Source organism: Collinsella provencensis (assembly GCF_900199705.1).
GTDB lineage: Bacteria > Actinomycetota > Coriobacteriia > Coriobacteriales > Coriobacteriaceae > Collinsella > Collinsella provencensis.
This window is the reverse complement of the sequence record NZ_LT904908.1, coordinates 843216-958558: the sequence shown is the minus strand read 5'-3', so window position 1 is coordinate 958558 and position 115343 is coordinate 843216. Positions and strand designations below refer to the sequence as shown.

The 115343-nt window shown below is 58.1% G+C and carries 101 protein-coding genes, 1 tRNA gene and 1 riboswitch (2 of these 103 cut by a window edge); of the genes, 84 read left to right on the top strand and 18 right to left on the bottom strand.

Annotation, left to right across the window (positions count from 1 at the left end; all coding sequences use genetic code 11):
• Nucleotides 1-1226: the 5' portion of an APC family permease gene (locus C1711_RS04390; protein WP_102337964.1), read on the bottom strand. The gene continues 139 nt to the left of window position 1, outside the view; only the first 1226 of its 1365 coding nucleotides appear in the window; its start codon is at nt 1224-1226; its stop codon lies off the left edge, out of view.
• 324 nt (nt 1227-1550) lie between these two features.
• Entirely contained in the window at nt 1551-2333 is a 783-nt protein-coding gene (locus C1711_RS04385; protein ID WP_102337963.1) for a MurR/RpiR family transcriptional regulator, read from the bottom strand.
• A 249-nt stretch (nt 2334-2582) separates the two neighbouring features.
• Between C1711_RS04385 and argF the strand changes: the two genes are divergently transcribed.
• From argF to C1711_RS04280, 21 genes are all read left to right on the top strand, one after another.
• Nucleotides 2583-3638, top strand: a complete 1056-nt coding sequence (gene argF / locus C1711_RS04380) for an ornithine carbamoyltransferase (protein WP_102337962.1) — start codon at nt 2583-2585, stop codon at nt 3636-3638.
• Nucleotides 3639-4344: 706 nt separating this feature from the next.
• Nucleotides 4345-6369 (top strand): molecular chaperone HtpG, encoded by a 2025-nt coding sequence (htpG, locus tag C1711_RS04375; RefSeq protein WP_102337961.1) that lies wholly within the window; start codon nt 4345-4347, stop codon nt 6367-6369.
• A gap of 769 nt (nt 6370-7138) precedes the next feature.
• Nucleotides 7139-8422: an aminotransferase class I/II-fold pyridoxal phosphate-dependent enzyme gene (locus C1711_RS04370; RefSeq protein ID WP_102337960.1), complete on the top strand. Its 1284-nt coding sequence runs from the start codon at nt 7139-7141 to the stop codon at nt 8420-8422.
• 46 nt (nt 8423-8468) lie between these two features.
• On the top strand, nt 8469-8783 hold the full coding sequence (locus C1711_RS04365; RefSeq protein ID WP_102337959.1) for an STAS domain-containing protein: 315 nt from the start codon (nt 8469-8471) through the stop codon (nt 8781-8783).
• Nucleotides 8784-8915: 132 nt separating this feature from the next.
• The gene (locus C1711_RS04360; protein ID WP_102337958.1) at nt 8916-9590 is read left to right on the top strand and encodes a Sec-independent protein translocase subunit TatA/TatB; all 675 of its coding nucleotides are present in this window, start codon (nt 8916-8918) and stop codon (nt 9588-9590) included.
• Nucleotides 9590-10384, top strand: coding sequence for a twin-arginine translocase subunit TatC (gene tatC, locus C1711_RS04355; protein WP_199824838.1), 795 nt, complete (start codon nt 9590-9592; stop codon nt 10382-10384). The genes C1711_RS04360 and tatC overlap by 1 nt, the downstream gene beginning before the upstream one ends.
• 502 nt (nt 10385-10886) lie before the next feature.
• Nucleotides 10887-13418: a DNA topoisomerase I gene (locus C1711_RS04350; protein ID WP_102337957.1), complete on the top strand. Its 2532-nt coding sequence runs from the start codon at nt 10887-10889 to the stop codon at nt 13416-13418.
• 75 nt (nt 13419-13493) lie between these two features.
• Nucleotides 13494-14111 (top strand): dTMP kinase, encoded by a 618-nt coding sequence (gene tmk, locus C1711_RS04345; protein ID WP_234346230.1) that lies wholly within the window; start codon nt 13494-13496, stop codon nt 14109-14111.
• A 135-nt stretch (nt 14112-14246) separates the two neighbouring features.
• Nucleotides 14247-15416, top strand: coding sequence for a DNA polymerase III subunit delta' (holB, locus tag C1711_RS04340; RefSeq protein WP_102337956.1), 1170 nt, complete (start codon nt 14247-14249; stop codon nt 15414-15416).
• Nucleotides 15416-17020 carry a PSP1 domain-containing protein gene (locus C1711_RS04335; protein WP_102337955.1) on the top strand — a complete coding sequence of 535 codons (1605 nt, stop codon included), beginning with the start codon at nt 15416-15418 and terminating at the stop codon, nt 17018-17020. Before holB ends, C1711_RS04335 begins: the two co-directional genes overlap by 1 nt.
• Before the next feature lie 336 nt (nt 17021-17356).
• A complete protein-coding gene (locus tag C1711_RS04330) occupies nt 17357-18004 on the top strand; it encodes a ComF family protein (RefSeq protein ID WP_234346229.1) in 648 nt (215 codons plus the stop codon).
• A 429-nt stretch (nt 18005-18433) separates the two neighbouring features.
• The gene (locus C1711_RS04325; RefSeq protein WP_159060049.1) at nt 18434-19465 is read left to right on the top strand and encodes a substrate-binding periplasmic protein; all 1032 of its coding nucleotides are present in this window, start codon (nt 18434-18436) and stop codon (nt 19463-19465) included.
• 304 nt (nt 19466-19769) lie between these two features.
• The gene (hpf, locus tag C1711_RS04320) at nt 19770-20354 is read left to right on the top strand and encodes a ribosome hibernation-promoting factor, HPF/YfiA family (protein WP_102337953.1); all 585 of its coding nucleotides are present in this window, start codon (nt 19770-19772) and stop codon (nt 20352-20354) included.
• Between the two features lie 74 nt (nt 20355-20428).
• Nucleotides 20429-21355: a DegV family protein gene (locus tag C1711_RS04315; RefSeq protein ID WP_102337952.1), complete on the top strand. Its 927-nt coding sequence runs from the start codon at nt 20429-20431 to the stop codon at nt 21353-21355.
• Nucleotides 21356-21421: 66 nt separating this feature from the next.
• Nucleotides 21422-22594 carry an NAD(P)-dependent oxidoreductase gene (locus tag C1711_RS04310; RefSeq protein WP_102337951.1) on the top strand — a complete coding sequence of 391 codons (1173 nt, stop codon included), beginning with the start codon at nt 21422-21424 and terminating at the stop codon, nt 22592-22594.
• Nucleotides 22595-22599: 5 nt separating this feature from the next.
• Nucleotides 22600-23046 (top strand): hypothetical protein, encoded by a 447-nt coding sequence (locus C1711_RS04305; RefSeq protein ID WP_102337950.1) that lies wholly within the window; start codon nt 22600-22602, stop codon nt 23044-23046.
• A 6-nt stretch (nt 23047-23052) separates the two neighbouring features.
• The gene (locus C1711_RS04300; RefSeq protein WP_102337949.1) at nt 23053-23748 is read left to right on the top strand and encodes a hypothetical protein; all 696 of its coding nucleotides are present in this window, start codon (nt 23053-23055) and stop codon (nt 23746-23748) included.
• Nucleotides 23749-23750: 2 nt separating this feature from the next.
• Nucleotides 23751-24836 carry an isocitrate/isopropylmalate dehydrogenase family protein gene (locus C1711_RS04295; protein WP_102337948.1) on the top strand — a complete coding sequence of 362 codons (1086 nt, stop codon included), beginning with the start codon at nt 23751-23753 and terminating at the stop codon, nt 24834-24836.
• A 114-nt stretch (nt 24837-24950) separates the two neighbouring features.
• A complete protein-coding gene (locus tag C1711_RS04290; protein WP_102337947.1) occupies nt 24951-26138 on the top strand; it encodes a hypothetical protein in 1188 nt (395 codons plus the stop codon).
• Between the two features lie 183 nt (nt 26139-26321).
• Nucleotides 26322-27128, top strand: coding sequence for a purine-nucleoside phosphorylase (locus C1711_RS04285; RefSeq protein WP_102337946.1), 807 nt, complete (start codon nt 26322-26324; stop codon nt 27126-27128).
• A gap of 154 nt (nt 27129-27282) precedes the next feature.
• A tRNA-Thr gene (locus C1711_RS04280) sits at nt 27283-27358 on the top strand.
• A gap of 66 nt (nt 27359-27424) precedes the next feature.
• Here C1711_RS04280 and C1711_RS04275 read toward each other — a convergent pair.
• The gene (locus tag C1711_RS04275; protein WP_102337945.1) at nt 27425-28048 is read right to left on the bottom strand and encodes a flavodoxin domain-containing protein; all 624 of its coding nucleotides are present in this window, start codon (nt 28046-28048) and stop codon (nt 27425-27427) included.
• Nucleotides 28049-28623: 575 nt separating this feature from the next.
• Between C1711_RS04275 and C1711_RS04270 the strand changes: the two genes are divergently transcribed.
• From C1711_RS04270 to C1711_RS04225, 10 genes are all read left to right on the top strand, one after another.
• Nucleotides 28624-29076, top strand: a complete 453-nt coding sequence (locus C1711_RS04270) for a PTS sugar transporter subunit IIA (protein WP_102337944.1) — start codon at nt 28624-28626, stop codon at nt 29074-29076.
• Nucleotides 29076-29369, top strand: a complete 294-nt coding sequence (yajC, locus tag C1711_RS04265; protein WP_102337943.1) for a preprotein translocase subunit YajC — start codon at nt 29076-29078, stop codon at nt 29367-29369. Before C1711_RS04270 ends, yajC begins: the two co-directional genes overlap by 1 nt.
• Nucleotides 29370-29444: 75 nt before the next feature.
• A complete protein-coding gene (agaV, locus tag C1711_RS04260) occupies nt 29445-29927 on the top strand; it encodes a PTS N-acetylgalactosamine transporter subunit IIB (protein WP_102337942.1) in 483 nt (160 codons plus the stop codon).
• Between the two features lie 96 nt (nt 29928-30023).
• A complete protein-coding gene (locus tag C1711_RS04255) occupies nt 30024-30821 on the top strand; it encodes a PTS mannose/fructose/sorbose/N-acetylgalactosamine transporter subunit IIC (RefSeq protein WP_102337941.1) in 798 nt (265 codons plus the stop codon).
• Complete coding sequence (locus tag C1711_RS04250) at nt 30811-31890, top strand: PTS system mannose/fructose/sorbose family transporter subunit IID (protein ID WP_102337940.1); 1080 nt, start codon at nt 30811-30813, stop codon at nt 31888-31890. Before C1711_RS04255 ends, C1711_RS04250 begins: the two co-directional genes overlap by 11 nt.
• A 156-nt stretch (nt 31891-32046) precedes the next feature.
• Nucleotides 32047-32778 carry a GntR family transcriptional regulator gene (locus C1711_RS04245; RefSeq protein WP_102337939.1) on the top strand — a complete coding sequence of 244 codons (732 nt, stop codon included), beginning with the start codon at nt 32047-32049 and terminating at the stop codon, nt 32776-32778.
• Nucleotides 32779-32912: 134 nt separating this feature from the next.
• Entirely contained in the window at nt 32913-34079 is a 1167-nt protein-coding gene (agaS, locus tag C1711_RS04240) for an SIS domain-containing protein (protein ID WP_102337938.1), read from the top strand.
• Between the two features lie 259 nt (nt 34080-34338).
• Complete coding sequence (nagA, locus tag C1711_RS04235; protein WP_102337937.1) at nt 34339-35499, top strand: N-acetylglucosamine-6-phosphate deacetylase; 1161 nt, start codon at nt 34339-34341, stop codon at nt 35497-35499.
• An 82-nt stretch (nt 35500-35581) separates the two neighbouring features.
• Entirely contained in the window at nt 35582-36184 is a 603-nt protein-coding gene (locus C1711_RS04230; protein ID WP_234346228.1) for a hypothetical protein, read from the top strand.
• A gap of 21 nt (nt 36185-36205) precedes the next feature.
• Nucleotides 36206-37141, top strand: coding sequence for a hexose kinase (locus tag C1711_RS04225; protein ID WP_102337935.1), 936 nt, complete (start codon nt 36206-36208; stop codon nt 37139-37141).
• A gap of 63 nt (nt 37142-37204) precedes the next feature.
• Here the strand turns inward: C1711_RS04225 and C1711_RS04220 are convergent, their stop codons facing one another.
• On the bottom strand, nt 37205-38008 hold the full coding sequence (locus C1711_RS04220; protein WP_102337934.1) for a DeoR/GlpR family DNA-binding transcription regulator: 804 nt from the start codon (nt 38006-38008) through the stop codon (nt 37205-37207).
• A 374-nt stretch (nt 38009-38382) separates the two neighbouring features.
• Between C1711_RS04220 and C1711_RS04215 the strand changes: the two genes are divergently transcribed.
• Nucleotides 38383-39234 (top strand): class II fructose-bisphosphate aldolase, encoded by an 852-nt coding sequence (locus C1711_RS04215; protein WP_102337933.1) that lies wholly within the window; start codon nt 38383-38385, stop codon nt 39232-39234.
• 205 nt (nt 39235-39439) lie between these two features.
• Nucleotides 39440-40216: a DeoR/GlpR family DNA-binding transcription regulator gene (locus C1711_RS04210; RefSeq protein WP_102337932.1), complete on the top strand. Its 777-nt coding sequence runs from the start codon at nt 39440-39442 to the stop codon at nt 40214-40216.
• A 93-nt stretch (nt 40217-40309) separates the two neighbouring features.
• Here the strand turns inward: C1711_RS04210 and C1711_RS04205 are convergent, their stop codons facing one another.
• Complete coding sequence (locus C1711_RS04205; protein ID WP_102337931.1) at nt 40310-40900, bottom strand: dihydroxyacetone kinase subunit L; 591 nt, start codon at nt 40898-40900, stop codon at nt 40310-40312.
• A gap of 57 nt (nt 40901-40957) precedes the next feature.
• On the bottom strand, nt 40958-41965 hold the full coding sequence (locus C1711_RS04200) for a dihydroxyacetone kinase subunit DhaK (protein ID WP_102337930.1): 1008 nt from the start codon (nt 41963-41965) through the stop codon (nt 40958-40960).
• A 349-nt stretch (nt 41966-42314) separates the two neighbouring features.
• On the opposite strand from C1711_RS04200, the gene C1711_RS04195 reads away from it, so the two are divergent.
• The 9 genes from C1711_RS04195 to C1711_RS04155 all read left to right on the top strand — a co-directional run bounded on the left by C1711_RS04195 (nt 42315) and on the right by C1711_RS04155 (nt 49900).
• The gene (locus C1711_RS04195; RefSeq protein WP_102337929.1) at nt 42315-42596 is read left to right on the top strand and encodes a PTS sugar transporter subunit IIB; all 282 of its coding nucleotides are present in this window, start codon (nt 42315-42317) and stop codon (nt 42594-42596) included.
• Between the two features lie 81 nt (nt 42597-42677).
• Nucleotides 42678-43022, top strand: a complete 345-nt coding sequence (locus C1711_RS04190; RefSeq protein ID WP_102337928.1) for a hypothetical protein — start codon at nt 42678-42680, stop codon at nt 43020-43022.
• 78 nt (nt 43023-43100) lie between these two features.
• Nucleotides 43101-43913: a rhamnulose-1-phosphate aldolase gene (gene rhaD, locus C1711_RS04185; protein WP_159060048.1), complete on the top strand. Its 813-nt coding sequence runs from the start codon at nt 43101-43103 to the stop codon at nt 43911-43913.
• Nucleotides 43914-44029: 116 nt separating this feature from the next.
• A complete protein-coding gene (locus tag C1711_RS04180; RefSeq protein ID WP_102337926.1) occupies nt 44030-45424 on the top strand; it encodes a PTS galactitol transporter subunit IIC in 1395 nt (464 codons plus the stop codon).
• Between the two features lie 95 nt (nt 45425-45519).
• The gene (locus C1711_RS04175; RefSeq protein WP_102337925.1) at nt 45520-46182 is read left to right on the top strand and encodes a class II aldolase/adducin family protein; all 663 of its coding nucleotides are present in this window, start codon (nt 45520-45522) and stop codon (nt 46180-46182) included.
• Between the two features lie 107 nt (nt 46183-46289).
• Nucleotides 46290-47108: an HAD family hydrolase gene (locus C1711_RS04170; RefSeq protein WP_102337924.1), complete on the top strand. Its 819-nt coding sequence runs from the start codon at nt 46290-46292 to the stop codon at nt 47106-47108.
• Between the two features lie 90 nt (nt 47109-47198).
• Nucleotides 47199-48080, top strand: coding sequence for an aldo/keto reductase (locus C1711_RS04165; protein ID WP_102337923.1), 882 nt, complete (start codon nt 47199-47201; stop codon nt 48078-48080).
• A 137-nt stretch (nt 48081-48217) separates the two neighbouring features.
• A complete protein-coding gene (locus C1711_RS04160; RefSeq protein WP_234346226.1) occupies nt 48218-49189 on the top strand; it encodes a DMT family transporter in 972 nt (323 codons plus the stop codon).
• A gap of 93 nt (nt 49190-49282) precedes the next feature.
• A complete protein-coding gene (locus tag C1711_RS04155) occupies nt 49283-49900 on the top strand; it encodes a GNAT family N-acetyltransferase (RefSeq protein WP_102337921.1) in 618 nt (205 codons plus the stop codon).
• Between the two features lie 244 nt (nt 49901-50144).
• On the opposite strand, the gene C1711_RS04150 is transcribed toward C1711_RS04155, so the two are convergent.
• Complete coding sequence (locus C1711_RS04150) at nt 50145-51227, bottom strand: threonine aldolase family protein (RefSeq protein ID WP_102337920.1); 1083 nt, start codon at nt 51225-51227, stop codon at nt 50145-50147.
• A gap of 441 nt (nt 51228-51668) precedes the next feature.
• Between C1711_RS04150 and hisS the strand changes: the two genes are divergently transcribed.
• The 14 genes from hisS to C1711_RS04080 all read left to right on the top strand — a co-directional run bounded on the left by hisS (nt 51669) and on the right by C1711_RS04080 (nt 70611).
• On the top strand, nt 51669-52979 hold the full coding sequence (hisS, locus tag C1711_RS04145) for a histidine--tRNA ligase (protein WP_102337919.1): 1311 nt from the start codon (nt 51669-51671) through the stop codon (nt 52977-52979).
• 165 nt (nt 52980-53144) lie between these two features.
• Complete coding sequence (locus C1711_RS04140) at nt 53145-55907, top strand: phosphoenolpyruvate carboxylase (protein ID WP_102337918.1); 2763 nt, start codon at nt 53145-53147, stop codon at nt 55905-55907.
• A 424-nt stretch (nt 55908-56331) separates the two neighbouring features.
• The gene (gene aspS, locus C1711_RS04135; RefSeq protein WP_102337917.1) at nt 56332-58128 is read left to right on the top strand and encodes an aspartate--tRNA ligase; all 1797 of its coding nucleotides are present in this window, start codon (nt 56332-56334) and stop codon (nt 58126-58128) included.
• A 338-nt stretch (nt 58129-58466) separates the two neighbouring features.
• Nucleotides 58467-59528 carry a Fic family protein gene (locus C1711_RS04130; RefSeq protein WP_102337916.1) on the top strand — a complete coding sequence of 354 codons (1062 nt, stop codon included), beginning with the start codon at nt 58467-58469 and terminating at the stop codon, nt 59526-59528.
• Between the two features lie 396 nt (nt 59529-59924).
• Nucleotides 59925-60034: riboswitch (TPP riboswitch) on the top strand.
• An 89-nt stretch (nt 60035-60123) separates the two neighbouring features.
• Nucleotides 60124-60432, top strand: a complete 309-nt coding sequence (locus tag C1711_RS04125; protein ID WP_102337915.1) for a thiamine-binding protein — start codon at nt 60124-60126, stop codon at nt 60430-60432.
• A 166-nt stretch (nt 60433-60598) separates the two neighbouring features.
• Nucleotides 60599-61348 (top strand): ABC transporter permease, encoded by a 750-nt coding sequence (locus tag C1711_RS04120; protein WP_102338561.1) that lies wholly within the window; start codon nt 60599-60601, stop codon nt 61346-61348.
• 184 nt (nt 61349-61532) lie between these two features.
• A complete protein-coding gene (locus C1711_RS04115; protein WP_234346224.1) occupies nt 61533-62612 on the top strand; it encodes an ABC transporter substrate-binding protein in 1080 nt (359 codons plus the stop codon).
• A gap of 193 nt (nt 62613-62805) precedes the next feature.
• The gene (locus C1711_RS04110; protein ID WP_102338559.1) at nt 62806-63558 is read left to right on the top strand and encodes an ABC transporter ATP-binding protein; all 753 of its coding nucleotides are present in this window, start codon (nt 62806-62808) and stop codon (nt 63556-63558) included.
• A gap of 713 nt (nt 63559-64271) precedes the next feature.
• A complete protein-coding gene (locus C1711_RS04105; RefSeq protein WP_324761441.1) occupies nt 64272-66188 on the top strand; it encodes a fructose-1,6-bisphosphatase in 1917 nt (638 codons plus the stop codon).
• Between the two features lie 291 nt (nt 66189-66479).
• Nucleotides 66480-67472 (top strand): glutamate ABC transporter substrate-binding protein, encoded by a 993-nt coding sequence (locus C1711_RS04100; protein WP_102337914.1) that lies wholly within the window; start codon nt 66480-66482, stop codon nt 67470-67472.
• A 1-nt stretch (nt 67473) separates the two neighbouring features.
• Nucleotides 67474-68133, top strand: a complete 660-nt coding sequence (locus C1711_RS04095; RefSeq protein ID WP_102337913.1) for an amino acid ABC transporter permease — start codon at nt 67474-67476, stop codon at nt 68131-68133.
• Nucleotides 68130-68978 carry an amino acid ABC transporter permease gene (locus tag C1711_RS04090; protein WP_102337912.1) on the top strand — a complete coding sequence of 283 codons (849 nt, stop codon included), beginning with the start codon at nt 68130-68132 and terminating at the stop codon, nt 68976-68978. Before C1711_RS04095 ends, C1711_RS04090 begins: the two co-directional genes overlap by 4 nt.
• Before the next feature lie 119 nt (nt 68979-69097).
• A complete protein-coding gene (locus C1711_RS04085) occupies nt 69098-69838 on the top strand; it encodes an amino acid ABC transporter ATP-binding protein (RefSeq protein WP_102337911.1) in 741 nt (246 codons plus the stop codon).
• 2 nt (nt 69839-69840) lie between these two features.
• On the top strand, nt 69841-70611 hold the full coding sequence (locus C1711_RS04080; protein ID WP_102337910.1) for a gamma-glutamyl-gamma-aminobutyrate hydrolase family protein: 771 nt from the start codon (nt 69841-69843) through the stop codon (nt 70609-70611).
• 128 nt (nt 70612-70739) lie between these two features.
• Here C1711_RS04080 and C1711_RS04075 read toward each other — a convergent pair whose 3' ends face one another.
• A complete protein-coding gene (locus tag C1711_RS04075; protein ID WP_102337909.1) occupies nt 70740-71468 on the bottom strand; it encodes a B3/B4 domain-containing protein in 729 nt (242 codons plus the stop codon).
• Between the two features lie 166 nt (nt 71469-71634).
• Between C1711_RS04075 and C1711_RS04070 the strand changes: the two genes are divergently transcribed.
• Nucleotides 71635-72381: a carboxymuconolactone decarboxylase family protein gene (locus C1711_RS04070; protein ID WP_102337908.1), complete on the top strand. Its 747-nt coding sequence runs from the start codon at nt 71635-71637 to the stop codon at nt 72379-72381.
• A 72-nt stretch (nt 72382-72453) separates the two neighbouring features.
• On the opposite strand, the gene C1711_RS04065 is transcribed toward C1711_RS04070, so the two are convergent.
• Complete coding sequence (locus C1711_RS04065; protein WP_102337907.1) at nt 72454-72822, bottom strand: MerR family transcriptional regulator; 369 nt, start codon at nt 72820-72822, stop codon at nt 72454-72456.
• A gap of 137 nt (nt 72823-72959) precedes the next feature.
• On the opposite strand from C1711_RS04065, the gene C1711_RS04060 reads away from it, so the two are divergent.
• The 3 genes from C1711_RS04060 to C1711_RS04050 all read left to right on the top strand — a co-directional run bounded on the left by C1711_RS04060 (nt 72960) and on the right by C1711_RS04050 (nt 76682).
• The gene (locus C1711_RS04060; RefSeq protein ID WP_234346223.1) at nt 72960-73475 is read left to right on the top strand and encodes a flavodoxin; all 516 of its coding nucleotides are present in this window, start codon (nt 72960-72962) and stop codon (nt 73473-73475) included.
• Between the two features lie 103 nt (nt 73476-73578).
• On the top strand, nt 73579-74607 hold the full coding sequence (locus C1711_RS04055) for an aldo/keto reductase (protein WP_102337906.1): 1029 nt from the start codon (nt 73579-73581) through the stop codon (nt 74605-74607).
• Between the two features lie 359 nt (nt 74608-74966).
• Complete coding sequence (locus C1711_RS04050; protein WP_234346222.1) at nt 74967-76682, top strand: M18 family aminopeptidase; 1716 nt, start codon at nt 74967-74969, stop codon at nt 76680-76682.
• A 236-nt stretch (nt 76683-76918) separates the two neighbouring features.
• Here C1711_RS04050 and C1711_RS04045 read toward each other — a convergent pair whose 3' ends face one another.
• A complete protein-coding gene (locus C1711_RS04045; protein ID WP_102337905.1) occupies nt 76919-77554 on the bottom strand; it encodes a flavodoxin family protein in 636 nt (211 codons plus the stop codon).
• Between the two features lie 155 nt (nt 77555-77709).
• Here C1711_RS04045 and C1711_RS04040 point away from each other — a divergent pair, with 155 nt between their 5' ends.
• The 3 genes from C1711_RS04040 (at nt 77710) to C1711_RS04030 (ending at nt 80129) form a co-directional block, all read left to right on the top strand.
• A complete protein-coding gene (locus C1711_RS04040) occupies nt 77710-78456 on the top strand; it encodes a GyrI-like domain-containing protein (RefSeq protein ID WP_102337904.1) in 747 nt (248 codons plus the stop codon).
• Nucleotides 78457-78543: 87 nt separating this feature from the next.
• Nucleotides 78544-79602 (top strand): Gfo/Idh/MocA family protein, encoded by a 1059-nt coding sequence (locus C1711_RS04035; protein ID WP_102337903.1) that lies wholly within the window; start codon nt 78544-78546, stop codon nt 79600-79602.
• Between the two features lie 107 nt (nt 79603-79709).
• Nucleotides 79710-80129 (top strand): peptide deformylase, encoded by a 420-nt coding sequence (locus C1711_RS04030; protein WP_102337902.1) that lies wholly within the window; start codon nt 79710-79712, stop codon nt 80127-80129.
• 115 nt (nt 80130-80244) lie between these two features.
• Here the strand turns inward: C1711_RS04030 and C1711_RS04025 are convergent, their stop codons facing one another.
• The gene (locus C1711_RS04025) at nt 80245-80568 is read right to left on the bottom strand and encodes a YbjQ family protein (protein ID WP_102337901.1); all 324 of its coding nucleotides are present in this window, start codon (nt 80566-80568) and stop codon (nt 80245-80247) included.
• 238 nt (nt 80569-80806) lie between these two features.
• On the opposite strand from C1711_RS04025, the gene C1711_RS04020 reads away from it, so the two are divergent.
• The 9 genes from C1711_RS04020 (at nt 80807) to C1711_RS03985 (ending at nt 93857) form a co-directional block, all read left to right on the top strand.
• Nucleotides 80807-81616, top strand: coding sequence for a ZIP family metal transporter (locus tag C1711_RS04020; RefSeq protein WP_234346221.1), 810 nt, complete (start codon nt 80807-80809; stop codon nt 81614-81616).
• Nucleotides 81617-81894: 278 nt separating this feature from the next.
• Nucleotides 81895-82110 (top strand): hypothetical protein, encoded by a 216-nt coding sequence (locus tag C1711_RS07720; RefSeq protein WP_159060047.1) that lies wholly within the window; start codon nt 81895-81897, stop codon nt 82108-82110.
• On the top strand, nt 82107-82928 hold the full coding sequence (locus C1711_RS04015) for a PRD domain-containing protein (protein WP_102337900.1): 822 nt from the start codon (nt 82107-82109) through the stop codon (nt 82926-82928). Before C1711_RS07720 ends, C1711_RS04015 begins: the two co-directional genes overlap by 4 nt.
• A 223-nt stretch (nt 82929-83151) precedes the next feature.
• On the top strand, nt 83152-84606 hold the full coding sequence (locus C1711_RS04010) for a PTS transporter subunit EIIC (RefSeq protein WP_102337899.1): 1455 nt from the start codon (nt 83152-83154) through the stop codon (nt 84604-84606).
• On the top strand, nt 84603-86084 hold the full coding sequence (locus C1711_RS04005; RefSeq protein ID WP_102337898.1) for a glycoside hydrolase family 1 protein: 1482 nt from the start codon (nt 84603-84605) through the stop codon (nt 86082-86084). Before C1711_RS04010 ends, C1711_RS04005 begins: the two co-directional genes overlap by 4 nt.
• Nucleotides 86077-87327, top strand: coding sequence for an MFS transporter (locus C1711_RS04000; RefSeq protein ID WP_159060046.1), 1251 nt, complete (start codon nt 86077-86079; stop codon nt 87325-87327). The genes C1711_RS04005 and C1711_RS04000 overlap by 8 nt, the downstream gene beginning before the upstream one ends.
• Before the next feature lie 135 nt (nt 87328-87462).
• Nucleotides 87463-88320, top strand: coding sequence for an HAD-IIB family hydrolase (locus C1711_RS03995; protein WP_102337896.1), 858 nt, complete (start codon nt 87463-87465; stop codon nt 88318-88320).
• Nucleotides 88321-88458: 138 nt separating this feature from the next.
• Nucleotides 88459-89301 (top strand): TetR/AcrR family transcriptional regulator, encoded by an 843-nt coding sequence (locus C1711_RS03990; protein WP_102337895.1) that lies wholly within the window; start codon nt 88459-88461, stop codon nt 89299-89301.
• A 2-nt stretch (nt 89302-89303) separates the two neighbouring features.
• On the top strand, nt 89304-93857 hold the full coding sequence (locus C1711_RS03985) for a 2-hydroxyacyl-CoA dehydratase (RefSeq protein ID WP_102337894.1): 4554 nt from the start codon (nt 89304-89306) through the stop codon (nt 93855-93857).
• Between the two features lie 9 nt (nt 93858-93866).
• Here C1711_RS03985 and C1711_RS03980 read toward each other — a convergent pair whose 3' ends face one another.
• The 3 genes from C1711_RS03980 to C1711_RS03970 all read right to left on the bottom strand — a co-directional run bounded on the left by C1711_RS03980 (nt 93867) and on the right by C1711_RS03970 (nt 96608).
• Nucleotides 93867-95123, bottom strand: a complete 1257-nt coding sequence (locus tag C1711_RS03980) for a HipA domain-containing protein (RefSeq protein WP_102337893.1) — start codon at nt 95121-95123, stop codon at nt 93867-93869.
• Between the two features lie 6 nt (nt 95124-95129).
• Nucleotides 95130-95342, bottom strand: a complete 213-nt coding sequence (locus tag C1711_RS03975; protein ID WP_102337892.1) for a helix-turn-helix domain-containing protein — start codon at nt 95340-95342, stop codon at nt 95130-95132.
• A 126-nt stretch (nt 95343-95468) separates the two neighbouring features.
• Entirely contained in the window at nt 95469-96608 is a 1140-nt protein-coding gene (locus tag C1711_RS03970) for a DUF389 domain-containing protein (protein ID WP_234346220.1), read from the bottom strand.
• A gap of 240 nt (nt 96609-96848) precedes the next feature.
• On the opposite strand from C1711_RS03970, the gene C1711_RS03965 reads away from it, so the two are divergent.
• From C1711_RS03965 to ligA, 3 genes are all read left to right on the top strand, one after another.
• Complete coding sequence (locus C1711_RS03965; protein WP_102337890.1) at nt 96849-98387, top strand: S1C family serine protease; 1539 nt, start codon at nt 96849-96851, stop codon at nt 98385-98387.
• A gap of 253 nt (nt 98388-98640) precedes the next feature.
• The gene (locus C1711_RS07715) at nt 98641-98802 is read left to right on the top strand and encodes a hypothetical protein (protein WP_159060045.1); all 162 of its coding nucleotides are present in this window, start codon (nt 98641-98643) and stop codon (nt 98800-98802) included.
• A gap of 201 nt (nt 98803-99003) precedes the next feature.
• A complete protein-coding gene (gene ligA, locus C1711_RS03960; RefSeq protein WP_102337889.1) occupies nt 99004-101235 on the top strand; it encodes an NAD-dependent DNA ligase LigA in 2232 nt (743 codons plus the stop codon).
• A 231-nt stretch (nt 101236-101466) separates the two neighbouring features.
• Here the strand turns inward: ligA and yihA are convergent, their stop codons facing one another.
• The gene (yihA, locus tag C1711_RS03955) at nt 101467-102096 is read right to left on the bottom strand and encodes a ribosome biogenesis GTP-binding protein YihA/YsxC (protein ID WP_102337888.1); all 630 of its coding nucleotides are present in this window, start codon (nt 102094-102096) and stop codon (nt 101467-101469) included.
• A 96-nt stretch (nt 102097-102192) separates the two neighbouring features.
• Nucleotides 102193-103011 (bottom strand): 5'-methylthioadenosine/S-adenosylhomocysteine nucleosidase, encoded by an 819-nt coding sequence (locus tag C1711_RS03950; RefSeq protein WP_102338554.1) that lies wholly within the window; start codon nt 103009-103011, stop codon nt 102193-102195.
• Nucleotides 103012-103318: 307 nt separating this feature from the next.
• Here C1711_RS03950 and C1711_RS03945 point away from each other — a divergent pair, with 307 nt between their 5' ends.
• The 7 genes from C1711_RS03945 to gatB all read left to right on the top strand — a co-directional run bounded on the left by C1711_RS03945 (nt 103319) and on the right by gatB (nt 110176).
• The gene (locus C1711_RS03945; RefSeq protein WP_102337887.1) at nt 103319-104602 is read left to right on the top strand and encodes an MFS transporter; all 1284 of its coding nucleotides are present in this window, start codon (nt 103319-103321) and stop codon (nt 104600-104602) included.
• A 49-nt stretch (nt 104603-104651) separates the two neighbouring features.
• The gene (locus C1711_RS03940; protein ID WP_159060044.1) at nt 104652-105581 is read left to right on the top strand and encodes an AEC family transporter; all 930 of its coding nucleotides are present in this window, start codon (nt 104652-104654) and stop codon (nt 105579-105581) included.
• Between the two features lie 89 nt (nt 105582-105670).
• Nucleotides 105671-106207, top strand: coding sequence for a PTS sugar transporter subunit IIA (locus C1711_RS03935; RefSeq protein WP_102337885.1), 537 nt, complete (start codon nt 105671-105673; stop codon nt 106205-106207).
• Between the two features lie 122 nt (nt 106208-106329).
• Nucleotides 106330-106581 carry an HPr family phosphocarrier protein gene (locus tag C1711_RS03930; protein ID WP_102337884.1) on the top strand — a complete coding sequence of 84 codons (252 nt, stop codon included), beginning with the start codon at nt 106330-106332 and terminating at the stop codon, nt 106579-106581.
• Nucleotides 106582-106680: 99 nt separating this feature from the next.
• Nucleotides 106681-106989, top strand: a complete 309-nt coding sequence (gatC, locus tag C1711_RS03925) for an Asp-tRNA(Asn)/Glu-tRNA(Gln) amidotransferase subunit GatC (protein ID WP_102337883.1) — start codon at nt 106681-106683, stop codon at nt 106987-106989.
• Nucleotides 106989-108500 carry an Asp-tRNA(Asn)/Glu-tRNA(Gln) amidotransferase subunit GatA gene (gene gatA, locus C1711_RS03920; RefSeq protein WP_102337882.1) on the top strand — a complete coding sequence of 504 codons (1512 nt, stop codon included), beginning with the start codon at nt 106989-106991 and terminating at the stop codon, nt 108498-108500. The genes gatC and gatA overlap by 1 nt, the downstream gene beginning before the upstream one ends.
• The gene (gene gatB, locus C1711_RS03915) at nt 108497-110176 is read left to right on the top strand and encodes an Asp-tRNA(Asn)/Glu-tRNA(Gln) amidotransferase subunit GatB (protein ID WP_102337881.1); all 1680 of its coding nucleotides are present in this window, start codon (nt 108497-108499) and stop codon (nt 110174-110176) included. The genes gatA and gatB overlap by 4 nt, the downstream gene beginning before the upstream one ends.
• Nucleotides 110177-110904: 728 nt before the next feature.
• Here the strand turns inward: gatB and C1711_RS03910 are convergent.
• A complete protein-coding gene (locus tag C1711_RS03910; RefSeq protein WP_159060043.1) occupies nt 110905-111786 on the bottom strand; it encodes an AraC family transcriptional regulator in 882 nt (293 codons plus the stop codon).
• Between the two features lie 280 nt (nt 111787-112066).
• Here C1711_RS03910 and C1711_RS03905 point away from each other — a divergent pair, with 280 nt between their 5' ends.
• Together C1711_RS03905 and C1711_RS03900 are read left to right on the top strand one after the other, a co-directional pair.
• Nucleotides 112067-113545, top strand: coding sequence for a glycoside hydrolase family 1 protein (locus C1711_RS03905; protein ID WP_102337879.1), 1479 nt, complete (start codon nt 112067-112069; stop codon nt 113543-113545).
• 10 nt (nt 113546-113555) lie between these two features.
• A complete protein-coding gene (locus C1711_RS03900; RefSeq protein ID WP_102337878.1) occupies nt 113556-114932 on the top strand; it encodes a PTS transporter subunit EIIC in 1377 nt (458 codons plus the stop codon).
• Nucleotides 114933-115178: 246 nt separating this feature from the next.
• On the opposite strand, the gene glmS is transcribed toward C1711_RS03900, so the two are convergent.
• A protein-coding gene (glmS, locus tag C1711_RS03895) for a glutamine--fructose-6-phosphate transaminase (isomerizing) (protein WP_102337877.1) crosses the window boundary here: on the bottom strand, nt 115179-115343 show its 3' end. The gene runs 1686 nt beyond the window's last position; the window shows 165 of its 1851 coding nt (coding positions 1687-1851); its start codon lies off the right edge, out of view — the gene reads right to left on this strand; its stop codon occupies nt 115179-115181.

The window sequence follows — 115343 nt, the reverse complement described above, 5'->3', positions numbered from 1 at the left end:
ATGACGGCGAACGTAAGCAGCACGGCGTGAATCACGGCGACCACGGTCGGCAGGACCTTGCCGGGGATGGCGAACGGACGCTCGACCTCGGGATCGTCTTTGCGCAGCTTGATGAGGACGAAGGACAGGACGATGTAGGGGAAGAAGAAGATGATGGACGTGAAAGCGAGCAGGGTCCAGAACAGGTCGCTGCCGGAGCCGGCGGTAAAGCCGTACACGAGCATGAGCACGGTGGAGGCGATGCCCATGAGGACTGCGGGGCCAACCGGGGCGTGAGCCTTGTTGGTCTTGGCGAAGATCTTGGGGAACTCGCCCGCCTCGCCGGCTTCGAGCGCCACGGAGTTGCCGCCGATGGCCCAGGAGAAGATGTAGCTGATGTAGACCATCAGCAGCGCGATGGTGATGAGGCCCACGGCAATCTTGCTGCCGCCGTAGATGACCAGCAGGGCGTCGATCATGCCCGAGGCCTCGTCGATGCCACCCTGGGGAAGAACGAACAGCACGGCGACGGCGGAGAGCAGGTACACGAGGATGGATACGAAGCCGGAGACTGCCATGGCGCGCGGAACGTCGCGGCGTGGGTTCTCCATCTCACCGGCGTTGCAGGAAATGAGGTCCATGCCGGTGAGGCCGTAGATGTACACGGGAACGAGCATGAGCAGGTTCAGGTCAAAGGTGGGGATCATGGTCTCGGCGGTGAACTCATTGGCACTACCGTTGGTGGTGAGCCACCAGATGCCGCCGCCGATGAGCGCGAGGCAGGCGACGAGCTTCATGATGGAGCCGAGGTTGGAGATGATCTTGCTCTCCTGCAGGGACATGCAGCACAGGCCAACGGAGAGCCAGGTGCCGATGATGGCCAGGACCGTTACGGTCAGGGTGGAGAGTTCGATGCCGAGCACCTGCTGGAACACGATGATGAGGGTCACGAGCGTGCAGGGGACGAACGAGATGACGTTTGCCCAATACCACCACGTGCTGCGTGCAGCCCACTTGGGTCCGAACGCCTTGTCGGTCCATACATACAAACCGCCCTGGTCGGGATAGGTGGAGCCGAGCTCCGCGCAGATGAGTCCGTGCAGGAGCAGATAGATTCCGCCGAAGACGATGATGCAGAACACCATCGACGGGCCGAGCGATGCCTGGGAGGAGACGAGCTCAATTGAGAAGAACGATGCGAATGCCAGGCAAATCACATCAAAGAGCCGTAGCTTTTTTGTTTCCATATTCTGTTTCCCTTTCCTATATGGACCTACCTCATGGAAGGGACTACCCGTGAGGGCGGCTTGCACCCCTTCCATGTGACGCCCCTGATTATGAAAGGGAGGTGTATGGATAATCGGCGGCTGTAACAACTCGTTACGCCCTGGAACGAGTTGGAAATCTGTTACATTTTGTAGAACATCGTTACATGCACGGGTACGTCAGTTGGCGCGATGCTGTGGCTTGACATATATCGTCGAATGCGAGTTCCGCACGAGCCGAAGAGCCCAGTGGGCTCTTCGTGCGAGCAGGACTGTCCGAGCGGGCGACGACATATGTCAGACCAACTACTCCTGCTGTTCCCTTTTCTGCCGGCGTTTTATCAGGCCATATGAGATGTAATCGACGAGCGAAAGCATCGGTGCGCGCGAGGACAGGTCTTCGCCGTCGATTGAGATGCGGTTGTAAAAGACGTAGAAGTCGAAGTCGCTCATGCCCATCAGCGTGTTCTTGCCCGATTGCGTGATGGTGGCGACGCAGGGGCTGTGTAGGGACAAGACGCGCTCGACGAACTCGATGACCTCGGTGTTCTCACCCGAAAGCGAAAACACGAGGAGCACGTCGTCGTCTTGCATACGCTCGATGGCTTGCCGCTTTTCCAGGCGTTCCATCGGCAACATGGCGGGAATCCCTAGACGCAGCAACACCTGATACATGTAACGCGCGATCTCATGGTCGAGATTGAGGCCGTAACAGTACACGCGGTGAGCCTGCTCGATGCGCGCGCATAGCTTTTCAATGGAAGAGCTGGAAATCACGCGCACGCTTTCGATGATGTCCTTGAGATATTCCTCTGAAAACGTTTTTTGGTACAGCACCGAGGGGATGCTACTTTGCGCCGCCGTGTGCTGGGCGAGCTTGAGGGAGTCGGAAAACTCGCGATAACCGCTAAACCCCAGCTTTCGGGTAAAGCGCAGGATAGTGGTGGAGGACACAAAACAACTTGCGGCAAGTTCGCGGATGCTCATATCTTGGACTTGGTTGGCATGGTGGATCACGTATTCAAACACCTTGCGTTCATTGGTGTTGAGATCGCGTACATGCTCGTTGATTTGGTCAAAAAAGCCCATAACCGCTCCATTGCGACGACGCAGCTCGTTGATGTAACAACGTTCACAAAAGTATAACACGCTCCAATTTTGTTTCAGCGTTTTACAGCTTGTCACTTCCAGCAGAAAAGCGATGCGGGGATGCGTAGCGTAATGGACGGGCAGCGAAACCCTGGCGTCCGGGCCCAACGTTCGTGCGAGTGGTCGCGCAACCGGGCCCGGGGAGCGCCCCGTCAAGATGACGCTCAGTCAACAAGAAAGGATTTGACCATGACTGCAATGACGCGCACCCACGGTGAGGTTAAGCACTTCCTCGACACCATCGACCTCTCCAAGCAGGAGATGCTTGACCTGTTTGAGACCATCCGCATGCTCAAGGAAATGGACATGCAGGGTGCTGTTCCCAAGATCCTCAAGGGCGCTTCCCTTGCCATGATCTTCGAGGAGCCCTCCACCCGCACCCGTGTTTCCTTCGAGACCGCTATGACCGACCTCGGTGGTCACGCGCTGTACCTCAAGCCCGGCGAGATTCACTTCGGTTCCCACGAGGCCATCCGCGACACCGCCCGCGTTATCTCCAGCATGACCCACGGCATTATGCTGCGCGCCAAGGAGCACGAGGAGCTGCTCGCCCTCGCCGAGTACGCCACCGTGCCGGTGTTCAACGCCATGACCTACTACAACCACCCCACCCAGGGCGTTTGCGACTTCTTCACCATGAGCGAGCATCTGCCCGAGGGCAAGAAGCTCGAGGACATCAACGTTGTGTTCGTGGGCGACTCCCGCGAGGACACGGGCATCATGAGCAAGGAGACCGGCCACATGTGCGCCACCCTCGGCCTGCATTACACCGTGTGCTCCCCCAAGAAGTACTCCATGTCCGAGCAGGAGCAGGCCAAGATCCGTGCCAAGATGGCCGAGACCGGCGGCACCCTCGTGGTGACCGACGACGTCGATGCAGCTGTCAAGGATGCCGACTTCATCGTGCCCGATGTTTGGACTTACTACGGTTACGAGGACGAGGAAGAGGACCGCATGGCCTCCTTCATGCCCAAGTACCAGCTCAACATGGAGATGCTCGAGAAGGCTCCGGCCCACTGCAAGGCCCTGCACTGCCTGCCCGCCAACCGTGAGGTCGAGATCACGAGCGAGGTCCTCGATCACCCGACGCGCTCCCTGGTGTTCCAGGAGGCCGAGAACCGCTTGCACACCCAGCGCGGTCTGCTCGCTTGGTTCCTGTATCCGCGTCTGCGCGAGGCCGACGAGACGCTCATCGCCTACAACGAGGGCAAGCTCCGCAGCTTCCTGGACACGACCCTCAAGTAGGGTGATGTAGAAAGTCGCTCCCTCCGCTTTGCGCAGCTCCTATCTTTCGATTGGTAAAAGTCCGGTTGCTCTGTGCAGCCGGGCTTTTGCGTTTGATGTGGAGCACCACATCGTAGGGGAGCGCACTTTCCGATATCAGGACAATGTTTTGGGTGAACGCACCCTGTTAGATGTGCGCCCGTGAAACACGGCGGCCTTCGCGGCGGATTCGCCGTTTTTTCTCGATTCTGTTGTTATCTGGCAGTTTTTGCCAGATTTGCATGCCTGAGGGCCCGTTCATATTGGCTCGCATGCTCTCTTTTGTTGATAACAACAATGTCCGATTAATAAAACCGCAGATAACGGGAATTGTACGATGTAAGCGATGCTTTGGTTGCACCATCACTCCCATCGTTGCCTCGCTGTGCGGCACGCAAATATGGCAAAAATTGCCACAATTGGCGTGATTTCAGAAAAAAGTTGTCGTGGCGTAGTGTCGATCGGGCGTTTTGGGTGCTGCCCCCTCGTGCTCAAGTCGTCATGTGCGCAAAGAGCTCCTTCGCATATGAGCAATGTCAAAAAAATCTAAGTCTTAGGCGCTTAGGTTTTATGAGCGCAAATGTGGGTACTATAGCTCTCGTTACCTGATGCGCGCCGTATGGCACGTGGCGACATCGCCACAGCCCGTAGGCGCTCAGTTTGAGCAATGGAAAGGAAGAAGCGACGCATGCGCAAGTTCAAGACAGAGAGCAAAAAGCTGCTCGATCTCATGATCAACTCGATTTACACCAACAAGGAGATCTTCCTGCGTGAGCTGATCTCCAACGCATCCGATGCGGTGGACAAGCTCAACTTCAAGAGCCTGTCCGATACCAGCATTCAACTCAATCAGGATGACTTGGCAATTCATGTGAGCTTTGATAAGGACACCCGCACGCTCACGGTTTCCGATAACGGCATCGGTATGACCGCCGATGAGCTTGAGAAGAACCTAGGCACCATCGCCCACTCGGGCAGCCAGGAGTTCAAGCAGGAAAACGCCGAGAGCCAGGGCGGCGATGTGGACATCATCGGCCAGTTTGGCGTGGGCTTTTACTCGGCGTTCATGGTTGCGTCCAAGGTGCGCGTGGTCAGCCGTGCATTCGGCGAGGATGTCGCACATGTGTGGGAGTCCGACGGCCTTGAGGGCTACACCATCGAGGACGGCGAGCGCTCGGAGCACGGTACCGATGTGATCTTGACCATCCGTGAGAACGAGCCGGGCGAGAACGGTGAGCCGGGTGAAAACTACGACACCTATCTTTCCGAGTGGGGCCTCAAGAACCTGATTCGTCGCTATAGCAACTACGTGCGCTATCCCGTTCGTATGATGGTTACCAAGAGCCGCGAGAAGGAGCGCCCTGCCGACGCGCCGGAGGACTACACGCCCGAATACGAGGACTATCAGGAGCTCGAAACCATCAACTCCATGACGCCCATCTGGAAAAAGCGTTCTTCCGATGTGTCGGATGAGGACTATGCCGAGTTCTACAAGTCCACGTTCCACGACTTTGAGGATCCTGCCCGCACGGTGAGCTTCCATGCCGAGGGCGCGCTCGAGTACGATGCGCTGCTGTTCATCCCGCAACGCGCTCCGTTCGACCTGTACAGCAAGGACTACGAAAAGGGTCTCGCACTGTACAGTTCCAACGTGCTCATCATGGAAAAATGTGCCGATTTGCTGCCCGATTACTACAACTTCGTGCGCGGCGTGGTCGACTCCCAGGACGTGTCGCTCAACATCTCTCGCGAGACGTTGCAACACAATCGCCAGCTCAAGGCCATTGCCAAGCGTGTGGAAAAGCGTGTGACAAGCGAGCTTGAGAACATGCGCGACAACGACCGCGAGGCATACGAGAAGTTCTTTGAGAACTTCGGCCGCGGTCTTAAGTTCGGAATCTATTCGAGCTACGGCATGAAGGCCGACGAGCTCGCCGACCTGCTGCTGTTCTGGAGCGCCCGTGAGAACAAGATGATCACGCTCGCCGAGTACGCCAAGGCCATGAAGGATGGCCAGCAGACGATCTACTATGCTGCCGGCGACGACCGCGACCGCCTTGCCAAGATGCCGGTGGTGCGCGGCGTGCTCGACCGCGGCTACGACGTGCTGCTGCTCACGGCCGACGTGGACGAGTTCACCTTCCAGGCCATGCGCGGTTACACTGCCAAGAACATGCCCAAGATCTATGAGGACGATGCCGCCCGCGAGGCCGCGGCCAAGGCCGTGGAGGACGGCGCCGAGCCCGAGGTCGAAGATCGTTCTTTGGAGCTCAAGAACGTGGCCACCGGCGACCTCGACCTCGCCACCGAAGATGAGAAGAAGGATGCCGAGGAGGCTACTAAGGAGCATGGCGACTTGTTCGATGCCATGAAGGAGGCCCTGGGCGATAAGGTGGAGAAGGTCGCGGTTTCCGCCCTCCTCACCGATGCGCCGGCGTGCATCACAACCGAAGGCCCGCTGTCGCTTGAGATGGAGAAGGTGCTTGCGCGTGGTCCCGAGGCTGAGATGGGCGATATGCCCAAGTCCCAGCGTGTGCTCGAGCTTAACGCAAAGCACGCGGTGTTTGCCAAGCTCGTTGCCGCTCAGGAGGCGGGCGACACCGACAAGCTGGCGCGTTATGCCGGTTTGCTCTACGATCAGGCGCTGCTGGTCGAGGGCATTTTGCCCGATGACCCCGTGGCGTTCGCCAGCGCGATCTGCGATCTGATGTAGGTGGGTTTACGCTGCCTTAGTGCCGTTGGAATCTAAATGCAATCTGAAACAACAAGAGGGCCCCTGTTGGGGCCCTCTTGCCGAGTCGCTCAAAGCTTGGCGTTGATTTGCGCTCGTCGTGGTTCGTCACTGCTGCGGTTACGTTCCGGTTTACTGCGGTGTTGCCATGTTGAGTGCATTGAGCAGGTTGCCAAACGATCGCTTAAGGTTCGTTTTCTGATCGCTTGAACGGGTGGCGGTGGTGGAATCGAGGAGACCGAATCTCTGTGTAGGGGGGAAGGAGAAAGAGTTCGTACATGACGCATACGGACGGGAATTTCCGTTGCGTGAGGCACCTTTTAAGGGATGCATCCTCGGCCTCCTCGTCATCCACCGATACAATGCGCATTGAAGTTCGCTGCAAGTACTCCGTTGCGCTGATTCAATTATTGCCAGCAAACCGCTTCATTACCCCATAAGAAAGACTTATGAGCCTTTGCCCTCTTCGTGAAAGAGCAGGTAGAGGTGGAAAAATGGTTCCAATTCAACCGTAAGCGCCGATCTCGACTTTTCGTATGCCTTAAGAAACGGACCGTTTACCATGGCGCTTCTGTGGCGGGTCTGTCGTGGAGTTATGGAGGGTGGAAGTCATGTGGTTTTCGACTGGTTGCGGCGCACCCCTTCTGCCTGCGTAATGGATAAAAACCGCATATACTGTTCCATGCACATGCGCGCGCATCTACTTGAATGAACGTGCGGCGCGCTTCCCCGCAGTACGAAAGGGTCCGCCATGCAGACTATGTATCAGCAGATGAGCGACACCGAGCTCGCCAACGCGCTCGCCGATTTGAAAGACCAGGTTGCCGAGGTCAAGGCGCGCGGTCTCAAGCTCGATATGGCCCGCGGCAAGCCGTCTCCCGAGCAGGTGGGCATCTCCCGCCCCATGCTCGATCTTCTCTCCTCCGACTCCGACCTTACCGATGGGGGCGTCGACTGCTCAAATTACGGTTGCTTCGAGGGCATCCCCTCCGCACGCAAGCTTGCAGGCGAGTTCTTGGGCGTGCCGCCTGAGCAGACCATCGTGTTGGGCTCTTCGAGCCTGAACATCATGCAGGACGTCATCGTGCACTACTGGGAGAAGGGCGTTCCTGGCAATACGCCGTGGCACAAGCTCGAAAGTGTCAAGTGGCTCTGTCCATCGCCCGGTTACGATCGCCATTTTGGCCTTACCCAGGATCTGGGCATCGAGAACATTCCCGTGTGCATGACCGAGACCGGCCCCGACATGGATGAAGTCGAGCGCCTCGTGGCCGCTGATCCTTCCATCAAGGGTATGTTCTGTGTCCCCAAGTATTCCAACCCCACCGGTTGCACGTATTCCGATGACACGGTGCGTCGTCTTGCCACCATGGAAGCTGCTCCGGACTTCCGTATTGTGTGGGACAACGCCTATGCGGTACACGATTTTGGCGATGAGCCCGACAAGCTGGCGAACATCTTCGACTACGCGCGCGAGGCGGGCAACGAGGACCGCATCCTCGCCGTTGCATCCACGTCCAAGATCACGTTCCCGGGCGCGGGTATCGCGTTCTTCGGTTCTTCTCCCGCAAATGTTGCCGAGGTTGCTAACACTCTCAAGGTCGGTCTCATTTCGGCCAACAAGCTCAACCAGCTCATGCACACCCGCTTTTTGCCCACGCTTGACGCCGTGCGTGAGCACATGGCAAAGCATGCGGAGTTCCTGCGCCCGCGTTTTGCCTGCGTTGAGGAGAAGCTGACCGAGGGTCTTGCCGGTACGGGCTGCGCCACTTGGACGCATCCGCATGGCGGGTACTTCGTGAGCTTCGATGGCCCGGCGGGTTCTGCCAAGCGCGTTGGAGCGCTTTGCAAGGAGCTCGGCGTGGTACTTACGCCCGCGGGTGCAACGTGGCCGGGCGGGAATGATCCGCAGGATACGAACATTCGCATCGCCCCGAGCTATCCCAGCGTTGAGGATCTTGCCGCCGCGCTCGATGTGCTCGTTCTGGCCGTAAAGCTCGTAAGCGCCGAGCTCGCCCAGGAAGAGCGCGCTTAACGCGACGCGCCACGACATACGTGACATGTGAGAGGAAAGATGTCGCATGGAATTGACGATCACCACCAACCCCAATCCCGAGTGCTATGTGATTAGCGTGACAGGTGAGATTGACATTTCGAACGCCGACAAGCTTCGCAATGCCATCGATCTGGCGCTTGAGCAGCCCACCGAGCGCGTTGAGCTCGATTTTGCGAACGTCGCCTATATCGACTCGACGGGCATCGGCGTATTGGTCGGTGCCGCACACCACGCCGATGAGCACGGTAAGGGTCTTGCCATCACGGGCGCTCAGCCCAATGTGGTTCGCGTGGCGCAACTGCTCGGTGTCGATAAGGACATCGATATCACGGCAGCATAGATTAGATGCAAGTCCGTCGCTTTTGTTTGATAAAGCACGACGGCGCGGTATACTTCTACAATTGCCGTCTTTTGCGGACGACTTGTTCGCATAGCGCGCAGTATCCCGTGTGATGTGTCTTGGAGGAGTTTCGTGTTTGGAATTGGCTCAACTGAGCTTGCCATCATTTTGGTCTTCGGCTTTTTGCTGTTTGGGCCCGACAAGCTGCCCCAGATGGGGCGCACCATCGGTCGCGCGCTGCGTCAGTTCCGCGAGACGCAGGAAAAGCTGACCGCTGTCGTGCAGACCGAGGTCGTCGATCCCATGGCTGCGGCTGCGCAGTCAGGTGCCAAGAAGGCGGGCGTTGCCGTCGATGACGACTCCGATGCCGATGTGCCTGCAGGTGAGGGCACGGCTACTGAGCCGGCTCGTAAAGAGACGTTTGCCGAGCGTCGTGCTCGTTTGGCGGCTGAGAAAGCCGAGGCAGAGGCCGCCAAGACGACTGATGTTACGGATGCTGCCGGTGGGCCTGCAGAAGAGGTTGCTGTCGAGGGCGAAACTACTGCTCCCGAGGTTGAGGATGCCCCTGAACCCGCTGTTGCGGAACAGCCCGTGATTCGCACCACCGAAGACCTGTACGCCCGGAGCGGACGCCGCCGCAGGGCCGTCGATCCTGCTGCTCAGGCAAAGGCGAAGACGGAAGAGGTTGCTGAGGATACGGCTGCCCCTGTTGCGGACGACGCCTCTGCTACCGCCACTGCTGAAGATATGAGTGTGAAGGCAGAAGATGCCTCCACCGACCCCGCCGCAGAGGGGGGTGAGCAGTAATGCCCATCGGACCTGCGCGAATGCCGCTTATGGACCACCTCGGTGAGCTGCGCCGCCGCCTCACCATCGTGATCGTCTCCATCATTATCGCCACCGTGTTCATGTATTTCGCTACGCCGGTGCTCGTTGATATTCTCAAAGACCCCATCATGCCGTTCCTGCCCAAGGGCACGGATTTGTACATCATGTCGTCGCTGGGCGGCTTTGCCATCAAGTTTGGCTTGGCGGTCAAGGTCGCGGCTGTCATGTGCACGCCCATGATCGTCTGGCAGATTCTCGGGTTCTTCCTTCCTGCGCTTAAGCCGAACGAGCGTAAATGGGTGGTGCCCACGGTTTTGATCGCAACGGCGCTCTTCTTTGCCGGTGCGATTTTCTGCTACTTCTTCATTGTTCCTGCTGCGTTTGAGTGGATGATTAACGAGACGAGCACCATTGCCGCCGCACTTCCCGATCTTGAGAACTACCTCAACATCGAGATGCTGCTCATGATTGGTTTCGGCGTGGCGTTCGAGTTGCCGCTTATCGTGTTCTACCTGGCTGTATTCCACATTGTGCCCTATGCTTCGTTCCGCGCTGCCTGGCGCTACATTTACGTGATCATGCTCGTGGTCTCGGCGTCCATCACGCCCGACGCCTCTCCGGTCACGTTGATGTTCATGTATGCGGTCATGCTCTCGCTCTACGAAGTCGCTCTGTTCATCACCCGTTTTGTGGTGCTGGCGCGCGACGGCAAAGAGGGTCTTACCACGTCCCGCCTGGGCCTGTTCTTCGATGACGAGGACGATGAGGAGTAGCGCTCGTTATTGAGCCACCGTTGAGTGCAAAGTTGAATGAAAGGCCGCTTGCATTTGAATGCAAGCGGCCTTTCATTTCAAAAATGACGGAAATGCGCAAATCTTTTCGGATCTAGCGAGTAGAGGCGAATTCTATACTCCTCTCACCTGCGGTTTTGCAGTTCAAAATTGCCGTCTACTCGGGAATACGAAGATGAATTATGCATTTCCGTCATTTTTTAAGAACCTGTATCTCCGCGGCGCGTAGCGCGATGCGAATGGCCTGGTTTCAATGTTGGGCACATGGCAATCGCCGGTTTCAAATGCGCGCTGCAACAGGGATTTATTTTTTCGTTTGACACGTCGAACAAGCGCGTTCCAGTGTGTCGGATTTATCTCGGATTCGTGTTGGGCGGCCCGGCGTGCTCGATGGTCATTTCGCGCAGCGATGGTAACTCGTGTATAGTGAGCCGACAGCACACTATATATACAGTGCCGGATTCCCGGCTTAGAAGGAGCATCCGTGAAGCTCGTCGTCGCAGAGAAAAACATCGCCGCGCAAAAAATCGCGCAGCTTTTGGCTGATACCGGCAAACCCAAGGCAGATAAGGTTTACAACACCCAGGTCTACCGCTTTACCGTTGACGGTGAGGAGTGGGTCTCGATGGGTCTTGCCGGTCACATCCTTGCCCCCGACTTCCCCGATGAGATTCTGTTTGACAAGAAAAACGGCTGGTACAGCGTAACGGAGGAAGGGGAGGTCCTAGCTGCTGACGTGCCGGATGGCCTTGCCCGTCCGCCGTATGACACCAAGCGCAAGCCGTATCTGGCAAACGGCATCTCCATTAAGGGCTGGAAGGTCGAGAGTCTGCCGTATCTTACCTGGGCCCCCATCGTAAAGCTCCCCGCCGAGAAGGAGATTATTCGCGTTCTCAAAAACCTTGCCAAGAAGGCAGACTCGGTGGTTATCGCTACGGACTTCGACCGTGAGGGCGAGCTTATCGGTGCCGACGCGCTCAACATGGTGCGCGAGGTTGCTCCCGATTTGCCCGCGAGTCGCGCTCGTTATTCCGCGCTTATCAAAGGCGAAGTAACGGAGGCTTTTGCCAACCTTGTGGAGCTCGACCAGAACCTTGCCGATGCGGGAGAGTCGCGCCAATATATCGACCTCATTTGGGGTGCAGTTCTCACGCGCTATCTCACGCTTGCAAAGTTTGGCGGTTTTGGCAACGTCCGCTCTGCCGGTCGCGTGCAAACGCCAACGCTCGCTTTGGTGGTTGAGCGCGAGCGCGAGCGTTTGGCGTTTGTCCCCGAGGACTACTGGCTCATTCGCGGCATGGCTGCTCACGGCGATGACGAGTTCAAGATTTCCCATGCGGCGGGGCGCTTCTCTGACAAGGCTGCTGCGGAATTGGCGTTTAAGCACGTAGATGGTGCAAAAACGGGCACGGTTACCACGGTGACAAAGCGCTCTCGTAAGCAGGCGCCACCCGTGCCGTTCAACACCACATCCCTGCAGGCTGCAGCTGCGGCTGAGGGTATTTCACCTGCGCGCACCATGCGCATTGCCGAGTCTCTCTACATGAGTGGCTTTATCTCCTACCCGCGTGTCGACAACACGGTGTATCCCAAGAGTCTTGACATTGCTGGCATCGTGAAGGACCTTGCTTCCGAATCGCCTGCGTTGGCGCCCGTGTGCAAGAAGGTGCTTGCCGGTCCGCTCACACCCACGCGTGGCAAGGTGGAGACCACCGACCATCCGCCTATCCATCCCACAGGCCAGGGCGATCCCACCACGCTCTCCGGTGCGGATCGCAAGCTTTATGACCTCATCGCGCGCCGCTTTTTGGCCACGCTTATGGGTCCGGCGACCATCGAGAACACCAAGCTTTCCATCGACGTGGCGGGCGAGCCGTTTACCGCGAGTGGCGACGTGCTGGTCGATGCTGGCTTCCGTGAGGCGTATCCGTATGGTCTCAAGCGTGACGAGCAGCTGCCGGCGCTGTCCGAGGGCGATGTCGTTGATGTGCATGACATCAAACTCGAGGCCAAGCAGACCGAGCCGCCCGCACGTTACAGTCAGGGCAAACTCGTGCAGGAGATGGAAAAGCGTGGCCTGGGCACCAAGTCCACGCGTGCGAGCATCATCGAGCGCCTGTACGCGGTGAAGTATCTCAAGAACGACCCCATCGAGCCGAGTCAGCTCGGCATGGCGATCATCGATGCGCTTTCCGAATTTGCGCCGCGCATTACCACGCCCGACATGACCGCTGAGCTTGATAACGACATGACGCAGGTTGCCGAGGGCAAGGATACGCAGGATCACGTTGTTGAGCACTCGCGTGCGCTGCTCGCCGGCATGCTCGACGATTTGATTGCCCACAAGGACGATCTGGGTGAGGCGATTAGCGACGCCGTGACAGCGGATGCCCGCGTGGGCGCGTGCCCCAAGTGCGGCAAGGACCTCGTGATGAAGACTTCCGCCAAGACGCGTGGCAGCTTTATCGGTTGTATGGGTTGGCCCGAGTGCGACGTTACGTATCCCGTGCCGAGCGGTGTGAAGGTGAGCCCACTTGAGGGCGAGGCCGCCGTGTGTCCCGAATGCGGCGCACCGCGCATCAAGTGCCAGCCGTTCCGCAGCAAGGCGTATGAGCAGTGCGTGAACCCGCAGTGTCCCACCAACTTCGAGCCCGATCTCAAAGTGGGCGAGTGCGCGGTGTGCGCCGAGGCGGGCCGACATGGAGACCTGATCGCTCACAAGAGCGAGCGCAGCGGCAAGCGTTTTATTCGTTGCACCAACTACGAAGAGTGCGGCGTGAGCTATCCGCTGCCCGCACGCGGCAAGCTTTCGGCAACTGGCGAGGTTTGCGAGCATTGCGGCGCACCCGTGGTCGTGGTCGAGACGGCTCGTGGTCCATGGCGCATTTGCGTGAACATGGATTGCCCGAGCAAGGAGAAAAAGCCGGCACGTGGACGTGGTAAGGCTACGGCTGCAAAGAAGCCGGGTGCCAAGAAGGCAACGGCGAAGAAATCCGCTGCAAAGAAGAAGGCATAACGCGCATTACTTTCGAATAAGAATCGGATTGGGACGGTTTACGTGAACTCATACGTGTCAAAGGAGCATCAGGGTTTGTTTATCACCCTTGAGGGGATCGATGGCTGCGGTAAATCCACCCAAGCGGAGCTGTTGGTGCGTGCTCTCGAGGATGCGGGTCACGACGTGCTGCGCCTGCGCGAGCCAGGTGGCGTGAAGATCTCCGAGCAGATCCGCGCTGTATTGCTCGACCCGTCAAACGGAGAGATGGGTGACGTTTGCGAGCTCCTGCTGTACGAGGCGGCTCGCGCCCAGCTCGTGCACGAGGTCATTGCCCCTGCGCGGGCCGCCGGACGCACGGTGGTATGCGACCGTTTTTACGACTCCACCACCGCCTACCAGTCGTTTGCCGACGGGCTCGACCGCACTATGGTTTCCCATGCCAACGCCATCGCTGTTGATGGATGCCATCCCGATCTCACGCTGGTGTATGACCTAGATGTTGAGCAGGCGTATCGTCGTCGCTCTGGACGTGAGGCGGAAGATCGCTTGGAGCTCAAAGGCTTGGAGTTTCAGCGCAAGGTTGCCGAGGGCTTTCGCACGCTTGCTTTAGAGGAGCCGCAGCGCGTGAAGCTCATTGATGCTGCGCAGGATATCGAAGCGGTGTTCGAGCAAACGGTGAAGGTTGTGCGCGGTGCGGGTATCAAGATTTAGCGCCCAATATGCCCTGTTGATGTAAACGGACCTAAGCCCGTTCGAGTACCTGCCAGCGTAACATTTTGTGCGAGTATGATAGCCCTGTTGCCGCTATGTATCGATGCGCTCTGAGATGCAAAAGGAGGTGCGTTCGTGAACAATGCCGGATTGGATAAGAGTCTGCTGAGCCAGCTTTCCACGCAGCCGCGCGTACGCGACTTTCTTGCCCGTGCGGTGGCACAGGGGCGCACGAGCCATGCCTATCTGTTTCTCGGCGCACCTGGATCAGGCAAGCTTGACGCCGCTTGGGCACTCGCCCAGGCTCTGTTGTGTGAAAACAGAGCTTCGTCGGGCGTCGGCGGCGAATCCGGCGCGAGTCCCTCACCCGCCTGTGGCACCTGCGACCACTGCCAGCGTGTTTCCCGCCATACGCATCCGGATGTACATTATCTCGCGCCCGAGTCTGCGACGGGTTACCTCATCGCCCAGACGCGTGAGCTGCTTGAGGACGTTGCGCTTGCGCCGATTCGCGCCAAGCGCAAGGTCTATATTATCGACCGTGCGGAGCAGCTGCGTGCCAACACGGCAAACGCCCTGCTCAAGACGCTCGAGGAACCCCCTGCGACCGTGACGTTCATCCTGTTGGGTACCAATGCCGACAGCATGCTCCCCACCATCGTCTCGCGTTGCCAATGCGTGCCGTTCCGCGCGCTTTCCACGCATGAGGCGGTCAAGGCGGTGGAACGCGCTACAGGTTTGCCTGCTCAAAGGTGCCGTATGGCCTTCTCCGTAGCGGGCAGCTCCGCACGCGCCATCGAGTTTCTCAAGAGCGCCGACAGACAGGAGGCCCGTCGTTCCGTTGTCCGCGCGGTGGATATGCTCGCGCATTCCGACGAGGCGGACATCTTGGCTACGACCAAAGAACTCATGCTCACAATTCACGCCCCGCTTGCCGAGGTTGAATCCACGCAAAAGGCCATTTTGGAGCAGAACCAGGACTATTTGTCTCGTGGAGCACTCAAGCAACTTGAAGATCGCAACAAGCGCGAACTTTCCGCGCGCGAGCGTTCGGGTATCATGGAAGCGTTGGCGAGTGTTCGTTCGCTGCTGCGTGACGTGCTGGTACAGCTTGAGGGAGCGCAAAGCGAGCTTGTGAACGAGGATGTGGCCGACGTGGTCGAGCGTATGTGCGCGCGCACCACAACCGCCGGTGTTCTTCACGCACTCGACGCGGTCAAAACCGCCGAGTGGCGCATCGCGCGAAACGTTACCCCCCAGCTGGCCATCGAGGTCATGCTCTTCGATATCAGGAAGGCGCTGTAATGCCCGTAGTTGTACCTGTCAAATTTTCGTTTGCCGCACATGAGCTGTGGTTTGACCCGCGCGATCTCGACATCGTGGAAGGTGATTACGCCATCTGCTCCACCGAGCGCGGTACCGAGATCGGTTTGGTGACGGCCGACCCGTTTGAGGTCGAGGAAGAGGAGCTCGCGGCTCCGCTCAAACCCGTTGTCCGCATTGCCACCGAAGTCGATCTCGATCGCGCCGATGACCTGGCCGATGCGGGCGAAGACGCCATGTTTGACTTCCGCCGTTTGGTGGAGAAGAACGGGCTCGAGATGAAGCCCGTGGGCGTGGAGTATCTCTTTGGTGGCGAGAAAGCCGTGTTCTACTTTGCCGCCGAAGATCGCGTGGACTTCCGTCAGCTGGTAAAGGACCTTTCTGCGTTCTTCCACGTGCGTGTGGACATGCGTCAAATCGGCGTGCGCGACGAAACGCGCCTGCAGGGAGGCTATGCCACCTGCGGTCAGGAGCTGTGCTGCACGCGTTTTGGCGGCCAGTTCGAGCCGGTGAGCATCCGCATGGCCAAGGAGCAGGATCTTCCGCTCAATTCCGCCAAGATCTCGGGCGTGTGCGGGCGCTTGATGTGCTGCCTGCGTTACGAGTTCGAGGCGTACAAGGACTTCAAGAGCCGTGCGCCCAAAAAGAAGACGCTCATCGATACGCCGCTGGGTAAGGCGCGCATCATGGAGTTTGATACTCCGCGTGAGCAGCTTATCCTACGTTTGGAAAGCGGTAAGGTGTTCCGCGTGAGCCTGGCGGACATGACCTGCACGGATGAGAACAAAGAACGCTGTGAACAGCAGAAATGTGCGTGCCGCCCCGACTGCGTGACGCGTGACGTGCTTGAGAGCCTTGAGTCTCCCGAGCTTGCGCTCGCGCTCATGGAGCTCGATCGTAAGAACGGCGTGGACGTGGGCGATGGCCTGAGCTCCTTCGATCGCATCATGCCGAGCGAGTCTGCCCCGCGTCGTCGTGTGGACGACGAAGAGCGTACGTCCGATGAGGATGTGTCCGCTTCCGGTTCCGGTCGCAGTCGTCGCGGCCGTAAGGGCTCCGGCAAGGATCAGGGTCAGGGCAAGCAGAGCCGCTTGCAGAGCAATACCCGTACGCAGCGCAATGAGCGCACCGCCGATACTGACGAGGCTCCATCCTCTTCGCGCCGTCGCCGTCGTCGTGCGGCTGCGCCTGAGCAGGAGGAGGCTCGTCCCACTTCAACTGCAGTCGACCGTTCTGTCGATTCTGAGCAGGGAACGCGTCGTCGCCGCCGTCACACCACCGCGAATGCTGCGTCCAAGAGCGAAGAGGCAAACGAGTTGTCGCGTCGCACCCGCTCGCATCGCTCCGACACGCGTTCCGTTGCCGAGCAGCTGGCCGATGGCGAAGTCCAAGTGCAACGCCGTCGTCCTGGCGATGGCGGGGGAGCACCGCGTCGTCGCCCCGGTGACGGTGGCGGCGCCCGTGCGAACGTTGCCTCTGAACCCAAGCCCGCTGCAGATGACGCCGCGCCCAAGAAGCGCCGCCGTCGCAGGAACCGCAAGCCCAAGCAGGATGGTGGCTCGGACGCCGCCCCTTCGGCGGAGTAGATGACGCCGCCGCCCACAGGCTTGCCAGTTAACAGAGACTGCAGCCCTCCCTCGCCATGATGCGGGGGAGGGCTTTTTCATACTGTTTGAGATTGGCATTAGGTGCGAGGGGGAGCTGTGTTGGGCAAGGGAGAAAGACGGCCCGAAGCAACATTTGAGGTCGAGCAAGGTGCTGCGTCCGAAGTTGGGCGGTTTAAGCTCAACGCAAGAGGATGTCCAGACCGGGGTTCACTTGGCAATAGCTCATGTTATCGAGCGCTCAAGGATCGTCTTTACACGGCGGTGGCAGAATTGCTTTCGCCCACACGCTGCGCATCATGCGAGCGACCAGGAGAGTTGATTTGCGAGAAGTGCCGCGATGCCATGGTGACAATTGATCCAACGCAAGCGTGTGTACGCTGCGGCGCGCCATTTGGATCGCTGCTCTGCACGGAGTGCGAGGGAATTGACCTGGCACACGATCGCTGTTTGGCCGCCACGGTATTCGAGGGGCCGCCTTCACGCATTGTGCGCGCGTATAAGGACGGGGGAGAGCAGCGGCTTGCACAGGAGATCGCGAGCACGATGTTTACCGCTGCCCGCGCAGCCGAGCATGAGGACCCCGCACGTTATGGCGGGTTGTTGTCGCAGCTAGATGCCGTGACGTTTGTTCCCGTTACCGCCGCTGCATATCGGAGGCGCGGGTTCGACCATATGGAACTTGTGGCCCGCGCGTTTGCAAGGAAGTCGGGAATCCCCTTGCTCGACGTGCTCGCAAAGCGGGGTCATGCGGATCAGCGCGAGCTTTCGCGTGCAGAGCGCATGGAGCAGTCGCAACGTGTTTACGTTGTCGTGGCGCCCGATTTGGTGCGAGGCAAACGCCTTCTGCTGCTCGATGATGTGATTACCACGGGCGCAACAGTATCAGCAGCGGCACGCGTCCTCAAACTTGCGGGAGCTACTCACGTGGACGTCCTCGCTTTTGCCCGCGTGTGGGGTGAATAGTTTTCGATTGGTCGAATCTAATACAACCCATTATGAGCTGCGGTATACTGTTCCGTTAGTTCCTTCCAGGCTGTGGTTGCGGGCGAGCTTTTTCGTGGCGTTTGCTGTGAGCGCTCTCCCTAGTCCAAGACAGACGCGGTCAAAGGGATCCACGTAAGTCTTCGCGTGCGCGCGAGGGCGATCATGGCGCGTCCTAGAAGTCAGTCGCACCGCTCGTTTTATTTTTTTGAGGCAATACCGCCTCGCGGGCGAGCGGGCTAGTCGTGAAGCCATCGCGGTGGCGGAGCAAACGTCCCAGTGCGCAAGTGTGGGGTCAAAAACCAGGTCAGCTGGGGGAACATACATACGTCCGTGCTTTCTCGCGCGGGCGCGCATCGTGATGCCAGACTGTGTCGATGCGGCACAACGAAGATGAGGAGTACGGCAACAATGGTCGCGGGCATGAAGGTTGACGTGAGGACGGCGATTTCGAAGATTGCGGCGTGCATTTGCACGTTTGCGCTTGTGGTTGGGCTTTCCGGCTGCGCCTTTACAACGCCATTTACCACGCCGAGCCGTGCGGAGGTCAAGCCCGATCCCGTCGACCCGATGCTTTCGTCTCCCGATCTGGTAAAGGATGGTTACCTCACCGTTGCCATGGACTCGAGCAATGCTCCGCAGGCGCTTACCGATGCCGACGGCAAACCGAGCGGCTACTATGCCGATGTCGCCCTTGCCCTTGCTGAGCGCTTTGGCCTGAACCTCAAGGTTGTTTCCGCTTCGAACGCTGAATCGTCTGTAGGCAAGGGTGAGGCGGACCTCTTCTTTGGCGCCAAGGCCTCCGATGCAACAGATGGAATTGACGTTACGGGAATGCTGCTCGACAATGGTTCGGCGATTTTTGCCAAGACCGCTGATGGCTCTAACGAGGTGCCCACGCTGACCGTTCAAGGGCTTTCGGGTGCTACGATTGCCGTGCAGGACGCCTCCGCGTCACAGGACGCGCTGTTGCGCGCCGGCGTCGATGCCGATTTCAAGATTTGCGAGAACGTGAACAAGTGCTTTGAGGCGCTCGACAGCGGCGAGGCGAAGTACGTTGCTTGCGATGCCACAGCAGGTTCGTACCTTGCGCGCGCTTATCCGGGCGTGGTGTTTGTGGGGACGATCTCCTCGGTGTCTTCGTATGGAATTGCCCTTTCGAGTGAGAATACCGTTTTGGCAGCCGCCTTGGACGAAACGCTCGGCGATATGGTCGACGGCGGAATCCTCGAGGCCATTCACGCGCTTTGGTATGGTGTCACGCCGTTGAACCTTGCCGACTCACTGCTTTCGGGCATCGTGCTCACTTCCGAAACGGAGGAGCCTGCCGGGGACGAGGGTGCGGATGGCGAGAGTACCGAGGGAACTGACGAAAACGGCACTGAAGGCGGGTCGTCTGAGGACGATTACACCATAAGCGGTGACATAAACTCCATCGACTAGCAGTTGAGGTTGCGAGGCGCATCTCGGCAACAGCGATTCGTGTGTCCGATTGTCGATGTTTCGTGGCGAACTTGAAGGGGTGGTGTGCGTAACTGCGCGTCACCCCTTTTGTTTTGAATTGCAAAGGCGCTGGTAGGGGAGGGGATGAATAGCGCTTTACTACAATGGAGCGCATGTTTGAGCGACAATTCCGCAACTGGCACATGATGCCCTCCTAACGGATGCCCGCCATTGTGATGCGTGAGCTTCTGCATCTTGGGTACAACATGAATAGAGTCCTATCCCCGGATAGATTGGAACCACGATGGATATCAAGGTTTCTGGTCGCAAGACAACCGTTACCGATGCACTGCGCGCCCATGTAGACGAGAAAATCGGTGGAGCCCTTAAGGTGTTCGACATCGAGCCGATGACTGCCGACGTCGTGTTGCGTTATGAGAAAAATCCGTCCAACCCCAATCCCGCCATCGTGGAAGTCACGGTCCGCGCACGTGGATCTGTGATTCGCGTGGCTGAGCACGGTGCCGACATGTATGCCGCCATTGATCTGGCAGCCGAGAAGGTGACCCGCCAACTTCGCAAGTTCAAGACCAAGGTCGTTGACAATCGCCAGCAGGGTGCCTCCGCTTCCGACATGGTGTCGTTCAAGCCGGTTGAGGACCTTGCCGATCTGCTGATTCCCGAGGAAGAGGACAACCAGCTCGTCCGTGTGAAGGAAATTGAGCTGACCCCCATGACCGAGGAACAGGCGCTCGTGCAAACCGACCTGCTCGGTCACGACTTCTACGTCTTCGAAAGCAGCACCACGGGTCTCATTAATGTGGTATATCACCGTAAGAATGGTGGATATGGCATTATCAAGCCCAAACTGGAGACCGAAGGCGAGTAAAATAAACGGTTACGCATGATTTGGATGGCGGCCGTCCCGTGCGGGGCGGCCGTTGCTTTGCTTGAGGAGATGCAATGAGCGGTTGTCGTATTGTGATTGACACCTGTGCCGACCTTACGCCTGAACTTGCTGCAACGCTCGATGTTGATATTTTGGGGTTCCCCTACATTCTCGATGGCGAGGAATTCACCGACGATATTTGGACGTCGATAACGCCCAAGGAGTTTTACGACAAACTTCGCGCTGGTGCCAAGGCTTCCACGTCCGCAGTGTCGCTGGGGACCTACCTGGAGTTCTTTGAGAAGTGCGCCGTGGAGGGAACGCCCACGGTGTACCTGTGCTTTACCAGCGCATTGTCCTCGAGCTACAACTCCGCTTGTCAGGCGGCCGATCAGGTTCGTGCCGACCATCCCGACTTCGAGCTCTATGTGGTTGATAACGCACTTCCGAGCACGTGTGGAGCGATGCTTGCCATGGAAGCCGTTCGTCAGCGCGCTGCAGGTCTTTCCGCAAGGCAACTCGCCGACTGGGCCAATGAGGCAAAGACCTACATCCACGGCTACTTCTCACTCGATAACTTGGACGCGCTGGCTGCGGGCGGACGCATTCCTCCTGCGGCGGCGTCGCTATCGTCCAAGCTCGAGATCAAGCCGGTGCTCTCGTTTGATCTTGCGGGCTCGCTTTCGCTGATCGGTGTGAATCGCGGGCGTAAAAAGGCTCTTAAGGCACTTGTCAAACTCTTTGCCGATAACTATGCCCACGACGCTTCGTTGCCCGTTTTTGTGATGGGGGCGGATGCCGAGAAGGATTGCGATTGGCTCGAAGGTGCTATTCGCAAAGAGCTGGGAAATGAGAATGTCACCATTCTGCGCAGCTCGGTTGGCCCGACCATCGGATCGCACGTCGGTCCCGGCATGGTCGCGGTTGCGTTCTGGGGCAATAACCGCGCCGAGAAGATTTCGCTGACCGATCGTATCGCTAACCGTGTGCGGGGCGAGTAACCGTTTTGCCGCGAGTGCAGGGCGCAAACCATACGTTGTCATACAAGTCCCGTGGAAAGGGAACACATGTCTAACAAACTCAACGTCGCATTTATCGGAACAGGGATCATGGGCGCTCCCATCGCGGGGCACATTTTGGACGCGGGATATCCGGTGACGGTTTACAACCGCACCAAGGCAAAGGCCGAGGGCCTGCTTGCCAAGGGTGCCACGTGGGCCGATTCGCCCGCTGAAGCTGCCGCCGATGCCGACGTGGTGTTCACCATGGTCGGCTTCCCCACGGATGTTGAGGAAATCTATCTGGCGGGCAATGGTCTTTTGGCGACCGTCAAGGATGGAGCGTACCTGATCGACCTCACGACGAGTGCTCCCGAGCTTGCACGCGATATTTCCGAGGCTGCTGAGGTAAGCGGTAAGCATGCGTTTGACTGTCCCGTGACGGGCGGCGAGGGCGGCGCCATCGCCGGCACGCTGACCGCCATCGTGGGCGCTACCGAGCGCGACCTCGAGCCGGTTCGCGAGGTCATCGAGACCTTCACCTCGAAGATTTTCTGCTTCGGCGGCGCCGGTAAGGGTCAGGCCGCAAAGCTCGCCAACCAGGTCGCGCTTGCGAGCTCCATGGTGGGCATGGCGGACGCGCTTTCATTTGCCCAGCAAAACGGCCTGGATGTTGAGCAGGTGCGCTCGATGATCTGCTCCGGCACGGGCAGCACCGGTGCCATGCAGACGCTTGCCCCCAAGAGCCTCGAGGGCGACTACAAGCCCGGCTTCCTGGTTGAGCACTTCCTCAAGGACCTGGGTCTTGCACTTGCCGTTGCCGAGGAGCGCGAGATCGCCCTTCCCGGTGCAGACACCGCTTTTACGCTGTATGACATGCTCGAGGCAATCGGAGGCGGCAAGCTCGGTACGCAGGCCATCACGCTGCTTTATCAGGAGGAGGCCGATGCGGTTGCCGCCGGCCTGGATTGGTCGCTGTACACCGCCGCCCACGAGCACGACGAGGAGTGCGATTGCGACCACGACCATGGCGAAGAGCACGAGTGCCACTGTGGCCACGACCACGATCACGGTGGCGAGCACGAGTGCTGCGGCGATCATGGCCACGGTCATGGTGACGAGGGCCATGAGTGCCAGTGCGGTCACGACCATGGTGAGGACCATGAGTGCTGTGGTGGTCACGGCCATGGTCATCACGACGGCGATCATGAGTGCCGCTGCGGCCACCACCACGGGGAGTAGCTCGCATGCCGGCTAACTGGGCTTTTATCATCACGTATGCCCTGGTTTTCTGCTTTGCCATCTACATCGGTTTTTTCATCGGTCAGGAATTGTGCAAGCGCTGGGCAATTACCGCGAAGGCCTATTGGGCTGCCAACATCGGCGGCATTGTTATGGTGGTGCTTGCCACGGCGCTCATTCCCGCGCTGATGGTGCAGGTCACGCTGATTGGATTGCTCGCGGGTTATATCACGGGCCTCAAGATGACGTTTGGCGAGTCGAGCGGCCCTTGGAAATGGGTCGATAACTTCATGAACATCAACCGTCGCCATCGCCAGACGGCCGAGAAGGGCTCGGGAGAGGCGGCACGTCGTCGCCGCAAGACGGGTGAATCCGGACCCGATCTTATTTCTGTAGATGAACAGGGTTCTGCAACGAATACCGCGAGTACGAGCGAGAAAGGTAACAGGTAACACCTTATGTCCGACGAGATCACGAACAACCTCGCCCCCGAAGAAGCCGAGCGTTTGGAACATGTGACCGAGAGTGCCGACGCTCTGTCTGCCCTCATTGACGATCTGTCCCATTCCAGTCGTCGCACGCGTCAGCTTTCCGCACGCACGGTCAGTCTGCTTGCCCAGCGCGAGCCCGAGCTTCTTGTTCCGCATATCGATCAGCTGATCGATGCGCTGTATCGACCCGAGGCGCAGACCCGTTGGGAGGTTCTCGACGCCCTATCGCTGCTCGCCCCTGAGCAGGCAAAGGCATGCGGTGCGGCATTTGAGGGTGCCGAGGCGGCCCTGTTTGACGAGCTGTCTGCGCCGCTGCGTCTTTCTGCGTTCCACTTCCTCGCGGTATGGGGTGCAACCGAGCGTCGCCGTTCCGAGAAGGTGTGGCCGATTCTCGACGAGGCGATTCAGTGCTTCCATGGTGACCTTGAGTATCGCGACATGCTCGGTTTTCTGTACACGTTTGCGCACGGGCAGATTGCCGGTACGGTCGCAGGTGAGCTTGCAGGCCGTCTGCAGTTCGATGCCGAGAACGGCAAGGGCAACTACCTGCGCGTTCGCTCGCGCGAGATTTATGATGCGCTGGTCAAGCGCTTCAAACTCGAGAGTCCGAAGAGGCGCATGCGCGTGAAGAAAGAGGACGAGCTCGACGAGGACGAGGAGTAGCCATGACTCATGACGTTGTACTGATTCCCGGTGACGGTATCGGCCCTGAGATTACCGAGGCAATGCGTCGCGTGGTCGAGGCCACCGGCGTTTCCATCAACTGGAACGTTCAGAATGCCGGAGCTGGTGTGATGGATGAGTTTGGCACACCGCTGCCCGAGCATGTGCTCGACGCCGTGCGCACGACCAAGGTTGCCATCAAGGGCCCCATCACCACGCCGGTGGGAACGGGTTTTCGCAGCGTGAATGTTGCGTTGCGCAAAGAATTCGATTTGTATGCCTGCGTGCGCCCCTGTCTGTCGCAACCGGGTGACGGTTCGCGCTATCGTGACGTCGACTTGGTGATTGTGCGCGAGAACACCGAGGACCTGTATGCGGGCATCGAGTTTGACGAGGGCGCAGCAGAGGTTGCGGAGCTCAACGAGCTCGTAAAGCGTTCTGGTCAAAAGCCGTTTGCCGAGGATTCCGCCATTTCCATCAAGCCCATCTCCATTGCGCGCTCGCGCCGCATCGTGGAGTACGCGTTTGAGTATGCACGTCGCTGCGGGCGCAAAAAGGTCACGGCGGTGCACAAGGCCAACATCATGAAGGCGACTGACGGTCTGTACCTGCGCATTGCCCGCGAGGTGGCCGAGCGCTATCCCGACATCGAGTTCAACGACAAGATCGTTGACGCCACGTGCATGGGCTTGGTGCAGAACCCCGATGACTTCGATGTCCTCGTATGCCTCAATCTGTATGGCGACATCGTGAGTGACCTGTGCGCCGGTCTGGTGGGCGGCCTTGGCATGGCACCCGGTGCGAATATCGGCGCTGACGCGGCCATTTTCGAGGCGACGCATGGCTCTGCGCCCGACATTGCGGGCAAGGGTATCGCCAATCCCACCGCGGAGATTCTATCCGCGGCCATGATGCTCGACCATTTGGGCGAGGGCGATGCTGCGGAGCGCATTCGCGCGGCGGTTCGCGCCACGCTTGCGGAGGGCACGCAGGTGACGGGCGACGTGAAGCGCGCGCTTACGGGCTCTACCGAGGGTGCTGTCGGTACGCAGGAGTTTGCCGACGCCGTTATCGCACACCTTTCGTAGGGGATGTCGTTTTTAGGGCGTTTGGCGGAAAAGTTAACTGAGTCATAAGTGAATACGTCCCGTTGGGGGCGTATTCTTTTTACGAGCGATTGACCGCGTTGAAGGAGAGCTGATATGGGCTTGATTCAAAAGAAAGACGAAGACAAGGATTATATCGATGGAATCGAGGTAATCGGTCGCGGGGAGGGTCCCGACGACGATTCCGAGGTTTTTGACGTCGAGTTGCATGAGGGCGCCACCGCTGAGGATATTTCGGGCACGACCGCCGCGCGTGAGGGCGATATTGAGACTGAGGCCGACCCGGAGCTTTTGAGCGAGGTCGACGAGGTCGTTGTCGAGGACGAGGATGCCGAGGACGACGCGAACGACGACGCTGAAGATGACATGGACGATGCGGACGCAGCCGAGGACGCAGCTGAGGACGCTGCCGTCGAGGACGAGGACGACCTCGACGATGATGCCGAAGACGATGCAGCTCCGGAAAAGCGTTCGAAAATGCTGTTGATCGGTGGTGTGATTGCTGTCGTGATCGCCGCCGTTATCGGTTACTTCATCGGATCGGGCGGTTTTGGTTCCAAGGGCCTCGCGAGCGCGACGTTCGCCGATGATCAGCTCGATGCCGTCGTGGCAACTTGGTCGTACAACGGTGCCGAGCACAAGGTCACCGCGCGCGAGGCCATTGAGAGCCAGTACAGCATCGAAGCGGCGCAGCATGAGGATGGCACGTATTCGGCTCCTTCTGGAGAAGTCATTCTCTCGTATGTGCGCAATCAGATTCTGGTTGCCGATGCCGAGGCCAAGGGCATGACGGCAGACGACGATGAGCTCGCGGCGGCTGCCGAGCAAACGCTCGGTATGTCTGATTTTGCGTCGATTGGCGAGCAGTATGGCATGACCGAGGATCAGGTGAAGGTGGTTCTCAGGGAGCAGGTGCTCATTCAGAAGCTCTACAACTCCATTGTTGCGGATTCCCCGGTGCCTCCCACTGCGCCAGCAGAGCCCGAGGACGGAGACGAGACTGCAGCCACGGAGGCTTACGCTCAGTACATCATCGATCTTGCGGGCGATGCATGGGATGCCAAGGCCGGCACTTGGGCGGATGAGGGCAGCTCCTACGCCCAGGTTTTCGCGGACAACGCCTTTACGGGCGAAACCGCGACGTACGAACAGGCCCAAACCGCTTTCTACATTGCCTACCAGGCATATTCCGAGGAGAGTTCCGTGGCGAATGAGGCTTGGACCGAATACGTCAATGGCTTGTTTGCCAAGACGAACTTGTCTTTGTACGGGCTGTTCGCCTAATGGGTGCCAAGCACGTGCAGCGCATCGGCTAGAATGTTCATGAAGGGCGCGGGAGGGCTATCCTTCCGCGCTCATTTTGTTTGAGCGGTTCTCGTGTGGCAGTGCCTACTTGAGCAGGTATGCCTGCTAGGCAGGTGGGCTTGTTTCGACAAACTGCACGGGAACGGGAAGAAGGGCATTCTCATGGACGAAAAGCTCGTTGAATTCTGCAAACCCAGTATGGAACATCCCGTTGCCATCGTGTTGGGTAGCGGCCTTGGTGCCTTGGCCGACCGCGTCCGTGTGGTGCGCCGTATTCCGTATGCCGACATCGACGGTTTCCCCGACGAGGCGATTCCCGTGGCGGGCCATCGCTATGAGGTGCTTGTGGGATCGCTCGATGGCGTGCCCGTGGTTGTGTATCCCGGCCGTGTGCATTTGTACCAGGGTTATAACGCCCTGCAGGTGACCTCGCTCGTGCGTCATGCGCACAAGCTGGGATGCCGCAGCATCATGCTGGGGTGCGCTTCGGGTGCCGTGCGCGATGTGAAACCCGGTACGGTGGGTGTCATCACCGATCAAATCAACCTGACGGGGCACAACCCGCTGGATAACGCCGAGGGTGTTGCCGCGGCAGGGCTCGACGAGCCGTTTGTCCCCATGGCGGGTGCCTACTCCGCCTATCTGCGCGACCTGGCGAAAGACACTGCTTCCGAGGCCGGCTTTGAGCTGGCTGAGGGTGTGTATGCGGGTATGCTCGGCCCGTCGTATGAGACGCAGGCGGAGATTGCCATGCTCGCAGGTTTTGGCGTGGATTACGTGGGCATGTCCACGGTGTGCGAGACGATTATGGCTCGCGCGCTGGGCATGGAGGTCCTGGGTGTGACGCTCGTCACCAACCAGGCGGGTCGTCCCGACAACAGCCATGAGATGGTGCTTGAGGTTGCCGAACGTGCGGCGGAGACCATGCGTGCAATCGTGCTGGGTGTCTTGAAGCGTATGGCTCAGTAAGGGCACGTTGAGGCAGACGCGATTTCGTTGCTTCTCCTCAACACTTCGGTACGAGGTTTTTTCGTCACTGCGCAGCTAATACTTGCACAACGAGACGTTTCCACGTACCATAGTCACTCGTTGGCACGGGCATGCTCGTAGCCACCATGGAGTCGCCAGCGTAGCTCAGTTGGCAGAGCACCGCTCTCGTAAAGCGGGGGTCACCGGTTCGAGCCCGGTCGCTGGCTCCATTAAAAATCGCAGGCCATCGGGAAATCCCGGTGGCCTGTTTTCATTTGCTGGCTTTTCTCGCGTCTTTATTCTTTGCCGCTATCTTTGCGTTTTCCCGCAAGCTTCCTGGCCGAACGCTTGATGCCAGCGATCAGTCCGCCCGTTGGATGCTCTCGGTTATAGGCATCACGCTTATCACGCTTGGCTCGCTCGTCTAGGAAAATCTGTCCGTAGTCTTTTACGATGCGGTCGTAGAACTCAACCGCGCCCGCGATATCTTCCTCGTTGGGACGGCCCTTGTTCATGCCGCCCACAAACTTGAACGGTCCGTAGGTATCGAACCCCGGGCATCCATAGACGCTCAGCAGATTGGCGAATTTGAGACGGCAGATGCCGCTGAGTTCCCTGCCGTTGTGTTTATCGTTGCCTCCATAGGTAATGAACCCGATTACGTTATCGCCGTCACGCAGGCACTCCTCGGCAATGCGACGGATGTCCGCATCGAATTTGCCGTAATAGATACCCGATGCAAACGCGATGATGTGGTAGGGGGAGAGGTCGGGATATTCCCGCTTGCCCAGCGAGGCGACGTCGATCACGGTAATTTCGGGATGTGCAGCTGCCACGGCGTCGACGAGCTTCTTTGTGTTGCCGTGATGCTTCGAACGATACAGAATGACGGTTTTGAGCTCGTTTGTAACTTCGTCCATGAGTACACCTTTCGGGCATGGTGGCTTGCTGTTCCGTTGTGCCACGGGTGCCAAGCGCTGCGGGCCGCTTGATTGCGGCTGCTGACCATTTTGCGCCAGAGGCGGTAAATCATACGCAAGTCAACGGGTCATGTGCCAAGTGCCATGCCGATCGTCGTTGTGTTCCCCTGTATGATAGCGGTTTTCGAGTAAGTGGTGAGACGCTCAACCAGCCTATGGTTTGCATAGGTATTAATATAAAAAGTGGTTCGTAGTTTTAAATACCAGTTGATACCAATTAAGAATTTCTTCATAAACAAGCTGCGGGTTTATCAATTTGAACATAAGTAAAAATGGAGTGGTACCCGCGAAAAAATGTAAAATTAAATACATGACTGTTCAATGCTAAAAACAAAATCACAGGTAAAAGGCGTATTCTGGCGAACGGTAAGAAAATAGGGTTAAACGGTAGCCAACCTTGAATCTGAGTCCTTTTATCGATATTTCCTAGCTATCTCCTCACAATTGGGCTACTCTTGTTATGTGGTTACTACCAGTTAGGAACAAAAGACACCACAGAAGGGGAAGAGGCACTGATGATTGGCTTCATTCTGACGGGGCACGGACAATTCTCGAATGGTATTAAGAGCGCGTTGGATATGGTGGCCGGCGATCAGCCCGCCTTTAAGATCGTTCCCTTTGAGGGAAGTGCTGCCGCTACCTATGCGGAGGATCTGCGCGACGCAATCACCTCCATGCGCGCTGAGTGCGAGGAGGGCGTCATCGTGTTCGTCGACCTGCTCGGAGGCACGCCTTTCAACCAGTCCATGATGATCTCCGGCGACGTGGACAAGGTCGAGATCGTTACGGGCACCAACCTTCCGATGCTCATCGAGCTCTTCTTCGCGCGCAACGGTGCCACCGATGTGACCGCACTTGCCGAGCAGGCCGTGTCCGTTGGCCGCGAGGCTGTTACCCGTCAGTCCGTCGCCGCTATCATGGGCGATGCCGATGACGCTGATGACTTCGGTGATGAGGACGGCATTTAATGGGCGAGGGATTTGGCACGGTTTTTCTTAACACCTGCATCGCGCTGGGCATTTTGATGCTCGTCCTTGGCGTGGTGTACACCATTTGGACTCAGCATAACCTCAAGAAGAAGCGCGTGTATTTCAAAGAGCTTCACACCGAACTTGCGCCCGGTAAAGAGGTCATGTTTTGCGGCGGCATTTTTGGAACCGTGAAAAGCGTCGACGGAGATCGCGTTGAGGTCAAGGTCCGCTCCGGTGCCGTAATCGATGTGTCGCGCTACGCCATCCAGGAAATCGTTTCCTCCAAATAGGTAACAGGGGAGAGCGCTTTGGCGTGTTCTCCCAAAAAGGTAACGCTGTAAGGCACGTCCGGAAAGGAACGTAACATGGCAGAACCCAACATTCTTCTCACCCGTATCGACAACCGTCTGATTCATGGCCAGGTTGCCACCCAGTGGAATTCCACGTTGGGATCCAACCTCATTCTCGTTGCCAACGACGATGTCGCTAGCAATACCATGCGTCAGAACCTCATGAAGATGGCTGCGCCCGCGGGCGTTGCCACCCGTTTCTTCTCGCTTCAGAAGACCATTGAGATCATTCACAAGGCCTCTCCGAAGCAGAAGATCTTTATCGTGGCCGAAAACCCGCATGACGTGCTCGCGCTCGTCAAGGGCGGGGTGCCTATCAAGAAGGTCAATATCGGCAATATGCACATGGCGGAGGGAAAGCGTCAGGTTGCCACCTCGGTGGCCGTCAACGACGCAGACGTCGCTGCTTTCCGCGAGCTTCAAAATTTGGGGGTGGAACTTGAAATTCGCCGCGTGCCCAGCACGCCAGTTGAGGACGTCAACAAGCTCTTCTCGTAAGGGTTGATGCTCCCCAAGGCATGCAGGCAGCGTTTCTGTTTGTGTGTATGTGTAAAAGACATTGTTACTAACTACATCTGAAAGGAGGAGTAACAGATGGATGTCTCGTTTGTCCAGGTCGCACTTGTCTTTATCGTCACGTTTATCGCGGCAATCGACCAGTTCGACTTCCTCGAGTCCTTGTATCAGCCGATCGTCACAGGCGCCGTTGTCGGTGCCATTCTGGGCGACGTCACCACCGGCCTGGTGGTTGGCGGTACTTACCAGCTGATGACCATCGGTAATATGCCAATCGGAGGTGCTCAGCCGCCTAACGCCGTTATCGGTGGCATCATGGCAGCTGTGTTCGCCTGCACCCTGAAGATGGATCCGAACGTGGCCGTCGCAACCGCTATCCCCTTTGCGCTGCTCGGCCAGTACGGCGTGACCCTGTTCTTCACCGTCCGTGCCCCGATCATGGAGTCCTTCCGCAACTGTGCTGTCAACGCTGATACGAAGGGTGTTACGCGTCTGACGATTATCTCCGAGGTCATCCTCGGCCTGATCTTCGCCGTCATCGTCACCCTGTTCTTCGTTGCCGGTCTCGCTGTTGGTCAGGATCTTGTCAACGCCATTCCCGCATGGCTCAACGACGGTCTGTCCGCCGCTGGTGGCATGATGCGCTTCGTCGGCTTCGCCATCCTGCTCAAGGTCATGATGAACCGTGACATGTGGGCGTTCTTCCTGCTGGGCTTCGCGCTCACCAACGTTGTCCATGCTATTCCCGCTCTCGCCAAGCCCGAGCTGCTGATCATGGCCGTTATCGGCTTTGCCCTCGCTTTCTGGGACTTCCAGCAGCAGACGGAGCTCAAGGGCGCTGCTTTTGACGGAGGTGACATGAGCGATGGCATCTAATGAGTTTGTCGTACCGGAGCGTTACGAAGATCTGACTCCTGCGCCGAAGGTTGATAACAAGACCCTCGATCGTATGGCTCTCCGCTCCTACTGGCTGCAGTCTTCCTTCAACTACGAGACCATGCAGTCCGGCGGCTGGCTGTTCGCCATGATTCCGGGCCTCGAGAAGGTCCACACCAACAAGAACGACCTTGCCACGTCGATGTACCACAACTTGGACTTCATCAACACGCATCCGTTCCTGGTGACGTTTGTTATGGGTATCGTTCTCTCCCTCGAGCAGAACAAGGTCGATATCCAGTCCATCCGCGCCGTCCGCATTTCTGCTGCCTCCCCGCTGGGCGGCATCGGTGACGCCCTGTTCTGGCTGACCCTCGTGCCTATCACCGCTGGTCTGACCTCCAACATGGCAATTGACGGCAACATCGCGGCCCCTATCATCTTCCTGCTGGTGTTCAACATCGCACAGGCTGCGTGCCGCTTTGGCCTCATGCGTTGGGCGTACAACGTCGGTACGAGTGCTATCGACGCCCTGACCTCCAACATGCAGGCGTTCACCCGCGCTGCTTCCATCATGGGCTGCTTCGTCGTTGGCTCCCTGGTCGTTAACATGGGTGGCACCCAGATCAACGCCACCATCCCCAACGGCACCACCCGTGGCATCGAGGTTCAGACCATCGTCGTCTCCAACGAGGAGGCCGAGAACTTCGCCGATATGGCCATCGACACCAAGACCGCTGACGCTGGCACCATGGGCATGACCGACATGGACGGCAACGCGCTGACCGACGGCGCCACCGAGACCGGTATCACTGACCTTGGCAACGGCATGAGCTCCGTCTCCTACGCGACGGTTACCGAGACCCCGGTTTCCTTCTCCGTGGCTGACACGCTCGACACCGTTATGCCCAAGCTCGTTCCCCTTGCGCTCGTGTTGATGCTGTACTTCCTGTTCGCGAAGGCCAACTTCACTCCTGTTAAGGGCATCGTGCTTCTGCTCATCATCGGCATTCTTGGATCTGGCTTTGGCATTTGGCAGAGCCTCTGGTCGGGCGTCATCATCGTCTAACCGACAGGTTGCTGCGTTGTTCACAACAGTCCCCCACTGATGTGTAAAAAAGAAGGCCGCGTTGATTGCATTTTGCGATGGCGCGGCCTTTTTATTAAAGTAGCTGCGTTAGGCAGTAGTTTTACTCGTGACCGATGAAGTGGAGGCGCAAGTAAGATGGCGGTTCGTTCGGCAAAGCAGCCGTTGTACGATCAGCTCGTGGATATTCTTTCCGAAAAGATCGAAAACGAGTATTCCGTGGGGGACATGCTTCCCTCGGAGCGCGAACTGTCCGAACGCTATGGCCTCTCGCGCACAACGGTGCGTCTTGCCCTGCAGGAGCTCGAGCGACTTGGCATGGTGGTGCGTCAACACGGCCGCGGAACGTTCGTTTCCGATCGTTCGGCGAAGACGACCAACCTTATGCAGTCGTACAGCTTTACCGAGCATATGCGTAGCTTGGGCCGCGATCCGGTAACCACGATTTTGGAGTTTTCCGAGCTCGACGCCGACAAAAACCTGTCTGCGCACATGAACGTGCATTTGGGGGAGCGCCTGTACAAGCTCAAGCGCCTTCGTTCGGCAGATGGCATGCCGATGATGGTGGAATCGACCTATTTGCCCGCCCGCAAATTCCTAACGCTCAAGCGTTCGATGCTGGATAAAAAGCCGCTGTACGACATCATTGAAATTGATTTTCGTGAACGCATCAGCGTAGCAGAGGAAGAGTTCTTCGCGAGCATCGCGCGTTCTGCCGACGCACATTTGCTCGATATTTCGGAAGGGTCGCCCGTGCTCGATTTGATGCGCACGACCTACAACGTGCATAACGAGATTGTGGAGTACACCCTGTCAGTCGCGCGTGCGGACCAGTTCAAATACAAGGTTTTGCATCACCGTCCCGCATAGCTTGTTCGATTTGGCGTAAGGAACCTTGAGCGGACGAAAAGTGCCGACGAAAGGTTTAAGTGGTTACAACCAGATAACCAATGTATAATAGAAGTACCAAGTAGATACCTTAATCTGAAAGAGAGGTATTATCCATGTTCGAGAAAACCGTCGAAGAGCTTAATGAGATGGGGGCCCTCAACACCACCACCGAGATTAAGCAGCAGCCCGAGCTCTGGCTCGATACGCTGAACATCTACAAGGAGAACCTTGACGCCGTCGAGCAGTTCCTCGCCGACGCTCGCGCCATGGGTGAGGGCCGTCTGTCTGTGGTGTTCACGGGCGCCGGCACTTCCGATTACGTGAGCGACACCGCGGCTCCGTACCTGCGTCGTTGCGGCAACACGGCGCTCTATGACTTCAGGCCGGTCGCAACCACCGACATTGTGTCCGCTCCTTGGGACTTCATCAACCCGAATGAGCCCACGGTGCTCGTGTCTTTCGCCCGTTCCGGTAACAGCCCCGAGTCTCTCGCCGCCGTTGACGTGGCCAGGAAGTATGTGAAGAACATCAAGTTCCTCAACATCACCTGCGCCCCCGAGGGCAAGCTCGCCGTCGAGTCCGCAGACGACCCCGATGCGCTGACGATCCTCATCCCGCGCGCCAACGACAAGGGCTTCGCCATGACCGGCTCCTATAGCTGCATGACGCTCCTTGCCACCCTCATCTTCGACGCCGCTTCGCTCGAGCAGAAAACGGCCTGGGTCGAAGCCATTGCCAAGATGGGCGAGGATGTCGTTGCCCGCGAGGACGAGATCGCCGCATATCTGACGGGTGACTACAATCGCGTGACCTACCTTGGTTCCGGCTCCTTTGTGGGTCTTGCCCAGGAAGCCCAGCTTAAGATTCTCGAGCTTGCCCACGGTCTTGTTGCTACCTCTTGGGACAGCTGCATGGGCTATCGTCATGGGCCCAAGTCCTTTGTCGATGACAAGACGCTCGTGTTCGTCTTTGCCAACAACGACGCCTATACGCGCCAGTACGACCTCGACATCCTGAACGAGATCAACGGTGACGGAATCGCTCAGAAGACGATTGCCGTCCAGCAGGCGGGCGATACCCAGTTCGACGGTACCGCGTTTACGTTTGAGGGCTCTGAGCTGCTGCCCGAGGCTTATCTTGCGCTGCCGTTCGTGATGGTGGCGCAGACCATCTCGCTGCTCAATTCCGTGCGCGTGGGCAATACGCCCGACACGCCGAGCCCCTCCGGCACCGTCAACCGCGTGGTTAAGGGCGTGACCATTCATCCGTTCGAGGCATAAGCCTTTTCTACTGTAGGGACGTGTACCGCCTGGCGGTGCGCGTCCCTTTTGCATGTATGGCCTTGCGCGCGTTCTTGGGATGAAGAAGACCGGGCACGTTGCGTTTTACACCAGACGGACCTTTCGGGGGATTCCATACATTGAGGCCATGTATATCTCGTTTGCCAATTGCCGTATGCGGTTTTTGGGTACACGCGAGATAACACACAGATGCCGGCGCCGCGTTGCGGCGGTTCGGCCGTTCATGTTAGGAGAACACATGAGCACCTATGCCATTAAAGCCGATGCGTTTTATTTCCCCACGCGTGTTGCCCGTGGTGGTTATCTCATGGTTGAGGACGGCGTGTTCGGCGCGTATCTGACGAGTGAGCCTGCGTGCGACATCGTCGATTACACCGGCTTCGAGATCGCACCCGGTTACGTGGATACGCATATTCACGGTTTCGATAACTGCGACATCATGGACCGCAAGGTCGAGAGCGTTGCTGCCGTATCGCGCGGTATCCTGCGCAACGGCGTGACGTCGTATCTGCCCACCACGCTCACGGCGAGTACTGAGCAGCTCGAAGAGGCTTGCGCCAGTGTTGCCGAGTATGTCGAGATGGGCGACGACGTGCCGCACGCTCGCATCCAGGGCATCTTCCTAGAGGGCCCCTTCTTCACCGAGAAGTACAAGGGCGCGCAGAATCCTGCGTATCTGAGTGCCCCATCCATGGAAAAGCTCAATCGCTGGCAGGCGGCCGCTAAGGGCCTCGTGAAGAAGATTGCCGTTGCTCCTGAGTATGAGGATGCGCCTGCGTTCACTGCCGAGGCAGTGGCATCGGGCGTTGTGGTGGCGCTTGGACACTCCGCGGCAACGTGCGACCAGGCTCGCGCATGCCTGGACGCCGGTGCCCAGGTGTTCGTTCACACCTACAACGGCATGAGCGGTTTGCATCATCGCGAGCCCGGCATGGTGGGCGCCGCGCTTTCCTCTGCCGACAAATCCTATTCGGAGCTCATCTGCGACGGCCATCATGTGAACCCGGTTTCCGCAGGTATCGTGATGAACGCCAAGAGCCATGAGTATACCGTGCTCATCACTGACTGCATGTGCGCCGGTGGAATGCCCGACGGTGATTACTTCCTGGGAGAGCTTCCGGTCGTGGTCGCGGAGGGTACCGCCCGCCTCAAGGACGGCGGCTCGCTCGCAGGTTCCATCCTCAACATGTGCGACGCCGTGAAGAACGTCTTTGCTTGGGGCATCGCCACCAAGCAGGAGGCGATTTACATGGCAACTCAGGCGCCTGCAGAGGCCAACGACATCGCAGATGTTTGCGGTTCCATCCGTCCCGGCCGCGATGCCGATTTCGTGGTGCTCGATTCCGACCTGAGCCTCAAGGCCACCTATTTGGGCGGCGAGGAGGTTTATACTGCATAGACCATGGGTGCGTGCCCTGCGGCCGATTTGATTTGCCGCGGGGTGCGCCTTCGGACGCGAAGAAGGGCGCCAAAGCATGTCTATGCAGGTTATCGGAATTGCAATCATTGTCATCACGCTCGCCATTACTGCGTATGTCGAGATAAGCAAGCGCAAGACGTTTGCCAAACTGGAAGAATATATGCGCGCGGGCGACTTTGAGCACGTATTGGACCTGCTGGACAAACGGTCGACGCAGACGCTGTATCCGCGTTACAACCTGCTGTTCATGCGCCTCAATGCGATGCTTGGCATGGGTGATGTCAAACAGGCCAAGCAGATCATTGATGAGATGCGTGACCTTAAGATGAACAAGGAGCAGCGTCTTGCGCTCGCCGTCAGGGCGTTCAACTTGTACGCTGAAGCAAGAGACAGGGCCAACGCAACCAAGGAGCTCGAGGTTATCGAGGAGAGCGGGGACAAGATTACGGTCGAGGCATGCCGTAGGACCTATGAGGTGTTCTTCAAGGGCTCTTCGGCGTATATCGAAGAGATGGAAAAGGCGCTCGAGCATGTTTCCGGTGCCGAGGAGGCCGCCATGTGCCAGATGCTTGCCTTGCAGTACGAGAACCGCGGCGACAAAGAGCGTGCTCGTTCGTATCGCACACGCGTGCAACGCATTATCGAGAAAGCGACGGGTAAGTAGCCCGTCAGAAGGGTTGTTTACATGATTCTCACCGTCACTATGAATCCGGCGATTGATACGTCCTATCCCATCGACCATCTGGTGATTGACGACGTCAACCGCGTTGTTCCGAAAAAGACCGCAGGCGGCAAGGGCCTTAACGTGAGCCGTGTGCTCACGCAGTTGGGCAACGATGTGCTCGCAACTGGTCTGCTCGGCGGACATATGGGCGCCTACATGCGCTCACTTATGGATGCCGATGGTATCGCACATGACTTCACACCCATTGCCGGGGAGACGCGCGTGTGCATCAGTGTGCTGCATGAGGGCAACCAAACTGAATTCCTCGAGAGTGGTCCGACGGTTATGGAAGACGAGCTCGAGGCATTTGTGGCGAAGTTCTCCGAGCTCGTGGAGCAAGTCAACTGCGTCACCGTTTCTGGCTCACTTCCTGCGGGCGTTCCTGCCGACTTCTATGTGCGTTTGGTTTCCATTGCGGCGGAGCATCAGGTGCCCTTGCTGCTCGACACCTCGGGTTCCGCGCTTGACGCCGTTCTTGGAGCGGAAGTCAAGCCCACGCTCGTCAAGCCCAACCTTTCTGAGATTAATACGCTGCTAGGAACTGCGTATACACCTGAACAGGTAGGCGAGCTTGCTGACGCGCTGAAGGCCGATGCACGTTTTGCCGGTATCGAATGGGTTGTTGTGTCGATGGGCGCTGCGGGTTCCTTTGCATTCCATAACGGTAAGACGTATCGCGTGGCAACGCCGCCCATCGAAGCAGTAAATGCCACTGGCTCCGGCGATTCCACGATCGCGGGCTTCGCGCATGCCATTGCGGCGGGCGCAAGCGACGTCACGCTGCTCAAGACGGGCAACACCTGTGGCAAGCTCAACGCTATGGATTCGCGGACAGGTCATTTGCTGATTGAGCGTTGGGATGAGGTATACAACTCCGTCGCCGTCATTGAGCTGTAGAGATACAAACGGAGAGTCGCGTTTGCCTCGAACCGTTTGGGTGCACGGGGCAAACGCGTAACGTTATTCCGTAGCAATAAGCAGATTCGGCTTTACCTCTGTGGGGCCGAGCGCATCGAATGTCTGGGCGAGCCGTTGTTCCGGGTCCTGGTCGACAACGATGTAGTCAACAGCGTTGAGCTCTGCAAAACGGTAGGTTCCGCGAGCGCCGAACTTGCTGGCGTCCATGAGGACGGCGGATGTGCTCGCGCTTGCCATGGCGGCCGCTTTAACCTCGGCCATCTGTGCGAAATCGGTCATGAATCCACGTTCATGCACATAGGCCCCAGGGCATATGATGGCAAGATCGGTGTGCAACGTATCCAGTGCGGAAGTGGCGAGTGGCCCGTAGAGATAGCGGTGACCTTTGCGCAGCGTGCCGCCGAGCATGACGACATCGACTGAGGGAAGGCTGTCGTCGATAAAGTCGGCAATAGTGATGTCAGCGGTGATGACCGTGATATTACTGCGAGAGCTTAGCATGCGTACGAATTCAAGCGCTGTAGTGCCCGAATCGACAAACAGAGTGTCACCGTCATGTACGAGGTTCAGCGCTGCGCGGGCAATTGCCTGTTTAGCGGCGACGTTGACGTTAACGCGCTGATCTTGAACGGAAACGGTAAGCGTTTTGTGCAGTGAAACGGCACCTCCGTGGGTACGGCGGAGTTTTCCCGCGGATGCGAGCGCGTCGAGGTCGGCGCGGGCCGTGACCGAAGATACGCCAAATGCCTGCACGATATCGGCAACTTGGATGGAGGTGTTGCGTTCCAGCATATCCATGATTGCAGAACGGCGTTCCTCGGCAAAAGCTTTAATCGCAGAACTCATGAGCTGTTCTCCATGTATGTATGAAATGTGCAGATTCTATTTTCTTATACTTTCTTTTTCGCAAAGCAAACAAGTTGCCTTTTCTTTTCTTTTTACATATGCGAAGGAGAAAACGGGATTGAACATGGTGTCGGGAATATCCCCCACGTCTTCCGTGGCGTCATTTACGCTCAAGAAAGATGCTCGTTCTTAATTGAACGCGTTGAAAACTCAGGCGCTCCATCTTTCTTTTTCTTGCCTTTGACGTGGGGTTTCATGTGAGTTGTTCAAAACGCCCGGGCCGGCGATTTCGTACAATGCAAACAACAGACCGCCTGCTGGAGGCGACAAATTGAGAGATCCGGTGCACGCCGGCTCGAAAGGAGCGATCTCACATGCTCGTTACCACCAAGGAAATGCTGCTCGATGCGCAGAAGAACCACTACGCCGTGGGCGCATTCAACGTCGAAAACCTCGAGTTCGTCATGGCGGTTCTCGCCGCCGCGGAGGAGACCAAGTCTCCCGTGATCATGCAGACCACGCCGGGCACCATCAAGACCGCCGGCCTCGATTACTTCTATGGCATGGTGAAGGCCGCCGCCGAGCGTGCGACCGTGCCGGTGGCGTTGCACCTCGATCACGGCGACGGCTACGATCGTTGCATGAAGGCGCTGCGCACGGGTTACACCTCCGTTATGATTGACGGCTCGCACGAGACCTTTGAGGACAACATTGCCCTCACCAAGAGCGTTGCCGATGCCGGCGCCGCAATGGGTGTGCCGGTTGAGGCCGAGCTTGGCAAGGTGGGCGGTAAGGAGGACGACGGCCCTGCAGTTGAGGGCGAGTCTCCGTATACCGATCCCGCTGAGGCCAAGGAGTTCGTCGAGCGCACGGGCTGCACCTCGCTTGCCATTGGTGTCGGTACTGCCCACGGCGTGTACACCGAGACCCCGCACATCGAGCAGGACGTCGTCAAAGCCATCGCCGCTGCTGTGGATGTGCCGCTCGTTCTGCATGGCACGTCCGGCGTGCCCGATGAGCAGGTTGCCGAGGCCGTGAAGAGCGGCATCTGCAAGGTGAACTACGCAACCGAGCTGCGTCAGGCTTACACGAAGGGTTACATGGCCTATATGGCCGAGAACCCTGCTTGCTTCGACCCCAAGAAGCCGGGCAAGGCGGGCATGGCCGAGATCACCAAGATCGTAAAGATCCGCATGGAGAACCTCGGCTCCGTCGGTCGCGCATAAAAGCAAGTCGATTGCGAACGAGATGCCCAAGGGATATTCCCTTGGGCATTTTTTTGATCGTTTTTGTGCGAATAAGGCATGGGCTTCTCGAAGCGCGATTCCGCATTTTCCGTTCATTGTGATAGACGTGAATAAAAAACGCAGGTATATGATGTAAATTATTGTCATGGGGTAGCCCATAGCCATAATTTGAGAGGCATAAAAGATGATCCGAATAGATCGCCAAAATGAAATCTGCCGTTTGTTGGAAAAAAACGGAACTGTTTCCGTTAAAGCAGTCGCACAAAAACTGAACGTGTCCGAAGTGACGATTCGAAGGGACTTCGAGGAGCTCGGCGCACGCGGTCTGCTTAGACGCGTTCATGGTGGCGCGGCGGCAATTGACCAGTATGATGCCCCCGTCATGTTTCGAGATTATTCCCGCAGCATCAAGCAAACGCGCCACGCCGAAGAAAAGCGCGCGATTGGCCAAATCGCGGCATCCTTGATCGAGGAAGGCCAGGCGGTTTATCTCGCTGCGGGTACAACAGTCGAGTCCATGGTGCCGTTTCTGCCAAAGTGCCGTTTACGCATCGTTACCAATTCACTACCCGTGTTTAACGAATTGAGCGAAGAAGAGAATTACGACCTCTTTTTGATCGGCGGCTCTTACGACCGACACATCGGAGCGTTCACTGGTTCATTTGCCGAAGAGTTCATCTCTCGTCTTGGTACCGATATCGCGTTTGTGAGCAGCGACGGTGTTGATGGAAGTGGCATCTCATCTGCATATATGGAGGAGGCAGAGTTCCAGCGGTGTGCTCTCAGCGTGGCAAAAAAGCGCATCCTCCTTGCAGATTCAAGCAAAATCGGCGAGCGTGAGTTCTTTACGTTTTTCAATCTCTCGGACCTCGACGCCATCGTTGTCGAACCGGACGCACCGCAGGAGCGCATCGAAAAGCTTGGCGACTATGCGTCGAAGCTTTTGAAGCTCCCGCTTTAGACGTACATTAGAGTGAACATGAATAAGGCCCGTCGCAACGAGAATTGCGGCGGGCCTTGGTTTTAAGCCGTGTCGGTATGTTTCGACGTGGTGTTACTTGGCGATGGCCTCAAAGATCAGGCGACCGACGACAGAACCGCCGTCGAGGATGCCCAGGCTCTTCTCACCGTAATATGCGGCGCGGCCGTGCTTGGCGAGCATCTGCTTGGTTGCCTCGGAGCCGTTGGCGGCAGCCTCGGCAGCGGCGGCCAGGTCGCCGGAAGCAAGGGCCTCGATGCCAGGGGCGAGGGAGTCGAGAATCGTCTTCTCGCCAAGGGAGGAACCGGTGCGGTCCATGATGGCCTGGAGACCGGCCTTAAGACCGGCGGAAGCCTCTTCGGCAGTGGCGGTCTGGGAACCCTTGAGCGCCTTGGCGGTACCCATCATGCCGATGGAGAGGATGGTGCCGAGGCTGGAGGGAGCAGACTCGTTGAACGTGCGAGAAGCGAGCAGGAAAAGCCTGCCCAGGTCGGTCTCGTCGGAGGCCTCAAGGGCGGCGGCGGTGTCGCCAAAGCCGCTCTTCATGGAGAAGCCCAGGTCGCCGTCGCCGTTCTGGCGGTCGAGCTCAACGAGGTAATCGCAGTTGTCGGCCATGATCTGGGCGATGGCGTTGAATTTAGCTTTCAGGGTGGCGGAATCGAGCATAATGTTTCCCCTCTCGAGAGACAAATGTGGGGCCACCATGTGACCCCACACTATTACCTATTTGTTAGCGGTGGTGTAGAACGGCGTGTTGGCGTCCTGGAGCAGGAGCTCCTTAAGCTGAGCGTCGAGCTTGAAGATCGTGAGGGATACGCCGGCCATCTCCATGGAGGTGGCGAACTCGCCCACATGCGGCATCACGATGGATGCACCGCAGCCCTCGATGAGCTGAGCGATCTTGCGGTACAGGATGAACTGCTCCTCGAGCGGGGTGGCGCCCAGGCCGTTGATCATAACGGAGCACTCATCGCCCTCGCCAAGCTGGAGCTCGGCGTTGATGGGAGCGAACAGCGTCTCGGCCAGCTCGTCAGCGGTGATCATCTTGCGGACCTCGATGCCGGGCTCGCCGTGGATGCCCATGCCGATCTCGATCTCGTCGTCGCCGATGGTGAAGCCAGGCTCGCCTGCGCGCGGAACGATGCAGGGGGTAAGAGCAGCACCCATGGTGCGGATGTTCGCCAGGGCCTTCTCAGCGTTGGCGGCAACGGTCTGGAGGTCGTCACCGTTGTCAGCGGAAGCACCGGCGATCTTGAAGGCGTACACCATACCGGCGACACCGCGGCGGTTTTCCTTGGTCTCGACAGGGGAGGAGCAGATGTCGTCAGCAACGATGACCTCAGCGGTCTCGATGTCGTCGAAATCGGCCTCTTCGCGGGCCATGGCGGTGTTGAGCTTGTCGCCACCATAGTTACCGTACAGGCACAGAACGCCGTTGCCGTGGTCGGCATAGCGGATGGCGTCGGTCATAACCTTGGCGGAAGGGCTGGCGAAGACGTTACCGACTGCGCAGGCATCGAGCATGCCCTGACCAACGTAACCGAGGAACACAGGAAGGTGACCGGAACCGCCGAGGGTCACGATGCCGACCTTTCCGTCGCGAACGGGGTACTTGCTCACAAGCACCTTGGGATCGTCCTCAAGAAGGCCAACCTTGTCGCCATAGGCGGCGCAGATACCCTCAAGCATCTCCCTTTCGAAGTTCTCGGGATCGTTGATGATCTTCTTCATATGTCCTCCTGTCTCAGATGGGAAATGTCCCACTACAGAACTATGGACATTATAGTACAGAATAAAACGAACATTGAGAGCCTCAATTCGAAAGAAAACGAACAGAAAGGCTCAAAATCGCAAAAAAATGTGTGGAAAATGCGTCGAAAGTATGTTATACCTATAAACGTTGATGTCATTCGCTCACCGCAATCGAGCGTGCTTGCAGTGAATCGAACAACTTCGAAGGGTCTTATACAAGCCCTTTCGAGCGAGTTTGTTCCGTTTTGAGCAAGTTTGGCTTGGCACTTGGGCGAGTGGCGGGCTGCGGACAGCACCGGTGGACGGTGCTTATAGAAAGGATGCAAACATGTCCAAGCGTATTATCGTTGCCTGCGGTTCCGGCGTTGCGACTTCTCAGGCCGTGGCAAGCAAGGTCGGTCGCCTGCTCAAAGAGCGCGGTATCGATGCGGACATCGAGGCTGTCGACATCAAGCGCCTCCAGCATGAGATTCACGGTTCCAGCGCTTACATCTCCATCGTCAGGGACGATACCGACTGGGGCATCCCTCAGTTCAACGGCGTTGCCTTCCTGACCGGCGTGGGCCAGGACGCCGAGCTCGAGAAGATCATCAAGCTCATCGAGAGCTAAGAGCAAATCCCTTTGATGGGTCTGCTTGCCCCGTTCATAGGTGGGCAAGCGTGTTGTGACGGACTGAGGCATTGGGGCGTTATGCAGAAGTGGAAGCAGTTTATTGCCAAGAGCAGCGCGGAGTATTCTTCGTCGAAGCTCGGCTGGTCCTTCCTTCTGTTCCTCAACGTTCTCATGTTCATCTACGGTATTTTCACCGGTGATTTGATTGCGATTGTCACCGCGTTTTTCCTAGCGTTTTTTATCGAAAAACGCGGTGCGCCCGTTTTGCTGGAAAAGTACAACGATCGCGTTGATAGGATTCGCGGTCAGTACAACATCCAGGTTGACTTGACTCCGGAACAGCGGCGTGCGGCGATTGAGGAAATGCGCCGTTCGCAAAAGCAAAAGCGCGAAGAGCGCAAGGCCGCTCGTAAAAGCAAGTAGCGTTTCGGAGCATTCGACGAACATACACTCACAGCTGTTTATATGTATCCATGTACGTTTGAAATGAGAGGGGAACGTATGGACTGGAAATCGATTCCGACCGTCAAGGAGGCTGCCGAGCTTTCCTACCTGATGTGGGAGCGCGGCTGGGATGAGGCCAACGGCGGCAACATCTCCTACCTGCTGACTGACGAGGAGGCCGAGTCCCTGGGTTATGTTCCGGGCACGGGCCGTACCATCGAGCTTCCGGGTGTTCCCGACGGCGTGCGCGGCAAGTACGTGTTCGTGACTGCCACCGGTTCTCACTTCCGCGAGCTCAAGGATAACCTCGACGAGCTGACTGGCATTTGCTACATCCCCGAGGAGGGCGATTGCTACGAGATCGCTTACGGCCTCGAGAACAGCCGTCCGACTTCTGAGTTTGATACCCACCTGGCCGCTATGGCCGTTCGCCTCGCCGCCGATCCCGAGCAGCGCGTCGTTATGCACAACCACGCCACGAGCGTGCTTGCCATGACCCACGTCGCTCCCATCGACGAAAAGGAGTTCACGCTCGCTCTGTGGCGCGTGATCACCGAGGCTATGGTGCTCTTCCCCGACGGCATCGGCTATGTGCCTTGGTGCGTGTGCGGCGGCAAGGAGATTGCCGATAAGACGCTCGAGAAGATGCGCGATCGCCGCATCGTCATTTGGGGCTACCACGGCGTGTTCACGACCGGCAAGTCCCTGCATGACGCTTTCGGTCTGCTCGAGACCGTCAACAAGTGCTGTGAGGTTTGGCTGACCGCTGAGGCTTGCGGCCACCGCAACCCCGGTATCGACGACAAGGGCCTGCGTGAGATTTGCGACACGTTCGGCCTTACCCCGCGTGAGGGTTATCTCACGTGCTAATTCGGTTCTAAGGCGGTTTTCCGCTTTGAACAATAGGTCGTTTTCGACGCTTTAAGGGACGGCGTCAAAGATAGCGATCAAGTATTAACCAGATGAGAAAGAAGGAGTGAGACCTAATGGATGTTTTGTTAGGTGTCGTTAACTACATTCTCGGTTTTGGCGCAGCGGTTTTCGTTCCGTTGATTATGCTCATCGTTGGTCTTCTCGTTAAGATGAAGCTCAGCGATGCTTTCGTCGCGGCTCTTACGCTCGGCGTTGCCTTTACCGGCATGAACATGCTCGTCAGCTTCATGACGGGCGCTGTCACCCCCGCTGCTCAGGGTCTCGCCGCCAACACCGGCATTACCCTGACCACCACCGATATCGGTTGGCCTGCGCTTTCCGCTATCGCTTGGGCTTGGCCTCTCGGCGTTCTGTGCTTCCCGCTGCACCTCGTGGTCAACATGATCATGCTCGCCATCAACAAGACCAACACCCTGAACGTCGACCTGTGGAACTGCTGGAACAAGCTGCTCACCACGGTCCTCGTGTACTACTTTGCTCTGACCGCTGGCATGTCTGAGGGCACCGCTGTTGCTCTTGGCTTCACCGCCGCCGCCATCGAGTGCGTGCTCGAGCTGAAGTTCGGCGATATGTGGCAGCCGTCCATCGAGAAGATCACCGGCATCCCCGGCGTTACCGTCCCGCATGCCATGGCCTTCACCGCCGTCCTCGTGCTTCCCTTCGACAAGCTTCTCGACATGATCCCCGCCGTCCGCGACGCGTCCTTCGACGCCAAGTGGCTCCGCAGCAAGATCGGTGTCTTCGGTGAGAACGCCGTCATGGGCTTCATCATCGGCGTTTGCCTCGGCTTCGCCGCTTACGGTGAGCTCCAGCAGTCTCTGACCCTCGGTATCCAGGCCGCTACTGCTATGCAGCTCTTCCCGATGGTTTCCAAGCTCTTCATGCAGGCCCTTTCCCCGATCTCCGACGCTATGGGCGAGTACATGCGCAAGCGCTTCCATGGCCGTGAGCTCTACGTCGGTCTTGACTGGCCGATCCTCGCCGGCTCCAACGAGCTCTGGGTTACCACCATTCTGCTGATCCCGTTCGAGCTCCTGCTCGCCATCGCCCTGGTTCCGGCTGGCAACACCGTGTTGCCCTTCGCCGGTATCGTCAACCTCTGCCTCGCCGTGCCGCTGCTGCTGGTCACGGGCGGCAACCTCCTGAAGATGGTCCTCATCGGCATCATCCTGACCCCGATCTACCTCTTCGTTTCCACCGCTATCGCCCCGTACGTCACCGACCTTGCTGCCAAGTATGCTCCCTCCGCTCTTGAGGGCATCGCCGACGGCGCTCTGATCTCCTGGTCCACCCTCGAGTGCCCGGACTTCCGTTACGCCATCGCTCAGGCCTTCTCTGGTAACATCATCGGCATTGTCGCTCTGGTCGCCTGGTTCGCTCTCTTCGTGTGGCTCTACAAGGAGTTCAAGACGCGCAACGTGAAGATCAAGGAAGAGCTCGGTCACTAGGCAAACAATTAGTCCCTTAATTTCCTTCGCCGCAAGGGGCTGCTCGTTCACCCCTTGCGGCTATTTTGTCAAACATTTTGTGCAGGAGGCATTACATGGCCGGTTACGACAACGTACCCGATTACGAGATCAAGCGTGAAATCGTTGAGATCGCTCACATGATGAACCGCAAGGGCCTTGTTGGTACCTATGAGGGCAACATCTCCGTCCGCAAGGGTGACAAGGTTTATGAGACCCCGTCTGGCAACAGCAAGGAGCTGCTGACCGAGGGCCGTATCATCACCGTTGACATGGACGGCAACCTGATCGAGGGCGAGCTCACCCCGACGTCCGAGACGCCGATGCACACAAAGTGCTACACCCTGCGTGACGACGTCCACGCCGTCGTGCACTGCCACGCTCCGTACTGCACTGCTTTCGCTCAGGCGAACATGGCCTACGATGACCCTGCTTCCCCCGAGTTCCAGATCCTCTTCGGCAAGGTTCCCTGCCTGAAGTATGGCACTCCCGGCAGCCCCGAGATCATCGAGGAGCTCCCGAAGTACATCAACGACTATGACGTCGTGTTCCTGCAGAACCACGGTGTTCTTGGCGTGGGTTCCACGGTCCTCGAGGCCTTCTCGAAGATCATGTCCGTCGAGATGCTGCTCCAGACCTACTTCATCCGCAAGATGCTGTTCCCGGAGATCTCCTGCGATCTTCCCAAAGAGGAGCTCGAGGTTCTCATGCGTATGCATGACTCCAAGCGCGGCAAGTAGTATCTGAGCTTTGCTTGCATGTGAGGGAGTGGCGCTGGGCGCTGCTCCCTCTTTTCCATTACGGCGCCTTGTTCGATGGCCATGATGTCAGTTGGGATGCAAAACCGATGAAACATTTGATTTTGAGCGATATGGATGACACGTTCCTCACATCCAACAAGATGCCGCCTGCCGATAACATCGCGGCAGTCGACGCCCTCAAACGTGCGGGCAATTTATTTGCTCCCTGCACCGGCAGGCATCTGGGCGGCATTCCCGTGCAGTTGAGGGAGGCGGGCAGATCCGATTATTACGTGTGCGACAGCGGCGCGTCGGTTTACGACGCTGCCGGGACGTTGATTTGGAGCCGCCCCATCGAGAAGCAGCAGGCGCTTGACGTCTTTGCCGTGGCAAAAGAGCTGGGTATCGAAGTCGACCTGTATGCAGACGGAAGCGTCCACACCATTGCCGACCAGATGTGGATCACCGACAACGCGGAGCTCAAACCCTCGGTCAAAGAGTACCTTTCGTCCATTCGCGTGCCGTTCGATGGGGCCTTCGAGGCGCTCGTCGATTCGCTCGACGTCATCAACCGCGCGAGCCTGCTTGCCCTGACGGCCGAGGAGATGGACAAGATCATGCCCCACCTGGCTGAGATGCACGATGTCAGCGCGGTGCGCGTTCTTCCCAATGCGGTGGAGATCACCTCGAAGGGCGCTTCGAAGGGATCTGCAGTCGAGGCGATACGCGAGCGTCTAGGAATGGAGACGTCGCAGGTGATCGTCTTTGGCGATAGCGTCAACGATATCTCGATGTTCGAGGTGGCGGGAACGTCGGTGGCCATGGGCAATGCCGTGGAGTCCTGTAAGGCGCGCGCGACGTACGTCACGGCGCCCTGTGACGAGGCCGGCGTGGCCCGTGGACTGGAAATGTTGGGTCTGATTTAGTCACTCGCAAACGACATCTCGTTTTGAACGGAGGGTCGCGTAGCGCGACGAATCTAATGGCGAGATACTCGGATATCTAAGGAGCAGACGATGGATAAACAGTTTGACGACGGTATCAGGACGGTTGAGCTTGCAAACGGCATCGTGATGCCGCAGATTGGGTTTGGAACCTACAAGCTTCCCGTCGCAGACACGCAGCGTGCGGTCGAGGAGGCGCTTGAAGTCGGATATCGCCTGATCGACAACGCGGCGGCGTATAACAACGAAGAAGGCGTGGGCGCCGCATTGCGTGCGACGGGTATGTCGGACCGTGTCTTCGTGACGACGAAGCTGAGAAACGCCGACCAAGGTTATGACTCCGCTTTGCGTGCCTTTGAGGAGTCCCGTGCCAAGCTCGGCGTCGATGTGCTCGATTTGTACCTGATCCACTGGCCCGTTCCCCGTTGGGATCGTTATCTCGATTCGTGGCGCGCTTTGGTGCGCCTGTACGAGGAAGGCGCCATACGAGCCATCGGCGTCAGCAATTTCCTGCCCGACCATATCGATCGTATCGTGAATGAGACCGGAGTCGTCCCCGTCGTCGACCAGATTGAGAGCCATCCGAGCTACTCCCAGCCTGGACTGTGCGCGTACTGTGCGGAAAAGGGGATTGTCGTCGAGGCGTTTTCGCCGCTTGGACGAGGAAGCGACATGGCTTCTGAGCCCATTTTGGCTGCCGCGAAGGCACATGGTGTCACACCGGCCCAGGCGGTGCTGCGCTGGCATCTGCAGAGCGGTCGCGTGCTTATTCCCAAGTCGGCGCATATCGAGCGCATGCGCGAGAATCTCGACTTGGATGGATTTGAGCTGAGCGCGGACGAGATGGCCGCGATCGACGAGCTCGACGATCCGGCGAATCGGATGAGCGGTGACCCCAACACGTTCGATCTGCCCCAGACGCCCAAGGACATGGCTGCCCGCGGTTGCAAGTAGGCTGAGGATACGGGGTGCAATCTTGCGGCGCTTTAGCTCGATGGATTGAGAAACCGCTGGTAGGATGCTACATTTGAACGCGTGCCCCGAATCAGGTGCACGCGTTTTTTGTTACGTGAGGCATGAGGGGGTGCACCATGACGTCCAATCCCAATGAACTCGACGAGCTGCTCGGTCCGGATGCCCCGGTTCCGGCAGAAGATCGTATTCCGTCGGGCGCTCTGCGCGGTGCCGGTGCGCGCTCTCCGCTGTTTTGGAAGCTGTTGCTCGCGGGTGCTGCGGTTATATGGGGCCTTTCCACGTTCGTGATGAAGGACACGCTCAATGTCCTGCCCACGTTCGTGTTGCTCACCTGTCGTTTTCTTCCTTCGGCGCTCATCATGTTCACGCTGTTTTCCAGGCGCATCAGGGTTCATTTGAATAAACGGAGCATCGTGGTGGGCGTTGCGATGGGCATCATCATGTGGCTTGCCTACGGAGTGCAGACGATGGGTCTGGGCCAGACGACGGCGGGCAAGAGCGCGTTCCTCACGGGAACCTACTGCATTTTGGTGCCGTTTATCAGCTACGCGCTTGCCCGCGAGCCCCTTACCAAGTACAACGTCGGAGCGGCGTTGCTCTGTTTGAGCGGTATCGCCCTTGTGGCGCTCGATAACTTTACGATGGGCGTGGGCGACGCGTTGACCCTTGCGGGAGCGTGTTTTTATGCGCTGCAGATGTCGATTGTTGCCAAATACGGCCGCGATCTCGATGTGAATGTCATCACGTTCTGGATGTTTTTGACGGTGGGCATTTTGAGTGCCATTACCTCGCTTTCCCTTGAGGTGTGGCCGCCGATGGATGTTTGGACGTACCGCGTATTCGCCGTGCTGGCATTTTTGTCAATCATCTGCACCTGTATTTGTCTGCTCATTCAGAATGTGGCGTTGGCGCATGTGCCGCCCGCGACGGGCTCTCTGCTGCTTTCGCTCGAATCGCCTTCGGGCGTGTTTTTCTCCGTGTTGTTTGCCGGCGAAGTTCTTACCGGTCGGCTGCTCATCGGTTTTGCGCTGATTTTCACGTCGATCATCTTGTCTGAAACGCATTTCAGCTTTCTGAGGCGGAAGTGACCGTGCACGCGGATTGATTTCTATTTTGATCGGTCCGCGTTGTCCCTGATCGATTCGCGTCATTTCAAAGAGCACTGAAAGGGTGCGAGATATATGAGTCAGATCGGTTCCAAATCCTTCGAGCATAATTCCCTTGTGCTTCGCGTTGCCACCGAGGCGGACGCGCCCGCACTTGCGGAGATTTACGCCCCTTATGTGCTCGAGACGGCAATCACGTTTGAGTACGAGCCTCCCACAGCGGAGGAGTTTGCCACCCGCATGCGGGATACGCTGGCGTTTTACCCCTATTTCGTGGCCGAGCTCGAAGGCGAGCCGGTTGGGTATGCGTATGCAGGCACCTTCAAGGGCCGTCCGGCCTACGACTGGGCTGTTGAGACGTCTATCTACGTCGCCAAAGGTTATGCGGGCAAGGGAATCGGCCGTGCCCTTCATGATGCCCTTGAGCGGGCCCTTGCCGCTCAGGGAATCCTCAACATGTATGCCTGCATCGCCGTTCCGGATGGGGCGGATGACGAGACGCTCACACGCAATAGTGAGCAATTCCATGCGCATCTGGGGTACCGCTTGGTGGGTGAGTTCTATCGCTGTGGTTTCAAGGGCGGCCGTTGGTACAACATGGTTTGGATGGAGAAGATGCTGGGGGAGCACGATGGCAATCAGGTGCCACCGCGCCCCTTTATGGAAGTCGTTCATGAGGGAACGCGCCGGTAGACTATTGTCTATCGGCTTTGCATGAGTTGTCGCTTTGCCCGGTTTATCGAAGCGGATGGCGATTCCGATTTGGGCCCGTCGTTGTCAGCGCGGTTAACGCGAGCGGAGACAACTCGGCAGGTTTATGCGAGCGGAGACGACTCGGCAGGTTTATGTGAGCGGAGACGACTCGGCAGGTTAACGCATGCAAGGGCGCGTCTTATCGAACAAGCTCGCGGACAATCTGCGTACGCAAGGGTTCGCCTTACTGAACAGAATCGCGGATGAAATCGAGCAATTCTTCCACGTGCTCGGCACGCGTTGCCCAACTCGTGACGAAACGCAGGACAACGCGGTTCATGCCCGTGGGGTCAGCGGCCGGCATGGATTCGGCGCCGCATACGCTGGCGAGTTGTTGTGCAAGGTGCGCGTCAAACCAGAAGAACTGCTGATTGCCCGTGGTGCGAATGAGCGCTTCGAATCCGAGTTCCTCGAGGCCGCGTGCCAAAGTGATGGCATGGGCGTTTGCCTGTGCCGCATGTGCGAAGTAGGGGACGAGCCCCTGGTCGTTGCTCAGGTCGGAATCGAAAGCCGCCTCGTATTGCACGCCCATGAGACGGCCCTTGGCGGTCATGTGGCCGCTGCGTTTGGTGAGGTAGGGGATGCGCTCGATGGCGCGGGCGCCACGTGCCGTGCGCGGGCTCACCACAAGGGCTTCCCCGAAGAGCATGCCCGCCTTGGTGCCGCCCAGCGTGAAGGCATCGGCACGCGCGGCAAGGTGCTTGAGCGTGAGGTCGGTTTCCTCAGCCGTAAGCGCGCTTGCCATGCGGGCACCGTCGACGTATACGGAGAGTCCGAGCTCCTCGGCGATGTCGCACAGGGCGTCGAACTCCACACGGTTATACACGTGTCCCAGCTCAGAGGTGTTGGAGAAATAGAGCATCGCCGGACGTGTGGAATGGCAGCCACCCGCGGTGTTCACGCGCCACACACGCTCGACTTCGACGGGCGTGAGAATACCTAGGGGGTCGTTTGTGGCAAGGATTCGGCGCCCGCATGCCTCGATTGCACCGGTCTCATGCGCGGTGGGGTGCGCATCGGCAGCGAGAATGGGACCTTCGAAATCATCGGTGAACGCAGAGATGCACACCGCATTTGCAGCGGTTCCGCCTGGAATGAAGCGCACATAGGCATCGGGCTGTCCGCATGCGGTGCGAATGAGCTCGGCAGCGTGGGCGCAGTGGTCGTCGGTGCCGTATCCGGGCGTCTGCTCATTATTAGTGCGGATCAAAGCGTTGAGGACCTCGGGGCAGGCACCCTCGGAGTAGTCGTTACGGAACTGATGCATGGTAAACCTCCTGTAAGAGGGTGATTGAATGGGATTGGCAGCCCTATGATACCGCGTGCTTTGGTTCGTGCAGATGCTTTCGTCACTGCGCGGGCCGACGCGTGTGGGCCCTGCAAGATGAGGCAGTTTTATTTGGCGTTTCCAATTCGGGACGCGCTGCGCCTCGAATCGAGTTTCAAAAATGACGGAAATGCGCAAATCTATTCGGGCATGCCGAGTATAGGAAAATCTGGCACCTATCCTACCTGAGGTTTTGTTTTTTTAAATCGTCGTCTACTCGGGAAGACGGAAACAATTTATGCATTTCCGTCATTTCTATCCAATGATTGACAGTTCTGGTGATGAATAGAACTTGCTCGCAGCTGCTTATGTGGGTTCCTATAATATGGTGAACGAAAATTGCCCGCCGTTTATTGAGAACGGCGTTTGAGGAGGATGATTATGCAGGCACAGCGAGCAGAGGGTACGAAGGATTTGATGGGTCGCGAGATGCGCGCTTGGCAAAAGATGCAGGAGATCGCCGCCAACGTGTTTGGTCCATATGGCTTCGATCCCATTGAGACGCCTGCTATCGAGCAGCTTGATGTGTTCGTGCACGGCATCGGACAATCTACCGACGTGGTGCGCAAAGAGATGTTCCGCGTGTTTTCCGGCGCCAACTTCGCGCGCGTTTTGGAAGAGGGCACCGATGCCAAGCTCAAGGCTAAGCAGCGCCTGGCATTGAGGCCCGAGGGTACTGCCGGCGTTGTCCGCGCCGTGGTGGAAAATAACCTGGTTCCGCAGGGTGGCGTGCCGTTTAAGGGTTGGTATGCCGAGGCGATGTTCCGCGGCGAGCGTCCGCAGAAGGGTCGTTTGCGTCAGTTCCACCAGGTGGGTCTCGAGTGGTTGGGTGCGCCCGATGCGGCTGCCGATGCCGAGTGCATCATCATGCTCATGGAGTTTTTCAAGCAACTAGGCTTCGACTTGTCCCGTCTGCGCCTGCTCATCAACTCGATGGGCGACCCGGCGTGCCGCCCCGCATATCGCGATCGCGTGAAGGCGTTTATCCTCGACCATGCCGACGAGATGTGCGACGAGTGTCGCGAGCGTGCCGAGCTCAACCCGCTGCGCGCATTCGACTGCAAGAACGATCATTGCCGCGAGATCATGAAGGGCGCTCCGCTTATGGGCGACAACCTGTGCGACGAGTGCGCCGAGCACTATGCGCAGGTCAAGCGCTATCTTGATGCCGCGGGCATTGCGTATGTCGAGGACCCCACGCTGGTGCGCGGTCTGGATTACTACACGCGTACGGTGTTCGAGGTCGAGGTTCCCGATGCAGGTGTGGGCTCGATTGGCGGCGGCGGTCGTTACGATGGCCTGGTGGAGCTCGAGGGTGGAAAGCCGACGCCGGGTGTGGGCTTTGCCGTGGGCTTCGAGCGCATCGTGCTGGCGCTCGAGGCGCAGGGTGTTGACCTGGGTGCCGATGCCGAGCCGTGCGTGTTCGTAGCCAACGCGGGCGCTGAGCTGCGCGAAGAGGTGTTTGCGCTCTCGCACGAGTTGCGCGCTCAGGGAGTGCGTACCGAGTGCGACTATCAGGGCAAATCGCTCAAGGGTCAGTTCAAGCAGGCGGACAAGCTGGGCGCGGCGTACATTGTGATCATCGGCGGCGACGAACTCGCTGGCGGCAAGGTGAAGCTGCGCAACATGGCGACGCACGAGGAGCAGCTGATCGATCGAGCTACCGCGGCTGAGGTTATCGCCGCGCTGTAGTGTTTTGGCTCTGCTTGCCGACCCACTTTGTTCAAAAAACTATTTCGATTGTTGCGGGCGAAATCCAATGCGGTTTCGCCCGATTGTTGCGTGTAGGTATCGGCGCGGTGTCGCTCATTTGTAAAACGACGGACGCGTCGACCCCGCGCGTATAATGGTCCCCGCATGAACATTCGAACGAGAGGGCTTACTGTGGCTGAGGTCGAAGCATATGTGAATGCTCCGCTCACTGAGATTGAGATTCCGGAGAGCCTGAGCGAGAACCTGGCGCTGTTCCTGCGCCTTGAACATCGCGTACTCAACGAGTACGACGAGGGCGTGTGCAAGGCATTTGACACGTTGCTCGAAAGCATGATTACCGCCAATGAGGGCAACCCTGGTTCCGTGGCGGTGCGCGAGGACGTGGACGACCAGGGTATCCCGATGGGTGATACCGCAGGTACGAAGGCGTTTCGCGATGCCGTTGCGCTCATTGACGAGCTGTCGTTCGACAAGGCGAGCGTGCTGGTGCGCGCGGTGGAGAGCTTCTTCCATTTGGCGAACCTCTCAGAGGAGAACTACCGTGTTCGCACGCTGCACGAGCGCGAGCGCGGCGTGGAGATGGGTGGCTTGATCGATCCATCCAATGCGTTGACTGTGGCATATCGCCAGCTCATTGAGGAAGCGGGCGCAGAAAAGGCGAACGAGCTGCTCTGTCGTCTCGAGTTCCATCCCGTGTTTACCGCGCACCCCACCGAGGCGCGCCGCCGCGCGGTTGAGGGCAAGATCCGTCGCATCGCGAACCTGCTCAATGAGCGTCCGCATCTGGGCGGTTCCGACTTGGCGGAAAACGAGCGCCATATGCTGCAGGAGATCGATGCCCTTGTGCGCACGAGCCCTATCGCGCTCAAGAAGCCCACGCCCGTCGAAGAGGCAGACACCATCATCGACATCTTTGATAGCACGCTTTTCGATGTGGTCCCTACGGTGTACCGCCGTTTTGACGACTGGGTTTTGGGCGATTTAGCCGGCACGGTGCCGCCCGTGTGCCCTGCGTTCTTCCATCCGGGCAGCTGGATTGGTACCGACCGCGACGGCAATCCCAACGTCACCGCTAAGGTGAGCCGCGAGGTCGCAGCCAAATATTCCCTGCATATGGTGAGTAAGCTTGAAGAGAAATGCCGCAGCGTGGGTCGCAACCTCACGCTTGAGGCCGCCTACACCAAGCCGAGCGAGGAGCTGCTCAACCTGTGGAGTCATCAGGTTGAGATGAGCGAGGTTCTTTCGTCGCGTGCCGCAGATATTTCCACCTCGGAGCCGCATCGCGCCGTCATGCTCGTTATGGCAGACCGCTTGAATGCGACGGTGCGCCGCAATGCAGACACGATGTATCACTCGCCCGAGGAATTCCTGGACGATCTACGTGTGGTGCAGCGCTCGCTGGCACAGGCCGGTGCTGTGCGCACGGCATACGGACCGGTTCAAACACTCATCTGGCAGGTGGAGTCCTTCGGTTTCCATATGGTGGAAACCGAGTTCCGTCAGCACTCTGAAGTGCACGCCCGTGCGCTCGAGGACATTGCCGAGCACGGTATCCATGGCGATCTGCAGCCCATGACGCGCGAGGTGCTCGATACGTTCCGCGCACTCGGCGCGATTCAGAAGCGCTACGGCCAGAAGGCCGCGCGCCGCTACATCATCTCGTTCACCAAGTCGGCGCAGCATGTGGCCGACGTGTACGAGCTGGCGCGCTTGGCGTTCGCGCATCCCGAAGACGTTCCCACGATCGACGTGATTCCGCTGTTCGAGCAGCTTGAGGACCTCGAGGGCTGCGTCGATGTGGTCAACGAGATGCTTACGCTCCCCGATGTTCAGCGTCGCCTGGGCGAGAACGGTCGCACGTTCGAGATTATGCTCGGCTATTCCGATTCGTCTAAGGACGCCGGTCCTACCACGGCTATGCTCGCGCTTCACAGCGCTGAGGAGTGCCTGGCTGCTTGGGCGAAGGAAAACGATATCAACCTTGTGCTCATGCACGGCCGCGGCGGTGCCGTGGGCCGCGGTGGCGGTCCGGCCAACCGTGCGGTGCTGGCTCAGCCTGCGGGCTCAGTGAACTGCTGCTTTAAGGTAACTGAGCAGGGTGAGATTATTTTTGCGCGCTACGGTAACCGCGTGTTGGCACAGCGTCACATCGAGAGCGTTGCCGCTGCTACGCTGCTCAACTCCGCGCCCTCGGTGGAGCGAACCAACACCGACATGACGCAAAAGTATGCCGCGCTGTCCGACCGTCTGTGCAAGACGAGCACGGATCGCTATCTTGACCTGCTTGCCACCGACGACTTTGCCCCGTGGTTCTCGACGGTGACCCCGCTTACCGAGGTCGGCCTGCTGCCCATCGGCAGCCGCCCCGCCAAGCGCGGCTTGGGCGCGAAGTCCCTTGACGACCTGCGCGCCATTCCCTGGGTGTTCAGCTGGAGCCAGGCGCGTATCAACCTCGCTGCATGGTATGGCCTAGGCACCGCCTGCGACGAGCTGGGCGATCTTGACCTGTTGCGCCGCACGTACGAAGAGTGGCCGCTGTTCGCGACCTTCATCGACAACATCGAGATGTCCATTGCAAAGACGGACGGGCGTATCGCCAAGATGTACCTTGCGTTGGGCGATCGCGCGGATTTGTCCGAGAAGGTCCTTCACGAGATGCACCTCACGCGCAAGTGGGTGCTGGCGATTACCGATAGCGAGTGGCCGCTCCAGCATCGTCGCGTGCTCGGTCAGGCCGTGCGCGTGCGCAACCCCTATGTCGACGCGCTGTCGATTGCGCAGGTCCGCGCACTGCGTGAGATTCGCGCGCATCAAGACGAGCTTGCGGATGAGGCGAAGGCCGAGTACCTGAGCCTGATTTTGGAGACCGTGACCGCCGTCTCCGCGGGCTTGCAGAACACGGGGTAATAGCTGCCAGATAGCATGATGACGGCCGGTTTGCAGAGAGATTTGCGGGTCGGCCGTTTTTTCGTTCGAACGCGTAGGCATGGTGGCTTAGGTGCTGCTTTGGCAACTCTTTTTCGCTGGGCCCTTTGTGCGGGCGATTGTGTCGAGAATTACTGCAGGTGCCGGAGTTCAAATGGAGAAGAAGGCCTGCTCATAGCACGTTATCCTCGGTCTTATTGAGTCGAAAATGTTAAGAACCCCCATGGGCGGCACTTTTGTGTGGTGCAGTGTGCTATAAGCCGCTATCCTTATGAGCTGTCGCGCGCGGTGACGCCTTGTTGTCCTGCGCCGTTTTTGGCCCGAACGCGCTGTCTACGCGCCCGGGCAGTCTGTACACCAGTCGCCCGTACCGGCACGGGGCGGCACAGATGAAAAGGAGGACGCCATGGCGGATTGCCATGCCACCAACCCCGCAAACATTCACTCCATGCATACGCGCACCTGCGGTGAGCTTCGTTCCGAGAACGTGGGCGAGGAAGTCACGCTTACCGGTTGGGTGAGTCGTCGCCGCGATCACGGCGGCCTGATTTTCTGCGACCTGCGCGACCGCGAAGGCATTACGCAGCTCACGTTCGACCCCGAGCACTCGCTGGGCGAGGCGTTCAAGATCGCCGAGACCATGCGTCCCGAGTGGCCCATCCGCGTGCACGGCGTGGTGCGCGGCCGCGGTGAGGACGCCGTGAACCCCAAGCTCGCCACGGGTGAGGTTGAGGTTCTGGTGGACGAGGCAACGGTGCTCAACCGCTCCAAGACCCCGCCGTTCCAGATTGAGGATGGCATCGAGACGGCCGAGGATACGCGTCTGCGTTATCGCTACCTCGATCTGCGCCGTCCCGAGATGAATGCTCGTCTGCGCCTGCGCTCCGACTTCACCTTCGCCATTCGCCAGGCTCTGCATGACCGCGCCTTTACCGAGGTCGAGACCCCTGCGCTTTTCAAGTCTACGCCCGAGGGCGCGCGCGACTTCATCGTGCCGAGCCGCCTGCAGCCCGGCAGCTTCTACGCGCTGCCGCAGTCCCCGCAGCTTCTCAAGCAGCTGCTCATGATCGGCGGTGTGGAGCGCTACTACCAGGTTGCCAAGTGCTTCCGTGACGAGGACCTGCGCGCCGACCGCCAGCCCGAGTTCACGCAGGTTGATATCGAGATGAGCTTTGTTGAGCAGGACGACGTGATGGGCGCGCTCGAGGACGTGCTTTCCAGCGCCTTCGCGCAGATGGGTGTCGAGATGCCCACGCCGCTGCGTCGCATGTCCTATTGGGACGCCATGGACACTTACGGCTCCGACAAGCCCGACACCCGTTACGGCATGAAGCTCGTGGACCTCACCGACGTGTTCGCCACGTCCGCGTTCAAGGTGTTCGCCAGCGCCGCCACTACTGAGGGCCAGGTCGTCAAGGCGATCAACGCCAAGGGTGCCGGCACGTGGCCGCGCGCGCAGATTGACAAGCTCGCCAAGGTTGCCTCCACGTTTGGCGCCAAGGGCCTTGCCTGGATCGCCTTCCGCGAGGACGGCTCTATGAACAGCCCCATCGTCAAGTTCTTCACCGATGAGGAGATGGCTGCGCTGCGCGAGCGCATGGACGTCGAGCCGGGCGACCTCGTGATGTTCGCCGCGGGCCCGCGTCTTGAGGCCGACGAGATCCTCGGCGGCATGCGCTCCCACATGGCCGATGCGCTTGAAATTCCCCGCGAGGGCCACGACTTCCTGTGGGTCGTCGACTTCCCGTTGTTCCACTGGGACGAGGAAGGCCAGCGCTACGAGGCTGAGCACCAGCCCTTCACGCTTCCGCACATCGACGAGCTCGACCTGCTCGAGACGAACCCGCTCGCCATGGGCTCCTGCACGTATGACTTCGTGATGGACGGCTTTGAGGCCGGCGGTGGCGGTATGCGTATCCACGACTCCGAGCTGCAGCTCAAGATGCTCGAGTTCATGGGATTCACCGAGGAGCGCGCGCGTTCGCAGTTTGGCTTCCTCATGGAGGCGCTCGAGTTCGGTGCGCCGCCCATGGGTGGTTTTGCGCTCGGTCTCGACCGCGTGTGCATGTTGCTGGCCGGTACGGATTCCATCCGCGACGTCATGGCGTTCCCCAAGACGAGCTCCGGCTCCGACCTCATGTCGGCCGCGCCGTCCGAGGTTTCTCTGGCACAGCTCAAAGAGGTTGGTCTGCGCTTGGAGTAAGGGACAAGCGGTCCAGCTGTAAACGAACTCTCGTTGAGGGGCGTCATGACTTCATGGCGCCCCTTTTGTTTCGCATACCGCCGTTGAGACCAGACCGATGTTGCATAAAACGGCTGGTTTTTGACACAACGGTCTGGTTTCAAATCCGAACTTGCAGCAATGGTCTGGTCTCAGTGTGCTGCCACCTGCGTAGGTACCGCAAGCACAGGGCGACCTGCAACAACGGTCCGGTCTCAAGTCTGTATTAAGATCCCGACTCCTTTTCTCCCAAATTCATCAGTTAATCTCCCAAAATGATAGTAATATTGGGACATAGATAGTCAGATTGGGAGAAACGTATGAGGGAATTTAACTATGCAGCGCTAAAAGAGCAGACATGGAGCAACGAGATCGTCTCCTATGTCGCGCAGATACATGAGTACAAGGGAAAGCAGAAGTTGCTTTTGTATCAGAAACCGGTTGCTCTCGACCGCCTGATGGAGATAGCCAGGATTCAAAGTACCGAGGGTTCCAACAGCATCGAGGGGATTCGGACTACCAATCCGCGTCTTCGTCAGTTGATTGCCAGCAAGACCACTCCGCGCAATCGCGACGAGGAGGAGATCTTAGGATATAGGAACGTATTGGATCTGGTGCACGAGAGTTACGAGTATATCCCGATAAAATCGAACTACATCCTGCAGCTCCACCGGGATCTTATGCATTTTACGAGCTACTCCTTCGGTGGACGTTATAAGTCTGCGCCGAACGAGATCGACATGATTCTTCCAAGCGGGGAGACGGCAACGTTGTTTGTCCCAGTGCCGCCGCATGAGGTGCCCGAGGTCATTGAGCGACTCTGCGGCGCATATGACCGAGCGTTGGCGGAAGGCAGGGTCGATCCGTTGATTTTGATTCCATGTTTCGTCTTGGACTTCCTATGCATCCATCCCTTTGAGGATGGTAACGGACGCATGAGCAGATTGCTCACGCTGTTGTTGCTTTATCGCGCCGGCTACATGGTCGGTCGATACATCAGCGTGGAGAAAGCGATCGAAAAGACCAAGGATGCCTACTATGACGCGTTGGCGGCATCGGACGTTGGTTGGCACGAGGGAACAAATGATCCGAAGCCGTTTATCGAGTACATGCTGAGCGTTATCCTCTCTTGCTATCGCGATCTCGAGCGGCGCGTTTCTATGGTAGAGGTTGCTGGAGCTAGAAGCACGTCTTATGACATCGTCTTGAACCATGTTCAAGATGTTATAGGCCCGTTTTCCAAGCGTGATGTGTTGGAGGCCTGTCCGGCGTTGGGCAGCTCGTCAGTGGAGTCGGCCCTCAAGCGGCTGGTCGACGAGGGGGCGCTCACTAAGATTGGAGCAGGTCGAAACACTCGATACGTAAGGGCGGACGCACACTGAAAGCTTATTCCCGGACGTACGCACGAGGTTTATGTTGCCAAGGTTCCGGCGCAGCCAGCTGGCGCCACTGTCGAATACTATGTGGTTGCGGCTGACGAGTCTGATCGCCGCGAGATGTTCCCGCGCGTTGCCCCTGCTCAGCTGAGGAGCTATCAGGTTGACTAGACGAATGTTGCATGCCCGAAGTTGAAACTAGACCAATGTTACATACCCACAACTGAGACCAGACGAATGTTGCATAAAACGGCTGATTTTTGACACAACGGCCTGGTTTCAAATCCGAATCTGCAATAACCGTCTGGTCTCAAGTGCGCTGTCGCTACGCAACGCAGCCGTTTGCACAACGAGGCGTTGCAATTGCGCGACGCCTCTTTTGTATGAACGTGCTACACTGTCCGCTGTAACACGGGGAGCTGGGAAATGGACCGGCTGAGAGGAGCGACCCATCGCTCGACCCGCAACCTGATCCGGGTAATGCCGGCGTAGGGACGTACAACCTCTCGCACAAACGAAGCGCGCGAAGGCCCCTACGAAACATCGAGGGGCCTTGTTTGTGCGGTGGCTTCGCGCCGCGCGGGCCCAGAAGGGAGCGCTCATGAAAGCGAGCGTTGCAATTCAGCTGCTGCCCCAGGGCGTGCAGGGAAACGACGAGGTCGTGCGCGTGGTCGACGAGGTCATCGCGTACATCATGTCCGAGTTCCCTGACGCATATGTGGGGCCGTTTGAGACGGCGATCGAGGGCGATTACGACCACTGCATGGAGGTTCTCGCCGAGTGCACGCGCGTTGCCGTGCGCGCCGGTTCCGCCAAGGTCGCGGTGTACTCGAAGATCTTCTTCGACGATGCCGATAACCTGCTGACTACCGAGGAGAAGACCGCCAAGTACCACGAGAACGATGCATAACGAATCGAACGACGCGCGCGGAGTGCCGATGAGTGGGGAAGTGGCGCATAACGAAGTGGGGCGCAGTGTCGATGGCACCGGTAGCCCTGGTGTCGATGGCGCAAGTAACGCGGCTGGCGGGACTGTCGGTGCCGATAAGGCCCAGGGTTCGGCATCTTCGCTCGGCATGCGTCTTGCAGCTCCGATAACGCTTGCAGTACTGATTGCCATATGGCAGCTGGTATGCATGGCCGGGCTGGTTCCGGGATACATGTTGCCGAGTCCCCTGGCCGTGGTGCAAGCGCTGGTAAGCGACTGGCCGCTTTTGTGCGAGCATGCCGTGACGTCGCTCATCGAAGCCGGACTCGGTCTGGCTGCGGGCGTGGCGCTCGGTTTTATTTCCGCGCTGCTCATGGATCGGTTCGAGGTGTTGTACCGGGCGGTGTATCCGCTGGTGGTGCTCACGCAAACGATTCCGAGTGTGGCCATTGCGCCGCTGCTTGTGTTGTGGTTTGGCTACGACATGCTGCCCAAAGTGGTACTCATCGTGGTGACGACGTTTTTCCCCATTACGGTGGGTCTACTCGAGGGCTTGCGCTCCGTTGACCCCGACGAGATCGATTTGCTGCGCTCGATGGGCGCCACTCGCGGGCAAATCATGCGCCACGTCAAGCTGCCCGCCGCACTGCCGCAGTTCTTCTCGGGCCTCAAGATTTCCGCAGCGTATGCCATTGTCGGTGCAGTGATCGCGGAATGGCTCGGCGGTTTTTCTGGCTTGGGCGTGTACATGACGCGCGTGCGCAAAGCGTATTCGTTCGACAAGATGTTCGCGGTGATCTTCCTTATCTCTGCGCTGAGCTTGCTGCTCATGTGGGCAGTTGAGGCGGTGCGCCGCATCTCGATGCCCTGGGAGCGCGGAGAGCGAAAACCACAGTAATGGCAGGTGGTGGCCTGAAGGCGTGGTTGTCTGGAGAAGCCACGGTAATGGTGTTCGCAGCGCGGAAGCGCGGTTGCCAAGGGAAATCACGGTAACGGTAGCTGCGCGCAACAACGTGACTATCTAGAGAAAAGCAATCGCAGCTGGTAGTAGCTGTGTTTCAAGGGAAAGTGAGAAATCCATCATGGATAAAAAATCGATGAAGCAGGCAATGGCAAAGGGCGACGCTTACGGCATGATGTCTCGTCGCACGTTGCTGGGGACGGGTCTTGCGGGTGCCGCCGCCCTTGGCGCATCTGCCCTTGCTGGCTGTGCTGGCAATAACTCCCCTGCAGGCTCCTCGGCAGGCGCATCGAATGAGCCGGAGCTGCGCAAGGTGACGTTTGCCCTGGACTGGACCCCCAACACGAACCACACGGGCGTGTACGTGGCCGCCGAGCGCGGATATTACAAAGAGGCGGGTCTCGAAGTCGAGATCGTGCAAGCGCCCGAGAACGGCGCGGATGCGCTGGTGGCTGCGGGCGATGCCGAGTTCGGCGTGAGCTTCCAAGACACGATGGCCGCCTATGTTTCCTCTGAGGATGTCCTGCCTGTCACGGCAGTTGCAGCCATCATCCAGCACAACACGTCGGGCATCATCAGCTTGAAGGAAAAGGGCATCGACAGCCCCGCAGACATGGCGGGACACACGTATGCGACATGGGAAATGCCTATTGAGCAGGGGATGATCGAACGTTGCGTTGAGAACGACGGCGGCACCTTCGACGAGGTGCAGATGGTGCCCTCGACCGTGACTGACGAGGTGAGCGCCCTGCAGGCCGACCAGGTCGACACCATCTGGATCTACTGGGCATGGGCTGGCGAGAAGTGCAAGCTGGCGGGCCTCGACACCAACTACTTTGCGTTCTCGGATATCGAGCCTGTGTTCGACTATTACACGCCGGTTATCATTGCGAACAATGACGTCATCGAGCAGGACGAAAAGCTGGTTCAGGCGTTCATCGACGCCACGCGCCGTGGTTACGAAGACTGCATTTCCGATCCGGATGCCGCCGCGGAGATCCTGCTCAAAGCTGCCCCTGAGCTCGATAGTGAGCTTGTCCACGCAAGCCAGGCATATCTCGCCGATCAGTACCAGGCGGATGCCGAGAACTGGGGTGCCATTGACGCGGCGCGCTGGGATGCGTTCTATGAGTGGGTGAGCGAGCAGGGTTTTGCACCCCAAATTGAGCCCGGCGCGGGACTTGATACGCGCTTTATCTAAGAAATATCGCGAATTCGGTTCAATTTTCTGGACTGTCGAGATAGACGTGGGTTATGGGCGCAAATTATCAGGCCTTTTGTTGGACAAAAAGCCGCTCTACTCGACATGCGCGATTAATTGAACCGAATTCGTGTCACTTGGTCGAAATGGACGGAATGCGGCGGGTTACCGACGCGATTGGGAGACGATGGCGATGGCGCGTCTTGAGGTAAAAGGCGTTTCACAGGAGTACGGCGACTTGCGTGTCCTCGATGATGTGTGTCTTACCGTGGAATCCGGGCAGGTAGCATGTTTGCTCGGTCCATCGGGTTGCGGAAAAACCACCCTATTTCATATCATCGCTGGGCTCGAGCGCCCCGTCGCGGGCAGCGTTAAACTCGACGAGCAGGACATCACCGGTGAATCGGGCCACTTGTCGTACATGCTGCAAAAAGACCTGCTCTTGCCGCATAAACGCATCATTGACAATGTATCGCTCCCGCTTGTGCTCCAAGGTATGTCAAAAGAGGCAGCGCGCGATCAGGCGCGCCCGCTGTTCGAGGCCTTCGGCCTCGAGGGCACGGAGGAACGCTGGCCGAGCGAGCTTTCGGGCGGCATGCGCCAGCGTGCTGCCCTGCTGCGCAGTTATCTCTTCTCACAGGAGTTCATGCTGCTTGATGAGCCATTTTCGGCTCTCGATGCGTTTACCAAGGCCGACATGCACACGTGGTTCCTTGACGTAATCGAGCGTTGTCATACCACTGCGTGCGTGGTTACGCATGACATCGACGAAGCGCTTACGCTGGCGGACGTCATTTACGTAATGCGAGGTGCTCCGCAGGCTGGTATGCCGACACGCATTGTGGGCGAGGAGCACATCACCTGTCCACACAGCGAGCGCGCAACGTTTAACCTCACGCCCGAGTTCCTCACACACAAACGTGCGGTGCTCGAGATGCTCGGCTAAGAGAAGCACATTGCGCACCAGGGCGCGCCGCGGTTCGAGCGCACATCCTGCGATAACAGTGCGCGCCTTGATTGAGAAGTGCCCTACTGCTGGGGAAGTGTACTGTGTCCTTCGTTCCAGCAATAGACGTGCGATGAGCGAAGGCAAAGCTTGCTTTCCCTTTACGTCGGGAGCCATGGAGCAACTAACGCGATGCAATAGCTTGGTATTTGGCGACCCTGTACATGGTGCGGGGTCGCTTCGTCTACATTTGATGGAGGGTCACGTTCATCGCGCACGCAAATCACCGTTGGGTATGATAAGTTCACCTTAGTAAACTATTTGATGAGGAGGAGCTTATGTCCCTCATTGATGTGCTTATCGTTGCTGTGATTGTCCTGGCATGCGCCGCTGCTATTCGTCGTATGTGCAAGCAGGGCGTATGTGGATCGTGTTCAAATGCTGGCAGCTGCGGAGGGGCATGTTCGTCATGCAGCGCCGCTCACCGTGCCTCTTGTCCAGCATGTCTTGGGGCAGACGAGGTCGAAAGGCGATTGAGCGCCGACATCACGGGCCCGAATACCGATACTTCGGACAAATGAGGAGTCAATTTGTAGTGGGGCTGGAAAAATGGTGAAGAGCTACCGCTAGCCGGATACGCTCATGGGAACAGATGCCCCCTCCACAAGCGGATGCTATGGTGAATTGAGTGTTCGCCATGGAGAGGAGCCGCCGTGACCACCCCGGAGCATTCCGAACAAACCATGAAGTACCTGCGTCTGCTTGCCCAAAAATTCCCGAGCGAGCAGGCTGTTTTTACCGAGATCATCAATCTGCAGGCAATTCTCAACCTGCCCAAGGGCACTGAGCATTTCATGAGCGACCTCCACGGTGAGTACGAGGCGTTCATGCACATTCTCAACAACTGCTCGGGTGTGGTACGCGAGCACGTGGATGAGATTTACAAAGATACGCTTACCGAGGATGAAAAGGGCGACCTGTGCACGCTCATTTACTATCCGCGCGAGAAGATCGCGCTGGTGCGTGAGGCACATCAGGATTCGAGCCAGTGGTATCGCGAATCCTTGGACGAGCTTCTTACGGTGACGCGCGCGCTTTCGAGCCGCTATACCCGCTCCAAGGTCCGCAAAGCGATTCCGCACGACTTTGCCTACATCATCGATGAGCTGCTGCACACGCATCCGGACGAGAACAACTACCGCGTGCGCTACCACGAGCGCATTATCGAGTCGATTATCGAGACGGGCGCCACCGACGACTTCATCTGCGCCCTTGCGGCTGTTATCAAGCGCCTTGTCATCGACCATATGCACCTGGTAGGCGACGTGTTCGACCGTGGCGGCGGTGCCTCGAAGATCATGGACCAGCTTATGAATTACCATTCGCTGGACATTCAATGGGGCAACCACGACATCCTGTGGATGGGCGCTACGGCCGGTTCCGCCGCCTGTGTCGCTACCGTGCTGCGCAACAACCTGCGCTACGACAACTACGAGATTTTGGAGAACGATTACGGCATCTCGCTGCGCGAACTCGTTGCCTTTGCGGATCGGACATACGCGCCGGTGCCCGCTGACGCCACGCCGTTCCAAGCTAAGCTCACCCCTCTGGTGAAGGCCGTTAACGTGCTGCTCTTCAAGCTCGAGGGGCAGATCATCATGCGCCATGCGAGCTTTGACATGCAAGATCGCCTGCTGCTGGACAAGATCGATTACGAGCATGGCACCATTACGGTTTCCGATGGTAACGAGTACCAGATGGCGACGCTCGATTTTCCCACGGTCGACCCCGAGCATCCGTATGAGCTCACCGAAGAGGAACAGCGCATCGTCGATAAGCTCGTTGCGGAGTTCAAGAACACCGATCACCTGCATCGACACATCGACTTTATGTACAGCCACGGTTCGATGTACCTGATGTACAACCGCAATCTGCTGTTCCACGGCTGCGTTCCGCTTAACGAGGACGGAACGTTCTCGAGCGTCAACTGCCTGGGTACGTGGCGCAGCGGCCGCGATTACCTGGACTTCTGCGATGACATTGCGCGCCGTGCATGGCGCACGGGCGACGAGGAGGCCCTCGACTGGATGTGGTACCTTTGGATCGGTATGAAGTCGCCGGCCAGTGGACGCCACGTCAAGACGTTCGAGCGTTCGTATGTCGAGGACAAATCGAGCTGGGTTGAGCCCATGGACCCGTATTTCTCGCTCACCAACGATCCGGCCGTGTGCGACTCGATTATGCGCGAGTTCGGTGGCGTTTCCGGTGCGGGTCATATCATCAACGGTCACACGCCCGTGCATACGGGGGACGGTGAGAAGCCCATCCGTGCCGATGGGCGACTGCTCGTCATCGACGGCGGCTTTTGCCGCGCATATCATCCCAAGACGGGTATTGCGGGCTACACGCTCATTTCGAGTTCCCGCGGATGCCGCCTCAAGGCGCATCGCGCATTTGAGAGCGTGGAGGCTGCACTTGCGCACAACGCCGACATCGTGAGCGAGACCGACCGTTTCGACGTTGCGGAAACGCGTCGCATGGTGGGGGATACCGACACGGGCGTTCAGATTCGCGAGCAAATCCGCGACCTGCACATGTTGCTCGATGCGTATCGCATAGGAGAGCTGTAACGGCGCCGTGCCGCTAGCGGGGCGCGCCGCACGAGTTGCATAAGTAGCCGATTTGCTGCACAAAACGCGGCGCCCTTGAGCGGTGGCATCCATACTGATCGTTGGGGGATCGCGCATACAAACCTCTCTAAGGTGTCCATTTGGTTACAGGGAAATATTGCAGCTTAGGGGCGTAATTTCCCTATGTTCTTGGGGCATAAGGTAAGGAAGTTTTTCGAAAAGAGGCGAAAAACCGTGCTAATGCTGTAGTATGCTAAAGTATCCGTACTGCACTGGGGAAAGGAACCTCTCATGAGTAACAGCACGAAGGAATTTATGCTCAATCGTCGTCAGGTGCTCGGCACGGTTGCCGCCGGCGCTGCAGCGCTCGGTCTTGCCGCTTGCGGCGGCGAGGAGCCCGCACCGGCGCCCGAGGGCTCCGCACCTACCGGCGACGACCTCGGCGATCAGGAGCCCACGGCTCTCGATGCCGAAGCTTATGATGCGCTCATCGCTTCCGGCGTCACCGCCGACGATGCGACCGTCGCTGCGAGCACGTGGGCCCAGGGCATCAAGGACGCTGGCACGATGCGCCTCGGCGTAGTCCAGACCTCCGTACTGTTCTCCCTGCTCAACGAGAAGGACAACAAGCTACGTGGCTTCGACGCCGGTCTTTCCCAGCTTCTGGTCCGCTACATCCTCGGCGATGAGTCCAAGTTCGAGATCACGCAGGTAACCTCCGACACCCGCGAGTCCGTCCTGCAGAACGACCAGGTTGACGCCGTGTTCGCCACCTATTCCATCACTGACGAGCGCAAGAAGCTCATCTCCTTCGCCGGCCCGTATTACAGCACGCAGCAATCCATCCTCGTGCTCGCCGACAACGACGACATTACGAGCGTTGACGACCTCGCCGGCAAGAACGTCGCCGTGCAGTCCGGTTCCACCGGCCCCGGCCTCATGGAGGAGCTGCAGCCCGACGCGGTGCTCCAGGAGTTCAAGACCGACGAAGAGGCTCGTTCCGCCCTCGCACAGAAGCGCGTCGACGCCTATGTGATCGACACGAACATGCTGCTCAGCTCCATGATGAAGCAGCCTGGCACCTATAAGCTCGCCGGTGAACCGTTCGGCCCCGAGGACCCCTACGGCATCGGCCTGCCGCTCGATTCCGACGGCGTCGCCTTCGTGAACGACTTCCTCGCCAAGATCGAGGAGGACGGCACGTGGGAGGCCCTGTGGAAGGTCTGCATCGGCGACCGCGCCGGTGTTGACGAGGTCCCGCAGCCGCCCGCGATCGGCGCATAACGTGGGGCTTTCAGAGCTTCTCTCCACATACAGGCAAAACTACGTTGATGCCTTGCTGGCCACTTGGAGCATGACGGCGCTGTGTTTTGTGTTTGTCATGCTCATGGCCGTGGCCATTACGGTGCTTCGCGTGTCGCCCTTCAAGCCGCTGCGTTTGGTGGGCGACCTGTATGTGCAGATATTCCGCAACATACCTGGCGTTTCCCTGCTGGTGATTATCGTTTACGCGCTGCCGAATCTGAACCTCGTGCTTCCGTATCGCACGTGCGTGATCGTGACCGTGATCCTGGTGGCTTCGGCCTTTGGATCCGAGAACTTCATGAGCGGTATCAACACGATCGGCGTGGGGCAAATCGAAGCGGCGCGTTCGCTGGGGCTTTCCTTTGGGCAGATTCTGCGCAAGATCGTGATTCCGCAGGCACTGCGCACCACCGTGCTCCCCATGACCAACCTGCTGATCGCTGTGATGCTCAGCACGTCACTCGGCTCGCAGGTGCCGCTCACGCCGCCTGAGCTTACTGGCGTGGTGTCCTACATCAATACGCGTTCGACCGGCGGTATCCTCGCATTCGGCATCGCCGCGGCGGGGTATGCGCTTACGGCGGTCGCCATCGCGTTCGTCGGTAATCGTCTCGACCGGAAGGTGAGGATCAAGCGATGAGTGCACACGCAACCATGAGCATGCGCGATGCGCTCTACGAGGCTCCTGGCCCCAAAACGCGCGCGAAGATCCGCATCGGCACGGCCATCACATCGGTGCTGGTAGCAGCCCTGCTGGGTTTGGTGATCTACCAATTCTGGAAGACCGGTCAGCTCAATCCGCGCTACTGGTCGTTCTTTACGTGGGGAAGCACGTGGCGATATCTGATGGCGGGCCTGCGCGGCACGATGACCGTCGCCCTCACCGCTGGTGCCATCGCGCTGGCGCTCGGCATGTTTTTGATGCTGGGACGTACGAGCGGCATTCGTTGGCTTGCGGCGGTTTGCCGCATCATCACGGACTTCTTCCGCGGCGTTCCGAGCCTGCTGCTCATCTACTTCTTCTTTTTGGTAGTACCGCAGTACGGCATCAAGATGTCGTCGTTCTGGATGATCACGCTGCCGGTCGCTCTTGCGGCTTCAGGCGTGCTGGCCGAGGTGCTGCGCGCAGGCGTCAATGCCGTGCCACGCGGTCAGACCGAGGCTGCCCTTGCGCTGGGCATGCGTCCCTTCCGCGTCATGATCAAGATCGTGCTGCCGCAGGCGATTCGTTACGTGATCCCCTCGCTCATTTCGCAGCTCGTCGTAGTGGTGAAGGACACCACGGTAGCCTACGTTGTGAGCTATCCTGACATGCTGCAGAATGCGCGCGTGTTGATTACCAACTACGACGCGCTTGTGAGCACGTATTTTGTGGTGGCAATCATCTACATCCTGCTCAACTACGCCATCAACCAGCTGTCGATTTACGTGAGCCATAAGACCGGCGCGCGTGTGGTGGACCGCCTGAGCACCAATCCGTCGTAGACGTGAAGCGGTTTGCCACGCCGTGCGATCCTGCGGGACATGTGTTCTGTCGGGTGTCGGACGTGGAGTGCGCGTATGTTGGACGGACATGACGAGTTTGTATTCGATCGGAGAGAACCATGACTCAGCCTATCATCGAGCTGAAGCACGTCGACAAGCACTACGGCGACCTGCATGTACTCAAGGACGTCAACCTTGCCGTAGATAAAGGCGAGGTCGTTGTGGTGATCGGCCCGTCCGGCTCGGGCAAGTCGACGCTGTGCCGCACGATTAACCGTTTGGAGACGATCGACTCCGGCGAGATCCTCATTGACGGCGAGCCACTGCCCGAGGAGGGCAAGGAGCTTGCGGCGATGCGCGCCGAGCTGGGTATGGTGTTTCAGAGCTTCAACCTGTTCGCGCATATGAGCATTTTGGACAACGTGACGCTTGGACCCATTGACGTGTTGGGCGTTCCCAAGGCCGAGGCGGAGAAACGCGCCATGGACCTGCTCGGCCGCGTTGGCGTCGCCGAGCAGGCGCACAAGGTGCCGGCGCAGCTCTCGGGCGGCCAGCAGCAGCGCGTCGCCATCGCGCGTTCGCTTGCCATGCATCCCAAGGCGATGCTGTTCGACGAGCCGACTTCGGCGCTCGACCCCGAGATGATCAACGAGGTGCTCGACGTCATGGTCGATCTGGCGAGCCAGGGCATGACCATGATCGTGGTGACGCATGAGATGAACTTTGCGCGTCGTGTTGCAAATCGCGTGGTCTTTATGGCCGACGGCGCTATTGTGGAGGAGGGCACGCCAGACGAGTTCTTCGACCATCCCAAGAGCGCCCGTGCCCGCGACTTCTTGGATTCAATTAAGGGACACTAGCCATGACGGAAGATTCCAGACGACCTTTGATTCTCATTGCTCCTCGCATGGAGAACATCGAGCCATGCTTGGAGATGCCCGAGCAGCTGGCGCCGTCGGTCGCCTCTGCCACGGTGTTTCTCGAGGCGATTCTCGCGGCGGGCGGTGTTCCGTTGATGATGTCGTTTACCGACGATGACGCGGTTATTCAACGTTACGTTGATATGGCAGACGGCATTGCGATTCCCGGAGGCCATGATGTCAGTCCGGCGCTTTGGGGCGATGAGGATCCATACCCGGAAGAGCTGCTGTGCCACGAGCGCGACGCGTTCGAGGTGAAGCTGATCCGCGCGACGCTTGCCGCGCACAAGCCGCTGTTCGCATCTTGCCGCGGTATGCAGATCTTGAACGTGGTGCTCGGAGGCTCGCTATGCATGGACGTTCCGAGTCGCCCCGTTCCCGACGGTATGGTGCACTGGCGCCATGCGCCCATTCTGCACGATCCCGCGCATCCCGTGGTGGTCGAGGACGGATCGCTGCTCTCGCGCATCCTGAATTGGCGCGGTGAGATCCAGGTCAACTCGAGCCATCATTGCTGCGTGGACAAGCTGGGCGAGGGCGTTCGCCTGGTCGCCGCGGCCACCGATGGCATACCCGAGGCGATCGAAGTCGAGGGCGAGCCCTTCTGCCTGGGCGTTCAATGGCATCCGGAGTACACGTGGCGTACGCTTGAGACGGATTTCAAGCTCTGGAGGGGCTTTGTGGACGCGTGTAAAAACGCGTGTGAAGAGTAGCCCGGATTGCGGCGGTGTACTCGTAGGGTCGCGAAAATTGAACCGAATTCGTGACTTACGTTCGACAAAATCCAGGGAAAATGAGCGCTGAGGGTGACGTATTCGGTTCGATTTTGCGCGAGGTGCTTTTACCCCTCGATAACGACCACACGGTTCTCGCTCGTGACGAGCTCCTTAACGGCGATCGTCGCGCCGAGGTACTTCTCGACCATCGAGGCCAGCTCATCGGTTGCGGCACGGCAGTCCTCAACGCGCTCTGGGTCAACGCACTCGACGATGAGGAACGCGTTGCGCGTGGCATCGGTAAGCGCTGTGCGGACGCCATCGCGCCAGTTCCAGCAGCGGCACACGGCACCGGCATCGTCCACGTAGCAAAGCTCACCCGGCAGAGTCGGATCGTTCTCGGCATTTTCGCCCAAGGGAATAAACGCATCGCCGCCCTCGGTGATGGTCAGACGCAGGTCGCCTTCGAACGTGTCGATGTCCTCGCCGCCGAGGGGCAGGGCATAGCGGAGCGACACGGTGTTGTAGATATCCACAGAAGGGGAGATGGAACCCACGGGATTGCCCTTGAGCACGCGCTTGAGCAGGTTTTCGATGGAGCAACGAGCACCACGCTTCGTTTTGAATTGCTGATAAGCCTGGCGCCAGACGCGAACAGGTGCGTTTTCGGAGAGGGTGTTGCTCTCGAAGTGTTTTTCGGCTTGTGTGTTGGCGCGGTCAAGTAGGCGGCCAATCTCGGCGACAGCTTCTTGATCAACTTCGTCAGGCGACTTCATGTTTTGCGCGACAACGACGCCAAAAGAAGCGCCGGGGAACAGATTCCAAAAAGAGTCTTCGGTGACAAATCGTTTCATGGATTCCTCCCAAACCAAAACCTTGTTGAGGTTGAAAAAAGTATAGCAAAACGCTTGTCTTGGAGCTGACTCCAGGGTTTAAGGTGAAACACGATCCAAGAAAAGGCACCACGTTTGCCCACGCATTCACAAGGCGGTAAACGGTGCATGTTGAAAGGGAGTATCTATGGTGAAGCAGACAGCGGGTCGTACCCAGCTGGGCGGTTTTGCGCCCAAGTTCGCAGAGCTCAATGACGACGTATTGTTCGGTGAAGTTTGGTCGCGCGAGGACAAGCTCAGCCCCAAGCTGCGCTCGATTGTCACGGTGACGACGCTCGTGGCCAAGGGCCTGGTAGACAGCTCGTTTGAGTACCACCTCATCTCCGCCAAGGAAAACGGCGTGACGCGTACCGAAATGGCAGAGATCCTGACCCATGTGGCGTTTTACGCGGGTTGGCCCAACGCATGGGCGGCGTTCCGTATGGCGGTGAAGGTGTACGGCGCCGAGGCTCCCGAGGACGAGGTCGACTTTGCCCCCATGTTCGGCGTCGGTACGTTCAACAGCGCATATGCCCAGTACTTCAAGGGCAACTCCTACCTCAATCCGCTCACCGATCCCAAAACGCAGGGCATTGGCATATCGAATGTCACATTCGAACCGGGATGCCGCAACAACTGGCACATCCACCATGCCACGCAGGGTGGCGGTCAGATGCTCATCTGTACCGACGGTCGTGGTTGGTATCAGGAGTGGGGTAAGGAACCGCAGGAGCTCACGCCGGGTTCCGTGGTGTATATCGCCCCAGGCGTGAAGCACTGGCACGGCGCTGCTGCCAATACGTGGTTTGCGCACATCGCGTTTGAGGTTCCGGGAGAGGGCTGCTCCAACGAGTGGCTCGAGCCGGTGGAGGACGATGCGTATCCGCAGGAATAGCGCACTTCTACACAGAGCCAGCACATCACGATACAACGCAAGGGTAGGGCGCGATCGCGCAAAGGTCGCGCCCTACTTTTGCTCCCGCTTGGCAATGAGCTCGTCGTAATGGGCGATTTTGTAATCCAGGCGGTCAAGTCCCGCCTGGATTTTATCAAGGCGCTTTTGCGCTTCGACGCGTTGCTCAATGAGGATGGCTTTGCGTGCCTCAAGCGTTGAGTCGCCCTCGTCAAACAACTGCATATACTCGATAAGTGCCTCGATGGACACGTTGGCGCCGCGCATGCATTTCACAAACGAGATGCGGGCACAGTCTTCTTCGCCGTAATCGCGAACGCCGCTCGCGTTGCGTTTGACCGGGCGCAAAAGTCCAATGCGCTCGTAGTAGCGCAGGGTGTCCGCGCTGATGTCGTACTGTTCAACAACTTCCGCAATGCGCATGGGTGCCTCCTTGAGGGATGCGTGCAGGGGTTTCGTGGTCTGCAAACAGGAGTATCGTAACCCTTTGAGCGGACTCAAAGGCAAGAGATGCATGCGAAAAAAGTTCTTGAGTTGGAGCTGACTCCAGGGAATACGATATGGGCGACAACCGTGTCGATGCAGTAACAGGAGGAAGCATCATGAAGAATCTCGTGGCATTTTTCTCGGCAAGTGGCGTGACGAGGGGCGTGGCGGAGCGTTTGGCTCAGGCGGCTCAGGCCGATCTGTTCGAAATCGCACCCCAGGTTCCCTATACGAATGCAGACTTGGATTGGACCAATAAGCGCAGTCGCAGTTCCATCGAGTCAAACGACCCGGCTTCGCGTCCAGAGATTGCGGGCATGCCAGATAACCTGGCAGAGTATGACACGGTGTACATCGGATTCCCCATTTGGTGGTACACCGCTCCGCACATTATCAAGACGTTTTTGGAGGAGGGTGACTTCTCCGGTAAACGCGTCGTGCTGTTTGCCACGTCGGGCGGCTCGGGCATGGGCAAAACGCAGCGCGACCTCGAGCCGTCTGCGCCGGGTGCCCATTGGGTCGCGGCAAAGCTTTTGAATGCCCGTGTGTCGGAGGCAGAGCTTACCACGTGGGTAAAGAGCCTGTTCTAACTGCTTGGAGCACCTTCGTTTGGAGGCTTGAACGCGCCTTCGAATGCGGGGAAAACGAGGCAAGACGATTGACAAGCTATCACGACCGCGTGAAAGGATTGACATGCGCTATACGACCTTGGGTCATTCCGGAATCACTATCTCTCCCATATGCATCGGTGGCATGAGCTTTGGTGAGGCGAGCCCTGATTTCCATCAGTGGACGCTCGATGCCGCAGGTACGAAGGGCGTTATCAAACGTGCGCTTGAGCTTGGCATCAACTTCATCGATACCGCGAACTGTTACGCGTTTGGCACGAGTGAGGAGTACATCGGTGCCGCCCTGCGCAATTTGGGCGTGCGTCGTGAGGACGTCGTGCTCGCAAGCAAGGTGTTCTTCAATGAGGGACATCTGTCGCGCGAGGCCATTAATCGGGAAATCGAGAGTACGCTCAAACGTCTGGGCACGGATTACCTCGATTTGTACATCATCCATCGCTTCGACTACGGTACGCCCATCGAGGAGACCATGGAGGCGCTTGATGCTTTGGTTCGCGCAGGTAAGGTGCGTGCGCTCGGCGCAAGTGCCATGTACGCTTACCAGCTGCACAACATGCAGCATGTTGCCCAGCAGAACGGCTGGACGACGTTCACGAGTATGCAGAACCACTACAACCTGCTCTATCGAGAGGACGAGCGCGAGCTGATCCCCGTGTGCCGCCAGTTTGACATGGCGCTCACGCCTTACAGTCCCATGGCTTCTGGTCATCTGTGCCGTTCCACGTGGAATTCGGACAGCAAGCGAAGCACGACGGACTCAACCATGCGCAATAAATACGATGCTGCCGAGGCGATGGACATGCCCATCATCGCGCGCGTGGCCGAGCTGGCTGAGCGCCATGGTGTGTCGATGGCGCAGATTGCCCTGGCATGGCATTGGGCGCGTGGTGTCGAGGCACCCATCGTCGGCTGTTCTAAACCGGAGCGTGTGGATGAGGCCGTGGCGGCACTCGATGTGTCGTTGAGCGATGAGGAGCTCGCCTATCTCGAGGAACTGTATGTTGCCCATGAACTAGTCGGTCCGCAGGCGCGTCCGGGCGAAAAGCCCCTGGCGGGCACCACTACGCCCAAGCTTGTCTCAACGCTTCGATAACGGAATAGATGGGACGGGAACACAAGGTTGCAGGCTGGCGCTTCGTCAAAACTCCGGTGTCTCAACGTTTCGATGGCGGAGCGGCGAGACGGGGCTTCGCCCGAAGAGTTGCTGCTGTCTTGACTTGCGTTGATAGCGGGACCGGCAGAGCGGAGTTATGTTTGCAAGGATGCCGCCCGTGAAAATTTCCGTGAGAATTCTAAAACACAAGAGGGTATAAGGGACCTAGCGAAACGACAAATCGTAGTTCGCCCCCCGCTTCTACCAGCAAAATGGTCCGGTGAGTTTAGTTGCCGGGCACGACAGCGGTAGGCGGGGGGCGGAGTGCGTCGATGGTCATCTAAGAAAGGCGGGTCCCCATGCTGTTTGGGAAGAAAGCGACCGACGGCGAAGAGCTCGAAATGGGCGAGGAGCAAGCGGATAAACAAGCAATTGGAGCTGTTTCTGCGGGGGATTCGGCAGGTGGGCTTGAATCTACTCAGAGCGCTGATTTTGGTTCCAGCGCCGACTCGCGCCCGGCGCGAACGCAAACGCCAAGGACCGTTCAAGGTACCGATTTTGGTTCCATCGATAATATCGCCCCTGCCCCTGCGAAATCCGTTGACGCCGTTGGTTCCGTTCCCAAGTCAGTTTCGATAGAAAGCGACGATTTCGCCGAAGAAGATGCGCTTGATGCCCCCGCCGAGGAACTTATCGCGTTTATCCAGGAAAGCCCGAGTCCTTTCCACGCGGTTGCGGCGATTCGCAAGCGCCTTGATGCGGCGGGATTTGCTTATGTGCCCGAGAATGCTGCATGGAATGTAAAGCCTGGTGGGCGGTACTACACACAGCGCAACGGATCGAGTGTCGTCGCGTGGAGTGTGGGCGATCAGGTCGGGCGTGCGAAGCGCGGGCTCCAGCTTGCTCGCGCAAAATCGACGGGTGTGCCCTACAGCTTTAAACTCACGGCGTCTCATTCCGATTCACCCACATTCAAGCTGAAAAGCGCTTGTGAGCTCGACAATCAGGATGGCTATCTGCGTCTCGACACCGAGGCTTACGGTGGCATGATCGATTACACCTGGTTCGATCGCCCCTTGTCTTTGGCGGGCCGTGTGTTGGTGCGCGATGGTTCGCGTATCGAGAGCAGGTTGGTGGCACTCAACCGCGACGTTGCCCTCATCCCAAGTCTCGCCATCCATATGAACCGCAGCGTCAACGACGGCTTTTCACCCAATCGTGCGAGCGATTTGCTTCCGATTATTTCAGCCGGAGACTTGTCTGCGGGTTCGCTGAATGTCATCTTGGCCGATGCCCTCGATATCGATCCCAGTCAGATCGTCTCGCATGAGCTCGTTTTGGTTAATCGTCAAAACCCCTGCGTGTGGGGTGCGACGAACGAGTTCGTGAGCTCTCCCAAACTCGATGACCTTATGTGCGCGTTCACCTCGCTCAAGGCATTTCTTGCGCATGCCACGGCACCCATGAAACCTGGCCGTGCGTTTTCCAAGACGAATCAAACGTCGAATGACATTGCGGTATATGCGTGTTTCGACAACGAAGAGGTCGGTTCCGAGACCAAGCAGGGCGCCGCGTCGACATTCCTGTATGACGTGCTTAGCCGCGTCAATGCCAGCCTTGGCTATACGGACGAGGATTTGCGTCGCGCGTTTGCCGCCTCGATGCTCGTGAGCTGCGACAACGCCCATGCTGTGCACCCCGCTCATCCCGACCTTGCCGACTCGCTCAACCGTCCTCGCATGAACGGGGGCCTTGTGATTAAAGAGGCTGCCAACCAGCATTACTGCACCGATGCATTGAGCCGTGCGGCACTGATGTCCGTCCTCGATGATGCTGGTGTGCCGTATCAGTCGTTTGCCAATCGCAGTGACATGGCGGGTGGATCAACGCTTGGTAACATCTCAAACATGCAGGTAAGTGTGCATGCCGTGGATGTTGGCTGCGCCCAGCTCGCCATGCATTCCAGCTATGAAACAGCTGGCGCTCGTGATGTCGAGCATGCCATCGAGGCCTTCACGGCGTTCTACAACGCGGATATTCGCATCGATGGTGCCGACGCGATTATGCTGGGATAGAGCCGTCTCGCTGCACGTACACTAGGCTCGTTGAAGGCGGGTCATCCAGGTTGCACAACCGTGGGCGACCCGCCTATTGCTGGGCATTCGCAATTCATCGGATGAGATTCCTATACCGATCATGCACAAGCAATCTGTTTTTCTGGGCGAAAACAGATTGCTCGCACCTTAAAGCACCCGCGTAGGTTAACGGCGATTCGCTCAATTTGCAGTTTGTAGGAGATGTCCAGATGGACCTAGTGGATGAAATTCGTCCAAACGGCCGTCTCCTGTCTGGGGAGTTCGATTCCCGCGACGCGCCCCGCTTCAAGGCATTTGAGCATCCACGCCATGTTTCGACCCAGTTGACGCATGGTCCACAAGCCCTCTTCGTCCTGTTCGACCTCGTCGGCCTTGGCACCGTGCACGTTGTTCCAGTATCGCGAGCTCACGATGGGCATCTGGGAGATGGTAAAGAACTTCTGAATGTCATCGAGGGCCACGGTGGTTCCAGCGCGACGGGCGGATGCGACGGCGGCTGCAGGTTTGAAGCGGAAGGGATTCTCTATACCATTGCGGCCGCTGGAGTAAAAGAGGCGATCCATAAAACCAAGGAGGGAAGCGCCCGCGTGCGCATAGTGCACCGGTCCTCCGAACACAAAGCCGTCAGCATCGAATGCCAACTCGCGGAACTCGTTAACCTTGTCGTCAAAGACGCACTTTCCAAGCTTGTCGCAGGCTTTGCAGGCAATGCATCCACCGATGGGTTTGGCGCCGAGCCAATAGATCTCGCTTTCGATTCCTTCAGCTTCGAGCGTGCGTGCCACTTCCTCGAGCGCTCGATTCGTGCAACCGTTTTTGTGCGGACTTCCGTTGACCAGTAAGACCTTCATGAATGGCTCCCATCTCTCGCTCAAAGGATTGCGCATGTACGTCATCCAGTTACGTTACACCCAGCATCACGTTCTGCGCCAAACGCGTCTAAGTTTGCGCTTGCCCTCCCAGTGGTTATGAGTATACTAGAACAAATGTTCGATTGGAGGAAGAAATGGCGTTCGATTTCAAAAAAGAATTTAAGAGCCTGTATGGCGTGAAACGGAAGCCGACGCTTGTTGACGTGCCTCCAGCGACATACCTGGCAGTGGCGGGAACGGGAAATCCCAACGAGGAAAACGGTGCGTATGCGGAGGCGCTGAGTTTGCTCTATGGGCTTTCGTACACCATCAAGATGTCGAAAATGGGAGAGTGGCAGCCGGAAGGGTATTTCGACTACACCGTTCCACCGCTCGAGGGTCTTTGGTGGGCAGGTGAGGGTGCTTTCAACGGTGCTCAGATTGCCGATAAGGATGCACTTTCGTGGGTGTCGCTCATCCGCCAGCCGGACTTTGTGACTCCTGACGTGTTCGAATGGGCAAGTGAAGTCGCCGCAAAGAAGAAGCCGCAGCTGGTAGACGGTTTGAATGCGGGAAAGGCTCATTTGGTTCGATTTGTGGAAGGGCTGTGCGCGCAAATTACGCACGTGGGGCCTTATGATGACGAGCCGGCGACAATCGCCCAGTTGAGCGATTTTATTTCCTCTGAGGGGTTGCGTGAGGATATCTCAGAAGGTGGAGAATCTCCGGTTGGGCATAGTGCGACGGATGTCTTCGACGGTGAAGAGGTGCTCAAAGCGTTGAACACCAGTGATGGTGTCCCTGTGGTTCGACTTCATCATGAGATCTATCTTGGCGATCCGCGCAAGACGGCACCGGAAAAGCTCAAGACGATCATTCGTCACCCGGTTGCCGCCTGCTAGATCGACAACGTTTGAAGCCGCAGCGAACCGAATGAAAATCGCTGGTAAACTGTTATAAAGCGAAAACTTTTTGAAGGGGAGGCGATCATGGACCAGGTGCGGTTTGCCGTTATTGGTACGGCCATGATTTCAGACAACTTTATCGATGCGATCGGTATGTGCTCGCGTGCGTGCTACGTGGGAAGTATGGGATCCTCTCCGGAAAAGTCAAAGCTTGCGACTGAAAAGCATGGTGGTGAGCGTGCATTTGCGAACCTTGATGAAATTGCGTCGTGCGAAGAGGTCGATGCGGTGTATATCGCGACGCCTAACTCGCTTCACTTTGAGCAGGCGATGCGACTCGTAGATGCGGGCAAACATGTGCTAGTTGAAAAGCCCATTGCAAGCGATGCGGCCAAAGCCAAGAAACTCTTTGATGCCGCGCTCGCCAATGGCGTAGTCGCCTTGGAGGCGATGCGCCCTGTTCACGATCCGGGTATTGCGAAGATTCGCGAGCTGCTGCCTCGCGTTGGCAGACTGCGTCGTATGAATATGCGTTTTGGCAAATATTCCTCGCGTTTCGACAACTTGCTCTCGGGTTCATACACCAATGTTTTCGATGCCCGTGCAGCAGCTGGCGCTCTTATGGATATCGGTGTCTACCCAGTCGAGGTTACGGTGGCGCTCTTCGGTAAGCCCGATAGTGTGAGGTGCATGTCGGTGCTGGCTCCAAAGGATTGTGAAGAGCTCACCGGCGGTGCTATCGATGTGACTGGAAACATTTTGGCGCAGTATGGCGAGGCGATGGCAGATATCGCGTACTCCAAGGTGACGCAAGACCTGTTGCCCTCTCAGATTGAAGGCGAGCTCGGTACCATCACGTTCGAAGGTATCGAGGCTCCTCGAACAGGCAGTCTTCGCGTGCGCGGCAAAGCGGTTCGCAATGCTGCCGCGTCAACTGTGCGCAGCTTGGGCGATACCGATGAGGAAATCGAGTTCATTCCATGCGACAACACTATGATTTACGAGCTCGAGGACTTTGTTGCTGCCGTGTTCGGCGAATGCGATCTTGAAGAGTTCGAACGCATTTCGCTTACATCGCTCGAAATCATGGATGAGGCGCGGCGTCAGGGCGGCATCGTATTCCCCATGGATGACGAGGAATAAGGCACGGAGGCGCTATACTCTTTGCTTGCTGTAAACGAGAAGGACCGCTCGTGACCGTGCGTCTGGTGAACGGTTCACGCTCTTTTGGATTGATGAAAGGACTGCCCATGATCAAGGAGCTCGTACGTGACGAGGCCATTCTCTCGACACCTTGTGAGCCTGCCACCATCGAAGACGTTGCTGTTGCACAGGATCTGGTGGACACGCTGCTTTCTATTGAGGACGGTGCCTGCCTGGCAGCCAATCAGATCGGTGTGACCAAAGCCATCATCGCGCTTGCCGACGACGAGGGGAACACGCTTGTGATGTTCAATCCCAAGGTGCTGTTTGGCATGGGTGCCTTCAAGGCGGAGGAGAGCTGCCTTACGCGTGACGGCATCACCAAGGTGACGCGTTTCATGAAGATCAAGGTTTCCTACGAGGAGCTGGTCGACGGCAAGCTCAAGCCTCGCAAGCGCGATTTTGTCGAGTGGCCGGCAGAGCTCATCCAGCATATGTGCGATCACTGCAAGGGCAAGCTGATTTAGAAAAAGAGGCCGGGATGTGATGTCCCGGCCTCTTCATTGTCTGCTGGATTATTTGCTGGAATAACTTGCGATGGCAAGACCTGTCAGGCAAGACCTGTCAACGTGGAATCCGTTGTCACTGTTTGCGGCGCAGTTTGACGGCGGTGCCGCTGCAGGCGGTCATGATCATGTCGGTGAAGGTTTCGTAGCCAATGGACGCGCCCACGATGGCGTCGGCCCCGAGTGCTTCGGCGCGCTGTGACATCTCGGCCAGTGCGCTCTCGCGAGCGGTCTGCATCTCGTCCTCGTAGCCGGCTGAGCGCCCACCGAAGACGTTGCGCAGGCCTGCGCCGATGTCGCGGAACATGTTGATGCCGCTCACTACCTCGCCTGACACGACACCCAGATACTCGGTGATTTCGTAACCGTCGATATTGTTGGTGGTGGTAATGGTAATCATGCGCTCTCCTTTCAAGAGCTGGTGTTAGATTACTTGTACCCAATGCGCGTTATCTTGAGCTGGGAATGTGGAAATACCGATGGATTTGATGGGTATTATCTACGAGCAGATGGACAAATGGCGCGAGTTTGGCTGCGGGCACCTCGAAGTCCGATGAGCTAAGCGCAGCGAAGGATTGAAACAGAGACATGCGGTGGGGCGGTTCTCAACCTCAAAACCGCTGCAAGGAGGAATGACGATGAGCGAAGCGATGCTTCAAGGTCTGGGCTGGGCGGCACTCGGCTGCGGGTCTACCTGGCTCATGACAACGGCCGGCTCGGCGATGGTGTTTCTGTTCAGGAAGGACAACGAATCGACGCATCGCATTTTTCTTGGCTTTGCAGCAGGTGTGATGATCGCGGCGAGCGTATGGTCGCTGCTCATTCCGGCTATTGAGCAGGCAGAAGAGGCGGGAACGATTGGGTGGATTCCTGCGGCGGGCGGTTTCTTGCTCGGCGTGGCGTTTCTCATGGCGCTCGACACGTTCTTACCGCACCTTCATATGGAGGAAGATGAACCCGAGGGCCTTGTCTCAAGTTGGAAGCGGACCACGCTGCTCGTTTCCGCCGTGACGCTGCACAACATCCCCGAAGGTATGAGCGTGGGCCTACTGTTCGCCATGGCGTCCCAAGCCACGGGCGCAGCGGCGACGTCTTATTTGGGTATGGCATTTGCCCTGGCAATCGGCATCGGCTTGCAGAACTTCCCCGAGGGCGCGGCCATCTCGCTTCCGCTCATGCGCGAGGGCATGAGCGGACGCAGGGCATTCGTGCTCGGAAGCCTTTCTGGTGTCGTCGAACCGATTTTCGGTGTGGCGGTCGTGCTGGTCAGCGCGCAGATCACGCCGTTCATGCCGTGGCTTTTGTCGTTTGCGGCAGGCGCCATGATCTACGTGGTGGTTGAAGAGCTCATTCCCGAGGCGCATCTGGGTACGCATTCCAACGTGGGCACGCTCGGCGTGATTGCGGGGTTCGTCGTCATGATGGTGCTTGACGTGGCGCTGGGCTAGCGGATGTCGTATTGCTAAAACAATTCCAGATGGGCTGCGGAGATCTTAGAGATCTTCGTTGCCATGGGTTAATTGTCATGAGTTAATGCTTCCGTTCACCGATAAAAAACAACCGTTCAACCGCGGCCGCTGAAAATCCTGGCATGCATGAAGGTTGACGCGCTGCGTGAGATGGTCCATACTGCGCTACACGCAACGTTTGTGACTCCTTGAGGCTTGTCGTCGCGAAAGTGATTTCGGACAGCCCTGGGAGTTTTTTTTGTTGCGAGGTGAGCTCATTGAATCTAATTTCCAATCAAGTTAATCAGGGGCTGCGCCTTGCGTTTGCGTGCTTCCTCCAATCGATTTCGAATAATTTCCTGTTTACCCGCGTGAGCCGTGGTTGTGCGATTGTTGATATTCCGGCCCATATGATGGCGTCGCGTACTTCAACGGCTTCTGGTGTATTTGTTGCTGGTGTTTCCTTCGGCTCGTCTTTTGGAGGACGAGCATGAAGGTAATCAAGAACATCAACAACAACGTGTCGCTCTGCCTTGATAGCGCGGGAACTGAGGTCGTAGCGTTTGGTAAGGGGATCGGTTTCCGTACACCTCCGTACGAAATCGACGTCTCTCAAATCGACAAGACGTTTTATGGCGTGAAAGAAGCCTACGCCACGATGATCACGGATGTTCCCATGGAGCTCGTTGAGGCGGCGGACGATATCGTGCGTTTCGCCCGCAATCTCATCGGCGACGGTTTTAATCCACACATCACCTTTACGCTGGCAGATCATATCAATTTTGCCGTAGAGCGCTGCATCAAGGGGATTGAGTTTCTACTTCCCATCGATCAGGATGTCCGTTTCATGCTCGAGCATGAGCTGAAGGTTGGACAGTATGGGGTCGAGCTGATTAACAAACGCTTTGGCGTCACGTTGCCAAAAGGCGAGGAAGTGTATATTGCGCTGCATATCGCAAATGCCGAGCTTGAACACGGAACCATCGATAACGGTGACGAAGCAATCATTGCTCGCATCGTCGAGATCGTTGAACGCGATTTCGATACGAAGATCGATCAGGATTCCGTTGGGTATTCGCGTTTTGTGTCGCATATGCGCTATCTATTCCGTCGTTGTCGCGATGGTGAAAGCATGGCGAGTGGGAACGCCGATTTGTTCGGTCAACTTGCTGTTGCATATCCCGATGTTCATCGGTGCTGCGAGCATATTCGGACGTACCTCGATCGCGCACTTGGTTTCAGGCTAACGGATGAGGAATGCGTGTATCTCATATTGCATATCAACCGGCTCCGGGCAGGGGAGGGAAGGTGACCGAAAGGGCCTAACGCCGGAACTACGCGTTTTGCTGGCGCGATGCCCAGAAGGGCTACATAGTATCTGTGAGGATTGTTACCGCTTATGTGGGCTTGACCTCCGATTCGTACGCAGGGGATGCTGCATCCCTTGTGCACGTTCGGAGGTTTTTTAGTATGTGCTGCACCCTCGGGTGCAGCACAGGGCCTCTGGTCGGTTTTGCTCGAGAGGGGAGTAACGCATGTCGAGCAAAGACAAGTTTGCCGCTATGGCAAACAACATCGTTGGCCTCGTGGGAGGCAAAGACAACATCACGTGGTTCACGCACTGCGTGACGCGCCTGCGCTTCACCGTGAAGGACCGCGGTTTGGTGCAGAAAGAGGAGATCGACAAACTCGGCGGATCCCTCGGTTCTCAGTGGTCGGGTGACCAGTTCCAGGTCATCATCGGCCCGGATGTCGATGACGCATACCGCGCGGTGTGCGAGGCAAACGACATCGCCCCGCAGGATGCCGTGGACGAGAATCTTGACGGCGATATGACACCCAAGCAGAAGCTTACGTGGAAGAACGCGCTGACCACCGGTATCGCGACGATTTCCGGTACCATCGCCCCGCTGATCCCGATGCTCTGCGCAGTCGGTATGCTCAAGGTCGTTCTTGCCCTGTGCGGCACGCTCGGCATCATGACTCCCGAGAGCGCGACCTACATCACCATCGACTTCCTGTCTGACGCCGGTCTGATGTTCTTGCCGGTTGCCGTTGGCGCCTCTGCGGCGAAGAAGTTCGGTGCCGATATGTTCATTGGCATCATGCTCGGTGCAGCGCTGATTCACCCGACGTTCCAGGCCATGGTTGCCGACGGTAACCCTGGTTCTATCTATGGTATTCCCATCGCCCCGGTGAGCTATCTGTACAGCATTTTCCCCATGATCTTGACGATGTTCGTTGCGAGCTACGTTGAGAAGTTCTTCAACAAGCATATTCACCCGACGGTCCGCCTGGTCTTTGCTCCGGTGCTCACCCTTTTGGTGGTTGCTCCGTTGATGTTCTGCGTGCTTGGTCCCCTCGGCTCCTTCCTGGGTTCCTTCCTCGCCAATGGCGTCATGTTCATTTACAACCGTGTTGGCTTCCTGGCAATCGCACTGCTTGCCGCTTTCGATCCGCTCATCATCATGACCGGCATGCACCTGGCATTCGACCCCATCACGCTCAACATGTTTGCAACGCAGGGCTTCGACCCGCTGATGGGTATCGCTCAGATTGTTCACAACGTTGACGAGGGCGCCATCGCCCTGGCCGTCGCGTTCCGTTCGAAGAACAACCCCGCGCTCCGTGCTGAGGGCATTTCCTGCGGTATCACCGCCATCATCGGCGGCATTCCCGAGCCTTCGATCTTCGGCTTCACGATGAAGTACAAGGGCCTGCTTCCCGCCATTATGATCGGTAACTTCTGCGGCGGTCTCTACGGCGGTCTCATGCACGTTCTGCGTTACGCCTACGGCGGCGGTAGCGTGCTCGGCCTTGCCGTGTTCATCGACCCCAATCCGTGGAACCTTATCCACTGCATCATCGCGTTCTGCATCGGTTTTGTGGTGACGTTCATCGCCGCCTGCATCCTCTACAAGCCTGAGGAGCTTGGTGCTCAGGATTCTGAGGAAGTTGCCGGCGAGATCGCCGGGAGTGTTGCGGCATGAGTGACGCTACGTTGAAGTCGTTTCCCGAGGGCTTTCTGTGGGGTGCCGCGTCTGCGGCAAACCAGTGTGAGGGTGCATGGGACGTCGACGGTAAGAGCGCGAGCATCGCAGACTGCTTGACCATCGGTGGCATTGATCATCCGCGTTTGATTACGCTCGATATCGATACGGATCAGTATACGTACCCTTCGCATCGTGCCGTTGATTTCTTCCATCGCTACAAGGAAGACATTGCACTGATGGCGGAGATGGGCTTCAAGGCGTTCCGCATGTCCATCAACTGCACGCGCATTTTGCCCACGGAGCACGGCGAGCCGAATGAGGCGGGTCTTGCCTACTACGAGGACGTGTTCCGCGAGTTGCGCGCACATGGCATCGAGCCCATCGTTACGCTCTGCCATAACGATATGCCCCTCGAGTTCACGCGTGAGTTCGACTGCTGGGCCGATCGCCGCGCCATCGATTATTTCGTGCGCTTCTGCGAGGTGTGCTTCGAGCGCTACCGTGGCTTGGTGAGCTATTGGCTCATGTTCAACGAGCTGAATCTGTTGACGCAGGTTTCGGCAACATGGCTCCATGCGTGCTATTGCAACGAGGGGACGACGTCGTTCGATGATCAGGTCGACGATCCGCGCAAGCGTTTCCAATCGTTGCACCACCTGTTCGTTGCGAGCGGCCTGGCCGTTATGCGCGGTCGCAAGATCGACCCGTCGTATCGCTTTGGAACGATGGCGTCTATTTCGCTCAACTACCCGCACACGTGCAATCCCGATGACGTGTTCAAGGCACAGCAGGCGACGCAGTTCGACTCGTTCTTCGTCCCGGACGTTCAGGTGTTCGGAGCGTACCCGTTCTTTGCCAAGCGTTATTTTGAACGCAACGGCATCGAGCTTGCGATTGAAGACGGCGACCTCGAGGCGATTCGCGACGGTCACGTCGACTTCCTGAGCTTCTCGTACTACGGGACCGGATGCGTTTCGACGACCGAAACGGGTGAGCGCATGTACGGCAACTCGTTCGAGAGCGTGCGCAATCCGTATCTCGAGACGACCGAGTGGGGTTGGGGAATCGACGCGGTTGGTCTACGCACGACTCTGAATGCGCTGTACGACCGCTACCATGTTCCATTGCTCATCGTCGAGAACGGTATCGGCGTGTCCGAGGAACTCGTTCCGGACGGAAAGGGTTCGTACACCGTCAATGACGACTACCGCATCGATTTCTTACGCAAGCACATCGAGCAGATGCACTTGGCCGTTGACGATGGGATTGACCTGATCGGTTATACCGCGTGGACCGCTATGGATCTGGTGAGCTTGGGAACGGGCGAGTTCAAAAAGCGCTATGGGTTCATCTTCATCGATTGTGATGACCAGGGCGAAGGTTCGCTCGATCGCTACCGCAAGAAATCGTTCTGGTGGTATAAGCGCGTGATCGAGACGAATGGTGAGGACCTGGAAGGACCGATTGATGCCTAAGAACGATTCTGTCGTTCGACCTGAGGAGGTGCGCTGCTCTGGTGCGGCGCACCTTCTTTTCGGACGTACATCTATGCTGGTGCGCTGTTGCCTGTGCTTTGGATGCTCCATTGCGCTGGTCAATGACAGTTTGAACTTGTTTACCGCTCCCGTCTCGGAGGCGCTTGGGGTCGGAATCGGGGATTTCTCTCTGATCCTGACAATCGTCAACTTGGTGAGCGGCGTCATGGCGCTTGTCGTTCCGCACTTGCTCGACCGATTACCGTTGAGAATGGTGATGGCCGGCGGCGTGGTGCTCGCGTCCGTGTCTTACGTGGCCCTTGTGTTTGTACCGAATATCATGTGGTTTTATCTGGGCGCGGTGGCGATCGGCATAAGTGGTTGCTGCTTTTCCACCATTCCCGTCACTTACGTTCTCCAGTCGTGGTATGGCGCGAAAAACGGCTTTGCCGTTGGTATCGCGATGGCATGTAGCGGCATGATCGGCGCCATATTCAGCCCGATCATCGGCTGGTTGATTGAGAGCATCGGGTATCAGTTCACGCTTGGCGTGCTTGCAGCCGCGTTCGTGGTCATTGCCCTACCCAGCGCGTTAACTGTGCGTTTTGGGCCGGAAACGCTGTATGAACATGCGGAGTCGGATGCAACGGACGTCGAGGTGTTCAGCGAACGCATGCCCACTGTTTTGTACCTGCTGCTGATGGTTTGTGTTGCATGCTTCTCGTTGTTGGTCGCGTTGTCGGGACACCTTTCGATTATCGGTTTGGATCTTGGTTTTGACTTGGCATCTGCCTCCCTGTTGGTGTCGAGCTCGCTTGTTGCAAGCGTATTTTTGAAGGTGCTGGTAGGGTTCCTTGCAGATCGCATCGGTTCGATTCAGGCCGTTGCACTTAGTTGCCTGTGTTCGGTGACGGGAGTTGCAATTCTTGCCGTTGCGGGCGCATCACTGCCTCTCGCGATGGCGGGTGCGTTTTTACTGGGCGGTAGCGCTGCGTGTCATACGGTGGGGCTGACGCTGATAACCCAGTATGTGGCGGATCAGGACTTCAAGCGGGTTTTTTCCCACGTCACGGTTGCTGCCTGTTTGCTCTATGCGATTTTTGTCTGGCTGCTCGGCGTGCTTCGCGATGTGTTTGGCGGCTATGGGTTCGGTATTGCGCTGACGTTTGCAGTTGGGTGTGCCGCACTCATGCTGTGTTTTGTGCTTGCGCATGCACGCAAGGCGACGTTGCGTGCTGCCTAGCGTTTACGGGTCGTTTCCTGTTCTTGGGTTGAGCTGCACGGCAAGATGAATGCCGTATCATGGGGTGGCAAAACTGAAATCTATAAGGAGCCACCCCATGGATGGCAAAAGCTAAAACCCACAAGGAGCCGCCTCATGATCAAAATGTTCGCCAGTGACCTCGACGGAACGTTGCTCAACCTTCTGCATCAGACCGATCGCGTGATTCGCGAGTCCATCCAGGAGATACTTGAGCAGGGCATTCGCGTGGTTCCGGCGACGGGGCGTATCAAGGCTCCCGAGGGACAGCAGGGCTTTTCCGGCCTTGCCGTCGATCAGATCGGTGCGAACGGCTCTATTATTTGGGATAGCAACGGGGAACTGCTCAAGTCCTTCCCCGTTGACCCTGCTTTTGTCGAAGATATTCTCAAGACGTTTCCCCAGGTTTGCTTTGATTGCTATGCGCCCGACGGCATTTATTCCACAGGCACTTTGGAAGAGCACGAAGCAGGGTTCAAGCGCGATAGTATCTTTCGTCAAATCATCATGCGCGGTATGCGCGCGAAGGGTCGCGAGTTCAAGCGGCATTACTTTGAGCAGTCGTTGGGCGACATTTTGGAACACGAGGTTTGCAAGGTGAATTGCCGTGTCCTCGATCCGGCCCTCGAGCGCGAGCTCAAGGCGTACCTTGCCGATCATGCTGATACCGTGGTGAACGCGCCGTTCAATCCTGCCCTGTTTGAGATTACCGATCGCGCGTGTAACAAGGGCGCGTCCGTGGCGTGGCTCGGTAGCTATTACGGTATCGATGAGGACGAGATTGCGGTTTATGGCGATGGCGGGAATGATATTGAAATGTTGCGTCGTTTCCGTCATTCGTATGCGACGGCGAATGGAATGGATGCGGCAAAAGCTGCAGCAAGCGAGACCATTGGACATTGTGCGTTCCATGCCGTGCCGAAGCACATGCTCAAAACCCTGCGCAAGCAAAGCGGCAGCGTGATCATTCCCTAGGATAAAAGCCTGGATTATATGCGGTTGTTTTGAACTCGCTTGAATACGAGCGAGCCTCTTCGGCGTGCCGATTTCATGTTGATGCACACCATGTGCAATAATACACAATTCGTGTAATAGCAACATGAAAGGGGCGCCATGCCTTCCATTGCGGAACCTTCGCTGCACCACGTACAGGCACATGCCGCAACGCGGGCGGACGGGACCGACCGAGGACGCGCTACGACCTCGCCCTGTAAGTCGGATCGCCGTAGCCTACGCTCCCAGCGCGCGCTGCAGCGTGCACTTGCCCAAGAGCTTGCGATGGGCGAGGATATCGCCCATCTGAGTGTTGCCACGCTCACCGAGCGCGCGGGTTTGACGCGGCGCACGTTTTACTCTCATTACAGGGACATCCCGGACTTCATCGAGCAGGTGGAGCGCGTTTTGCTCGAGGAGATACGCGAACGCGTGCACAATTTCAGCGAGCTCACGCTGCCCGACCTCTACAGGAGCATCGATGAAGTCGAGCCTGCTCCCGGCGCCGTTGAGCTGCTGCAATATCTGGCGGATAACCGCGAGCTCATCGGATCGCTGTTGGGTACCGGCGGAGACCCGGCGTTTATCGAGAAAATCATCGAAATGGTGCGCGGCGAGGTATCTCAGCGTATGCAAACGGGTATCTTTCCCGGCGTACTAAAAACATTCTTCGATTATTACCTCACTTCGGTGGTGGCATCCGAGGTGGGTGTGGTACAGCGGTGGTTTGCCACGGGCTGTCACGAGTCGCCCAAAACGATGGCGTGCATCATGACCGTCATCGCGTTTGTCCGTCCCGGTGATCTCTATGGCATGCCCATCGACATCAACGTGCCGAAATACGGCTTGAAGCTGTTCGAGTTGAACGTGGACAACTTCGACTTTGGCGGGACTGTTGCCTCGCGTGACTTTGCAAACGTGAACGCACTGAGTGGCGCTTCCAACCAGACGGAAGAGGAGTAGCTATGGCAGAGAATATTGCTGATATGAACGATGTGAACGAGCAGGCGCCGCAGGTGCCCGAGGGCGCGATTTGGAATCCGCAGAATTCGAACGGCCAGCTTCACTTGGGTATCGACGTGGGCTCCACCACCGTTAAGCTCGCCGTGCTCAATGATGCCAACGAGATCGTGTACGCCAAGTATCAGCGTCACCACACCGATGTGCGTGCCTGCGCGCGCGACCTCTTTGCCGGCGTGGTAAACCTGATGCCCACCGAGCAGATGACCTGCGCCATTACGGGTTCGGGTGGCTTGCTGCTCTCGCAGTGGCTCGGGCTCGAGTTCGTGCAGGAAGTCATTGCGAGCAAGCGCGCCGTTGAGACGCTCATTCCGCAGACGGACGTGGCAATCGAGCTCGGCGGCGAGGATGCCAAGATCATCTATTTCGATAGCGGTATCGAACAGCGCATGAACGGAACGTGTGCGGGCGGCACCGGCGCGTTTATCGACCAGATGGCGACACTGCTGCATACCGACGCCGCGGGCTTGAATGAGCTCGCCAAGGGCGCAACCATCATCTACCCCATCGCGAGCCGTTGCGGTGTGTTCGCCAAAACGGACGTGCAGCCCCTGCTCAACGAGGGCGCTCGCCCCGAGGACGTTGCGGCGTCCATCTTCCAGGCCGTGGTGACACAGACCATCTCCGGCCTTGCATGCGGTCGTCCCATTCGCGGGCATGTCGCCTTCCTCGGCGGCCCGCTGCAGTATCTCTCTGAATTGCGTCGTCGTTTCTATATCACACTTAACCTCGACGACGAGCATATCATCGTGCCTGAGAACGCCCACCTGTTTGTGGCATCCGGTGCCGCCATGGCGCACGAGTCGGACAAGCTCGCCACGTTCCCCGAGCTTATCGCGGCCATCGACAATTTGGGTGACACGCAGGGCGATGAGGTAGCGCGCCTCGATGCGCTCTTTGCCACCGAGGAGGACTTTGCAGCGTTCAAAGAGCGCCATGACCGCGAGGTGGTGCCGCGCGGTGAACTCGAGGGGTACCAGGGTCGTGTGTTCATCGGTATCGATGCGGGTTCCACTACCATGAAAGCCGCGATGGTGGGCGAGGACGGCCAGCTGCTGCACACGTGGTACGGCAACAACAACGGCGACATCCTGGGTACGGCCAAGACCATCATGGCCGACTTCTACGCGCATATCCCCGCAGGTTGCAGCATTGGGCATGTGACCACGACGGGTTACGGCGAGGCGCTGCTCATCGAGGCTCTCAAGGCCGATTCGGGCGAGATCGAGACAGTGGCGCATCTGCGCGGAGCGCGTGCGTTTTTGCCGGGCGTCGAGTTCATCCTCGACATCGGCGGCCAGGACATGAAATGCCTGCGCGTGCGTGACGGCGTGATCGAGCACATCATGCTCAACGAGGCATGCTCGAGTGGATGCGGCAGCTTTATCGAGAGCTTCGCCGTGTCTATGGATATGGATGTCCGCGCGTTCGCGGCCGAGGCCATCAAGGCGAAGAGCCCCGTTGACCTGGGTAGCCGTTGCACCGTGTTCATGAACTCCCGCGTGAAGCAGGCGCAAAAGGAAGGCGCCACGGTGGGTGACATCGCTGCCGGCCTTTCGTATTCTGTCATCAAGAACGCCCTGTTCAAGGTCATCAAATTGCGTGATCCCAAGGAGATCGGCACCCAGGTGATCGTCCAGGGCGGTACCTTTATGTCTGATGCCACGCTTCGCGCGTTCGAGCTGCTCACCGGCGTGGATGCCATCCGTCCGGACATCGCCGGCTGCATGGGTGCGTACGGCGCGGCTCTGCTCGCGCGCGACCGCGCCGGCGCGGGGGGCACTTCAACTATTCTCTCGACTGACGAGATCATCGGTCTCACCGTGACGCAAAAACACGTGCGTTGCGGTCGTTGCTCTAACAACTGCCGTCTGACCATCAACGACTTCGGCGGTGGACGTCGCTTCATCACCGGAAACCGCTGCGAGAAGGGTGCGGGTCATCGCAAGGCAAAGACCGAGGTGCCAAACCTGTTCGCCCGCAAAAACGATCTGCTCTTCAACCGCGATGTGCTCGCTCCCGAAGAGGCACCGCGCGGCACGGTGGGTATCCCGCGCGCGCTCAACATGTACGAGAACTACCCGTTCTGGCACGCGTTCTTCACACGTCTGGGTTTTAGCGTGGTGCTTTCGGACAACTCGAGCAAGGCCACGTACGAGGCGGGCATCGAGTCCATGCCGAGCGAGAGCGTGTGCTATCCCGCCAAGCTCAGCCACGGGCACATCATGAATCTCATCGCCAAGGACCCCGATTTTATCTGGATGCCGTGCGTGCGTTGGGAGCGCAAGGAGGATCCCACCGCGGGCAACTGCTACAACTGCCCCATCGTGATGAGCTATCCCACGGCGCTCGGTCTGAATATCGACGAGCTGGGGGAGAAGCACGTCGAGTTCATGTACCCCTTCGTGCCGTATCACGACAAAATCGAACTCAAGCGTCGCCTGTATGAGCTGCTCGCAGTCGAGCGCGTGGCGGATGCTGAGGCGGGTCGCGGGCGCGTGCGGGGCCCCAAGATCACGCGCACCGAGATCGACGCTGCCGTAAACGCAGCGTATGAGGCCGACGCGCGTTTCCACGAGGACATCCAGACCATGGGCGAGGAGACCATGCGTTGGATCGAGGAGCACGGCGGCCATGGCATCGTGCTGGCGGGTCGTCCGTATCACAACGACCCCGAGATCAACCATGCCCTGCCCGAGCTCATCGCGAGCTTTGGCTTTGCGGTGCTCACCGAGGATTCCGTGGCGCACCTCATCAAACCCGAGCGTCCCATTCGCGTCGTTGACCAGTGGATGTTCCATAGCCGCCTGTACGCGGCGGCGCGCTTTGTGACCATGCGCAACGACCTCGATCTTGTGCAGCTCAACTCGTTTGGCTGCGGTTTGGACGCGCTTACCACCGACCAGGTGCAGGAGATTCTCGAGGCGTCCGGCAAGATTTACACGGTGCTCAAGATCGACGAGGTCAGCAATTTGGGCGCGGCGCGCATCCGCATCCGTTCGCTGATGGCGGCGCTCAAGGACCAGGAAGCCGAGCGTGCGGCGGAGGCAAAGGCTGCTGGTACCGAGCTTGTTCAGGGCGATGCCGCGCCAGTTGGCCCCAGCGAGGATGCTCCCGTGTTCGCCACGCGCAAGTACGCGCTTTCGGCTCAGCGCAAGGCGCAGAGCACCGCATGGGAAAAGGTGCCCTTCACCGAGGAGATGAAGGAAGCGGGCTATACCATTTTGTGCCCGCAGATGGCGCCCATTCACTTCGACCTCATCAAAGAGGTGTTCCACGCCGCCGGCTACAACCTGGAGCTGCTTCCCTCCACCGACCGCGGGGCCGTTGAGGCGGGCTTGCGCTACGTGAACAACGACATCTGCTATCCGTCCATCCTGGTGACGGGTCAGATTATGGAGGCCATCGAAAGCGGCAAGTACGACCTGTCGCGCACCGCCGTGGTGATCTCGCAGACGGGCGGCGGATGCCGCGCCACCAACTACATCGCGCTCATCCGCAAGGCACTGCGCGAGAGCGGCAACCCGCAGATCCCCGTGATCTCGCTTTCCGCCGTGAAGCTCGACGAGAACAACCCCGGTTTCAAGCTGAGCGTTCCCATGCTCAAGGCCTGCGTGTACAGCGTGCTGTTTGGCGACCTCATGATGCAGATGCTCTACCGCTGCCGTCCGTATGAGGCAACGCCGGGTGCCGCCAACGAGCTGTTCGAGCGTTTCATGGACCGCGCGCGTCACATGGCGCCCGGGTTCACGCGTCGTTCGTTCACGCGTCTCTCGCGTGAGGCGATTCAGGCGTTTGACACGCTTCCGCTGGTAAACGAGGGCACCAAGCCGCGCGTGGGCGTGGTGGGCGAGATTCTGGTCAAGTTCCACCCCACGGCGAACAACCACGTGGTCGACGTGATCGAGGCCGAAGGCTGCGAGGCCGTGGTGCCGGGTCTGCTCGACTTCTTCCTGTATTCCATGAGCAATTCGCAAGTCCAGCGCGATGAGCTGGGCAGCTCCACCAAGGATAGCGCGGCAATGGAGGCTGCGATCGGCGTGGTGGATTGGATGCGCAAGCCGGTTGAGGATTTGCTTGAGAAGTCGAAGCGTTTTGAAAAGCCGGAGCCCATCTCGGCGATGGCCGATAAGGCGTCGCAGGTGCTGAGCCTTTGCAACAACATGGGCGAGGGCTGGTTGCTTACGGCCGAGATGCTCGACCTGATCGACCATGGCGCACCGAATATCATCTGCACACAGCCGTTTGCGTGCCTGCCCAACCACGTGGTGGGCAAGGCCGTGATCAAGGAGCTGCGTCGTCAGCATCCCGAGAGCAACATCGTTGCCGTGGACTACGATCCGGGTGCGAGCGAGGTCAACCAGCTCAATCGTATCAAGCTCATGATTAGCGTGGCGAAGGAGAACATGCGCGCGGGCAAGGGCTTTATGATGGAGCCGATTGCACTCGAGCGTCGCGATTCGGTGACAAGCCGGCTGAAGCCGCACCATCGCGCGTAGGCGTGAAGGCTAGCTGTTTGCGAAATGCTTGAGGACGGCAAGCCTGGGTTGCATGTCCTCAAGCAGGTCGTCGGCGTAATACGGAAGCTGGGGGAAGGCCTTATTCAGGCGATCTGCTGCCGTCTCAATTGCGGGTGCAACGTGTTCTATAACGCTTGCGCACTGTTTTTTGAGGGCGGCTGGGCGCATGCCGAGGCTGCCGCAGAAGTTTTCGAGCGCTTTTGAGTCGACCGCATCGATGTCCGAGGCTCCTCCAATCCTCATGCCCAACTCTCTGCTAAAGCGATCAAACCATGTGGTGCAGATGATGTCGTAACAAGGTGCCAGGGAGAATGACCCGTCCTCATGGTAGAGCAGAGATAGGTTCTTGAGGTGTGCGTCGCAGTTGCCCATCAAATAGTTGATACAGGTGAGCAGGGACAGCTGTTGGATATCACGCAGGGGCGTTGCGGAGCTTGCTCTTAGGAAGTCGGCAATCGCCTTGAAGCTGTCCTCGGAGAGCTCGGCATATTTTGAACCCGATGAGATATTGAAGGCCTGTGCCAAATCCTCCTGATGAAGTCGCTCGACCTGCAGCTCTTCGTGCTCGACCGATACAACGCGATCAAATCTCTCGCTTGCAATAACGGGTCGCCCGAAATCGAGCAGTTCTGTTTTGGCGACCGCAAGACCGCAAGCCTTCGCAGCGTTCATACAGAGGTATTCAAAATAGGGGATGGCCTCAAGGCTCCCGATTTTAAGAACATGGGTTGAGGCTGCCATGTCATGCGGTTTGAACCATGCCGTATCCAGCGGTTTTTCTGGCATGTGGGACAATCCTAGTTTGCTTTGTGATCCCGCGAGCGAAAGCCTCGTGGCATTGAGGGCTTGTGCCACAGATTCCGCCCCGCGGAACTGCTCGATGAGTTTCTTTTTCGAAACAGCGGCATATCCCATTTCGATCTTGGGCGGCTTTTCGCAGATTACGACATCTCCGATGCATTCCCTGCCGACCGCGGACAAAAGAGCGAAGTAATCGTCTTCTCGAACCCGGATACGGGCGGCTAGTTCGCGCCGCGCTTGCTCCTCGGGCAATAGTCCGTCAAAGTATGCGAGGTATTGTGCCTGTTCAAACGGCTCAGTTTGCAGAGGGAGAGATTGCGAGAGCGGGAAGGCGATGCCCGAGGCAAGGTATGTTGAGTCGTATGTAAATGTGCCAAGTTCGCCATTGAGCTCTCCCACAAGTTGGAGCATGGTGCCGTCAAAACGGAATACCTGGAGATTCATAGGCTCTTACCTCCGTTTTGCAAAAAGGTCGATGCCCAGGATTTGTGCGACGGCAAGCGCTTTGTCAAATTCAGAGGTGCCTTTTCCGCGCTCTAGGTTTGAGATGAAGGTGATACCAACTCCTGAGAACGCGGCGACTTCCTCCTGTGTATAACCCTGTAGCTTGCGCTCGTGCCGAATTGCCTGTCCGAGGTCGCGCGCGGAGGCTATTTTCTCCATGCTACCCCTCCTTATGCGTGCGCATAAATTTGTTGTTGTTACTGAATTATATCTGCGTTCGCATAAAATAGTGGTGGGAAGCGTAAGATTTATGCGTACGCATAAATCTTTGCTGCAGTCCGCACGTTACGCGACTTCAAACTCCACGCGGTCGAGTTCGGGAACGTCAAGGCGAATGAGGTTCTCGATCATGTACCGGTCGCTTGCATCGAGATCGGTGGTGGTAGTCACACGGGCGACGAGCTCGCGCTCCACATCACTGTCGTTGCCTGTTGCGGAGGTCTCCGCGCCCACCGAGTACTCAACGAACTCAGGGCAGACGATCTCGAGTTCCTGAGCAGTTTGGGCGGCGTTGTATTGATCTGCCGCAACGATGGTATCTTCGGATGCCTCCTTCACCATATCGGCGGTGAAGAACAGGCAGGGGATGGCGAAAATGACGGTACCCAGCAAAAGGCGGTGACGGATGGTGCGGGACATCATCTGCGCTTCCTTTTCTTCTTCCTCGGTTACGATGCCGTCGCCGTTGAGGTCGCGTTTAAGCGGAGCGCGCAAGAGCAGCAGGACCATGTCGGCAGAGAGCGCGATGAATACCACGTTGACGCCGAACTCGTAGAGCGCTCCGAAAAAGATCATCGCATCGTTGCTGGAGATACCAAAGCCTGCGGCGCACAACGGCGGCATGAGCGCGGTTGCCACGGCAACGCCGGAGATGAGCGTGGCGGGCTCCTGGTCGCGCGAGTTGCCTAGCGCGCCCGCAAAGCCGCCGATGAGTGCGACAAGCAGGTCCCACGCGGTGGGGTTCGAGTTCTCTATCAGCGCGTTCGTGAACTCTGCGATGGGGGAGAGGGAGAAATACACCGCTGAAGTTGCCAGGCAAAACGCCATTTGAAGCACAAGTCCGCTTAGGGCGTCGCGCATAACGGCGCGATCCAACGTGGCAAGTCCGTACGCGATGGCGAGCACGGATCCCATGAGCGGGCAGATGAGCATGGCTCCGATGATGGCGATATCGGAGTCCGTGTCGAGGCCGATGCAGGCCACGAGCATCGCAGCGACGAGAATGCACAAGTGGGTGCCTGTGAGGCGCGCGCCGTTGACAAAGCGCTTGCGAATCGTGTTGTAGGATGCACGGCCTTCGCGGATGTTGAGGGTGCGGCGCAGGAAACGCTGCACCTGCCACAGCGCTCGATCGCCTGCGGGCCGAATGCCGTGACGACGCTTGTGACGTTCGATGTATTTCCGTATATCGTTCTTCTGATCCACTGGATTCACCTGCTCGTTTGTTCGGGAGCATACCGAAGCGGTATTCCGATATCGTGGCATCTATAATAGATGACGATCAAATCTCTTAAGTTCTCATACGTTTAACTTAGGACTCGATTAAGGTTTTGGCTTGCCCTGTCTTTGCAGGGACGGTATGGGGTACAACGTAACGGAGTGAATTTGAGGCTCGCTTTGCCCGTATAGGCAGTTGGCGAGACACATACGTTCGAAAGGAACCCTATGAGTGATGACAACATCCCCCGCCGTCCCGACGGCCTAAACGAGGAACCCCAGCGTACCGGTTCGATGCCGCGCCTTGAGGTCGAACCCACGCCCGTTCCGCCTACGGAGTATGCGGCGGGGGCAACCTCTGCTTTTGATTCGACGACTGCTGGCACGTCTTACGATCAGGCAGGTACTGCGTCTGGTGCGTCTGAGGGCGTTCCTGGCGGGCACTATCAGCAATCTGGTGGCGGCACCTCGCAGCAGGTTCCCCCTGTGCCTGGCAACGTCGCGTCCCACACGCATACCGAGACACGCACGGTCGTAAAGACGAAAACAAAAAAGCTTCCGGTGTTTTTGGCTTCCTTTGTCGGCTTGGTCGCCGGTGCGGTGCTCGTCATCGCGCTCGTGATGTCTGGTGTTTTCCGCATTACCGAACAGAACATCGAAAGCACGAACGACCCTGTTGGCTCCGCTATCACGTCAATTAAGATCGACCCTGAAGACACAACGCTCTCTGAGGCCGTGGCCACAAAGGCGCTGCCTTCGGTGGTTTCCATTACCGCTATGGACGAGGAAAGCGGCGAAGGCGGCGTGGGCTCGGGTGTGATTCTCGACGAAGACGGTAATATTCTTACGAACTACCACGTCATCGAGGGCGCGACCACGCTTGTCGTCTCAACCGACGACGGTGCGAGCTATGAGGCGGAGGTCGTAGGTACCGACGCATCGAGCGACCTTGCCGTTATTCAGCTCCAGGGAATCGATGACGTTCAGCTCGTGCCTATCGAGGTCGCCGACTCCAACGATGTTGTGGTGGGCGAGTGGGCTATGACCGTGGGCAGTCCCTTCGGCAATGAGCAGTCTGTTTCCGCTGGTATCGTCTCCGCGCTCTATCGATCCACTGCGCTCATGAATGACGACGGCATTGCGATTTATGCCAACATGATTCAGACCGACGCAGCCATTAACCCTGGCAATTCCGGTGGTGCGCTGGTTAACTCTGAAGGCAAGCTTATCGGCATCTGCTCGATGCTTGAATCCTATTCGGGCTCCAGCTCGAGCGTGGGTTTTGCCATTCCTTCCAACTACGCCATCAACATCGCTAACCAGATTATCGACGGCGAGGTCCCGGTCCATCCTTACCTGGGAGTTTCGCTCACGAGCGTGAACGCCTCGATTGCGAATCGAGAGGACTTGGCGGTTGACAGCGGGGCGTACGTGGTCGAGGTTGTGGACGACGGTCCTGCCGATGAGGCAGATGTTGAACCGGGTGACATTGTGACTGCCCTGAATGGCAAGGAAATTGCCTCTGCCGACGGCCTTATCATCGCCCTGCGCGAGCACGAGGTTGGCGAAGAGGTTACGCTTACGGTTGTCCGCGGCAAGAAGGAACTTCAGATTGAGGTGACGCTTGGCTCCGACGAGGCGCTGCAAGCCGAGCAGGAGGATACGAGCGACGACTCCAACAGCAACTCCGGCGGCAACGATGAGATTACGGAAGAAGACATCATCCGCTACTTCGAGGAGCTGCGGAATCGGGAGAACAGGCCATAAGGCAAGCGGTTGATTGTCCTTTCCTTTTTAGCCCGGCATGCGCAGTTTCGCATGCCGGGCTTTTTGGTGCGGTCTGAGGCGATGGGGTTCGCATTGTCGATGTTCCCGCTCCTACATGTATGCCGGGCTTTTTGGTGCGGTTCGAGGCGATGCTTTTGAGTCCAAAGTGGTGGTCTACTTGAAGAGTCGAAAAATTGGACCGAATTCGTGACTGAAATTCATCAAAATGCAGGAAGAACGAGCGCTGGGAGTAATGAATTCGGTTCAATTTTTCAGCATCGCTAAGTACACCATTTTGGCACTCTATGATTTCTCGCCGTTTGCGTGGGATGGTTCGGCTGGGCAGCGCGTCGAGGTGGATGTCGACCTGCCGCTCACCGTCCACGTGGGATGGCACGGCTGGACCGCGCATTGAGGCGGAGATCGACCCGCCTCCCACCGTTCACGCGGGATGGGGCGGCTGGGTCGCGCATCAGGGAGGGACCGATTTGTCGCCTGTTATCCACGTGGGATGGCGCGGGCGGGAGCTGGTCGTTACGTCCGATATCCATGCGGCTTGTCGTCCGTGCGGGATGGTACCCTGTAGGAGTTGCATTTGAGTATTGAGGAGGCCGTTATGGCAGAGCAGCAAAGCTTGTTCGGAGACATGTCGTTTGACGCGCCCGCGTCAGCTGCACAGTCGGCGCAAGCGACGGCCGAGGACGACCGTGCCCGTACCGCGGCGCGTGCGGCAGAGCTGCGTCATCTGCTCGATTACCATGCGTATCGGTACTATGCCCTCGATGCGCCAGAGATCACGGATGCTGAGTTCGATCGTATGCTGGTCGAGTTGCAGGGCATCGAGGCCGACTATCCCGAGCTTGTGACGCCCGACTCCTATACCCAGCGTGTGGGCGGCTTTGTGTCCGAGCAATTCACGCCCGTTACCCATATGGCGCGCATGTATTCCATGGACGATGCCATGAATTTGGGCGAGCTGGACGAGTGGCTCCAGCGCACGGAGGATGCCCTGGGTGCCGGGCACGCCACCTACACGTGCGAGCTCAAAATCGATGGGCTCGGTGTGGCCGTCACATACGAAAACGGTTCGTTTGTGCGCGCGGCAACGCGTGGCGACGGTACCACGGGCGAGGACGTGAGTTTGAACGTCCGTACCATCAAAGACGTGCCCATGCACCTGAGCGAGGCGGCGCTTGCCCATATGGGCGCCGATCGCGCGTCCGTTATCGAGGTGCGTGGCGAAGTCTATATGCCCAAGGGAAGCTTCGCACGCTTGAATGCCCAGGCAGATGCTGAGGGACGCGAGCCCTTCGCCAATCCGCGCAACGCTGCTGCCGGATCCTTGCGCCAAAAGGACCCTAAGGTTACCGCCACGCGCAGCCTCGCGACCTTCATGTATGCCATCGCCGATACGGCGCCTTTGCATGTCGATTCGCAACATGCGTTTTTGGAGTGGCTGAACAGCGCCGGCTTCTCGGTGAATCCCAATGTCGCGCGTTGCGCTACGCCTGCCGAGGTCCATTCGTTCTGCGCCGAGGCTCTGGCGCATCGTGGGGACCTCGATTACGACATCGACGGCGTGGTGGTCAAGGTCGATGCCTTCGATCAGCAGGATAACCTGGGTTTCACGGCGCGCGCTCCCCGATGGGCCATCGCGTTCAAGTTCCCGCCCGAGGAAAAGACAACCGTGTTGCGTGAGATTCGCATCCAGGTCGGTCGCACCGGCGTGCTCACCCCGGTTGCCGAGTTCGACCCGGTGACGGTTGCGGGTTCGACCATTTCCCGTGCCACGCTGCACAACCTCGACGAGATCCGTCGCAAAGATGTGCGTGTGGGCGACACCATCATCGTCCACAAGGCTGGAGACGTTATTCCCGAGGTCGTGGGCCCCGTGCTGGACAAGCGTCCCGACGACGCCGTGTTGTGGAACATGCCTGCCGTATGCCCGGCGTGCGGAAGCCCCGTGGTGCACGAGGACGGCGAGGTTGCGTATCGCTGTGTGTCGATTGATTGTCCTGCCCAGCTCAAGGAGCGTTTGCTCCACTGGGTGAGCCGCGGCTGCATGGACATCGACGGCGTGGGCGAAGAGCTGGTCGACAGGATGATTGAGGCGGGCCTGCTGCATGACGTGGCGGATTTCTACAGCCTCACGGTCGATCAAATCGCTGGTCTCGAGACAGGGCGCACGTACCTCAAGGATGACAAGAAGAAGGGCGTACGTGCGGGTGATCCCATTCCCGTGGGTATGACGATTGCGCAAAAGGTCATTGACGAGCTGATTCGTTCCAAAGAGCAGTCGCTCGGCCGTGTGCTTTTTGCCCTGGGTATCCGCCACGTGGGCAAGAGCGTGGGCGAACTCATTGCGCGGCGCTTCCTCACCATCGATGCGCTTGTTTTGGCGAGTGAGGATGACATTGCGGCGTGTGAGGGTGTTGGCCCCAAGATAGCTGCAAGTATCAAGCAATTCTTGGCGGTGCCCGAAAACCTTGAGGTGCTGCAGCGCTTGCGTGACGCGGGCCTTTCGCTTGAAGAGGACCTTGGCAAGGCCGCAGCGCGCACGGCGGCGGAAACTGGTGTGGATATGGACCTCGCCGCAGGTCAGCCGCTTGCCGGTTTGACGTTTGTGCTCACGGGCACGCTCGAAAATCGCACGCGCGACGAGGCGGGCGCGGCGCTCAAGGCACTGGGCGCCAAGGTTTCCGGATCGGTTTCGAAGAAGACGAGTTATCTGGTTGCCGGACCCAAGGCCGGCTCCAAGCTCACCAAGGCACAGAGCCTGGGTGTGCCCGTTTTGGACGAAGCGGCGTTGGAGCAGATTCTTGCCACTGGTTCGGTGCCTGAGGTTTAATTCTCGAGAATAATAACGTTCGAAAAAATGGTCCGTCGTTGAGGCGGACCATTTGCTTAGAGGGTCCTCAACCCTGCGGCGCGCGTAGCGCGACACGAGAAAACCACCCGTTACTCGGGTGGATCTCAATTGTGGATATGCATTGGCGTGAGAGGGGTTTGCGGGCATGGGCGGCGCGCTTGCTTGCCGCCGGTTCTTGTTTGTTGGTCTGGGCGTTGGCTCCGCAGGAAGCTACTCGGATTCCTCGAGCGCTTCGACCCCGTCATCTTCACCCAGACAGTAGTCGACGATGAGCTGCTTGAGGTGATCGATACCTTGGCCCGTTTGGCTGCTCGTCACAAAAATGCGGTCGGCAGGAACGTGCAGCTGTTTTCTGATGGAGGCAAGCTGCTTGCCCTGCGCGCCTTTGGAAAGCTTGTCCGCTTTGGTGAGGGCAACGACGAAGTTGAAGCCGTTTTCCTGCAGGTAGTCGATCATCTGCAGGTCGAGCTTGCTTGGGTCGTGGCGGATGTCCACTAATGAAACCACCAGGTTGAAGCTTCGCTCCGACTCGAGGAAGTCGCCGATCAGGTTGGCCCAGCGTTCACGCTCGCCCTTGCTGCGCTGCGCAAAGCCGTAGCCAGGAAGGTCGACGAAGTGCACGCCGTCTGCCTCGAAGAAGTTGATGTTGGACGTCTTGCCGGGCGTGCTCGACACCTTGACCAAGCTGCGGCGGTTGAACAGCTTGTTCATGATGGAGGACTTGCCCACATTCGAGCGGCCTACAAAGCTGACTTCCGGGCAGGTCGAAGGCGGAATCTGCGACGCCTTGCCGTAGCTGGCGACAAAATGCACCTTGTTGTAGTTGATGTCCTCTGCCATGGGGTTGCCTTTCGTAGTAGAGAGCGCGGCTTCCCAACGACGGCCTTTCGTGCTGCTGGCTGCCATGGGGTTGCCTTTCGTGATGGAGAATACGGGCTACGCGTCGAGCTCGTCGTTTGCCTTGGCGTCAAGCTGAGTGGATAAGCGTTGGATGAGGGAGAGCACGAGAACGCTGGCACTTTGCGCATACTCATCAAGGTCGAACACGCGGGTCGAGAAGGCGTCGTACTCCTCGTCGCAGTTGTCGGAAATCGCGCGCAGCACAAGGCAATCCGCGCCGTTTTTAGCGGCGATGTGCGCGATTGCGGCACCCTCCATCTCAACGCAATCCGCATGCGTGGCAGCGATAACGGCATTTTTGACTTCGGCGCCCGTGATGAAGCGGTCGCCAGACGCGATGGTGCCGCGCAGGTATTGCTTGGGGTCGGCGTCAGGGGTCTTCGCGTCTTTGACGACTGCCCTGCTTGCCCCTTTGTCAGCGGGGGAGTCAGCACCGGCCGCATTCACATAGCCGTGCTCGCGAAGGGCTTCTTCGGCAAGGTCGACCAGGTAGTCGCTGCTTGCAAATTCTTCGAGGCCGGGCGTCGATTCGGCGATGAGGGCCGTGTCGGTGTCCAGGTAGCGCAGGCGCTCGCCGATGACCACATCGGCGATGTGCAGGGCGGGATTGAGCCCGCCTGCAATGCCCGAAAAGATGACGGTGTTTGCGCCATACGCGCTGATGAGGTGCTGCGTTGCGGCGGCGGCGTTGACCGTTCCCATGCCGGCGACAGTGGCGACGATGTTGAGCCCGTGATACGTGCCGCTCGCGATGTGGAGACCGGCCTCATCGACCGTGGTGCCGTTTTCCAGGGCAGCATAAATGTGGCGCACCTCTTTTTCGAGTGCGCCGATGATTGCGATGGTGGGTGTCATAACGCTCCAATCATGCAAGTTGAACGCAGCATATTCTAGCAGGGAAAAGAATGGCATCACAGACCCTGCGGATGGTCGTACACGAACAAAGCGGACGTCTGCGCAGGTTTTCAGGCGGATTTGAACGGCATGTTTCGCGCGCGGCCAAAGTTGGCGCAGGAAAAGCGCTCTGCTACACTGGTGTGTCAACGATTCGGACGCTTGAAGGAGCGAGGATTGAGTATCAAGTAGGGACATCGTTTACGTTCGTCTGCCACGCGGTTGCGTCCGCGCTGCCCCTCTTGCTATCTCAAATTAGGAGCTCCTTATGAATTTGCGTCAGTATTTTACGTATTCCTCGCCGCAACTTACCCGCCAGGTTCTTCGCCTGATTTCCGTGCGCTTGCTGTTGTATGTCGGCGCCATGTCGAGCTATTTCATCGGCGTTATGGGCACGCTCACGTTTGCCATGGGCGCGGACGTGGTTGATAACGCGGTCGCCGTCGGCCTACTCAATCTGCTGCTCGTGATTGGCGGCATGTTCGGTGGCAGCTTGCTCGATCGCATCGGTCCGCGCACGTACCTGCGTTTTTGCGCGGGATTCCTGACGTTTAGCGGTCTTTTGTACCAGGTCGTCGGCACGAGCATCGTGGGCGTGTTCGCAGGTGCGGCGGTTTTCGGCCTCGCATGGGGTATGGCCGACGTTGTGGCGCGTTCCTTCCCGCCTTATCTCACCGACGACCTTGATGAGCTCAAGCGCATCAACGCGCTTGTCACACTGACGGGCAATATTTCCATCGTGATCGGCCCTATCGTGGGTGGCATGATCACACTTGTCGCTCCCACACAGGCGGTGTTCCTGTTCATGTCAGCCTGCTCGGCGCTGGCGTACGTTCCCGGTTGGGGATTCCACGCCTTGCGTACACCTGCGCGCGACGAGCTCGATACTCCCGAAGCTTTGGATCCCGCGGCAGCCCCCGGCAGTCGTCCGCGCAATTCGATTTACGCCGGTTTTTCCGAGATATTCGGTAGCAGCGTGCTGTCCCTGCTCTTTTGGGCAACTCTCATCTCGTTTATGGGCTACGGTGCGTTTGACCCGCTTGAGTCGCTGTTTTACCGCGACGTCCTCAAGGTCGGCGCGGAGTGGATGGGCTGGCTGTCTGCCCTGTCAGGTGTGGGCGGCATCGTTGGTGCGGTGTTTGCCGGCGTCATGCCCCCGCGGTTCATCAACGTGCGCGCCTTGCTGGTGGTGCTTATGGCGACGGGCCTGGGGAGCTTTGTGTACGTGTCCACGCCCTTCGTTTTGGTGGCCGCAATCGGTCAGTTTGCGCTCGGTGCGGCGTTTTCGGCGTTCGGGCCCATTAAAGACACACTCGTCCAGGTTCATACTCCGCTTGATCGCATCGGTCGCGTGAACGCGGCCATGGGCGCGGGCTACAATATGGCCGGTGCGTTCCCGCTGCTGTGTGCGCCCATTTTGGCGCACATCTTTGGCGTCCAAGGCACGCTGGTGGCGGCTGCGGTGTTGGTGACGGTTATCCCGTTGCTGATCCTGATACTGCGCAAACGCGAAATCGACCGTTTAGTCGAGTCCGAGCGAGTTCAGGAGTAGGGAATCGAGAAGACGCATGCCGTGCGCGTGCGGGGTGGAGAGAGACAGTATGCCGGGGATTTCGCTTTCCGAGACGATGCCGATTATGGTGACGCAGACCGTCGCCATGTTCCTGATGATGGGCGTGGGCGTGGTGCTCGTGAAGGCGAAGTACCTGGATAATCATGGTGCTGCACAGATGGCAAACGTGGCGCTCTACGTTGCGAACCCTGCTATCACCATCACGGCCTTCGCCACTACGTTTGAGATGGAAAAGCTCATCGACGGTGCCATTTGCATGGTCCTCACGTGGGCTTTCACCTTTGTCGCCGCCGCAATCGGGTGGTTTGTCTATCGCGAGCGCCAACGTATTTCGCAGCTTGGCATCATGATTTCGAACATGGGATTCGTGGGCATTCCGCTCGTCCAGGCGGTGCTGGGCGAGGAGTACGTGTTCTACGTCACGGCTTGCATCGCTGCACAGGTGCCCATTACGTTTTCCTATGGCATTTGGCTCATCTCCCAGGACAAGGAGGAGGTCTCACCTCGGCGCGTTCTGACCAATCCGGCCGTTGCCGCGGTGTTCGTGGGTGTGCTGCTGTTCCTGGGCTCCGTTCATCTTCCCGGTGTGGTGGAGTCCACGGCTTCGGGGTTGGCGGGGCTCAACACGGGTCTTGCGATGCTCGTGCTCGGCTCCTACCTTGCCCAGGCGGATATCCGCGGCATTTTGCGCAACAAGAACTTGTACCTCACCAACTTTTTGCGCCTGCTGGTGGTTCCGCTGTTGATCGTGATTTGCATGCTTCCTTTGCCGCTGCCCACGCCCATCAAGTTGGCGCTGCTTATTGCATTTGCGGCGCCTTGTGGCACGGTTACGGCGATTTTCCCCCAGATGTTCGGTAGGGACTATCGTTTTGGAGCCGGATTGGTGTCGTCTTCCACGCTGCTTTCGCTCATCACGATGCCGTGTTTGCTGGGCATCGGTTTAGTTTTGTTCTAGGCGAATCGACAAGTGCGCTGATTTACCTGCGGTAGAATAAACCTACTGAATTGAGTGCACGGGTGCTCAAGGTAACAAGGAGGGTCCACATGGGTCTGTTTGACGTATTTAAGAAAAAAGAGGCGCCTGCCGCCCCCGCCGTTCCGGCGAACGTCGAGGCACAGGCTGGTGCCGATGTGCTGTGCGCTCCGGTGACGGGCAAGGTCATCAAGATGACCGAAGTCCCCGATCCGGTGTTCTCCGGCGAGATTCTGGGCAAGGGCTGCGCCATTTGGCCCGGGGACGATACCGTGTATGCTCCTGTGAGCGGCGAGGTCACCGTTACCATGGGTCATGCCGTGGGCATCATGGGCGAGAGCGGTATCGAAGTGCTCGTGCATGTGGGCGTTGACACCGTCAACCTGCAGGGCAAGGGTTTCACGGGCTACGTGAAGCAGGGCGACAAGGTCGTAGCCGGCCAGCCTGTGCTCAAAATGGACCGCTCCGTTATCGCCGAGGCGGGTTACAAGGATTGCGTGGTGCTCGCCGTGTCCAACACCGCCGAGTTCGCAGCAGTCGAGCTTGCCGTCGAGGCAGACGCTGAGGTTGCCGCCGGCGACGCCGTGGTTACGGTGACGCGCAAGTAAGAGCGATTTTGCCTTTGGCGTGGCGTTTGCCCTAGGTGTGACGATTGCTCCAAGTTGGGCGCCCGCCCCAGAGGCGCCGCTTTCCCGTTGCGCGCTGCCGTCCTATTGCCAGGAAGGTCTCTATGATTGAGCTTTCTCATGTCATCGCCGGTTTTGAGGGACTCCACGCACGGCCGGTCGTTCAGATTTGCACATCTGCCCGCGCATTTGAGAGCACGGTGACGGTATACGCGGGTGAGCGTTCCAGTGTTGCGACGGACTTTGTGGGACTCATGGCGCTCGACGCTCGCAAGGGAGAGACGCTTCGGGTTGTCGTCGAGGGCCCCGATGAACTCGCCTGCGCCGATGCCCTGCGTGAGGTATTCACCTTCTAGTGCTGTAACAAGTTGGGTTTCTTTCGGGCCGCCTCGTTTGGGGGCGGCCTTTTTTATACACTAAGAGGGCTATATCTACTGGGAAGAAGGAGGCACCGCATGGCACTCACCCAAGATGACGTGCACGCGATTGCCGATTACGCGTGCATTGCCCTAGAGGGCGAAGAGCTTGAGCAGATGACCAGCTATCTCAATGACGCCGTTGAGATGGTTGAGCCGATTTTGAATTACACCGCAGAGGATGTGGAGCCCACGTTCCATCCCATCGGCACGTTGTCGAACGTCATGCGCGATGACGCGGTGGATACCGTTCGTGCGTTGCCGATCGACGCGGCGCTGTCCAATGCCGCCGCCTCGCGTGAGCGTCAATTCCGCGTGCCTTCGATTTTGGGCGGAGGTGAGCAGTAATGGCGTTCATCGACGAGTTGACTGCCGCGCAGATTGCCGCCGGCGTTGCCGCTGGAGATTTCTCGGCCACCGAAGTCGCCCGCGCCGCTCTGGATGCAGTTGAAGCGCGCGACGGCGCTGTGCAGGCTTTTTTGCAGGTCACGCCCGAGTTGACGCTTGAGGCCGCCGCTCGCGTGGACGCTGCTCGCGCGGCGGGTGAGGTACTGCCCCCGCTTGCGGGTGTGCCTTTGGCCGTCAAGGACAACATGAACCTGGTGGGAACGCGTACCACCTGTGCTTCCCGCATGCTTGAGACGTATGAGTCGCCCTTTACCGCCACCTGCGTGCAGCGCATGTTGGATGCGGGCTGTCTGCCGGTGGGCAAGGCCAACATGGACGAGTTCGCCTTCGGTTCATCCACCGAGAGCTCGGCGTTTTTCCGCACGAACAACCCGTGGGACCTCGAGCGCGTGCCCGGAGGTTCGTCGGGCGGATCCGCGGCTGCGGTTGCAGCGGGTGAGGTCACGCTCTCCCTGGGTTCCGACACGGGCGGATCCATTCGCCAGCCCGCTGCGCTGTGCGGCGTGGTGGGCATGAAGCCCACGTATGGCACGGTTTCGCGCTACGGTGTGGTGGCCTTTGGCTCCTCACTCGACCAGGTGGGTCCGTTTGGGCGCACCGTCGAAGACGTAGCGCGTGCCATGGACGCGCTGTGCGCGGGCGGCCGCGACGAGCGTGATAGCACGAGCGTGGATTGCGCGGATAGTTTCGCTGCCGGACTCGAGGGCGATATTGCGGGCAAGCGCGTGGGCATCATCCCCTCGTTCATGAATGCACCCGGTTTGACTTCCGAGGTCAAAGAAGCCGTCGAGCTCGCTGCCCACGTGCTGCAAGATCAGGGCGCGGAGCTGGTTGAAGTCGAGCTCCCGCATCTGGATGCCGCCATCGCGGCCTATTACGTGATCGGCCCCGCCGAGGCGTTCTCCAACCTCGCCCGTTTTGACGGCGTGCGCTACGGGTATCAGGAGCCGGGCTGCCCCAATCTGGCCATGCAGACCGCCCGTTCCCGTGCGAAGGGCTTTGGTGCTGAGGCGAAGCGTCGTCAGATGCTCGGCGCCTACCTGCTGTCCTCGGGTGTGTATGACAAGTACTATTACGCAGCTCAGAAGGCCCGTACGCTTATCGTGAACGATTATGAGCGCGCCTATGAGGCGGCCGACGTGCTGCTCATGCCCGCCAGCCCCACCACGGCGTTCAAGTTCGGCGAGCTGTCCGACCCCACGCAGATGTACCTGTCCGACCTGTTCACAATCTCGATCAACATTGCCGGTAACGGCGGCATCACGGTACCGCTGGGTGTTGGCTCCGCCTCCGGCATGCCCGTGGCGGCGCAACTGGTGGGCAAGGCGTTTGACGACCGCAACTTGCTGACGTTTGCCCGCGCCGTCGAGCGTGGCTTTGAGGCCACGACGGGTGCGGCGGGTTGCCGTGTTGCACCCGATTTTGCGGGGAAGGGAGGTGAGCTTGCATGAAGGAGCTCTCCGAAGTTTTGAAAGACTGGGAGGCCGTGATCGGCCTTGAGATCCATACCGAGCTCACGACGCTCGACACCAAGATGTTCTGCGGCTGCAAGCTCAGCCACGAAGACGAACCCAACACCAACGTGTGCCCTGTGTGCCTGGGTCTTCCCGGCGCATTGCCCGTTCCGAACAAGCGCGCGATCGAGAGCATCGTGAAGGCGGGACTTGCGACCAACTGCGAGATCCAGAAGCATTCGATGTTCTATCGCAAGCATTACTTTTATCCGGACATGGCCAAGAACTTCCAGACCACACAGGGCCCTGTGGCATTTTGCATGCATGGACGCCTCGACCTTGAAGTGACGGGTAAAGGCGCCGCAGAGCGTCCTACCTGCGCTTTTGGGTCCGCTGAAGCCGAGAGCCTTGCGAGCGCTTCGGCGCATGCCGACGGGCTTTCGCGCCAGATGGCCGAGCAGCTGCCCGAGAAGGGCGGCGCGCTTGCCGGTATGTCCTCCTACGATGCGAGCGAGCTGGCCGTGGCGGAGCGCCACGAGGACGGTTCCTACACGGTTCCCATCCGCATCCTGCGCATCCACATGGAGGAAGACGCTGCCAAGATGGTACATCTGGGCGGTGCCGAGGGGCGTATCACGGCGGCCTCCGAGAGCCTGATCGACTACAACCGCTGCGGCACACCGCTCATCGAGCTCGTGACTGAGCCCGACCTGCGCACGCCCGAAGAGGCACGCTTGTTCATGGAAAAGCTGCGCCGCATCTTCCTCACCATCGGCATCTCCGATTGCTCGATGGAAAAGGGATCCATGCGTTGCGACGGCAACGTGAGCCTGCGTCGTCGCGGCGAGACACGTTTGGGGACCAAAACCGAGCTCAAGAACCTCAACTCGTTCAAGAGCCTGCACGACGGTCTTGCCTATGAGATTTGCCGTCAGGCGGAGGTGCTTGAGCAGGGTGGCATCATCTACCAGGAAACGCGTCATTGGGAGCCGGGCCGCAAGCGTACCGTGGTGATGCGCGTGAAGGAAACGGCGGACGATTACCGCTTGTTCCCCGACCCCGACTTGGCGCCGTTCGATTTGAGCGACGAGTTTATCGAGCATTGCCGCGCCGAGTTGCCCGAGTTGCCCGATGCGAAGCGCGAGCGTTTTGAGCGTGATTTCGGCATCAAGCGTGCCGACGCCGAGCAGCTTGCGGGCGACCCCGAGACATCTGTGTTCTTTGAGCAGGCGGCAAGTGGACTTGCGGGCAAGGCGGCGCAAGCTGTGGCGAACCTCGTGGTGAACGAGATGGCCGCGTATCTCAAGGGCGCCGGCGTGGCGCTGGGGGAGAGCGGCATCAAACCCGAACAGGTGGCGTCGCTTGCAAAGCTGCTGGCAGAAGGTGCGATTGCGAGTAATCAGGCGCCCGAGGTGCTCCAAGCCATGGCCGAGAGCGGCGAGAGCCCCGAGGCGATTGTGGATGCGCGCGGCATGCGCCAGGTGAACGACACCGGTGCGTTGCAGCCCATCGTCGACCAGGTGCTTGCTGCGTGTACCGATCAGGCGCAACAGTATCGCGATGGCAACCAGAAGGTGATTGGCTTCTTGGTGGGTCAGTGCATGAAGGCCAGCAAGGGCAAGGGCAATCCCAAGCTCTTCAACGAGTTGCTGCGCAAGGCGCTTGAGGAGTAATCGAGTGCGCTTTGTGATGCGCGAATTGGAACGCCCCCGTCGTTTCTGGCGGGGGCGTTTTTTTATAAGTGTCCGAGGTGTTCCTGCATCCTTGTTCTTCAAATAGGGAATGTCTGATTTCCTTATAGCTAGTCGCAATTGCTCACAACCACTTGTTGTTGCCTATGGTTTTTTGCGTTTTGGGACCTTTATTTCACAGGAAATCATAGGTAACAGACGAACAATGTGATTTTGCGGAAAAGAGAACCAACCACTCTTCAAGGGGGATTCAAGCTCCTCAGATTGGTCGAGTATTGAGATTATGGTCAAAATGGTGCCAGGCTGGGGTGTTCGGAGGGTCCGATTCGTGTTTTTTGGAGATGCGCGAGAAATGAATCCTGCGGTTTTGTTGGTGGATGATTGCCCCACGGCGGAAGAGGACTCCTTTTCCGGTCGTTTTGGGGTTCTGAACACCCCAATCTGGGGGTAAATTGACCACTTTTCCAAAACGCGGCGGGGTGGGGATGCGTTCTACCGCAGCAGAAGATAACTTGCGTACGGAAAAGTCTTCTCGGTGCAGGTTGATACCGTTTTTTGATTCGTGGTTGGCTGCAGTTATCTATGAACGTTTGCCGTTACCTATGGTTTTCTGCAATTTTAGACTTATTATGCGCGGGAAGTCATAGGCAACGGCTCTTCACCATAGGTGAAGACCCCTCGCCAAAGGCAACAGACGCAAACGGCAATAATCAGCGTGGATTCTCGTGTTCCCCTGCTGCCTGCAGACGAAAAACACGAGGCGTGACATGGTATTTTGCTTCAAACTTGCGGTAGAAATATGTCATGTTCGAGATTCCAACCTTATTGGCGATGCGCTCGATGGAGCGGCGTGTGTTGGCCAGCAAATACGCTGCTTCAGAGAGCTGCTGTTCGAGCTTGATTTCCGAAAATGAACGGCCGGTCTGGCGTTTTAATAGATTTCCCAGGTAGTTGGGGCTGTAACCAAATTCCCGAGCAGTTGAGGTCAAGGTACACTCTTTGTAATTCTGCTCGATGTAGGCCAGAATGCTTCTGGTGTTTCGGTCGCCAAATGCCGTGTTGCCGGTGTGTTCTGCACGATGGTACAACCCGCGGATAAGTTCAAGGAACAGGCAGGTAACCTGGGCTCGGAAGAGTTCCGTGCTATACATTCCCGAAAAGTGATATTCCTCAAACAACAACTCAATATAAGTTCGTGCATGGGTTGCGTATGCAGCCGGCAGCATCAAATATTGGTCGTGTGCACGATTGCGGGCGATTACATCGAACAGCAGGTTGGTGAGCAGGCTGGAGCCGGGTAGGTGGCTGAGAAACACGGAGTCGAAGAACTCCTTGCGAAAGACCATTGAGATTACGATATCGTTTTCGCTTTTGACACTCGGAGAGCTACGCACCACATTGGCGTCGCAAATGAGCACGTCACCGCTAGTGAGGTGAAGCGGCCGTCCGTTGACGACAAAATCGCATGACCCGCTATAGATGACACTCAGCTCCATATCTCGGTTGATATGCGGCGGGATATTGGTGAAACGCGTTTCGCGAATCATACCAAAAGAACGCTCGTGCAGCGTGTTGCTCCAATCGAAGACCATGTATTCCTGTCCGTCGATGACCGTGCGTTCGACGCCCTTGAACCGTGGACTCGGCTCGTCGGGATGAATGAGGTGCCAGCACTCCGATTCGGTGACTTGGTATAGGAGTTGCTCGAGTTTCTTGGTGGGCATGGCAATTCTCCAAACGGCAGCTTTTCTCGTTTAAACGGAGGAAGTCTGTAAATATGTTAGGAATCTAACCGTTCTATGCGATATTACCGCTTTTTTCTCTTCAGTAGGATGAGTCAGACGACCTACAAAGAGAAAGGAGCGAAATCGTATGGGCAAGCTCAAGACGGGATTCCCCGACGACTTCCTGTGGGGCGGCGCCATCGCATGTTCCCAGGCAGACGGTGCGTGGAACGAAGACGGCAAGGGCAAGTCAACCCAGGATTGCCGTTGGCTCGATGGCAGTTGGACGCATGACCAGATTGAGGAGAAGCATCAGAACAATCCCTTCTCCAAGGCTGAGTTTGAGGCAGCCCTGCTCGATGACGGCACGGAGTATTACCCCCTGCGTCGTGGCAACGATTTCTACCATCATTGGCGTGAGGACCTCGACCTTTTCGCCCAGATGGGGCTCAAGTTGTTCCGCACTTCGATCTGCTGGAGCCGCATTTTCCCCAACGGAGATGATGCAGAACCCAATCCTGCAGGTATTGCTTGGTATCGCGAGCTGTTTGCCGCCTGCCATGAGTGCGGTATCAAGACGTTTGTCACCATGCTTCACTACGACATCCCCGTGAACCTCGTTACGAAGTACGGTGGTTGGAAGAATCGCAAGACGATCGAGTTTTTCACGCGTTACGTCGAGACGATTGTGGAAGAGCTGGGCGATCTTGTTGATTTTTGGCTGCCATTCAACGAGTTCAATGCAGGGCGTTTTGCCCCGTGGGATGGCGTGTGCTTGATTGCCGATGAAGAGGGCGACAATCTCGACCAGCAGATTTTCCAGTGTTTGCATCATCAGTTCGTGGCTAATGCTCGCGCCATCCAAATCGTGCATGAGAAATGTCCCGAAACGCCAGTTGGCGGCATGATCGCACGTTTTTGTACGTATCCGGCTACGTGCCGTCCTGAGGACAATATGCAGGCGCTGCATGACGACCAGTACGCCAACTGGTTCTATACCGATGTTATGGCACGCGGAGCATACCCCGCCTACATGGATCGCTACTTTGACAAGTTGGGGATTGAGATTCAGATGGAGGAGGGCGACGAAGAGCTTATCGCTGCAAATACCGTCGATTTCCTTTCGTTCTCCTACTACTTCTCTCAGGTTGCGACTGCCGATCAGGGTTGGGAAAAGACCGCAGGCAACTTGGTGATGGCAAACAAAAACCCATATCTGGAGTCGACGGAATGGGGGTGGCAAATCGATCCACTTGGCCTGCGCGTCACCCTCAACCAGATGTACGATCGCTACGGTTTGCCGCTCTATATCGCGGAGAACGGTTTGGGTACCGCTGACGTGCTTGAGGCCGACGGCAGCGTACACGACCCGTACCGCATCGATTACCTGCGTAAACACATCGACTGCATGCGCGAAGCAGTCATTGATGGCGTAGATGTTCGCGGCTACATGATCTGGGGCTTCCTGGATTTGGTGTCGTGCGGCCCGCTCACGATGAGCAAGCGCTACGGCGTCATCTACGTCGATCTCGACAACAGCGGTAAGGGTAGCGCGAAGCGCTATTGCAAGGATTCCTATTATTGGTATCGGTCGTGCATCGCCTCCAACGGCGCCGACCTGGGGTAAGGAGACAAGGATGAGCTCGAAACAAGAATTGGCCGCCAACGTTCTCAAGCTGGTGGGTGGTGCAGACAACGTGGCAACGGCAACGCATTGCATCACGCGTTTGCGCCTGAACCTCAAGGATGATTCTCTGGGCGATATCGAGGCGCTTGGCAAGCTCGATGGAGCGCTCGGTGCGCAGATTAAGGACGGACAGTGGCAGATCATTATCGGCCCCGGCGTCGACTCGGTGTACAACGAGCTCGAGCCCCTGCTGGGTGCCGACAAACTTGCAGGCAGCGTTGACGCCGATGCCGACCAGGAGGAGCTTGCACCCAAGGGGAGCGCCCGCGTTTTCGATATCATTACAGGCATCTTCTCGAGCATTATTCCGGCGCTGGTCGCGGGCGGTATCGTCAAGGGCATCCTGGCTGCGATCGCAGCGTTTGGCATCGATACGGGTTCCGGTGACTGGGCGATCTTCAATATGATCTCCGATATCCCGTTCTACTTCCTGCCGTTTTTGTTGGCTGTTTCCACTGCAGATAAATTCAAGGTGAACCGTTCGCTCGCCCTGTGCGTCGCCGGTTCGCTTATGTATCCAACCATCGTGAACGCAGTGGGTACAGGAGAAACGCCGCTCACGCTTTTCGGTATGGCGGTACCCGTGTTCTCCTATGCGAGCTCGGTGTTCCCGGTCATCTTTGGCGTCATTGGCCTGTCTTTCGTGTACCGTGCGATTGATAAGGTCGTGCCCGACCTCTTCAAGCTCGTAGTGGTTCCGGCGCTGTCGCTTGCTATCGTTCTGCCGATCAACCTCATGCTGCTTGCGCCCATTGGTGCCTGGTGCGGCATCGGATTGGCAAACGGCATCGTGTGGCTGTTCTCCACGCTTGGCCCGATCGCCGGTTTCCTGCTGGGCTTCTTCATGCCGCTTATCGTGCTGTTCGGCATGCACCAGTCCACGAGCCCCATTCAGATTTCCAACATCGCCACGCTTGGATACGACTACCTGTTGCCTGTTTCGTTCTGCCATAACCTTGCCGAGTCTGGCGCGGCTTTTGGCGCTGCGCTGCGCATGAAGGACCAGAAGCTCAAGTCTGCCGCATTTACCTGCGCATTCTCCGCATTCATGGGCATTTCCGAGCCGGCGCTGTTTACGGTCCAGGTTCCAAACCGCACGCCTCTCATCTCCGCGATGGTCGCGAATGGCATTGGCGGTGCGTTGACCGTGATTCTGAGCGCGAAGTGCTTCGGCTTCGTGATGCCTGGTATTACCTCGCTGCCGGTATATGCCGATCCTTCGGGCGATCCGATGAACCTCATCATGATCGTGGTGTGTATTGGTGCCACCTGGCTGATTGCCGCAGCGTTGAGCTTCTTCCTGTGGAAGACCCCGCTGAAGAAATAGCGGTTAAGTCTCTTGGGAAGAGAAGAAAACACGTTTGTGTGATCCTATTGGATACATCGTGACGGCTAGCTGCCGATACTAACAGCGAAGGGGCACGTCCTGCAGGGCGTGCCCTTTTTGGTTGCTTTCGCGCAAGAGCTTTTCCGGTAAGGCGAGAGACGCGATTACTTCTGAATTGAAGGATTAGCGTGGATTCTTGCTTGTTACGTAAACTTGGCGTGCGCTTTTCGAGTTCCTCAACAGCCTTTATTCGACCGTGACCGATTTTGCGAGGTTGCGCGGCTTGTCCACGTCGTAGCCGCGGTCGATTGCAACGTAGCGTGCCAGCATCTGGAGATGTACGGCGACCACAAGGGGAACGAGGAATTCGTCCGTCACAGGCGGCACCCACAAAACATTGCTGCAGATCGT

Coding starts and splice junctions, on each gene's coding strand:
- C1711_RS04385 (WP_102337963.1), bottom strand. CDS start 2,333: ATGGGCTTTTTTGACCAAATCAACGAGCATGTACGCGATCTCAACACC.
- argF (WP_102337962.1), top strand. CDS start 2,583: ATGACTGCAATGACGCGCACCCACGGTGAGGTTAAGCACTTCCTCGAC.
- htpG (WP_102337961.1), top strand. CDS start 4,345: ATGCGCAAGTTCAAGACAGAGAGCAAAAAGCTGCTCGATCTCATGATC.
- C1711_RS04370 (WP_102337960.1), top strand. CDS start 7,139: ATGCAGACTATGTATCAGCAGATGAGCGACACCGAGCTCGCCAACGCG.
- C1711_RS04365 (WP_102337959.1), top strand. CDS start 8,469: ATGGAATTGACGATCACCACCAACCCCAATCCCGAGTGCTATGTGATT.
- tatC (WP_199824838.1), top strand. CDS start 9,590: ATGCCCATCGGACCTGCGCGAATGCCGCTTATGGACCACCTCGGTGAG.
- C1711_RS04335 (WP_102337955.1), top strand. CDS start 15,416: ATGCCCGTAGTTGTACCTGTCAAATTTTCGTTTGCCGCACATGAGCTG.
- C1711_RS04325 (WP_159060049.1), top strand. CDS start 18,434: ATGGTCGCGGGCATGAAGGTTGACGTGAGGACGGCGATTTCGAAGATT.
- hpf (WP_102337953.1), top strand. CDS start 19,770: ATGGATATCAAGGTTTCTGGTCGCAAGACAACCGTTACCGATGCACTG.
- C1711_RS04315 (WP_102337952.1), top strand. CDS start 20,429: ATGAGCGGTTGTCGTATTGTGATTGACACCTGTGCCGACCTTACGCCT.
- C1711_RS04310 (WP_102337951.1), top strand. CDS start 21,422: ATGTCTAACAAACTCAACGTCGCATTTATCGGAACAGGGATCATGGGC.
- C1711_RS04305 (WP_102337950.1), top strand. CDS start 22,600: ATGCCGGCTAACTGGGCTTTTATCATCACGTATGCCCTGGTTTTCTGC.
- C1711_RS04300 (WP_102337949.1), top strand. CDS start 23,053: ATGTCCGACGAGATCACGAACAACCTCGCCCCCGAAGAAGCCGAGCGT.
- C1711_RS04295 (WP_102337948.1), top strand. CDS start 23,751: ATGACTCATGACGTTGTACTGATTCCCGGTGACGGTATCGGCCCTGAG.
- C1711_RS04290 (WP_102337947.1), top strand. CDS start 24,951: ATGGGCTTGATTCAAAAGAAAGACGAAGACAAGGATTATATCGATGGA.
- C1711_RS04285 (WP_102337946.1), top strand. CDS start 26,322: ATGGACGAAAAGCTCGTTGAATTCTGCAAACCCAGTATGGAACATCCC.
- C1711_RS04275 (WP_102337945.1), bottom strand. CDS start 28,048: ATGGACGAAGTTACAAACGAGCTCAAAACCGTCATTCTGTATCGTTCG.
- C1711_RS04270 (WP_102337944.1), top strand. CDS start 28,624: ATGATTGGCTTCATTCTGACGGGGCACGGACAATTCTCGAATGGTATT.
- yajC (WP_102337943.1), top strand. CDS start 29,076: ATGGGCGAGGGATTTGGCACGGTTTTTCTTAACACCTGCATCGCGCTG.
- agaV (WP_102337942.1), top strand. CDS start 29,445: ATGGCAGAACCCAACATTCTTCTCACCCGTATCGACAACCGTCTGATT.
- C1711_RS04255 (WP_102337941.1), top strand. CDS start 30,024: ATGGATGTCTCGTTTGTCCAGGTCGCACTTGTCTTTATCGTCACGTTT.
- C1711_RS04250 (WP_102337940.1), top strand. CDS start 30,811: ATGGCATCTAATGAGTTTGTCGTACCGGAGCGTTACGAAGATCTGACT.
- C1711_RS04245 (WP_102337939.1), top strand. CDS start 32,047: ATGGCGGTTCGTTCGGCAAAGCAGCCGTTGTACGATCAGCTCGTGGAT.
- agaS (WP_102337938.1), top strand. CDS start 32,913: ATGTTCGAGAAAACCGTCGAAGAGCTTAATGAGATGGGGGCCCTCAAC.
- nagA (WP_102337937.1), top strand. CDS start 34,339: ATGAGCACCTATGCCATTAAAGCCGATGCGTTTTATTTCCCCACGCGT.
- C1711_RS04230 (WP_234346228.1), top strand. CDS start 35,582: ATGCAGGTTATCGGAATTGCAATCATTGTCATCACGCTCGCCATTACT.
- C1711_RS04225 (WP_102337935.1), top strand. CDS start 36,206: ATGATTCTCACCGTCACTATGAATCCGGCGATTGATACGTCCTATCCC.
- C1711_RS04220 (WP_102337934.1), bottom strand. CDS start 38,008: ATGAGTTCTGCGATTAAAGCTTTTGCCGAGGAACGCCGTTCTGCAATC.
- C1711_RS04215 (WP_102337933.1), top strand. CDS start 38,383: ATGCTCGTTACCACCAAGGAAATGCTGCTCGATGCGCAGAAGAACCAC.
- C1711_RS04210 (WP_102337932.1), top strand. CDS start 39,440: ATGATCCGAATAGATCGCCAAAATGAAATCTGCCGTTTGTTGGAAAAA.
- C1711_RS04205 (WP_102337931.1), bottom strand. CDS start 40,900: ATGCTCGATTCCGCCACCCTGAAAGCTAAATTCAACGCCATCGCCCAG.
- C1711_RS04200 (WP_102337930.1), bottom strand. CDS start 41,965: ATGAAGAAGATCATCAACGATCCCGAGAACTTCGAAAGGGAGATGCTT.
- C1711_RS04195 (WP_102337929.1), top strand. CDS start 42,315: ATGTCCAAGCGTATTATCGTTGCCTGCGGTTCCGGCGTTGCGACTTCT.
- C1711_RS04190 (WP_102337928.1), top strand. CDS start 42,678: ATGCAGAAGTGGAAGCAGTTTATTGCCAAGAGCAGCGCGGAGTATTCT.
- rhaD (WP_159060048.1), top strand. CDS start 43,101: ATGGACTGGAAATCGATTCCGACCGTCAAGGAGGCTGCCGAGCTTTCC.
- C1711_RS04180 (WP_102337926.1), top strand. CDS start 44,030: ATGGATGTTTTGTTAGGTGTCGTTAACTACATTCTCGGTTTTGGCGCA.
- C1711_RS04175 (WP_102337925.1), top strand. CDS start 45,520: ATGGCCGGTTACGACAACGTACCCGATTACGAGATCAAGCGTGAAATC.
- C1711_RS04170 (WP_102337924.1), top strand. CDS start 46,290: ATGAAACATTTGATTTTGAGCGATATGGATGACACGTTCCTCACATCC.
- C1711_RS04165 (WP_102337923.1), top strand. CDS start 47,199: ATGGATAAACAGTTTGACGACGGTATCAGGACGGTTGAGCTTGCAAAC.
- C1711_RS04160 (WP_234346226.1), top strand. CDS start 48,218: ATGACGTCCAATCCCAATGAACTCGACGAGCTGCTCGGTCCGGATGCC.
- C1711_RS04155 (WP_102337921.1), top strand. CDS start 49,283: ATGAGTCAGATCGGTTCCAAATCCTTCGAGCATAATTCCCTTGTGCTT.
- C1711_RS04150 (WP_102337920.1), bottom strand. CDS start 51,227: ATGCATCAGTTCCGTAACGACTACTCCGAGGGTGCCTGCCCCGAGGTC.
- hisS (WP_102337919.1), top strand. CDS start 51,669: ATGCAGGCACAGCGAGCAGAGGGTACGAAGGATTTGATGGGTCGCGAG.
- C1711_RS04140 (WP_102337918.1), top strand. CDS start 53,145: ATGAACATTCGAACGAGAGGGCTTACTGTGGCTGAGGTCGAAGCATAT.
- aspS (WP_102337917.1), top strand. CDS start 56,332: ATGGCGGATTGCCATGCCACCAACCCCGCAAACATTCACTCCATGCAT.
- C1711_RS04130 (WP_102337916.1), top strand. CDS start 58,467: ATGAGGGAATTTAACTATGCAGCGCTAAAAGAGCAGACATGGAGCAAC.
- C1711_RS04125 (WP_102337915.1), top strand. CDS start 60,124: ATGAAAGCGAGCGTTGCAATTCAGCTGCTGCCCCAGGGCGTGCAGGGA.
- C1711_RS04120 (WP_102338561.1), top strand. CDS start 60,599: ATGCGTCTTGCAGCTCCGATAACGCTTGCAGTACTGATTGCCATATGG.
- C1711_RS04115 (WP_234346224.1), top strand. CDS start 61,533: ATGGATAAAAAATCGATGAAGCAGGCAATGGCAAAGGGCGACGCTTAC.
- C1711_RS04110 (WP_102338559.1), top strand. CDS start 62,806: ATGGCGCGTCTTGAGGTAAAAGGCGTTTCACAGGAGTACGGCGACTTG.
- C1711_RS04100 (WP_102337914.1), top strand. CDS start 66,480: ATGAGTAACAGCACGAAGGAATTTATGCTCAATCGTCGTCAGGTGCTC.
- C1711_RS04090 (WP_102337912.1), top strand. CDS start 68,130: ATGAGTGCACACGCAACCATGAGCATGCGCGATGCGCTCTACGAGGCT.
- C1711_RS04085 (WP_102337911.1), top strand. CDS start 69,098: ATGACTCAGCCTATCATCGAGCTGAAGCACGTCGACAAGCACTACGGC.
- C1711_RS04080 (WP_102337910.1), top strand. CDS start 69,841: ATGACGGAAGATTCCAGACGACCTTTGATTCTCATTGCTCCTCGCATG.
- C1711_RS04075 (WP_102337909.1), bottom strand. CDS start 71,468: ATGAAACGATTTGTCACCGAAGACTCTTTTTGGAATCTGTTCCCCGGC.
- C1711_RS04070 (WP_102337908.1), top strand. CDS start 71,635: ATGGTGAAGCAGACAGCGGGTCGTACCCAGCTGGGCGGTTTTGCGCCC.
- C1711_RS04065 (WP_102337907.1), bottom strand. CDS start 72,822: ATGCGCATTGCGGAAGTTGTTGAACAGTACGACATCAGCGCGGACACC.
- C1711_RS04060 (WP_234346223.1), top strand. CDS start 72,960: ATGGGCGACAACCGTGTCGATGCAGTAACAGGAGGAAGCATCATGAAG.
- C1711_RS04055 (WP_102337906.1), top strand. CDS start 73,579: ATGCGCTATACGACCTTGGGTCATTCCGGAATCACTATCTCTCCCATA.
- C1711_RS04050 (WP_234346222.1), top strand. CDS start 74,967: ATGCTGTTTGGGAAGAAAGCGACCGACGGCGAAGAGCTCGAAATGGGC.
- C1711_RS04045 (WP_102337905.1), bottom strand. CDS start 77,554: ATGAAGGTCTTACTGGTCAACGGAAGTCCGCACAAAAACGGTTGCACG.
- C1711_RS04040 (WP_102337904.1), top strand. CDS start 77,710: ATGGCGTTCGATTTCAAAAAAGAATTTAAGAGCCTGTATGGCGTGAAA.
- C1711_RS04035 (WP_102337903.1), top strand. CDS start 78,544: ATGGACCAGGTGCGGTTTGCCGTTATTGGTACGGCCATGATTTCAGAC.
- C1711_RS04030 (WP_102337902.1), top strand. CDS start 79,710: ATGATCAAGGAGCTCGTACGTGACGAGGCCATTCTCTCGACACCTTGT.
- C1711_RS04025 (WP_102337901.1), bottom strand. CDS start 80,568: ATGATTACCATTACCACCACCAACAATATCGACGGTTACGAAATCACC.
- C1711_RS04020 (WP_234346221.1), top strand. CDS start 80,807: ATGAGCGAAGCGATGCTTCAAGGTCTGGGCTGGGCGGCACTCGGCTGC.
- C1711_RS04015 (WP_102337900.1), top strand. CDS start 82,107: ATGAAGGTAATCAAGAACATCAACAACAACGTGTCGCTCTGCCTTGAT.
- C1711_RS04010 (WP_102337899.1), top strand. CDS start 83,152: ATGTCGAGCAAAGACAAGTTTGCCGCTATGGCAAACAACATCGTTGGC.
- C1711_RS04005 (WP_102337898.1), top strand. CDS start 84,603: ATGAGTGACGCTACGTTGAAGTCGTTTCCCGAGGGCTTTCTGTGGGGT.
- C1711_RS04000 (WP_159060046.1), top strand. CDS start 86,077: ATGCCTAAGAACGATTCTGTCGTTCGACCTGAGGAGGTGCGCTGCTCT.
- C1711_RS03995 (WP_102337896.1), top strand. CDS start 87,463: ATGATCAAAATGTTCGCCAGTGACCTCGACGGAACGTTGCTCAACCTT.
- C1711_RS03990 (WP_102337895.1), top strand. CDS start 88,459: ATGCCTTCCATTGCGGAACCTTCGCTGCACCACGTACAGGCACATGCC.
- C1711_RS03985 (WP_102337894.1), top strand. CDS start 89,304: ATGGCAGAGAATATTGCTGATATGAACGATGTGAACGAGCAGGCGCCG.
- C1711_RS03980 (WP_102337893.1), bottom strand. CDS start 95,123: ATGAATCTCCAGGTATTCCGTTTTGACGGCACCATGCTCCAACTTGTG.
- C1711_RS03975 (WP_102337892.1), bottom strand. CDS start 95,342: ATGGAGAAAATAGCCTCCGCGCGCGACCTCGGACAGGCAATTCGGCAC.
- C1711_RS03965 (WP_102337890.1), top strand. CDS start 96,849: ATGAGTGATGACAACATCCCCCGCCGTCCCGACGGCCTAAACGAGGAA.
- C1711_RS07715 (WP_159060045.1), top strand. CDS start 98,641: ATGAATTCGGTTCAATTTTTCAGCATCGCTAAGTACACCATTTTGGCA.
- ligA (WP_102337889.1), top strand. CDS start 99,004: ATGGCAGAGCAGCAAAGCTTGTTCGGAGACATGTCGTTTGACGCGCCC.
- yihA (WP_102337888.1), bottom strand. CDS start 102,096: ATGGCAGAGGACATCAACTACAACAAGGTGCATTTTGTCGCCAGCTAC.
- C1711_RS03950 (WP_102338554.1), bottom strand. CDS start 103,011: ATGACACCCACCATCGCAATCATCGGCGCACTCGAAAAAGAGGTGCGC.
- C1711_RS03945 (WP_102337887.1), top strand. CDS start 103,319: ATGAATTTGCGTCAGTATTTTACGTATTCCTCGCCGCAACTTACCCGC.
- C1711_RS03940 (WP_159060044.1), top strand. CDS start 104,652: ATGCCGGGGATTTCGCTTTCCGAGACGATGCCGATTATGGTGACGCAG.
- C1711_RS03935 (WP_102337885.1), top strand. CDS start 105,671: ATGGGTCTGTTTGACGTATTTAAGAAAAAAGAGGCGCCTGCCGCCCCC.
- C1711_RS03930 (WP_102337884.1), top strand. CDS start 106,330: ATGATTGAGCTTTCTCATGTCATCGCCGGTTTTGAGGGACTCCACGCA.
- gatC (WP_102337883.1), top strand. CDS start 106,681: ATGGCACTCACCCAAGATGACGTGCACGCGATTGCCGATTACGCGTGC.
- gatA (WP_102337882.1), top strand. CDS start 106,989: ATGGCGTTCATCGACGAGTTGACTGCCGCGCAGATTGCCGCCGGCGTT.
- gatB (WP_102337881.1), top strand. CDS start 108,497: ATGAAGGAGCTCTCCGAAGTTTTGAAAGACTGGGAGGCCGTGATCGGC.
- C1711_RS03910 (WP_159060043.1), bottom strand. CDS start 111,786: ATGGTCTTCGATTGGAGCAACACGCTGCACGAGCGTTCTTTTGGTATG.
- C1711_RS03905 (WP_102337879.1), top strand. CDS start 112,067: ATGGGCAAGCTCAAGACGGGATTCCCCGACGACTTCCTGTGGGGCGGC.
- C1711_RS03900 (WP_102337878.1), top strand. CDS start 113,556: ATGAGCTCGAAACAAGAATTGGCCGCCAACGTTCTCAAGCTGGTGGGT.